General features: G+C 60.1%; 103 protein-coding genes, 1 tRNA gene and 3 pseudogenes (1 of these 107 running past the window's edge). 50 read left to right on the top strand and 57 right to left on the bottom strand.

Annotated features, from left to right (window positions below):
* The first annotated feature begins 94 nt into the window (after positions 1 to 94).
* From gspG to trpS, 12 genes are all read left to right on the top strand, one after another.
* Positions 95 to 544, top strand: coding sequence for a type II secretion system major pseudopilin GspG (gene gspG, locus B5V00_RS04495; RefSeq protein ID WP_085009561.1), 450 nt, complete (start codon positions 95 to 97; stop codon positions 542 to 544).
* Between the two features lie 198 nt (positions 545 to 742).
* Complete coding sequence (locus B5V00_RS04490; protein WP_172399621.1) at positions 743 to 1366, top strand: pilus assembly FimT family protein; 624 nt, start codon at positions 743 to 745, stop codon at positions 1364 to 1366.
* Between the two features lie 259 nt (positions 1367 to 1625).
* On the top strand, positions 1626 to 2150 hold the full coding sequence (gspI, locus tag B5V00_RS04485; protein WP_172399620.1) for a type II secretion system minor pseudopilin GspI: 525 nt from the start codon (positions 1626 to 1628) through the stop codon (positions 2148 to 2150).
* Positions 2147 to 2743 carry a prepilin-type N-terminal cleavage/methylation domain-containing protein gene (locus tag B5V00_RS04480; protein WP_085009558.1) on the top strand — a complete coding sequence of 199 codons (597 nt, stop codon included), beginning with the start codon at positions 2147 to 2149 and terminating at the stop codon, positions 2741 to 2743. The genes gspI and B5V00_RS04480 overlap by 4 nt, the downstream gene beginning before the upstream one ends.
* Complete coding sequence (gspK, locus tag B5V00_RS04475; protein ID WP_085009557.1) at positions 2740 to 3666, top strand: type II secretion system minor pseudopilin GspK; 927 nt, start codon at positions 2740 to 2742, stop codon at positions 3664 to 3666. The genes B5V00_RS04480 and gspK overlap by 4 nt, the downstream gene beginning before the upstream one ends.
* 2 nt (positions 3667 to 3668) lie before the next feature.
* A complete protein-coding gene (gene gspL / locus B5V00_RS04470) occupies positions 3669 to 5063 on the top strand; it encodes a type II secretion system protein GspL (RefSeq protein ID WP_085009556.1) in 1395 nt (464 codons plus the stop codon).
* The gene (gspM, locus tag B5V00_RS04465) at positions 5060 to 5587 is read left to right on the top strand and encodes a type II secretion system protein GspM (RefSeq protein WP_085009555.1); all 528 of its coding nucleotides are present in this window, start codon (positions 5060 to 5062) and stop codon (positions 5585 to 5587) included. The genes gspL and gspM overlap by 4 nt, the downstream gene beginning before the upstream one ends.
* Positions 5587 to 6450, top strand: a complete 864-nt coding sequence (gspN, locus tag B5V00_RS04460) for a type II secretion system protein GspN (protein WP_085009554.1) — start codon at positions 5587 to 5589, stop codon at positions 6448 to 6450. The genes gspM and gspN overlap by 1 nt, the downstream gene beginning before the upstream one ends.
* 2 nt (positions 6451 to 6452) lie before the next feature.
* On the top strand, positions 6453 to 7445 hold the full coding sequence (locus tag B5V00_RS04455) for a DUF3187 family protein (RefSeq protein WP_085009553.1): 993 nt from the start codon (positions 6453 to 6455) through the stop codon (positions 7443 to 7445).
* 226 nt (positions 7446 to 7671) lie between these two features.
* Positions 7672 to 10146, top strand: coding sequence for an endopeptidase La (gene lon, locus B5V00_RS04450; RefSeq protein WP_085009552.1), 2475 nt, complete (start codon positions 7672 to 7674; stop codon positions 10144 to 10146).
* A gap of 475 nt (positions 10147 to 10621) precedes the next feature.
* Positions 10622 to 10864, top strand: coding sequence for a hypothetical protein (locus tag B5V00_RS04445; RefSeq protein WP_245803905.1), 243 nt, complete (start codon positions 10622 to 10624; stop codon positions 10862 to 10864).
* A 10-nt stretch (positions 10865 to 10874) separates the two neighbouring features.
* Complete coding sequence (gene trpS, locus B5V00_RS04440; RefSeq protein ID WP_085009551.1) at positions 10875 to 11840, top strand: tryptophan--tRNA ligase; 966 nt, start codon at positions 10875 to 10877, stop codon at positions 11838 to 11840.
* 131 nt (positions 11841 to 11971) lie between these two features.
* On the opposite strand, the gene B5V00_RS04435 is transcribed toward trpS, so the two are convergent.
* Positions 11972 to 12157: a DUF4177 domain-containing protein gene (locus B5V00_RS04435; protein ID WP_245803904.1), complete on the bottom strand. Its 186-nt coding sequence runs from the start codon at positions 12155 to 12157 to the stop codon at positions 11972 to 11974.
* Positions 12158 to 12349: 192 nt separating this feature from the next.
* Between B5V00_RS04435 and B5V00_RS04430 the strand changes: the two genes are divergently transcribed.
* Positions 12350 to 12619: a hypothetical protein gene (locus tag B5V00_RS04430; protein WP_085009549.1), complete on the top strand. Its 270-nt coding sequence runs from the start codon at positions 12350 to 12352 to the stop codon at positions 12617 to 12619.
* A 36-nt stretch (positions 12620 to 12655) separates the two neighbouring features.
* Here B5V00_RS04430 and B5V00_RS04425 read toward each other — a convergent pair whose 3' ends face one another.
* The 4 genes from B5V00_RS04425 to priA form a co-directional block, all read right to left on the bottom strand.
* A complete protein-coding gene (locus B5V00_RS04425) occupies positions 12656 to 13279 on the bottom strand; it encodes a YqgE/AlgH family protein (RefSeq protein WP_085009548.1) in 624 nt (207 codons plus the stop codon).
* An 83-nt stretch (positions 13280 to 13362) separates the two neighbouring features.
* Complete coding sequence (locus B5V00_RS04420) at positions 13363 to 14217, bottom strand: HDOD domain-containing protein (RefSeq protein WP_085009547.1); 855 nt, start codon at positions 14215 to 14217, stop codon at positions 13363 to 13365.
* Between the two features lie 155 nt (positions 14218 to 14372).
* On the bottom strand, positions 14373 to 15524 hold the full coding sequence (mltA, locus tag B5V00_RS04415; RefSeq protein ID WP_085009546.1) for a murein transglycosylase A: 1152 nt from the start codon (positions 15522 to 15524) through the stop codon (positions 14373 to 14375).
* A 219-nt stretch (positions 15525 to 15743) separates the two neighbouring features.
* A complete protein-coding gene (gene priA / locus B5V00_RS04410; protein ID WP_085009545.1) occupies positions 15744 to 17939 on the bottom strand; it encodes a replication restart helicase PriA in 2196 nt (731 codons plus the stop codon).
* Positions 17940 to 18229: 290 nt separating this feature from the next.
* On the opposite strand from priA, the gene B5V00_RS04405 reads away from it, so the two are divergent.
* The 7 genes from B5V00_RS04405 to B5V00_RS04375 all read left to right on the top strand — a co-directional run bounded on the left by B5V00_RS04405 (position 18230) and on the right by B5V00_RS04375 (position 24318).
* Entirely contained in the window at positions 18230 to 19399 is a 1170-nt protein-coding gene (locus B5V00_RS04405) for an ABC transporter substrate-binding protein (protein WP_085009544.1), read from the top strand.
* A 241-nt stretch (positions 19400 to 19640) separates the two neighbouring features.
* Complete coding sequence (locus B5V00_RS04400) at positions 19641 to 20552, top strand: branched-chain amino acid ABC transporter permease (protein ID WP_085009543.1); 912 nt, start codon at positions 19641 to 19643, stop codon at positions 20550 to 20552.
* 4 nt (positions 20553 to 20556) lie between these two features.
* Positions 20557 to 21570: a branched-chain amino acid ABC transporter permease gene (locus tag B5V00_RS04395; RefSeq protein ID WP_085009542.1), complete on the top strand. Its 1014-nt coding sequence runs from the start codon at positions 20557 to 20559 to the stop codon at positions 21568 to 21570.
* A 211-nt stretch (positions 21571 to 21781) separates the two neighbouring features.
* Complete coding sequence (locus B5V00_RS04390) at positions 21782 to 22579, top strand: ABC transporter ATP-binding protein (protein WP_085009541.1); 798 nt, start codon at positions 21782 to 21784, stop codon at positions 22577 to 22579.
* Positions 22579 to 23304, top strand: coding sequence for an ABC transporter ATP-binding protein (locus B5V00_RS04385; protein ID WP_085009540.1), 726 nt, complete (start codon positions 22579 to 22581; stop codon positions 23302 to 23304). Before B5V00_RS04390 ends, B5V00_RS04385 begins: the two co-directional genes overlap by 1 nt.
* Before the next feature lie 278 nt (positions 23305 to 23582).
* On the top strand, positions 23583 to 23900 hold the full coding sequence (locus tag B5V00_RS17125) for a nucleotidyltransferase domain-containing protein (RefSeq protein WP_172399619.1): 318 nt from the start codon (positions 23583 to 23585) through the stop codon (positions 23898 to 23900).
* Positions 23887 to 24318 carry a HEPN domain-containing protein gene (locus tag B5V00_RS04375; protein WP_085009538.1) on the top strand — a complete coding sequence of 144 codons (432 nt, stop codon included), beginning with the start codon at positions 23887 to 23889 and terminating at the stop codon, positions 24316 to 24318. The genes B5V00_RS17125 and B5V00_RS04375 overlap by 14 nt, the downstream gene beginning before the upstream one ends.
* Positions 24319 to 24537: 219 nt before the next feature.
* Here the strand turns inward: B5V00_RS04375 and B5V00_RS04370 are convergent.
* Positions 24538 to 24630 (bottom strand): annotated as a pseudogene (locus tag B5V00_RS04370) (tyrosine-type recombinase/integrase); the annotation flags it as partial.
* A gap of 233 nt (positions 24631 to 24863) precedes the next feature.
* Between B5V00_RS04370 and B5V00_RS04365 the strand changes: the two are divergent.
* The 4 genes from B5V00_RS04365 to B5V00_RS16850 all read left to right on the top strand — a co-directional run bounded on the left by B5V00_RS04365 (position 24864) and on the right by B5V00_RS16850 (position 26628).
* Positions 24864 to 25160: a nucleotidyltransferase family protein gene (locus B5V00_RS04365; RefSeq protein ID WP_085009537.1), complete on the top strand. Its 297-nt coding sequence runs from the start codon at positions 24864 to 24866 to the stop codon at positions 25158 to 25160.
* Complete coding sequence (locus B5V00_RS04360; protein WP_085009536.1) at positions 25150 to 25485, top strand: HepT-like ribonuclease domain-containing protein; 336 nt, start codon at positions 25150 to 25152, stop codon at positions 25483 to 25485. Before B5V00_RS04365 ends, B5V00_RS04360 begins: the two co-directional genes overlap by 11 nt.
* A 189-nt stretch (positions 25486 to 25674) precedes the next feature.
* The gene (locus B5V00_RS16855; RefSeq protein ID WP_139800649.1) at positions 25675 to 25878 is read left to right on the top strand and encodes a hypothetical protein; all 204 of its coding nucleotides are present in this window, start codon (positions 25675 to 25677) and stop codon (positions 25876 to 25878) included.
* Between the two features lie 288 nt (positions 25879 to 26166).
* The gene (locus tag B5V00_RS16850) at positions 26167 to 26628 is read left to right on the top strand and encodes a GIY-YIG nuclease family protein (RefSeq protein WP_139800648.1); all 462 of its coding nucleotides are present in this window, start codon (positions 26167 to 26169) and stop codon (positions 26626 to 26628) included.
* Between the two features lie 265 nt (positions 26629 to 26893).
* Here B5V00_RS16850 and B5V00_RS04355 read toward each other — a convergent pair whose 3' ends face one another.
* The 3 genes and pseudogenes from B5V00_RS04355 to B5V00_RS04340 all read right to left on the bottom strand — a co-directional run bounded on the left by B5V00_RS04355 (position 26894) and on the right by B5V00_RS04340 (position 29915).
* Positions 26894 to 27943, bottom strand: a complete 1050-nt coding sequence (locus B5V00_RS04355; protein WP_085009535.1) for an IS91 family transposase — start codon at positions 27941 to 27943, stop codon at positions 26894 to 26896.
* Positions 27921 to 28846, bottom strand: a pseudogene (locus tag B5V00_RS17500) (tyrosine-type recombinase/integrase). The gene B5V00_RS04355 and the pseudogene B5V00_RS17500 overlap by 23 nt, the downstream one beginning before the upstream one ends.
* A 739-nt stretch (positions 28847 to 29585) precedes the next feature.
* A complete protein-coding gene (locus B5V00_RS04340) occupies positions 29586 to 29915 on the bottom strand; it encodes a transposase (RefSeq protein WP_085009533.1) in 330 nt (109 codons plus the stop codon).
* 140 nt (positions 29916 to 30055) lie between these two features.
* Between B5V00_RS04340 and B5V00_RS16840 the strand changes: the two genes are divergently transcribed.
* The 9 genes from B5V00_RS16840 (at position 30056) to B5V00_RS04300 (ending at position 37404) form a co-directional block, all read left to right on the top strand.
* Positions 30056 to 30613, top strand: coding sequence for a hypothetical protein (locus tag B5V00_RS16840; RefSeq protein WP_139800646.1), 558 nt, complete (start codon positions 30056 to 30058; stop codon positions 30611 to 30613).
* 216 nt (positions 30614 to 30829) lie between these two features.
* On the top strand, positions 30830 to 31816 hold the full coding sequence (locus B5V00_RS04335) for a DUF5655 domain-containing protein (RefSeq protein WP_085009532.1): 987 nt from the start codon (positions 30830 to 30832) through the stop codon (positions 31814 to 31816).
* Positions 31817 to 31988: 172 nt separating this feature from the next.
* Positions 31989 to 32561, top strand: a complete 573-nt coding sequence (locus tag B5V00_RS04330) for a hypothetical protein (protein WP_139800645.1) — start codon at positions 31989 to 31991, stop codon at positions 32559 to 32561.
* 501 nt (positions 32562 to 33062) lie between these two features.
* Positions 33063 to 33500, top strand: coding sequence for a DUF2784 domain-containing protein (locus tag B5V00_RS04325; protein ID WP_216355452.1), 438 nt, complete (start codon positions 33063 to 33065; stop codon positions 33498 to 33500).
* A 69-nt stretch (positions 33501 to 33569) separates the two neighbouring features.
* The gene (locus B5V00_RS04320; RefSeq protein ID WP_085009529.1) at positions 33570 to 34568 is read left to right on the top strand and encodes a transposase; all 999 of its coding nucleotides are present in this window, start codon (positions 33570 to 33572) and stop codon (positions 34566 to 34568) included.
* Between the two features lie 17 nt (positions 34569 to 34585).
* Complete coding sequence (locus B5V00_RS16835) at positions 34586 to 35395, top strand: carboxypeptidase-like regulatory domain-containing protein (protein WP_139800644.1); 810 nt, start codon at positions 34586 to 34588, stop codon at positions 35393 to 35395.
* Positions 35396 to 35461: 66 nt separating this feature from the next.
* Positions 35462 to 35791 (top strand): DMT family transporter, encoded by a 330-nt coding sequence (locus tag B5V00_RS04310; RefSeq protein WP_085009527.1) that lies wholly within the window; start codon positions 35462 to 35464, stop codon positions 35789 to 35791.
* A gap of 500 nt (positions 35792 to 36291) precedes the next feature.
* Positions 36292 to 36888 carry a DUF2238 domain-containing protein gene (locus tag B5V00_RS04305; protein WP_085009571.1) on the top strand — a complete coding sequence of 199 codons (597 nt, stop codon included), beginning with the start codon at positions 36292 to 36294 and terminating at the stop codon, positions 36886 to 36888.
* 210 nt (positions 36889 to 37098) lie between these two features.
* Entirely contained in the window at positions 37099 to 37404 is a 306-nt protein-coding gene (locus B5V00_RS04300; RefSeq protein WP_085009526.1) for a hypothetical protein, read from the top strand.
* A gap of 76 nt (positions 37405 to 37480) precedes the next feature.
* Here the strand turns inward: B5V00_RS04300 and queF are convergent, their stop codons facing one another.
* The 5 genes from queF to B5V00_RS04275 form a co-directional block, all read right to left on the bottom strand.
* Complete coding sequence (gene queF / locus B5V00_RS04295) at positions 37481 to 38311, bottom strand: NADPH-dependent 7-cyano-7-deazaguanine reductase QueF (protein ID WP_085009525.1); 831 nt, start codon at positions 38309 to 38311, stop codon at positions 37481 to 37483.
* 105 nt (positions 38312 to 38416) lie between these two features.
* Positions 38417 to 40912, bottom strand: coding sequence for an efflux RND transporter permease subunit (locus B5V00_RS04290; protein WP_085009524.1), 2496 nt, complete (start codon positions 40910 to 40912; stop codon positions 38417 to 38419).
* A 187-nt stretch (positions 40913 to 41099) separates the two neighbouring features.
* Positions 41100 to 41657 (bottom strand): hemerythrin domain-containing protein, encoded by a 558-nt coding sequence (locus B5V00_RS04285; RefSeq protein WP_085009523.1) that lies wholly within the window; start codon positions 41655 to 41657, stop codon positions 41100 to 41102.
* A gap of 2 nt (positions 41658 to 41659) precedes the next feature.
* Complete coding sequence (locus B5V00_RS04280; RefSeq protein WP_085009522.1) at positions 41660 to 42118, bottom strand: iron-sulfur cluster-binding oxidoreductase; 459 nt, start codon at positions 42116 to 42118, stop codon at positions 41660 to 41662.
* Between the two features lie 29 nt (positions 42119 to 42147).
* Positions 42148 to 42366 carry a hypothetical protein gene (locus tag B5V00_RS04275; protein ID WP_085009521.1) on the bottom strand — a complete coding sequence of 73 codons (219 nt, stop codon included), beginning with the start codon at positions 42364 to 42366 and terminating at the stop codon, positions 42148 to 42150.
* 233 nt (positions 42367 to 42599) lie between these two features.
* Here B5V00_RS04275 and B5V00_RS04270 point away from each other — a divergent pair, with 233 nt between their 5' ends.
* Together B5V00_RS04270 and B5V00_RS04265 are read left to right on the top strand one after the other, a co-directional pair.
* Entirely contained in the window at positions 42600 to 43520 is a 921-nt protein-coding gene (locus B5V00_RS04270; RefSeq protein WP_085009520.1) for an MBL fold metallo-hydrolase, read from the top strand.
* A 6-nt stretch (positions 43521 to 43526) separates the two neighbouring features.
* Positions 43527 to 43715, top strand: coding sequence for a hypothetical protein (locus B5V00_RS04265; RefSeq protein WP_085009519.1), 189 nt, complete (start codon positions 43527 to 43529; stop codon positions 43713 to 43715).
* A gap of 207 nt (positions 43716 to 43922) precedes the next feature.
* On the opposite strand, the gene sodC is transcribed toward B5V00_RS04265, so the two are convergent.
* Positions 43923 to 44447, bottom strand: coding sequence for a superoxide dismutase family protein (sodC, locus tag B5V00_RS04260; RefSeq protein WP_085009518.1), 525 nt, complete (start codon positions 44445 to 44447; stop codon positions 43923 to 43925).
* Between the two features lie 206 nt (positions 44448 to 44653).
* Between sodC and B5V00_RS04255 the strand changes: the two genes are divergently transcribed.
* A complete protein-coding gene (locus B5V00_RS04255; protein ID WP_085009517.1) occupies positions 44654 to 45127 on the top strand; it encodes a Crp/Fnr family transcriptional regulator in 474 nt (157 codons plus the stop codon).
* Positions 45128 to 45246: 119 nt separating this feature from the next.
* Here B5V00_RS04255 and B5V00_RS04250 read toward each other — a convergent pair whose 3' ends face one another.
* The 3 genes from B5V00_RS04250 to B5V00_RS04240 form a co-directional block, all read right to left on the bottom strand.
* Positions 45247 to 45927 carry a spermidine synthase gene (locus B5V00_RS04250; RefSeq protein WP_085009516.1) on the bottom strand — a complete coding sequence of 227 codons (681 nt, stop codon included), beginning with the start codon at positions 45925 to 45927 and terminating at the stop codon, positions 45247 to 45249.
* 5 nt (positions 45928 to 45932) lie between these two features.
* The gene (locus B5V00_RS04245) at positions 45933 to 46994 is read right to left on the bottom strand and encodes a GTP pyrophosphokinase (protein ID WP_281249644.1); all 1062 of its coding nucleotides are present in this window, start codon (positions 46992 to 46994) and stop codon (positions 45933 to 45935) included.
* 303 nt (positions 46995 to 47297) lie between these two features.
* Positions 47298 to 48299, bottom strand: a complete 1002-nt coding sequence (locus B5V00_RS04240) for a 4Fe-4S binding protein (protein WP_085009570.1) — start codon at positions 48297 to 48299, stop codon at positions 47298 to 47300.
* 327 nt (positions 48300 to 48626) lie between these two features.
* On the opposite strand from B5V00_RS04240, the gene B5V00_RS04235 reads away from it, so the two are divergent.
* The 3 genes and pseudogenes from B5V00_RS04235 to B5V00_RS04225 all read left to right on the top strand — a co-directional run.
* Entirely contained in the window at positions 48627 to 48917 is a 291-nt protein-coding gene (locus B5V00_RS04235; RefSeq protein WP_085009514.1) for a hypothetical protein, read from the top strand.
* 70 nt (positions 48918 to 48987) lie between these two features.
* Positions 48988 to 49236, top strand: a complete 249-nt coding sequence (locus tag B5V00_RS04230; protein WP_085009513.1) for a thioredoxin domain-containing protein — start codon at positions 48988 to 48990, stop codon at positions 49234 to 49236.
* Positions 49237 to 49248: 12 nt separating this feature from the next.
* Positions 49249 to 49632 (top strand): annotated as a pseudogene (locus B5V00_RS04225) (peroxiredoxin-like family protein); the annotation flags it as partial.
* Between the two features lie 108 nt (positions 49633 to 49740).
* Here B5V00_RS04225 and B5V00_RS04220 read toward each other — a convergent pair.
* Together B5V00_RS04220 and B5V00_RS04215 are read right to left on the bottom strand one after the other, a co-directional pair.
* The gene (locus B5V00_RS04220; RefSeq protein ID WP_085009511.1) at positions 49741 to 50115 is read right to left on the bottom strand and encodes a hypothetical protein; all 375 of its coding nucleotides are present in this window, start codon (positions 50113 to 50115) and stop codon (positions 49741 to 49743) included.
* A 256-nt stretch (positions 50116 to 50371) separates the two neighbouring features.
* Positions 50372 to 51580, bottom strand: a complete 1209-nt coding sequence (locus tag B5V00_RS04215; RefSeq protein WP_085009510.1) for a hypothetical protein — start codon at positions 51578 to 51580, stop codon at positions 50372 to 50374.
* A gap of 226 nt (positions 51581 to 51806) precedes the next feature.
* Between B5V00_RS04215 and B5V00_RS04210 the strand changes: the two genes are divergently transcribed.
* Positions 51807 to 52964, top strand: coding sequence for an aminotransferase class I/II-fold pyridoxal phosphate-dependent enzyme (locus B5V00_RS04210; RefSeq protein ID WP_085009509.1), 1158 nt, complete (start codon positions 51807 to 51809; stop codon positions 52962 to 52964).
* A 192-nt stretch (positions 52965 to 53156) separates the two neighbouring features.
* On the opposite strand, the gene galE is transcribed toward B5V00_RS04210, so the two are convergent.
* From galE to ispG, 11 genes are all read right to left on the bottom strand, one after another.
* On the bottom strand, positions 53157 to 54173 hold the full coding sequence (galE, locus tag B5V00_RS04205; protein WP_085009508.1) for a UDP-glucose 4-epimerase GalE: 1017 nt from the start codon (positions 54171 to 54173) through the stop codon (positions 53157 to 53159).
* A 38-nt stretch (positions 54174 to 54211) separates the two neighbouring features.
* Positions 54212 to 55015, bottom strand: coding sequence for a 3'(2'),5'-bisphosphate nucleotidase CysQ (gene cysQ, locus B5V00_RS04200; protein ID WP_139800642.1), 804 nt, complete (start codon positions 55013 to 55015; stop codon positions 54212 to 54214).
* The gene (gene cysN, locus B5V00_RS04195) at positions 55012 to 56943 is read right to left on the bottom strand and encodes a sulfate adenylyltransferase subunit CysN (protein ID WP_085009507.1); all 1932 of its coding nucleotides are present in this window, start codon (positions 56941 to 56943) and stop codon (positions 55012 to 55014) included. Before cysN ends, cysQ begins: the two co-directional genes overlap by 4 nt.
* Positions 56944 to 57063: 120 nt before the next feature.
* Positions 57064 to 57963 (bottom strand): sulfate adenylyltransferase subunit CysD, encoded by a 900-nt coding sequence (gene cysD, locus B5V00_RS04190; protein WP_085009506.1) that lies wholly within the window; start codon positions 57961 to 57963, stop codon positions 57064 to 57066.
* Positions 57964 to 58008: 45 nt separating this feature from the next.
* Positions 58009 to 58791: an adenylyl-sulfate kinase gene (gene cysC / locus B5V00_RS04185; protein ID WP_172399618.1), complete on the bottom strand. Its 783-nt coding sequence runs from the start codon at positions 58789 to 58791 to the stop codon at positions 58009 to 58011.
* Between the two features lie 326 nt (positions 58792 to 59117).
* The gene (locus tag B5V00_RS04180; RefSeq protein ID WP_085009504.1) at positions 59118 to 59417 is read right to left on the bottom strand and encodes a ComEA family DNA-binding protein; all 300 of its coding nucleotides are present in this window, start codon (positions 59415 to 59417) and stop codon (positions 59118 to 59120) included.
* A 166-nt stretch (positions 59418 to 59583) separates the two neighbouring features.
* Entirely contained in the window at positions 59584 to 59970 is a 387-nt protein-coding gene (locus tag B5V00_RS04175; protein ID WP_085009503.1) for a HEAT repeat domain-containing protein, read from the bottom strand.
* Between the two features lie 149 nt (positions 59971 to 60119).
* Complete coding sequence (locus tag B5V00_RS04170; protein WP_085009502.1) at positions 60120 to 60659, bottom strand: hypothetical protein; 540 nt, start codon at positions 60657 to 60659, stop codon at positions 60120 to 60122.
* 59 nt (positions 60660 to 60718) lie between these two features.
* The gene (ppgK, locus tag B5V00_RS04165; protein WP_085009501.1) at positions 60719 to 61495 is read right to left on the bottom strand and encodes a polyphosphate--glucose phosphotransferase; all 777 of its coding nucleotides are present in this window, start codon (positions 61493 to 61495) and stop codon (positions 60719 to 60721) included.
* Positions 61495 to 62334, bottom strand: a complete 840-nt coding sequence (locus B5V00_RS04160) for a mechanosensitive ion channel family protein (RefSeq protein ID WP_085009500.1) — start codon at positions 62332 to 62334, stop codon at positions 61495 to 61497. Before B5V00_RS04160 ends, ppgK begins: the two co-directional genes overlap by 1 nt.
* A 237-nt stretch (positions 62335 to 62571) precedes the next feature.
* Complete coding sequence (gene ispG / locus B5V00_RS04155) at positions 62572 to 63639, bottom strand: flavodoxin-dependent (E)-4-hydroxy-3-methylbut-2-enyl-diphosphate synthase (protein WP_085009499.1); 1068 nt, start codon at positions 63637 to 63639, stop codon at positions 62572 to 62574.
* A gap of 280 nt (positions 63640 to 63919) precedes the next feature.
* On the opposite strand from ispG, the gene rlmD reads away from it, so the two are divergent.
* The 7 genes from rlmD to B5V00_RS17120 all read left to right on the top strand — a co-directional run bounded on the left by rlmD (position 63920) and on the right by B5V00_RS17120 (position 71180).
* Positions 63920 to 65323 carry a 23S rRNA (uracil(1939)-C(5))-methyltransferase RlmD gene (rlmD, locus tag B5V00_RS04150; protein ID WP_085009498.1) on the top strand — a complete coding sequence of 468 codons (1404 nt, stop codon included), beginning with the start codon at positions 63920 to 63922 and terminating at the stop codon, positions 65321 to 65323.
* Positions 65324 to 65546: 223 nt separating this feature from the next.
* Positions 65547 to 65642, top strand: a tRNA-Sec gene (locus B5V00_RS04145).
* Positions 65643 to 65999: 357 nt separating this feature from the next.
* Positions 66000 to 66251 carry a helix-turn-helix domain-containing protein gene (locus B5V00_RS04140; protein WP_085009497.1) on the top strand — a complete coding sequence of 84 codons (252 nt, stop codon included), beginning with the start codon at positions 66000 to 66002 and terminating at the stop codon, positions 66249 to 66251.
* On the top strand, positions 66252 to 67559 hold the full coding sequence (locus B5V00_RS04135; RefSeq protein ID WP_085009496.1) for a type II toxin-antitoxin system HipA family toxin: 1308 nt from the start codon (positions 66252 to 66254) through the stop codon (positions 67557 to 67559).
* A 114-nt stretch (positions 67560 to 67673) separates the two neighbouring features.
* Positions 67674 to 69092 (top strand): L-seryl-tRNA(Sec) selenium transferase, encoded by a 1419-nt coding sequence (gene selA / locus B5V00_RS04130; protein WP_085009495.1) that lies wholly within the window; start codon positions 67674 to 67676, stop codon positions 69090 to 69092.
* Positions 69093 to 69095: 3 nt separating this feature from the next.
* Positions 69096 to 71003, top strand: a complete 1908-nt coding sequence (gene selB, locus B5V00_RS04125) for a selenocysteine-specific translation elongation factor (protein WP_085009494.1) — start codon at positions 69096 to 69098, stop codon at positions 71001 to 71003.
* Between the two features lie 3 nt (positions 71004 to 71006).
* On the top strand, positions 71007 to 71180 hold the full coding sequence (locus B5V00_RS17120) for a hypothetical protein (RefSeq protein ID WP_172399617.1): 174 nt from the start codon (positions 71007 to 71009) through the stop codon (positions 71178 to 71180).
* Positions 71181 to 71585: 405 nt separating this feature from the next.
* Here B5V00_RS17120 and B5V00_RS04120 read toward each other — a convergent pair whose 3' ends face one another.
* From B5V00_RS04120 to B5V00_RS04110, 3 genes are all read right to left on the bottom strand, one after another.
* Positions 71586 to 71990 carry a hypothetical protein gene (locus B5V00_RS04120; RefSeq protein ID WP_085009493.1) on the bottom strand — a complete coding sequence of 135 codons (405 nt, stop codon included), beginning with the start codon at positions 71988 to 71990 and terminating at the stop codon, positions 71586 to 71588.
* A gap of 29 nt (positions 71991 to 72019) precedes the next feature.
* Positions 72020 to 73213 (bottom strand): vWA domain-containing protein, encoded by a 1194-nt coding sequence (locus B5V00_RS04115; protein WP_085009492.1) that lies wholly within the window; start codon positions 73211 to 73213, stop codon positions 72020 to 72022.
* Between the two features lie 152 nt (positions 73214 to 73365).
* Entirely contained in the window at positions 73366 to 74427 is a 1062-nt protein-coding gene (locus tag B5V00_RS04110) for a hypothetical protein (RefSeq protein ID WP_085009491.1), read from the bottom strand.
* Between the two features lie 259 nt (positions 74428 to 74686).
* On the opposite strand from B5V00_RS04110, the gene B5V00_RS04105 reads away from it, so the two are divergent.
* Positions 74687 to 74899 (top strand): Sec-independent protein translocase subunit TatA/TatB, encoded by a 213-nt coding sequence (locus B5V00_RS04105; RefSeq protein WP_085009490.1) that lies wholly within the window; start codon positions 74687 to 74689, stop codon positions 74897 to 74899.
* A gap of 152 nt (positions 74900 to 75051) precedes the next feature.
* Here the strand turns inward: B5V00_RS04105 and B5V00_RS04100 are convergent, their stop codons facing one another.
* From B5V00_RS04100 to B5V00_RS04000, 21 genes are all read right to left on the bottom strand, one after another.
* On the bottom strand, positions 75052 to 79005 hold the full coding sequence (locus B5V00_RS04100) for a cytochrome c3 family protein (RefSeq protein WP_085009489.1): 3954 nt from the start codon (positions 79003 to 79005) through the stop codon (positions 75052 to 75054).
* A 17-nt stretch (positions 79006 to 79022) separates the two neighbouring features.
* Positions 79023 to 79490 (bottom strand): cytochrome C, encoded by a 468-nt coding sequence (locus B5V00_RS04095; RefSeq protein ID WP_085009488.1) that lies wholly within the window; start codon positions 79488 to 79490, stop codon positions 79023 to 79025.
* 29 nt (positions 79491 to 79519) lie between these two features.
* Entirely contained in the window at positions 79520 to 80806 is a 1287-nt protein-coding gene (locus B5V00_RS04090) for a hypothetical protein (protein WP_085009487.1), read from the bottom strand.
* A 343-nt stretch (positions 80807 to 81149) separates the two neighbouring features.
* The gene (locus tag B5V00_RS04085) at positions 81150 to 82880 is read right to left on the bottom strand and encodes a radical SAM protein (protein ID WP_085009486.1); all 1731 of its coding nucleotides are present in this window, start codon (positions 82878 to 82880) and stop codon (positions 81150 to 81152) included.
* A 698-nt stretch (positions 82881 to 83578) separates the two neighbouring features.
* Positions 83579 to 84724 carry a cell division protein FtsZ gene (gene ftsZ / locus B5V00_RS04080; RefSeq protein ID WP_085009485.1) on the bottom strand — a complete coding sequence of 382 codons (1146 nt, stop codon included), beginning with the start codon at positions 84722 to 84724 and terminating at the stop codon, positions 83579 to 83581.
* 97 nt (positions 84725 to 84821) lie between these two features.
* Complete coding sequence (gene ftsA, locus B5V00_RS04075) at positions 84822 to 86051, bottom strand: cell division protein FtsA (protein ID WP_085009484.1); 1230 nt, start codon at positions 86049 to 86051, stop codon at positions 84822 to 84824.
* A 16-nt stretch (positions 86052 to 86067) separates the two neighbouring features.
* Complete coding sequence (locus B5V00_RS04070; protein ID WP_085009483.1) at positions 86068 to 86913, bottom strand: cell division protein FtsQ/DivIB; 846 nt, start codon at positions 86911 to 86913, stop codon at positions 86068 to 86070.
* Between the two features lie 40 nt (positions 86914 to 86953).
* Positions 86954 to 87880: a D-alanine--D-alanine ligase gene (locus B5V00_RS04065; RefSeq protein WP_085009568.1), complete on the bottom strand. Its 927-nt coding sequence runs from the start codon at positions 87878 to 87880 to the stop codon at positions 86954 to 86956.
* Positions 87881 to 87895: 15 nt separating this feature from the next.
* Positions 87896 to 88828 (bottom strand): UDP-N-acetylmuramate dehydrogenase, encoded by a 933-nt coding sequence (murB, locus tag B5V00_RS04060; protein ID WP_085009482.1) that lies wholly within the window; start codon positions 88826 to 88828, stop codon positions 87896 to 87898.
* Entirely contained in the window at positions 88825 to 90198 is a 1374-nt protein-coding gene (murC, locus tag B5V00_RS04055; RefSeq protein ID WP_085009481.1) for a UDP-N-acetylmuramate--L-alanine ligase, read from the bottom strand. Before murC ends, murB begins: the two co-directional genes overlap by 4 nt.
* A 7-nt stretch (positions 90199 to 90205) precedes the next feature.
* Positions 90206 to 91279: an undecaprenyldiphospho-muramoylpentapeptide beta-N-acetylglucosaminyltransferase gene (gene murG, locus B5V00_RS04050; RefSeq protein ID WP_085009480.1), complete on the bottom strand. Its 1074-nt coding sequence runs from the start codon at positions 91277 to 91279 to the stop codon at positions 90206 to 90208.
* A complete protein-coding gene (gene ftsW, locus B5V00_RS04045) occupies positions 91276 to 92382 on the bottom strand; it encodes a putative lipid II flippase FtsW (RefSeq protein ID WP_085009479.1) in 1107 nt (368 codons plus the stop codon). Before ftsW ends, murG begins: the two co-directional genes overlap by 4 nt.
* A 1-nt stretch (position 92383) precedes the next feature.
* Positions 92384 to 93745, bottom strand: a complete 1362-nt coding sequence (gene murD / locus B5V00_RS04040; protein WP_085009478.1) for a UDP-N-acetylmuramoyl-L-alanine--D-glutamate ligase — start codon at positions 93743 to 93745, stop codon at positions 92384 to 92386.
* 1 nt (position 93746) lies between these two features.
* Positions 93747 to 94823 carry a phospho-N-acetylmuramoyl-pentapeptide-transferase gene (gene mraY, locus B5V00_RS04035; protein WP_085009477.1) on the bottom strand — a complete coding sequence of 359 codons (1077 nt, stop codon included), beginning with the start codon at positions 94821 to 94823 and terminating at the stop codon, positions 93747 to 93749.
* Positions 94824 to 94831: 8 nt separating this feature from the next.
* On the bottom strand, positions 94832 to 96220 hold the full coding sequence (locus B5V00_RS04030) for a UDP-N-acetylmuramoyl-tripeptide--D-alanyl-D-alanine ligase (protein WP_085009476.1): 1389 nt from the start codon (positions 96218 to 96220) through the stop codon (positions 94832 to 94834).
* Entirely contained in the window at positions 96217 to 97725 is a 1509-nt protein-coding gene (locus B5V00_RS04025; RefSeq protein WP_085009475.1) for a UDP-N-acetylmuramoyl-L-alanyl-D-glutamate--2,6-diaminopimelate ligase, read from the bottom strand. The genes B5V00_RS04030 and B5V00_RS04025 overlap by 4 nt, the downstream gene beginning before the upstream one ends.
* A 36-nt stretch (positions 97726 to 97761) precedes the next feature.
* Positions 97762 to 99741: a penicillin-binding protein gene (locus B5V00_RS04020; RefSeq protein ID WP_085009474.1), complete on the bottom strand. Its 1980-nt coding sequence runs from the start codon at positions 99739 to 99741 to the stop codon at positions 97762 to 97764.
* The gene (gene ftsL / locus B5V00_RS04015; RefSeq protein ID WP_085009473.1) at positions 99741 to 100058 is read right to left on the bottom strand and encodes a cell division protein FtsL; all 318 of its coding nucleotides are present in this window, start codon (positions 100056 to 100058) and stop codon (positions 99741 to 99743) included. The genes B5V00_RS04020 and ftsL overlap by 1 nt, the downstream gene beginning before the upstream one ends.
* A gap of 22 nt (positions 100059 to 100080) precedes the next feature.
* On the bottom strand, positions 100081 to 101022 hold the full coding sequence (gene rsmH, locus B5V00_RS04010; RefSeq protein ID WP_085009472.1) for a 16S rRNA (cytosine(1402)-N(4))-methyltransferase RsmH: 942 nt from the start codon (positions 101020 to 101022) through the stop codon (positions 100081 to 100083).
* Positions 101023 to 101028: 6 nt separating this feature from the next.
* Complete coding sequence (locus tag B5V00_RS04005) at positions 101029 to 101484, bottom strand: division/cell wall cluster transcriptional repressor MraZ (RefSeq protein WP_085009471.1); 456 nt, start codon at positions 101482 to 101484, stop codon at positions 101029 to 101031.
* 276 nt (positions 101485 to 101760) lie between these two features.
* The gene (locus B5V00_RS04000) at positions 101761 to 103026 is read right to left on the bottom strand and encodes an HlyC/CorC family transporter (RefSeq protein ID WP_085009470.1); all 1266 of its coding nucleotides are present in this window, start codon (positions 103024 to 103026) and stop codon (positions 101761 to 101763) included.
* A 196-nt stretch (positions 103027 to 103222) separates the two neighbouring features.
* Here B5V00_RS04000 and ligA point away from each other — a divergent pair, with 196 nt between their 5' ends.
* Positions 103223 to 105241 carry an NAD-dependent DNA ligase LigA gene (ligA, locus tag B5V00_RS03995; protein WP_085009469.1) on the top strand — a complete coding sequence of 673 codons (2019 nt, stop codon included), beginning with the start codon at positions 103223 to 103225 and terminating at the stop codon, positions 105239 to 105241.
* The gene (locus tag B5V00_RS03990; protein WP_085009468.1) at positions 105238 to 105513 is read left to right on the top strand and encodes an acylphosphatase; all 276 of its coding nucleotides are present in this window, start codon (positions 105238 to 105240) and stop codon (positions 105511 to 105513) included. Before ligA ends, B5V00_RS03990 begins: the two co-directional genes overlap by 4 nt.
* Positions 105514 to 106004: 491 nt before the next feature.
* Here B5V00_RS03990 and rsmI read toward each other — a convergent pair whose 3' ends face one another.
* Complete coding sequence (rsmI, locus tag B5V00_RS03985) at positions 106005 to 106814, bottom strand: 16S rRNA (cytidine(1402)-2'-O)-methyltransferase (RefSeq protein ID WP_139800641.1); 810 nt, start codon at positions 106812 to 106814, stop codon at positions 106005 to 106007.
* Between the two features lie 169 nt (positions 106815 to 106983).
* A protein-coding gene (locus tag B5V00_RS03980; protein ID WP_085009466.1) for an NAD(+) synthase crosses the window boundary here: on the bottom strand, positions 106984 to 108585 show its 3' portion. Its footprint extends 342 nt past the window's final position; 1602 of the gene's 1944 nt are visible here — the last part of the coding sequence; the start codon falls outside the window, past its right edge; it ends in the stop codon at positions 106984 to 106986.

Genomic DNA, 108585 nt, shown 5'->3' with positions numbered 1-108585 from the left:
GAGATGTGAGATGTGAGATGTGAGATGTGAGATGTGAGATGTGAGATGTGAGATGATGTTGTAACCCTCGAACCTCAAAGCAAAGAGAGATTTTATGAAACGGATAACGCAATTGCTGGTCAGGGGTCAGCGCGGCTTCACGCTGATTGAAATCCTTGTCGTGGTGGTGATTCTCGGCATTCTTGCCGGGATTGTCGTGCCGCGGCTGCTCGACGAACCGGAGAAGGCCCGCCGCACCAAGGCCGCGGTGCAGATCAAGAGCCTGGAGGAGTCGGTATCGATGTTCAAGCTCGACAACGGCTTCTACCCGAGTACCGAACAGGGGTTGCAGGCGCTGGTGGAAAAACCGCAGACCGGGCGCATCCCGGCCCGCTGGCGCGAGGGCGGCTACATCAAGAAGCTGCCGGTCGATCCCTGGAGCAATCCCTACGTCTACCTCTCCCCCGGCATCCACGGCGACTTCGACATCATCTCCTATGGTCCCGACGGTGAACCGGGCGGAGAAGGGGACAACGCCGACATCAACAGCTGGGAGATTGAATAAAAACGGCGAGATGTGAGATGTGAGACGCAAATGCACTGGCATCCCGTCCCTGCACCACCGTTGAAGGAGCGAGGGATTTTCGTTCAGATCAAGGAAGACGAGCGAGCGCACGGAGGCGTAGCGACAGCTACGTCGCACAAGCGGCGAACGAGGCCTGACGCTGAGCTGAGCGAAAAGAACCGCTCCCACGCACTACCGTTGAAGGAGCGAGGAATTTTCGTCCAGATCAAGGAAGACGAGCGAGCGCGCGGAGGCGTAGCGGAAGCTACGTCGCACAAGCGGCGAACGAGACCTGACGCCGAGCGGGGCGAAAAGAACCGCTCCCAGCAGGGGTTTACGCTGATTGAGCTGGCCATCGTCGTCCTCCTGCTCGGCCTCTTCGCCGGTCTGAGCATGCCGATGCTGCTCAACTTTGGCCAGGATGACCTGCGCGCCTCAGCCCGACGACTTTCGGGGACGGTCAAGTATCTCTACAACGAGGCCGCCCTGACCGGCCTCGAACATCGGCTGGTTTTCAACCTCGCTGAAGGCAGCTATTATGGTCAGGTGATCGACCGCAAGGGCGAGATCAAGGAATTGACCGGCATCGGCGGCCGTCACAGTCTGGCCGGCAACGCCCGTTTCCGCGACATCTACCAGCCGCGCCGCGGTACCCGCAACAGCGGCGAGGTCACCACCGCCCTGCTCCCCGGCGGCTGGCTGGAAGAAACCGTCATCCATCTCGCCCTGCCTGATGGAGAAAACCTCACCCTGCGGCTGGTGCCGCTGACCGGAACGACGGAATTTTTCGACGGGTATCGGGAGTTGGGCGCAGGGCGCTAGGGGCTAGGTTCGAGGTTCGAGGTTCAAGGCTCAAGGCGCAAGGCTCAAGGTGCAAGGTGCAAGGTGCAAGGTGCAAGGCGCTAGACAGGCGGGGCAATGGGGACAGGCACCTGCGGAGCCAGTCCCCGCAACCAACGGAGAGGTAGTCTTCGGCAATATGGCACCACCGTTGAAGGAGCGAGGGATTTTCGTTCAGGACGCGCGCAGAGGCGTAGCGGCAGCTACGTCGCACAAGCGGCGAACGAGGCCTGACGCCGAGATGGGCGAAAAGAACCGCTCCCACGCACTACCGTTGAAGGAGCGAGGAGTTTTCGTTCAGATCAAGAAAGCCGAGGACGCGCGCGGAGGCGTAGCGACAGCTACGTCGCACAAGTCGCGCCCGCAGGCTGACGCCGAGCTGGGCGAAAAGAACCGCTCCCACGCAGCCGGGTTTACGTTGCTGGAGGTGATGATCGCCCTCGCCATCATCGGCGTCGCCCTGGTGGCCCTGCTCGGGCTGGCGCAGCGCAGCATCAGCACCAACCAGCGGCTGCAGCAGATCACCCGCGCCACGCTGCTGGCGCAGTCGAAGATGGCGGAGGTTGAAACCGGCATCGGCAACGACGGCAGTGATGGCGAAGGAACCTTCACCGAACCTGACGATGCCTTCAGCTGGACCGTACGCAGCAGCGAAACCCCGGTCGAAGGCGTACGCCAGGTGGAGGTGACGGTCTTTTGGGGGCGGGAAGAAAAAAACGAGTCGGTGCACCTGATTTCCTTCCTGCAGCGGGGAGGCGCCGGATGAAGCACCAGCGCGGCTTCACCCTGATTGAAATCCTGGTCGCGGTAACCGTCATCAGTCTGCTGTTGAGCACCATCTACGGGGTCTTCAGCACGATCAGTGAAGCCAAGCGGAAAGTCGAGGAGAAAGCCGCGGCGGTCCACCTCGGTCGGGTGCTCTTTTCCCGCATCGACCGCGAACTGCTGGGACTGTCGCTGTCGACCGATCCACGACAAACGGTTCTGGAAGGGGGTACGAATGACCGCGGCGAACCCTACCTGGCCATGCTCAGCAATGCCGGAGAGGGACCGCAGGAGGGACTGGCACGGATTCGCTACCGGCTGGTTGCCGGCGACGATACAGATCCGGACGCGGGCTTCTTTCGGGACAGCGGAGCGGCCTACCAGCCCGCCGACGAGATGATTTCCAGCCGCCTCAGCGGCATGGTCGAGGCGTTCAGTCTGCGTTTCAACGACGGCGGCGGCTGGCGGCAGAGCTGGGACTCGAACCGGGACGGCATTCCGAAACTGGTCGAGGTCAGCCTGCGATTAAAGCTGGGGGACGGCAGCCTGCCGCTGCATACCATCTTCCAGCCGCCACGGGGTGGAACACCGTGAAGGCCGTCGGTAACGAACGCGGCATGGTGCTGCTGCTGGTGCTGGTGGTGGTGGCGCTGCTGAGCGCCCTGCTGAGCGAGTTCGCCTTTTCGACCCTGGTCGATCTGCGGCTCACGGAAACCTTTCGCGACAACGTCCGGGCCGACTACCTGGCCCGCGGCGGACTGACCGTCGGCCGCATGCTGCTGCAGCAGGACCGCAACAGCTACGATGCCCCCGGCGCCCCCGAGGAACTCTGGTCCCAGGAGGTGACCAACTTCCCGGTGGCCGACGGCGCAGTCAGCATCAGCATCCACGATCTCGACGGCCGGCTCGACCTGAACCTCCTGATCGACGCGCAGGGCAACCCCAACGTGGTGATGCGCGGCCGCTTCGAACGGCTCTGCGACCTGCTCGGCCTCGAAGACCCGGCGGCGCTGTCGGCGGCGCTGATCGACTGGCTCGACGCCGATGACGACCCCGGGGAACTGGGCGCCGAAAGTGACTACTACCGGCAGCTGCAGCCCCCCTACCCGGCGGCCAACGGCGCCCTGACCGCGGTCGACGAGCTGGTTCGGGTACGCGGCTTCGACGCCGAGGCGGTCAACGCCCTGAAACCCTTTGTTACCGTCTGGGGCGGCGACAAGCTGAATATCAACTCGGCTCCGCGCGAGGTGCTGCTGGCATGGGATGAAGAGATGACCGAGGAACTGGCCGAAACGGTGCTGGCCGGCCGCAGCGACGCTCCCTACAAAAGCACGGACCAGTTACGTGACATCATGGGGGTCGAAGCCTTCAGCATCCTTAACCGCAACCTCGATCTGACAGTCACCAGCAGGATCTACCACATCGCCAGCCGAGGTGAAGTCGATTCCGGGATTCGTCGCCTGGAGGCGATTGTCAACAAGCAGGGCAACCAGTTGCTCTGGCAGAAAGTGGATTGACCATGCGACGCAAAATCATCGCCCTGGACACCAGCGTCACCCCCTGGCAGCTGGCCGTCGCCGGCAGCACCCGGGGTGGCGCGCGGCTTGACCAGCTCGCCGAGCTTGACCGTGACCCGCAGCGACCGCTCGATGAACAGTTGCGGGAAGCCCTGGGCTGTCCCCTTGATGCCGGTGACCGGCTGGCGGTCTGCCTGCCGGCGAGCAGCGCCCTGATCCGCTGGATCGATTTCCCCTTTCACGATGCCCGCAAAATCGCCGCCGCCACCCCCGCGGAACTGTCCCGTCAGCTGCCCTGTGAACTCGATGACTACCAGGTTCGCCAGGTTCGTCTCAATGCCGCCCCGGCCGCGAAGAACACCATTCTCGCCGCCGCGGTGCCGACCACCGCCATCGAACAGCTGCTGGACCAGTTCGATGACGATCGCGAGCCGCTCGGTTTTATCGGACTGGCGCCTTTCGCCTGGCACGACGGGCTGGCCGATCAGCTGAATGACGGACTGCTGGTCTGCGTCAGCGGGTCGGAAATCAGCCTGGCATTGAGCAGGGATGGAGTCCTGCAGGATCTGCGCGTCAGACCGCGCCTCGGCGATCAGCGCAGCATCGACCAGGTGGAGTTCATCCTCCGCCAGGGGCGCATCCTGCTCGGCAACTGTCCCGGACAGCGCAACGTCATGCTGCTCGGCGAAGATGGCGACGGCGAACTGGCCGCGGCGCTGCGGGGCGCCGGCATGGAGGTCGCGATCCCGCAGCTCGATTGTGCCGGCAGCCGGGTCCCGACCGCGCAGTTGCCCGCCGCCGCCCTGGCCCTGGGAATCGCCGGTCAGAAAAACGCCGGCCTCAATTTCCGCAGCGGTTCCTTCGCCCTGAAAAACGAGTGGCAGGCACTCAAGCGGCGGCTGCTGGGCGCTGCCGCGCTGCTGACAGCCACCCTGCTGCTGCTCGGCGCCGGCGCCGGGGTTCAGTATCAGCAGCGCAGCAATCGCCTCGCTCAACTCAAACAGGCGATGCGTCAACAATATCTGCAGACCTTCCCCGGGGAAAAGGCGATCGTCGATGTGCCGCTGCAGGTGCAGGCCAAGATCCGCGAACTGCAGAAGAAACAGTCCCGGCTGGGGACGGGCAACAGCAGCGCCCTGCAGGTACTGAAAGAAGTTTCAGCCCGCTGTCCGACAAAATTCAGAATCGACATCCGCGAATACAGCTACAGCCCCACCGGGTTGCGGCTCGGCGGATCGACCGACAGCTTTGACGCCGTCACCCAGATCGCCCGCAGCCTCAAGACGTCTCCCCTGTTCAGCGACGTCAAGATCAGCGACACCAAGCAGAAGTCGAGTGATGAACGGGTCGAGTTCCGCCTGCAACTCAGCTTCGCCGCCCCCGGAGGTGCCTCATGAGCCGTGAGCTGACCCCCAGGGAACGCTGGGTCCTGGCGATAGGCGGCGTGGTCGTGCTGCTGACCCTGATCACCTTCGGCATCGTCGTCCCCTACCACCACGCCTTGCAGCGGCTCGATACGCGCATCGCCTCCAGCCAGCGGCAGATGAATGAAATCGAATCGTTGCTGCAGCAATATCGTCAGCTCAAATCGGCCGCCGACCGCATCGAGCGACAGGCCGGAAAGGCTGGTGATTTCTCCCTGATTTCCTTTGTCGAAACCACCGCCGCCGGTATCGGCGCCCGCGACCGGCTCGTTTATCTGCGACCGCAACCGCTGACCGGCGACAACCCCTTGTTGCGCGAATCGGTGGAAGTCAAACTGGAACGGCTCGCCCTCGACCAGCTGGTCCGGCTGCTGTATGCCGTGGAGAATTCCAAGGGTACGCTGCAGACCGCCCAGTTGCGGATCAAGACCCGCTTCGATGATCCCAGCCGGCTCGACGTGGTTCTCACCCTGAACAGTTACGGCAGGAGCAGCTGATGGCCCGATTCACCCTGCCCCGCATCGGCACCGGCGACAAACGCCAGGTTCTGCTCTGTCTGCTCTGCGGTCTGCTGGCGGCATTGGTCGCCTTCTGGATCAACCTGCCGGTCAGCCCCCTGGCCGATCGGCTGGTCCAGTCCGCCGCGAAACAGGGGCTGCACCTGGTCATCGACCGGCCGGCGCTGGCCTTCCCCTTCGGCCTGCACGCCGCCGGGGTGGAGGTCAGGATCCCCAACCTGCCCCATCCGCCGATTCCGCTGCGCGGACTGACCCTGACCCCGGCCTGGACCAGCCTCTTCGGCAGCAACCCGGGTCTCGACCTGGAAACCGGCGTTATGTCCGGCAAGCTGTGGGCGACCGTCCACCGCAAGGGGGATATCACCCTGCGGCTCAAAGGCCTGCAATTGAGCGAATCACTCGGCCCGCGGCTGCCGCTGCAGGTGGTCGCGGTCATCGAAAGCGGGCAGTTCAACGGCCGGCTGCCGCTGGCGGGTCGAAACAGTTCCGAGCTTGAACTGACCCTGAACAGCGCCGCCCTGGTCGGATTGAAGACCTTCGGCGCCGCCGGGGACCGGCTCAATCTCGGCCGCATCAGGCTGAAAGCCGCCGGCCGCGGCGCCACCCTGAAAATCACCACCCTGGAGGCCTCCGGCGGCGATATCGAAGCGGCCGGCAGCGGCAGCCTGACCCTCGGCCGCACTCCGGCTTCAAGTCGCCTGAACCTGACCCTGCAGTTGAAACCCTCCGCGGGCCTTGATCCGGCCCTGCGCGACCTGCTCAACCTGCTCGGCAAACCGGGGCGCGACGGGCGCTACCGACTGCGCCTCAGCGGCCCGCTGAACGCACTCAGAACGAGGTAGACATGCGGTTAGCCTTTCTTATCACCACTCTGCTGTGGCTGCTGCCGACGCTCACCTGGGGTTTCGCCCTGCAGCCGCTGCAGACCCGCAACCTGTCACCGGCGGTTCTCGGATTCGGCCTCCCCGCCCTGGCCCCGGCCCGGGTTCTCGATTCCGGCAGCCTGCGGCTGCAGGCGACGGTTGACATCGTCAGTAACTTCACCGAAGGTGTCCGCAGCAACGAAGCATTGCGCTTCGACGGCGAAACCTACCGCCTGGAACTGACCGGTGTCTACGGCATCGGCGATGACTTCGAAATCGGCGTCGCCCTGCCCATGCTCAGCCACCGGGGCGGATCGCTCGACAGCTTCATCGAGAGTTGGCACGACTTCTTCGGACTGCCCCAGGGGGGCCGCGACCGGGCGCCTCGCAACCGCCTGGACTACAGCTACAGCCGTCTCGACGGCTCCGGTTTCCACCGTGACACCAGCAGCAGCGGCATCGGCGACCTCTCGCTGCAGGCGGCCTGGCAGTGCTGGCAGGACTCTCGGGCCGACCGCCGCCTGGCGTTGCGCGCCAGCCTGAAAATCCCGACCGGCGACAGCGACCAACTGCTCGGCAGCGGCAGCTGGGATCTCGCCCTCTGGCTGAGCGGCGAACAGCGCTGGACAACCGCCGGCGGCGAACTGCTGCTCTACGGCGGCAGCGGCGTCCTGTACGGCACCGACGGCGACCTGCTGCCCGATCAGCGCCGCAACCTGGCGGGAACCGTTTCCCTCGGCCTGGGGCTGCAGCCCTGGTCACGCTTCGGCCTGCAGCTGCAGTTCGACGGCCATACCCCCCTCTACGAGCAGAGCGACTTCAAGGAACTGGACCAGTTCGCTGGACAGCTGGCGATCGGCGGCAGTGTCGGCCTCGGCCCCGCCACCGTTCTCGAAGCCGCCGTGGTCGAGGACGTGGTGGTCGACACCGCTCCCGATGTCGTGTTCCACCTGGCTCTGCGACATCAGTTCTGAACCTTGATGGCGTCGCAAAAACTCATCAACTGCGACGTTGCTGCAATTGCCTCGCGGCTTTGACGTACGTAGGTACGCCTCATTGCCTGGTAATTGCGCGCCTTGCATCTGGCGCTTTTTGCTCAGCCGTTCATTCCGTTGTTTTTTGCAAAAGCATCAACCTTGACAAGCCCCTTGCGACTGATTACTTTCGCCCGGAACAAGTTCTCATCTGGAGGCGTCTCCCATGTCCGATTCTTTTGACCAGGATCCCCCCGTCGATCCGCAAGACGCATTGAACGACGACCAGCCCGAGGTCGACAACGATCAGGCGAAGCTGGAAAAACTGCTCGAGGAGGCCGGCAGCGGACTGATTCTCGCCAGCGAGGTGCTGCCCAACGGCCTGCCGCTGATCGCGTTGCGGCCGCGACCGGCCTTCCCGGGACTGCTGATCCCCCTCTCCATCTCCGGGGAAGAGGCGATCAAAACCGTCGACAGGGCTCTCAAGACTCCCTCGCAGGCCCTCGGGCTGGTGCTGGTGCAGGACCTGGAGGACGAAGATGTGCCGGCCAACCTGCACCAGGTCGGGGTCGCCGGCAAGATCGTCAAGGTCATCAATCGCGACAATGACAGCATCCAGTTCCTGATCAACTGCATGGAACGGTTCACCATCGAAGAGGCGGCCACCACCCCCGACGGCCTGTTCGCCCGGGTCAGCTATCACCCGACCCCCGAGCTTTCGGTCAACCAGGAGCTGAAGGCCTACTCGATGGCGATCATCACCACCCTCAAGGAGCTGGTGCAGATCAACCCCCTCTATTCGGAGGAGATCAAGCTCTTTCTCGGCCGCTCCAGCATGGACGACCCGGGACGGCTGGCCGATTTTTCCGCCAATCTGACCAGCGGCGACGGCCAGGAACTGCAGGAGATCCTCGCCGCCTTCGACGTCCGGCGCCGCATTGACCTGGTGCTGGTGCTGCTGAAAAAGGAGCTGGAAGTCTCGCGCCTGCAGACCCGCATCAGCAAGCAGATCGAGGAAAAGATCTCGGCCCAGCAGCGGGAGTTCTTCCTCAAGGAACAGCTCAAGGCGATCAAGCAGGAACTGGGCCTGGAAAAAGAAGGCAAAACCAGCGAAATCGAGAAATTCCAGCAGCGGCTGCAGAAACTGACCCTCAACGAGGAGGCCGAGCGGGCGGTTCAGGATGAGCTGGAAAAATTCTCTCTGCTCGAACCCTCGTCACCGGAATACAACGTCAGCCGCACCTACCTCGACTGGCTGACAATCCTCCCCTGGGGCCGTTTCAGCAAGGACCGCTACAGCCTGAAGCGGGCCCAAAAACAGCTCGACAAAGACCACTACGGGCTGGATGACGTCAAACAGCGGATTCTCGAATTCATCGCCGTCGGCAAAATGAAGGGCGACATCTCCGGCTCGATCCTCTGCCTGGTCGGCCCGCCCGGAGTCGGCAAGACCTCGATCGGCAAATCGATTGCCGCCGCCTTAGGGCGCGAATTTTTCCGTTTCTCCCTCGGCGGCATGCGTGACGAGGCGGAGATCAAGGGACACCGCCGCACCTATATCGGCGCCATGCCGGGCAAGTTCATCCAGGCGATGAAGAGCGCCGGCACCGCCAACCCGGTACTGATGCTCGACGAGATCGACAAGGTCGGCGCCAGTTTCCAGGGTGACCCCGCCTCGGCGCTGCTGGAAGTCCTCGATCCGGAGCAGAACAGCAGCTTCCGCGATCATTACCTCGATGTCCCCTTCGACCTGTCGAACGTACTGTTCATCGCCACCGCCAACCAGCTCGACACCATCCCGGCGCCGCTGCTCGACCGCATGGAACTGATCCGCCTGTCGGGCTACATCCTCGAAGAAAAGGTCGAGATCGCCCGCCGTTACCTGATCCCCAAGGCCCTGGAAGCGACCGGGCTGAAGCGTGGGCAGGTCAAAATCCCGAACCGCACCCTGCGCGCCATCATCGACGGCTACGCCCGTGAGGCCGGGGTGCGCAACCTCGAAAACCGCATTCGCAAGATCATGCGCAAGGCGGCGATGGCGTTTGCCGGCGGCGAAGAGGGACCGCTCAGCGTCGGAGTCCGTGACCTCGACGACTACCTCGGCAAGCCGCTCTTCTCCCCGGACGAGGTTTTCAAGGGAGTTCCCGGCGTGGTCACCGGCCTGGCCTGGACCAGCATGGGCGGAGCCACCCTGCAGATCGAGGCAACCGCGGTGAAGAGCCAGACCAAGGGGTTCAAGCAGACCGGCCAGCTCGGCAAGGTGATGGTCGAAAGTTCCGAGATCGCCTATTCCTACACCATGGGCCAGCTGGAACGCTTCGGCGCCGAGGAAGGCTGGTTCGACAAGCACTTCGTCCACCTCCACGTCCCGGCCGGCGCCACGCCCAAGGACGGGCCCTCGGCCGGCATCACCATGACCACCGCCCTGCTGTCGATGATCCTGGGCAAACCGGTCATCCCCGATCTCGCCATGACCGGCGAACTGACCCTGACCGGACAGGTGCTGCCGATCGGCGGGGTCAAGGAGAAGACCATCGCCGCCCGCCGTGTCGGCCTGAAAACCCTGATTTTCCCCGCCGCCAACCGCAACGATTACGAAGATCTGCCCGACTACCTGAAGGAAGGACTCACCGCTCACTTCGTCAGTGAGTACCCGGAGGTGTTCCGGATCGCCTTCGGCAGGGGGAGAAACAAGACCTGAAAAAAAAGGATGCCACCAAGACACCAAGGCCCCCAAGAAGACCACAGAAAAAATTTAATGCAGAGCCACAAAGAGGCAGAGCGAGAAAAAATCTTTGGAGTTTGAACTCCTCAAAAGAATCTTATGCCATTCTTCGTCCTCATTCCCTCTTCACGCCAAGGGAAAAGGTTTTCTTGGTGCTCTTGGTGTCTTGGTGGCCAATCCTTTGTCCGCCGAAAAAAGTTGCCTGAAAACCCGGTCGCGGTTTAGGATTCCGTTTTTCAACCCTGAATCCGTGAGTTCCTGTTGGATGGAGAGTGCAAGTGCTTGGTCTGAATGAGATTTCCAAAAATCTGAAGCGCACCCATAGGTTCGCTGGTGATTTTGGGGGAGCTCAGGCAGATCAATGACTTGTGCTCTCCGCCGACAAGGGGCTCACGGATTCAGGTCAACCCATACCCGCAATATCCGCCGCGAGTTGCCAAGGAGTTTTTTAGTGAGTGAAGCGATCGAAGAATTGATGTCCGCCGTCAGCGCGTTGTCGGCGGACGAGAAGAAGGAATTCATCCTCAGGGCCCTGCCGGAACTCGGCACCGAGGCGATCAAGGATCCCGGCTTTCTGCCCCGGCTGCTGCCGGTGATCCTCGGCCTGATTCGCGAAAGCGGCATCGATCTCGGACAACTGCTGCAACTGGCCAACATGCTCGGCGCCACCGCGCCGGGCAACGGACCGGAGTGAGGAGACAGCGATGAGAGTCTTAAGCGGCATCCAGCCGTCAGGATCACTGCACCTCGGCAACTATTTCGGCATGATGCAGAAAATGATCGCCTACCAGCGGCAGGAAGAACTTTTCTGCTTCATCGCCAACTACCATGCCCAGACCTCGCTCAGCGACGGCAAGGTTCTGGCCCGCGGCACCCTGGAGGCGGCGGCCAATTTCCTCGCCCTCGGCCTCGATCCGGAAAAGTCGGTCTTCTGGGTGCAGTCGGATGTCCCCGAAGTGCAGGAGCTGACCTGGCTGCTCTCCAACTTCACCCCGATGGGGCTGCTGGAGCGCTGCCACAGCTACAAGGACAAGGTCGCCCAAGGGATCAAGCCGAATCACGGCCTGTTCGCCTACCCGGTGCTGATGACCGCCGATATCCTGCTCTACCAGAGCGAGACGGTGCCGGTCGGCAAGGACCAGAAGCAGCACCTCGAGGTCGCCCGCGACATCGCCATCAAGTTCAATAACGAGTACGGCGATATCTTCACCATACCGGAGCCGGACATCGACGACAATGTCGCCACCATTCCCGGCCTCGACGGGCGCAAGATGAGCAAGAGCTACGGCAACACCATCGACCTGTTCCTCGACGACAAGCCGCTGCGCAAGCAGGTGATGCGCATCGTCACCGCGCCGATCGCGGTGGAGGAGCCGAAAGATCCGGATGCCTGCAATGTCTACAAGATCTACCGGCTGTTCCTGAACAAAGAGGAGGATGAGGCCCTGCGGGCCCGCTACGCGGCCGGCGGGCTCGGCTTCGGCGAGGTCAAGCAGGAACTGTTCGAGAAGATCCGCGACACCTTCGCTCCCTACACCGAACGGCGCAAAGAGCTGCTCGCCGACCCGGACGAGATCCGCAGAATCCTCGCCGCCGGCGCCGAACGCGCCCGCGCCTTCGCCTGGAAGACCCTGCGCAAGGTGCGGAAAAAAACCGGGTTGGTGTATTGATACAGGCTTAAGGCGCTAGGCGCTAGGCGCTAGGTTCAAGGTTCAAGGGGGGACTGGCTCCGCAGGTGCCTGTCCCCCTTCCGTCCCCTGGAAGCTGGAAACTGATAACTGTTCCCTGTTCCCTCTCCCCTTCAGCCCTCGTTCCGGATAAAGATGACGAAGGCCATCGCCGGGCGCCGGCTCGACTCGCGCATGGCGAACTGGATCGACTCCAGCTGCCAGCCCTCGCCGCTCCACTGGTTGAGAACCTCTTCAAGACTTTCGTCGGTGACCGTGGTAAGCTCGATAACCTTGTAGTTGATCGGTTGCATTTTCATTTCTCATTCAATGGATTCATTTAACGCAGAGGCGGAGAGGGACAGAGATGGAGAGAAACCTGTTGGGGTTTAAAAATCTCAAGCCGGCTTTGACTTTCTCTGCGTTCTCTCCTTCTCAGTGGCTCTCCGTTAAAAAAGGTTTTCCTGGCGCCTGACGGCACCTGTCAATCGCTTCTTTTCAAGGGGGGAAACATGGCCATTTCCGGTTCACCGAAAAAACTCGCCCAGGACATCGCCGGCGGGTTCACCAGCCTGAGCCAGAGCGGTCTCAAACAGTACACCCCGGCCGACCTTAAAACCATCCTCACCCATCTCGCCATCGTCACCCGCGACCTGCGGGCGGAGCAGATTCCCCTGGAGGATGTCCCGGCGATCAAGGCGAAGAACATGAAACTCTCCCGCCTCAACCAGGCCGCCATGGTTATCCGCGCCTACTGCAAGAAACGCCGCATCCCAATTTAACAGGCTGATGAAAAACGTCCATCTGCGGCGTTGTCCTTACCCTGAAAACAGTTGCCGCGGGACCGGGCTCCACAGCCGGATCAGCAGCGGCCGCAGATCCTGCTCCTGCTGCCACTGGCGGTGCGGATTACGGCCGAAGATCGTCTCCTCGGTGGCTGGCGCCACATCCCAGTCTCCCCGTCGCAGTTCAGCCTCCAACTGCCCCGGCGCCCATCCGGCCGAACCGGCATAGACCCGAAACCGTTCCTGATGGTGGTCCGCCTGCAGCCAGAGAACCAGCTGCCGCACGCCGGTGACGTGGACCCGGCCGAAAACCGGCCGCGACCCCGGCGGGGGACTGTCACTTTCCAGCAGCACCAGGGCGGAGCGCGGCGACACCGGCCCCCCCAGCCAGAGGGCCCCGCGCAGACCGGAGAAAACCTTGTCGAACTGGGGGAAGGACCGGGCCAGGCTGAAGCGGGTCGGGCGATTGAGGATCAGGCCGACGCTGCCCTGGTCGTCATGCCTGAGAAGCAGGATAACGGTTTTCTGGAAACGCGGATCTTTCAGCCCCTGGCGGGCCACCAGCAGCCGACCCGGAGCGGGATCGAGGGCAACCGCCGGGGCTGGACAGAGCAGGACGCTCAACAGCAGTACGGCAAGCAGGTAACGAACGGACATGCGGGTTCTCCTCGGGCGGGGGTAACGGTTTCACTTTACCACACCGTGCCGAAGAAGGGACTGTCCGACCGGGAATCCCGGGATCAGGCAAGAAAAGTGTCGCGTTCCTTTTCGAAGAAGGCACGGAATTCTTCCAGCAGTTGCTCGGCCTGGTCCGGCTCGACCTTCAGGGCCCTGCCCCCCGGCGTCAGGGACAGTTCCAGGTCCGGTTCCGGTTCCCGGCGACCGATGCCGAGCTTCCGGCACATGGCGTCGGCCAGGTTGACGGTCGCCGCCAGACGATAACGCTCCGGTTCTTCGACGGCGTCAATCTGGTCGATGTTGTCATGATACCGGGTCACTTCCGTCATATCGGCGGAAAAATTCCACTTGTCCAGCACCGCCTCGCCGACCACCGCATGGCCGAAGGGGAAATACTGGGCTTCGAGCTCGTCTTCACTGCCCTCGCCGTTGTAGACCCCCTCAAGAACGCGACGGAAACTTTCGGCATCGACGTTGTTCAGCATCATCTTGCCGATGTGCCGAAAAAGACCGGCGAGGAAAGCCTCCTCGGGATCGGCCGACTTGAACCAGAGAGCGGTCATGCGCGAGCCGATGGCGCAGCCGAGGGAATCCTCCCAGAGCATCTTCTCCATCAGCCCGAAGGACTTGTTGATCCCCTTCAGGCTCGATGCCAGCACCAGGCTCTTGAGGGTTTTTTCCCCCATGATGACAATCGCGTGTTCCAGAGTCGTCACCTGGCGACGCAAACTGTAGAAAGAGGAATTGGCTATTTTCAGTACCCGGGCGGAAACCGCCTGGTCGCTGGATATGGTTTCGGCCAGTTTGTCGGCCGTGGTGGTCGGTTTCTGCAGCAAGTCAAGAACCTTGACCGCAACCACCGGCATTGGCGGCAAATCTCCAATGGCATTGACGACAGCCTGCAGGTCAGTACCCATAGTGGAAACCTCACTCGTAAAAGGGTCTATCACTCATATCGACCTGCGGAACAGAAACTTAAAAGATTTTTGTCCATATCAAAACAGGCGTTCACAAAACCAAGGGGACTGTCCACTTGAGGGAGGGGGACTGTCCCCGGAGTCCTGTCCACCGCTCACTTTTCACCCTTGACCGACGGCGGCGTCACGTCTCGCGGCAGCAGCAGCCAGAGGCGGACATCCTGCTTCATGCGGCCGGCCAGGGCGCCGGCTTCAGCCCCCATGCCCCAGAAAAAATCGGCCCGCACCCGCCCCTTGATGGCGCCGCCGGTATCCTGGGCGACCATCAGCCGCCACAGCGGGGCATCACCGACCGGCCAGGTGGTGGCGACAAACAGCGGCGCTCCCAGGGGCACGAAACGGGGGTCGACCGCCAGGCTGCGTTCGGGCGTCAGCGGGATGCCGAGAGCGCCGGGCGGACTCTGAAACTCGGGGCCGAGTTCCCGAAAAAAAACATAGCTCGGATTTTCTTCCAGCAGCGCGGCAACCTGGTCGGGATGGCGGCGCGCCCAGGCACGGATATTCTGCATCGACATCTGCTCCCGGGTCATGGCCCCCTTCTCCAGCAGCAATTTGCCGATCGACCGGTAGGGATGGCCGTTCTGGTCGGCATAGTTGACCATCACCCGTTCACCGTCCGGCAGCAGGATCCGGCCCGACCCCTGGATCTGCAGAAAGAAGAGTTCAACCGGGTCATCGACCCAGAACAGTTCCTTGCCGACCAGCCGCTCGGGATGGGCGTCGATCGCCGCCCGGTCCCAGTACGGAACCACCCGCCGCCCATCGAGCCGGCCACGCAACCGGTAACTGCCGAGTTCCGGGTAGAGATCGCCGAGATCGATCACCAGCAGGTCATCGGGCACCGCGTAGAGGGGGTAACGGTAGCGCTCATCCGGCGTGCGGCTGCCGCGCAGATCGGGAACATAGTAACCGGTCAGCAGACCGGTCGCGCTGCCGTCCTCCTGCTGCAGCCGCCAGGGCTGGAACCAGGTCCGGAAGAACTGCCGGGCATCGGCCTCGGTGGGGTTCTCCAGCTCGGACAGGCGGGCACAGACCTGCTCCCAGCCGCTCCGCCAGCGCAGGGCGCCGCAGCCCCGTCTGAACACCTCCAGCGCCGGCCGCGGATCGTCCCGCAGCCAGCCCGCCACGTCGGACCAGTCGACCGGCACCGCCGCCGGGGCCGCCGGCGGCTTCTCCGGCGGCGCCTTGACGCAGGCCGCCAGCAGCAACAGGGACAACAGCAGACTGAACCAGGATATTTTTTTCATCCGTACCATCTTTCAGCCAGGGGGGAACCAGGCAGCCCACGAACGGGCCCACGGGGACAGGCCAGTCCCCGGCAACGCCTGCCTCCGCTGGTTTCACGGCTGAGCAAAAATGTCCAGATGCAAGGCGGCCGCAACCCTGCGGAACAAGGCGTACCGGAAGGTACGTCGTTGACGCAGGGGGGCGGGCAACGCCGCAGATGGGCGTTTTTACTCAGCCGGCTAAAACATATCCACCGGGTCGACATCGACCGCCAGCGCCACCCCGTTCGGCACCGGGCGGGAGAGCTGCTCGAAACGATCGAGGGCGCGGCGCAACGCGGGTCGCTGGGCCGCCTTGAGCAGGATCTGCATCCGCGCCTTGCCGCGCAGTTTCGCCAGCAGGCAGGGCACCGGGCCAAGCAGCTCGGCACCGGGCGGCAACGGCAGCAGCCGTCCGGCAAGCTCCCGAGCCGCCCGTTCAACCCGCTGCGGATCGTTGCCGCTGAGCACCAGGTTGGCCAGGAAGCCGTAGGGGGGATAGCCGAGTTCACGGCGCAGGGCCAGCTCCTGGCGGTAGAAACCGGCATAATCATGGCTGGCGGCATGCTGCAGGGCATAGTGCTCCGGCGCGTAGGTCTGGATCAGCACCCGCCCGGGCAGCGTCCCCCGTCCGGCCCGCCCGGCCACCTGGGAGAGCAGGGCGAAGGTCCGCTCCCCGGCGCGGAAATCGGGAAAATTGAGGGTCGCGTCGGCATTGACCACCCCGACCAGGGTGACGCCGGGGAAATCATGCCCCTTGGCGATCATCTGGGTGCCGACCAGGATATCGATCTCGCCGGCCAGCATCCGTTCCATGAACCGGCGATGCGCTCCCCGGGCGGTGGTCGTATCCCGGTCCATGCGCGCCAGCCGCGCCTCGGGAAAACGCTCCTTGAGTTCCAGTTCGAGACGCTCGGTGCCGGCCCCTTCCGGATCGAGCTGACTGCCGCCGCAGCGCGGACAGGATTCCGGCGGCGGCAGCTGGTAATCGCAGTAATGACAGCGCAGCAGCAGCCGGCCGCGGTGATAGGTGAGACTGATCTCGCAGTTCGGACAACGAAAATCCTGCCCACAGTCGGCACACAGCAGGTAGGGAGCGAAGCCGCGGCGGTTGAGCAGCACCAGGCTCTGCTCACCGCGTTGCAGGTTGGCTTCCAGGGCCCCGGCCAGGGGATCGGAAAGCAGGGTTCTGAAAGGAGTGGCGGTCATGTCGATCAGCTCCACCTCGGGCAGCGGCTGACCGGCGGCCCGCCCCGGCAGATGCAGCAGCAACGCCTCCCCGTCGAGAGCGCGGCGATAGCTCGGCAACGCCGGGGTGGCGCTGCCGAGCAGCACCGGCACCCCCTGCTGCTGACCGCGCAGCAACGCCAGGTCGCGGGCGTTGTAGCGAAACCCTTCCGACTGTTTGTAACTCGTCTCATGCTCCTCGTCGACGATGATCAGTCCCGGCTCCGGCATCGGCGCGAAGATCGCCGAGCGCGCGCCGATGACGATATCGGCCTCACCGCGGGCCACATTCCGCCAGGCGTCATAGCGTTCACCGTCGGAGAGACCGGAATGCAGCACGCTGATTTTCGCCCGACCGGTGAAGCGATTGCGGAAACGACCCACCAGCTGCGGGGTCAGGGCGATTTCCGGAACCAGCACCAGCGCCTGGCGACCGCGCTCGAGAACCGTTTCGATCGCCCGCAGGTAGACTTCGGTCTTGCCGCTGCCGGTCACCCCGTGCAGCAGCGCGGAGCGGAAACCGCCCTGCTCCAGGAGCGGGCGCAACTGTTCCAGCACCCGCAACTGCGCCGGAGCCGGTTCGGGCGGCGTTTCCGGCTGCAGCGGCCAGGACAGAAAAGGGTCGCGCAGCCGTTCCTGCTGCCGGGCACTGATCAACCCCAACTCAAGCAGGCGTTTCAACGGCGCGTGGGGAGCGTCGAAGCGGGAGCGCAGTTCCGTCAGGCTGACCTCTTTCGCCTGGCGGATGCAGTCGAGAATCTGCCGCTGCCGACGGCCGGGCGGCTCGCTCTCATCTTCCGTCGGCGCATAGAGGGTTTCACGCAGGATCGGCGGCGCGCTGCCGCGTCCGGAAAGACCGGCCGGCAGCGCGGTGGCGATCACCTGGCCGAGGGGGTGCAGGTAATAGCCGGCGGCACGACGAAACAGGGGAATCAGCGCGGGCGGGAAAAGCGGCTCGTCATCCAGCACCTCGGCGATCGCCTTGAGCCCTTCGCCGCTGCCGCGGCTCAGTTCGAGCAGGAAACCGACCGCCCGGCGACGTCCGAGGGGCACCCGCAACCGCACCCCGATACGGGCCGCGACGGCCAGTTCGGGCGGAACCAGGTAGGACAGGGTTTTCTTCAGCGGCGCGGCCACCGCGACTTCGGCAATCAGGCAGGCATCGGACATGGTCTGACATCTTAACGCAATCGCTCCGTCCCGGCCACCGGCAAGAATACTTATCCGGAATCCGGCCACGCAAAGCAGCGGCCGGGAAAATCAAACATTTTTTTAAAAAAACCAAAATAGCGCTTTTTTTGTATCCCATAACCCTGATAAATGGTGTACATTACTCCCATTGTCCGGAAGAGAACCCTTCTCGGCCGGCAGCTCCGCAACGACTTCAGTGTTTTTTCCGCAGATGTTTCGCGACCGGATGGTCGCGGCGCCTGTATCCCCATCACCTGTAGGAGGAGACGATGAAAAAAGGAACATTCGCCCTGTTGCTGACCACCCTCGCCCTGTTGCTGACCGCTCCGGCCTGGGCCGCCGACACCATCAAGATCGGCTTCAACATCCCGCTGACCGGAGATATCCCCAAGGTCGGCGAATCCTCGAAACTCTCCGCTGAAATGCTCAAGGCCGACATCAACGGCGCCGGCGGTCTCGACGTCGGCGGCAAGAAATACATGCTCGAATTCATCTACGAGGACAACGAGGCCAAGGCCGAGTCGGCCGTCACCACCGCCCTGAAACTGATCGAGAAGGACCAGGTACTGGCAATGATCGGCCCCAACTCCTCGAAACAGGCGGTTCCCGCCGGCCAGGTCGCCGACGACAACCAGACCGTCATGATCAGCCCCTGGTCGACCAACCCGGACACCACCTACGATCGTCCCTGGGTCTTCCGGGCCGCCTTCCTCGACCCCTTCCAGGGTCCGGTAGCCGTAAACTTCGCCGTCAAGACCTTCCACGCCAAGACCGCGGCGGTGCTCTACGATCTCTCCAACGACTATTCCAAGGGCCTGGCCGAGATCTTCCGCGACGTGTTCGAAAAGAAGATGGGCAAGGGCACCGTCCTCGCCTTCGAATCCCACGGCACCAAGGACCAGGATTTCTCCGCCCAGCTGACCAAGATCATTGCCACCAAGCCGGACTTCATCTTCGTCCCGGACAACTACAACCAGGTCGCGCTGATCGTGCCGCAGGCCCGCAAGCTCGGCTACAAGGGTGAGTTCATGGGCTCCGACGCCTGGGGTTCCTCCGAACTGATGACCCTCTGCGGCGACGACTGCAAGGGCCTGCACTTCTCGACCCATTACGCCGCCGCCGGCGCCAAGGGCGCCACCAAGGAATTCATCGACCGCTACACCAAGAAATACGGCTACACCCCGGATGACGTCGCCGCCCTGACCTGGGACGCCACCCGCGTCGTCCTCAAGGGCATCCAGAACGCCGGCAAACTGACCGGCAAGCTGCGTCGCGACCGCAAGGCCGTGCGTGACGGCATCGCCGCCATCAAGAGCTTCGCCGGCATCACCGGCAACATGAAGTTCGACGAGCAGGGCGACCCGGTCAAGTGCGCCGTGGTGGTGCAGATCAGCCAGAAGGGCGATTTCGAGTTCAAGGAATCGGTTTGCCCGGAATAAAACCACGATTGATTTGACAAAACGACCGGAAAAAAGTTACAACCCGGTGGGTCGGTTGCCCGGCCCACCGGGCTTTCCTGAATTGATGTTGACTTCCAACGAAACGGTGAACGGCTGAGTAAAGGGTACCGGATGCAAGGCTTGCGCAGACCGGAAGCCTGAGGCGTACCAGGGGTACGTCGAAGGGGTCCGGGCAAGCGTAACGCAGCAGGTGGTGCACTTTCCTCAGCCGCTGGACAACATGCTCGCTTCCATACTTCAAAACGTCATCAACGCCCTGCAGTGGGGCAGCTTCTATGCCCTCATTGCCCTCGGCTACACCCTGGTCTACGGGGTACTGACCCTGATCAACTTCGCCCACGGCGATATTTTCATGGTCGGCGCCTACATCGCCTTCTTCGTCGCCAGCTTCGCCCTCACCACCCTCGGGATGCCGGGCTGGGCGGCGCTGGCGCTGACCATCCCGGCGACCATGGTGCTGACCTCGCTGGTCGGCGTCACCCTCGAACGGATCGCCTACCGGCCGCTGCGGCGCAAGGGCGCCCACCGCCTGTACGTGGTCATCACCGCGCTGATGGCCGGGCTGATCCTCGAAAACGGCAACCTGGCGATTCTTGGCGCCAGCCGCAAGGCCTTCCCGCCGCTGATTCACGAAACCGTCTACACCATCGGCGGGGTCAGCTTCACCAACCTGAAAATCGCCGTCATCATCTCCGCCTTCCTGGTGTTCGCCTTTCTGCACTGGGTGGTCACCCGCACCAGGGTCGGCATGGCGATGCGCGCCATTTCCTATGACAAGTTCGCGGTGCCGCTGATGGGTATCCCGATGGACAACATCATCGTCGTCACCTTCGTCCTCGGCTCCGCCTTCGCCGGGCTGGCCGGCATCCTGTTCGCCATGAGCTACCCGGTACTGGAGCCCTACATGGGGGCACTGATCGGCTGGAAGGCGTTCATCGCCGCCGTGGTCGGCGGCATCGGCGATATCCGCGGCGCCTTCATCGGCGGCTTCCTGCTCGGCGCGGTGGAAATCATGGTGGTCGCCTTCTTCCCCTCGACGTTCCGCGACCTGATCGCCTTCACCGTGCTGCTGGCGATCCTGACCTGGAAGCCGACCGGACTGTTCGGGGTGGCGAAAACAACGAAGATCTGAATTTATGTTCCGTTATACCTTCCATATCATCCTGATCCTCACCGGCGGCCTGATCACCTGGATGGCCTACGAAGAGATGCTCGGCCTCTACACCCTCTCGGTGCTGATGTTCATGGGCGTCAACATCATCATGTCGACCAGCCTCAACCTGGTCAACGGCTACATGGGCGAGTTCTCCTGCGGCCACGCCGGCTTCATGTGCGTCGGCGCCTATATCAGTTCGATCCTCGGCGTGCTGCTGTTCGCCAAGGACAAGGTGTTCGGCGCGCCGCTGCTCGATCCGTCCCTGGCGATCTACGCCTTTCCGTTCCTGATCCTCGCCGGCGGCGTGGCGGCGGCCCTGGCCGGACTGCTGGTCGCCATCCCGAGCTACAAGACCCGTGGCGACTACCTGGCGATCATCACCATCGCCGCCAACTACATCATCATCAGCGTGATCGAGAACCTCGGCGTGATCGGCGGCTCGCGCGGTTTCATGGGCATGAAGCGGGTGATCAACGCCATGGAGGATGTCGCCTACCTGCCATGGATGCCGATCTGGGTCTTCCTCTTCACCGTCTTTTCGGTCTGGCTGCTGCGCCGTTATCTCTCCTCGACCTTCGGCAAGGGCGTTTCGGCGATCTGCCAGGACGAGGTCGCGGCCGAGATCATGAGCGTCAACACCAACAAGATCAAGACCATCAGCTTCATGGTCTCCTCCGGCGTCGCCGGCATCGCCGGCGGCCTGTTCGCCTATGTCATCGGCTACGTCAACCCCGGCAGCTTCAACATCCTCAAGTCGACCGAGGCGCTGGTGATGGTCTATCTCGGCGGCATGGGCTCGCTCTCCGGCTCGATCCTCTCGGCGGTGCTGTTCACCCTGCTGCTGGAAGCGCTGCGGCCGCTGCAGATCATCAAGTGGGTCGTTATCCCGCTGCTGCTGATCATTCTCATGCAGTTCCGCCCCGAGGGGATCATGGGCAACAAGGAACTGGGGGACATGTTCCCCTGGCTGAAGAAGTTTTACAAGTTCAAGTAAGAGGATTCACCACTTAAGGCACAGAGAACAAAGAAAAAGCCATTTTTAACGCAGAGTCGCTGAGAGGCAAAAGACGTGGAGAAAAGAAAAAAGCTTTAGGGTGTTTGAAATTCAAAGGGGGCTCCCCACCTCTGCTTCGCCCTGTCTCTCCGTTAAAATTCTCTTTGCCCTGCAATGTGCCCTCCGTGGCTCCGTGGTGAAATAAGACACTATGACCCAAACGCAGACACATACGAACACCGCCCCGGTCCTCGAAGTGCGCGGCCTGACCCAGCGCTTCGGCGGCCTGACGGCGGTCAACAATTTCAACGTCACCCTCAATCATGGCGAGCTGGCCGGCCTGATCGGTCCCAACGGCGCCGGCAAGACCACTGTTTTCAACCTGGTCAGCGGCTTCTACCAGCCGAGCGAGGGAGATATCCTCGTCTGCGGCAGTAATACCAAAGGGATGAAACCGCACCAGGTCACCGGTCTCGGCGTGGCGCGCACCTTTCAGAACATCCGCCTGTGGAACGACATGTCGGTGCTCGACAATATCCGCGTCGCCCAGCACGGCCGGCTCGGCTACGGTTTCTTCCACGCCATTGCCCGCAGCGGCCGCTACCGCCGGCGGGAGGACGAAGTCGAACGGGAAGCACGCGAACTGCTGGAGGTCTTCGACCTGTTGCGCTTCGCCAACGAATATCCAAAGAACCTGCCCTACGGCACCCAGCGCAAACTGGAGATCGCCCGCGCCCTCTCCAGCCACCCGCAGTTGCTGCTGCTCGACGAACCGGCCGCCGGACTCAACTCGTCCGACGTCAAGGACCTGATCCGACTGGTGCGCTGGATTCACGGCCGCTTCGACGTCACCATCTGGATGATTGAACATCACATGGACGTGATGATGGAACTCTGCGAACAGATCAAGGTCATCGACTTCGGCCAGACCATCGCCGAAGGCACACCCGAAACGGTCCGCAACCACCCGGCGGTCATCACCGCCTACCTCGGAGACGACAACATCTGATGCTGCTCTCAGTTGAAAACCTCGAGGTCAAGTACGGCAATATCCAGGCGCTGCACGGCATCTCCTTCAATGTCAAGGAAGGGGAAATCGTCACCCTGATCGGCGCCAACGGTGCCGGCAAGACCACCAGCCTCTACAGCATCGCCCGCCTGGCGCCGCCCGAAGCTCCCAAAGTGGTCGGCGGCGACATCCGCTTCATGGGCGAATCGATCCTCAACACCGCGCCCTCCGATGTGGTCAAGAATCTCAAGCTCGCCCTGGTTCCCGAGGGCCGCCACATCTTCGGCAACCTGACGGTGATGGAGAACCTGGAACTGGCGACCTACTCGCGCGACAAGGATGCCGACCTCGACAAGGATTACCAGCGCATCTTCGACCTCTTCCCGCGCCTCGCCGAGCGCCGCAAGCAGCGCAGCGAATCGCTCTCCGGCGGCGAACAGCAGATGCTCGCCGTCGGCCGGGCGCTGATGACCGGCTGCCGGGCGCTGATGCTCGACGAGCCGTCGATGGGCCTGGCGCCGGTGCTCAAGTACGAACTGTTCCGCACCCTGAAGAAGCTCAACGAAGAGGGCATGACCCTGCTGCTGGTCGAGCAGAACGCCAAGCTCGCCCTCGACATCGCCCACCGCGGCTACGTCCTCGACACCGGCACCATCGCCGCGTCCGGAACCAGCGAAGAGCTGGCCGGCAATCCGGAGGTGAGGAAGGCGTATCTGGGCGGGTAGGAGCAGGGAGACGGGAGATGTGAGACGAGAGGTGCAAAAGCATGGTTGAAAATCACAAGGGCAGGCCGATAGCGGACCTGCCCTTTCTTGTTGCCTGGGTCTGGCGCCAGGTGGACATCTCCCATCTCTCATCTCCCATCAGCGCAGCGCCCGGCCTTTCAATCCAGCGGACTCTTCACCACCGCGCCCGGCCTGTGCAGCACATGGGTGGGGGAAACCATTGCCAAAATTCCAATGCCCCCCTATACTTTGTAAAGAAGACAGGAGGGCTGGCAAAGATGTTGGACCCCACGGTCATTCAAAAATCGGTTGCAAAACTCGCGGCGGACTTCGACCCGGAACGGATCATCCTGTTCGGCTCACAAGCTCGCGGGGATTGCGATGCGAACAGCGACGTCGACCTGCTGGTCATCACAAACATCACCGGCAGCAGACGCAGGCTCATGGTACGCATGGACCGTGCGTTGCGCGGCATGGGGCTGGCCCGGGACATCGTCATTCTGACCCCGGAAGAATTCGAACGCGACAAGGAGATCCCCGGAACCATCGCCCGCCCCGCCTGGAAAGAAGGGAAAATACTCTATGCCCGCCACTGACGCAGATCTCCGTCACAAGGTGATGCAGTGGTTGAGCTACGGAGAGGAAGATCTGCAGCTCGCTCGACATGGTCTCACCATGAAGTCAGCCGCTCCCTACCGGCTCATCGCCTACCATGCCCAACAGTGCGCGGAAAAGCACCTGAAAGCCTTTCTCGTCTGCAACCGCGTCGACTTCCCCTTCACCCACAACCTGAGCCGCCTGGTCGAACTTTGCCAAACCTGCCGGGACTGGCCGGATGAATTTCTTGACGCCGAGGAATTGACACCCTACGCCGTAACAACCCGCTATCCCGGGGAAGATGAACCCGTCAGCCGCCAGGAAGCCGTCAGAGCCATCGCCATAGCGGAGCAGACCGCAGCTTTGGTTCATGAAGCTTTAAAACAGGCGGGTTTGCGTCTTTCGGGATCTTCGTGATCTGCCCGATTGCTCCACTTAATAAAACCTGAACTGCCCCAGAGCACGACCAGCGGGACAGGCACCTGCGGAGCCAGTCCCCTCACCCCGTTCGTCCAACCTCCAGCGGTATTAATCCACCTCTTCAAATGAGCCCCAAGGGGATGTCTTCCCATCTCCCATCTCCCATCTCCCATCTCCCATCTCCCATCTCCCATCAGCGCAGCGCCCGGCTGCTATTCAATCCAGCGGACTCTTCACCGCCAGACCCGGCTTGTTCAGCACATGGGTATAGATCATCGTCGTCTTGACGTCGGCGTGACCGAGCAGTTCCCAGCGAACGGCGACCAGCCAGAATTCGCCGGCATCCCCCTTACGGCACGTCTTTGATTTCGTCATAGCTTGCCCTCCATGGCAGATCCCTGCGCCACTTCCCGCACCAGAAACTTTGCAATAAAGACCATGATTACGGGCAAATGGAAGATTGACAAGGTGAAATATTTCACTTATCGTGAAACCTGTCTCATCTGTTTCCGCACCCGCTTCCGCCGTTCCCAAGGGCAGGCATGGACAAGCAGCTCGACATTCAGAAGACCCTGAGCCAACACCTCGATGAGCTTAAAACAACCTACGGGGTGGAACGCCTGGGCCTGTTCGGATCATTTTCCCGTGGTGAACAGACTCCTTCCAGCGATATCGACCTTCTCGTGGAGTTCACCCATCCCGTCGGGTTCTTCCAATTTTTAAGACTTGAACGTGAATTATCCACCCTGCTCGGCCGCCGGGTCGATCTTGTAACCCGAAAAGCCCTGAAACCCCATATCGGTCAACGGATTCTTGCCGAGGTCAAATATGTCCAATAACAGGGACTTGCGCGACTATCTGCAGGACATCTGCGATGCTATCGTTGATATCCGTAATTTTATCAAGGGGATGGATCAAAAAGCCTTTTCTGGGGACAAAAAGACAGTTAATGCCGTCATCCGTAGTCTCGAAGTTATCGGCGAAGCGACAAAAAAAATACCGCCAGAAACGAGATTAATGGCACCCGAGGTTCCCTGGGCTGAAATGGCCGGGATGCGAGATAAGCTGATTCACGAATATTTCGGGGTAGACCTCGATATTGTCTGGGAAACAGTGCAACACGACCTGACAGGCCTGGAATCAGAAATCAAATCGTTGCTCTAGCGCAAGCAGTATGGGAGGGGGACATGAAATCACATCCGCGTGGCAAACCGCCACAGAATCACATTATATTTCAGTGCGATAAATGGCTTATTGGAACAACTTATGGGCCATTCCACTATATCCAATAACACGGAATCCGTTTTATCCGATAAAACCGATTCCACCTAATCCCTGTTTAGGAGTAAAGTCATGAAGAACTATCACGTTAAAATTCATGACCATGAAACTAATGAAATATTTGAAGCAAATGTTCTTGCATCAAATGATGGGGAAGCAAGAACCAAAGCTCGCAACCACTTTATAAAAACAAAAGGAGGAGAAGTTAAGTTTGACATTATCTCCTCCATTGAAATGCGTCTAGGTAGTGTCCCAAACGCACAAATTATTGAGTAAACATATTAAAAAATACTCCTAACGGAATTTAATCAACCGAACTGTCAATACATGTGCGATTCTCGAAAAGGTCTCTGCTAGTTTCAGCGTCCCGTCGCAGTCGGTTATCACTAACCGTTGAGGCTGTAGAAAAACCTCGAAGATAGAATAATTGATGAATATTTAGGGTGACAAAACCATTCGACGAACGAAGAAAATCGATCTGAGAGCAATTTTCGAAGCCATTTTTTTCAATCACAATAGGCAGTAAGGTTTTTCTACAGCCTCGTTAGATATCAAGGAAATAATATGAGAGATTTTCACTTACGATTTTTTATTGATAGACGTTGGCCGGATGGAATTGAAGAACTGATTGAGGACGGTGAAACTATGGATTCAATTCCTAAGGTATCAGGTGCATACATTCTCGGAACCTCTGACGGATCAATGCTTACCTATCCATGGGGAAGTTCACCTGTTTTTTACATTGGCCAATCATCAAATTTATTTAAAAGAATCAAAGATCATAAAAAGTACATTATCCAAGCAATTGATGATCACGAGGAAAAATATTGGTGGCCAAGATATCAATTTGGTGCTTCTTTCGGAACAACCGTCGCATGGTATTCGACTAGAGGAACCCAGAATCCAAACACACTTGAATCTGATCTAATCACTAAATTTTATGAAATGTATGGTTCAATCCCTCTAGCAAATGGGACTTGGCCGTCTGGCCTAAGACCAAAACATGGTTCAAGAGATGACCAGTAAATATCTAACGAATAAGGATAGATAGCGCGAGGCACGAGCCGCGATCTTATCCTGTGGTTGAACAAGCCCGGCCGGTATAGAGATAAAGCAAATATATCGATTTGAGTTTTTGTTTCTAAGGGGTTGATCTTTTTTGCTACTTTTTTGAAGGCGAGCGGGGGCCTTCACCTGCTGGAGAGGCTAAAAATTCACACCGCTATGCGGTCATAGAAACGACTGTTCCTCCATTATGAGGGTTGGCGCAACACGATGCCGGTTGACGGACTTATCCAGAAGCCCACGCCGGTCGTCGAAAAGCGGTAACGATCATCGCCGTCCTGCAGCAGGGACACGGAATCACCGGTCTTGGTCGGGGCGGCTTGGCCTCAAGCATGACGTGCAGAATCAGCTGCACCAGCTTCAAAACCTTTTTCGCGTTGCCGTGCAAAAAGCCATAATCACGCACCCGGCGAAAGCCGCGCGGCAGGACGTGTTGCAGCACCAGCCACAGGAAATCTTCTCCTTTTACGGTGCGGGTGCAGGTGTTGCCGGTTTCGCTCTCGATGTAGCGAAAGGTGACCTCGCCATCCCGGCAGGAGAGGATGTTGTTTTCACTGATGACGCCGCGATACAGGTAGCGGGACAGATATTTCAGGGCTGGCAGCCCCTGGCCGACATGTTCGCAGTCGACCACCCATTTTTCACGAACGCCGACCGAGAGTTTGAGGCCTGCCTTGTTGATCACCTCCAGAAACTTGGCGCGAAAGACCTTGGCAATATTGAATGCGTTGAACAGGTAGCCCCCTTTGAGCTTTTTCCATTGCCGGCGGCGTTTATCGATCCCGCCGCCGGGGACAATGACATGCAGGTGCGGATGGTAATCGAGGCGCCGGGTCTGGGTGTGCAGCACCGCCGTCATCCCCAGGTCGGCACCGAGGTGCTTGGGGTTCAGGCCGAAATCTTTCAGAGTGGCGATGGCGCAGGCGAACAGCATGGCGTAGGTTTTTGACTGGAAATTCCAGGCCAGAGCCCGGAGCTCACAGGGCAAGGTGAAAGTCACCATAAAGTAAGACACCGGCAGCAGTTTGGCCTGTTGCCGGTCGAGCCACTGGCTCGCTTCATGATTCTGGCATTGCGGACAACTGCGGTGACCGCAGGAGAGCGGTCGCCATTCGTGGCGGCCACAATCCGGGCAGCGCACATGGAGTTCACCTGAAGCGGGTGTGCGGCAGCGCAAAATCGCCCGAAGCGCATGCCGGTGAGAGGGAAGCAGCCTGTCTGCGTATTTGGCAAAAAGCCGATCTTGAAATTGCTCAGCGATAACCAGCAGATTCATCATCGCCTCCCGAAGTGAACTGCAGGGAATCGAGCAGCTGGTTGATGGTGGCCAAAGAGTCCTGTTCTGTCAGCCTGGTCATATGCGCGTAGCGGGCGGTGGTGACGGGACTGGCGTGGCCGAGCAGTTCCTGAATATGACGCAGACTCAGACCGCGCTCAAGCAGATGGGTGGCAAAACTGTGGCGCAGGGAGTGGATTGAGATTTTTTTTTAATGCCGCAGGCTGAAACCAGCAGCTTCATCGTCTTTTGCGCGCCACCGCGATCCATATGGGTGTTCGCCTGGCGGATGGTCTCGGGCGAACCCTGGGCGCAAGGGAACAACAGAGTTGGATGACGATGGGTGCGCCACAGACTGCGCAAGGCGTGGCAGGTGACCTTCGGCAAAGGAACCAGGCGATCCTTGCAGCCCTTGCCGCGCCGGATATGCACCCGCTTGAGTTTTGCGTCGACATCGCCGACTTGCAGCGACAGGGTCTCTTCCAGGCGTAGGCCCATGGAATAGCAGGTCAGGAAAAACACCCGGTAGCGCAGCTTGCGGGCCGTCCCGATCAGGCGATTGACCTCGGGGACCGTCAGCACATCGGGGATGGTATGGACCTTGGGCGGCTTGATGATGTTGACCCATTGCCAGTCAAGTTTGAGTACATGCCGCCAGAAGAATTGCAGGCCGTTGCGATCGACCTTGACCGTGCTCCAGGAATGCGAATCAACCAGCCGACCGAAGTAGACTTCCAGCTGTTCCGGGGTCAACCGGTCCGGGCAGCAGTCAAAATGTTTCGCAACCCGCCGCACCGCGCGTGCATAAACGTCAATGGTCTTGGGGCTCTTGCCCTGCAGCTTGAGCATCCGCAGGTGGCGCTGATACAGTTTGTCAAAGCGGCGTTGTTCAGAGAGGACCATGGTAAACTCCTTCGGTCAGAATGAGACCCGGCATTGGGCCATTCAGAAGGAGTTATACCTTGGAGATGTGATCAGGATTGATTGTGAATTTGTATTTTCCGCCGCGCTAGCGGCTTCGTTCAACCATCTAATCAACCGGACTGTTGATACAAGGGCGGTTTTCGTAAAGGTCTCTACTAGTTTCAACGTCCCGTCGCAGCCGGCTATCACAAACCGTTATGAATTGCCTATTTTTTGAATCAATCAATAAATCCATGGACCAAGGTAGTTTGAAAGGTTTTTCTCAAGAAGAAATAGAATGGTTCAATCGCCAATCGAAAAATTGGCCAATTAGTTTACTCGTTCAACATGCTATTTTCGAATCAAGTATTGAAATTTCGAACTTTTATTCAGTCAACCAAGAGCATGTCCGCATAACAATCTAATGAACTGGACTGTTGATACATGTGTGACCACAGAAAAGGTCTCCACTGGTTTAAACGTCCCGTCTCAGTCGGTTATCATGAACCGTTAAATTGCAAAATGACAAAATAATAAAGGAATAAAAATGGTAGATCTAGAACCATTCAAGGAAGTTATGCATCAAAATATCATCAAGATCGTTGCCCTTGGTGCCGTGATTATAATTGCGAATTTATTATTCAAAAAATTAGAAAAGAGAATTAAAGGAAAAAACAGAAGATAGTAAAAAGCCCCCCCCAAGAGGGCAGCCGGGGCGTTGTTCCCACGTCCAATCGGGTCAAAATTTAAGTTGCTGTTGTTCGATCGCTTTCTCGCGCTGCTCTTGATACCGCACGTAGCGCCTGACCATCTCGGCATCTAGCCCGACGGTGTCAACACAATAGCCGGGTGCCCAAAAATGATTGCCCCAGTAGCGTTTCTTCCGCAACTTGGGATGTTTCTTTAAAATGCGTCTCGCCGAACGACTTTGTCCGCTGAATATCCGAATACACGCGCGAACCTCCTGGGCCAACTCGTCTTCCAGAATCCGAAAGCGATATTTCGGTACCCAGACAATGTGATACTGGCAGTGCCAAATGGCATGTGTTAATTTCCGAAAACGGCTCATGGCATTCCTTTCTGTTCAGATTGTTGCGGGAACAACATCTGAATATGGTTTGCCATGAGCCCTTTTGGCAAAACCAAAGGACTCTGACCCCGTCCAGAGGACGGGGGTTTCTACTTCACACTAAAAGAATGGAGAAATTTGTGAAAAAAGTTGCATCCGTAGTATCCGTTGTTGTAGCACTTTTTGCGTTGCCGACCGTTTCATTTGCTCAAAGCTATTTTGCCATAGGTGGCGGCAGTGGCGGTGATGCAGGGGCCGCTAATCTATCCCTCGAAATTGGCGGGGTCACAACAGATAGGCCCAATAATCGGCTTCTTTCATTCGGGCTTGGTTTTATATTCAATGCAGACGATGTCCCATCCGATACCTTCGAATATCCGGTACCTCACAGTAATTACACAGATCTTGGAACGAGGCAAAAAGGAAATGAATATGCTTTTTTCGGAAAATATGGTTTGGAAATCATAAGAGATAAAGGGCTATTTCTTTTTGCTTTAGGTGGTTTTTCTGTTTCAGAAAATGTAGACCTTGCGCAATCCAATGCTACAGGATGGTACTACGAACAATCTTCATCAACTGAACTTAATGGCATGTTTGGTGGAGGATTGAGTTACTTTCCAGTAAATAATAAAATTTCTTTGCAAGTAGAATACGACAATAGACGAGGAGTCACAGGCGGAATAGGCTTAAGATGGTAATTAATAAAATAAGCCTAACACTTATCAGGCCCCCGGCCGTCAAGAGCAAAAAAGTCCGTTAACGCAAAACCAACTGGCTGGCGGTGGTCGGCATCTTACGCGGCCCGCTATCGGCATCTCAAACCAGAAATCTTCGCTTCAGGTGGGCCTCTTCAGGTCGAGCTGCCCGGCAATAACTGAAACATAAAAGACCTACCGACTAAAAAGGAATAAAGCATGTCAGAAAATCAAGTGATAGTAACAAGAGAAGGAACTTATCATCTCTACAAATACAAGAACGAAAATGAACTGGAACGAATGATCGTTGAACATTCATCAGAAATATTTGGCAGCAATACCGTATATTTTGATCTTAAAAAGAAGATAAATAGCAAATCTGGATTTGGAACAATTCCTGATGGATATATTATAGACCTAAACCAAGACAAACTTTTCCTGATCGAAGTTGAGCTAATAAACCATAGCATCAAAAAGCATATACTTCCTCAAATTTCTAATTTCATTATGGCCTTAGACAATAAAGACACTGTTGAAAAATTAGTCAGTGAATTCTATAACAATCTACCAATATCAAAAAAAATAGATAAGAAACGCTTAAGATCAATAGTAAATAACTGGGGAATTGTTATTATTATTGATGAGGTTGGAGACCCAATGAAAGAAACCAACCCCTTGCTTGAAATTGTGAATTTTTTATCAAAACACGGCGAAGTAAAAGCAATCCCCTTTCAGACCTACCGAAAGAACGGCGCGATCACTGACGACCATGTTCATTCTTTTAAATCATTCACAAAGGAAGAACTAGAAAAAGAAGCGAAAAAATGGACCTTTAAATGGGAAACTGTTTCCGTTGAAAAACATCTTAAGAAAATGCCTACTGAATTACGAAATTTATTTACAAATTTAGGAAATAAGATTTGCTGTATTTCCCCGTCAGTAAAAGAAGTACATCGAAAAAAATGGACAACTTACCAAATTTCATCATTAAAAAATTTCTGCACAGTAAAAGTGCTGAACGACTGCTTGGAGATAAATTTAAAAACAGATGAATCAATATTTTCGGACACAAAGGGAATTTCTAAAAAAATTAAAAGAACACCATCATGGACTTTTGACAGAGTGTTAAATATTCATTCTGAAAAAGAAATAGATTATGCAGTTACTCTAGTTGAACAAGCCTACAAGGCTATTGCAGAAAAATAAGTCCACAAATGAAATTGCCTAACCATAGAATGATCATGCGGACGTAAAATACAGGTGTGCTTCCCCAAGCAAATCCAATAATTGCTGTGGCAAACGATAACATTTCGTCGCCGCTTACCACACAATCGTTTGAGGTTGTTGAAAACATCAATAGAACAAATGCTGAATATTTATGGCGTCAAAACACAAAGAAAATCGATCGGAGAGCAAATTAAAAGCCATTTTTTTCAATCACAATAGGCGGCAAGGTTTTTCTACAGCCTCGTTATGCAAAATAAATATGATTTTAAATTATCAAAACTTTTATGAAGAAATTGAAACCTTCGAAACTTTCCCCGAGAAAATTACCGAAGTTACCACGGAGTGTTTCAAGCGGGTATTTGGTTGTGAAATGGCACGAACCAGCAAAAATATCGTCTATATCTGGAGGGCCGAAAAAAGAATTAAACGTCTAAAAGGTGAAAGTGACATAATCTACATTGGTCAAACAAAGCAATCATTTAGGGATCGGCATTATAAATATGCCAACATTCATGCCAACTCAAAGGCCAACAAACTGAAATTTCAATATATAATCACAAATTTTAAATCTATAAGCATAACCGTGGCAAATTTCATAAAATACGGAGAAACACTCCAAAAAGCAGAGGGGCAATTGCTTTGGTGGTATTTTCAAAATCATTGTGAATTTCCACCTAAAAATTACACACAAACAAAGATAAGAAACAACACTATTATAATATAATTTGCCTAACCCCTATCAGGCCCCCGGCCGTCAAGAGTAAAGACGTCCGATAACGCAGAAAAATAGCTCTTCCCGTTCTTTGACGAGCGACTGATCTTCGAGAACCACCGGTTTCCGACTTGGGATTCTCCCTGGCCGCGGACTCTGTTCCGCACCAAACTTATCGAGGCTCTGAAATGCAGGGTCATTGGCGACCTGATCCTCCCTACCGCCTGGAATCACGCGCGTACCCTTGTACCGGCCCATTCAAAACAGGCAGGGTGAGAGAAAGGTGGATATCCACCCAGTTAGTATCGAGCTCGGGTAAAAAGAAAAAAAGAGGTAAAATCGGCCGATAAACGGTAGAATTCCCGACAAATCGCGTTGAGGAGACGGCTATCGCCTGAACATGCCATACCTGACGGGCGGTTTACGGAAAGAAAAAATTCAACCAGGCTCGGGGATTGCTCTTGTGGGAGGGTTTTTCTACGGGCTCGTCAGGTGAAAAGAATGGAATCTAACATGCCTTATCTGTTCGCGGCAGATCTAATTCTTTTCACCCATGCGCTTTTTGTCGCGTTCATTGTCTTTGGCCTTTTGTTAATTTTTGCAGGTAAACTGCTTTCGTGGTCTTCGGTACGAAATCCATGGTTTCGTTTGGCGCATCTCGTTGCAATCGGTGTGGTTGTGCTGCAGTCATGGCTAGGTGTTAAATGTCCTTTCACCACTTGGGAAATGGCGCTACGCGAAAGGGCCGGTGACACCGTTTATCCCGGTACCTTCATATCTCATTGGCTAGAGACGATTTTGTATTTCCGCGCACCGGAGTGGGTATTCATAGTTGGTTATACAGTTTTCGGGGCGCTGGTTCTGGCCAGTTGGTTCTGGGTTCGCCCACGTCCGTTTACCACACTTAAAAAACACATGCCACCTAACAAAAAAAATCAAGCGAAACGATGATATTGTGCAGGTCCACAACACCAGAGGGGACGTTGTTGACATTTTCACTTTCATTGCTATCATCCTCTCATGCCTCGACAATCGCGCATCGACATCCCCGGCCTGCTCCAGCATGTCATCTTTCGCGGGGTAAACCGCAGCGACATTTTTCTCGCTGACGAGGATCGCCAAGACTTTGTCCGCCGTCTCGACTTCCTGCTTCAGGAGACGGAAACACGCTGCTACGCATGGGCGCTGCTGGGCAACCATGTCCACCTGCTGTTGCTGCCCACCCGCCGCCCCCTCGCCCAGCTGATGCGTCGACTGCTCACCGGCTACGCCGTGACCTTCAACCTGAGACACCAGCGCTCCGGCCATCTTTTTCAGAACCGCTACAAGTCAATCGTCTGTGACCAGAACGCCTATCTGCTGGAACTGGTGCGCTATATCCATCTGAACCCGATCCGGGCCGGTATCGTTGATGATCTGGACTCCCTTGCTGAATACCGCTGGTGCGGTCACCGGCAACTGCTCGGCCGACAAGAACCGTCACTGCTCCACTCGACAGACGAGATCCTGGGGCTTTTTGCCGAACGTCGTGCAAGGGCGCGGGCAGGCTACATCGACTTCCTCCAGGACGGACTGCAGAACGGGAAAGAGATCAGACTGTCGCGCGGCGGCAGAAAAACCAGCCTGGCCCTGAATGACAACCTGCATGAAGACGACCTGTTTGATGATCGGATTCTGGGAGGGGGCGACTTTGTCGCAGCGACTCTCGCTGCCACGGAACAACCCTGCCCCGGGGAACAGGCGCTGGACAAACTGCTGCACACCGTCGCCATCCATTGCCAACTCGCCCCGGAAGATCTCACTCTCCCGAGCAAGCAGCCTGCTATCGTTCACGCCAAAGCCCTGCTCTGCCATATCGCCACCCGACTGTACCGCATCAAAGGTGTCGATATCGGCAGACGGCTCGCCCTTTCTCCCTCTGCGGTGAGCAAGGCGGCCCTGCGAGGACGTGCGATTTACGCGAAAGAGCAACAACTGCAAAAACAGCTGACAGTGGACACCTCAACAATGCTCCATTGATGCGCGCCGAGAATAATATGTCATTCCTTAAAAGCTTTCAGATTGCTATCCTTGTCACAGTTCTCATCAGTACCGTTGGCTGCACCTCATATGAGCCGAAGACATACGAAGGAAAAGTTGTCGACGAACAAGGGAACCCGATCTCCGGGGCAGCAGTTAGAGTTTGCTACATTGGGTGGGGTTTTGGCGATAATGGAGGAGTTGTTTGGGATAAAGTTTATTGTTCTGATCCAGCAACGACTGATGAACATGGGACCTATAAAATTGAGTTCGCTGCCCCAGCGAGTGCCGTCCTGCGAGCAGAAAAAGACAAATGGCACCAGAGCAAAAGCTTTATGCCAAATAATAATCGTGTTGTTCTGGTGAAATGGAATGATTATATCCGACGCAATAAAGAACGGCAAAGAGCAATTGAACGTACTTTCCGCAGAAAGACGGCGGATGAAAATGGAATAGATTATTACTGTCGAGTAGTACGCAAGCGTTCCAGCAAAATCGAATTGATCATTGGCGGAAAACGAGTAAAAATATTTCAAACCTTATTGATTCAAGAAAAACCGTTATTTGGTGTTTCCGGGCCATATGACACTGTCGAATTGATGGCGAAAGAAATAATATTAAGAAAAGAAGAACCTTCCGGAGAAGAAGCTACAGATTTCGCCGCATTACCAAAAAATATTTCCTGTGATGACAAGATTTATTTTATTCAAACTAAGAGCCGGAATTATCCCCATTTTTTAGACATTATGGATAAGGTTGAGGTCCACATACCAAGCGCACACGCCGCATTTGCTCTTGATGTCTGGCGTACAAGTAAATATGACTGACATTTATCGACATTCCTCAGACAGTGTCCTTAAAAAAGTTCACCCCTTGCAACTGACGGAGACGTAATGTCTTACCTATATTTGACAGTAGCGATTATTGCTGAAGTAACGGCAACAAGTGCCTTGAAAGCATCATCGGAGTTTACCAGGTTGCTACCAAGCATGGTCGTCGTTGTAGGCTATGGTGCAGCATTCTATTTCATGACTCTTGCAATAAGAACAATACCAATAGGTGTTACATATGCTATCTGGTCCGGTGCTGGAATCGTTTTGGTAGCAATTGTTAGTGCATTTTTATACAACCAGACACCTGACACACCGGCTATCATCGGTATGGTGTTAATCATTTCTGGAGTTGTTGTTATACATATGTTTTCAAAAACAGTAGGACATTGAAACAGCAATCATACAGAGCGATACAAATAAGTTACTCGTCAAAAATTTACAGTATTTTTAGTCAACAATGACAGCACTGTCAGCCTCGATCTTGAGCGAATCAGGCTCATTGGTCTGAGGTCACGGGAACGTAGAAAGCGTTATGGGCGAAGATGAAATCATTGCCGAGTTCGAAGCACGACGAAGAAGGTTAACCCGATTCGCTGTTATCTTCGGTGTCATCATTGGTACTGTCAGTCTCATGGCGTGCTACAGAAGTCTGTCAAAGACGATGACGGCAGTTTTGCTTGTTGCCGCATTTATATGGGCGTTGATTGTACACGTGCGCATCTGGCGATGTCCTTCATGCAATGGACACCTGGGAAGACTCTACCTTGGCTTGAAATTGCCGAAATTCTGCCCTCAATGTGGAATAAAGCTGATCGAAGAGTAGCAACAAATTGCTCGCATCATACTTATCACCAGCGACGTTAACGATTATGACAAGAAATGACGTGAAAATTAAATACCTTTGGACCGCTATCTTTATTGCGGCATTGGTGTGGTCCGGGATAAATCCAAAAGATCACTTTACCTGGTTTCTTGAAGTTGTCCCCGCCATCATTGCCGCACTGGTTTTGCTGTTTACATACAATTCGTTTCGATTGACTCCTCTGGTCTACACATTAATACTCATCCACAGTGTCATTCTTATGATTGGCGGGCATTACACCTACGCGGAAGTTCCGTTCTTTGATTCATTGAAGGACATCCTGGGATGGTCAAGGAATAACTATGACAAGCTCGGGCACTTCGCCCAGGGTTTTGTCCCCGCGCTGGTGGCCAGAGAAATCGTGGTGAGAAAAAACATTATTCGGGGGTCAGCGTGGCAGGCGTTTTTCATCATCTCTTTCTGTCTGGGCTTCAGCGCGTTTTACGAATTGATCGAATGGTGGGTCGCTCTTGCCACAGGTGAAAATGCGGAAGCCTTTTTAGGCACGCAAGGCTACATATGGGACACTCAATCCGACATGGGACTGGCGCTGCTGGGAGCCATTGCCGGATTGTTGTGCTTAAGCAGGCTGCACGACCGGCAGCTGAAGAAAATCGGCAATTAAGTCCATAAAACCCGCCCTCCTCCGCTGTGCATCGCCACAGGGCAAAGCCGGCGACTCTGCAACCATTTGCTGCCGGAACGCCCCTACGCAACAATCCTGAAAACGATTAGCCTTGCGTCCGTACTCACTGATTCAGGCATTCAACCCAACCGGCGGCCGACGCCGGTCGGGCGGCAGCCCATGAACAGCCGCCCGTCGAAGGAGGACAACATGAAAACGATTGCCATTGCGACCCTGATAACGGCAGCACTTCCCGCCGCCGCCATGGCGGCCGAACCGACAGCATTCAACTTTGGCGAAATGGCTTTTTTCGTCGTCCTGAACGGACTCCTCGGACTGGGAGTCTTTGCCGTCGGCATTATCCTGGCGGGATTGATCGTCGACAGGTTCCGCCCCTGGATCGACGTCCGGCGGCAGTCATCTCACCCGACCCGCAAGCCCCAACCGCATACCCACCACTTTCCCCCGGCCAACCTCGACGACGCCATCAGCCGCGAACGGCAGGATGCTTATTGATGTGAGAGGTGAGACGATAGATGTGAGATGTGAAAAAACAAGGGCAGGCTCCTGACGGGGCCTGCCCTTTGTGCTCCTACTGCCTCACCAGCCGCAGGTTCTCGGCGGAGACTTCGAAATTACTGCGGAACGGGTTGATGTCGAGGCCACCGCGGCGGGTGTAGCGGGCGTAAACCGTCAGCTGCCGCGGCCGGCAGAAGCGCTGCAGGTCGACAAAGATCCGTTCGACGCACTGCTCGTGGAATTCGTTGTGCCGACGGAAGGAAACCAGGTAGCGCAGCAGCGCAGCCGGATCGATGCGCGGCCCCCGGTAGCGGATCAGCACGCTGCCCCAGTCGGGCTGGCCGGTCACCAGGCAGTTACTTTTCAGCAAGTGGCTGTGCAGGGTCTCCGTGACGATCCGCTCGTCATCAGCCGCCCCCCGCAACAACTCGGGAGCCAGGCCGTAGTCATCGATGGCGATATCGAGATCGTCAATGCAGCGGCCCGGCAGCGTACTCACCGACAGCAGACCGGGCCCGGCAACCGGCTCCAGGCTCACCTGAACCGTCCCCCCGGCAGCCGCCGAGAGGTCGGCGGTGATGGTCTTGCGCACCTGTCCGAAGTCATCGAAACGGGTCTGGTTGAAAGAGTTGAGATAGAGCTTGAGGGACTTCGATTCCACCAGGTTTGCCGAGTCGCAGGGGAAGCGGAACTCGCCCAGCGCCACCACCGGCTTGCCCCTGGCATTGAGCCAGGAGAGTTCGTAGGCGTTCCAGAGGTCCTCGCCGGCAAACGGTAGCGGTTCCGCCAGCCCCAACTCCTCACGCTTGAGACTGCGCGGCACCGGGCAGAGCAGCCCCGGATCATAGACATCAGCGTAGCACGAAACCTTGCCGAGCGGCAGATTCAGTTCAAGATCACTCATGGCGCCGATTGTCGTCCCATCCCCGGCAAAAGTCAAATGACAGCAGTGGGCAGCTTCGCACCTCGCACCTCGCACCTCGCACCTCAATCCTCAATCCTTCATCCTTCATCCTTTCAACCAGCAGACATGCCGCGGCTGGATGCGCATCAGCAGCAGCGCCAGCAGGGTGAGGTTGGAGAACATCGCCACCGCCATCGCCAGGCCGGTGAAGAGGCCGAAATAGATGGTCGGCATAAAGTTGGAGAAGGTGAGGATGCCGAAACCGATGATGATGGTGATCGAGGTATAGTACATCGCCCGGCCGACGCTGGCGTGGCAGCGGCGCACCGCCGCCCGGTAGTCGAGATCGCGGCTGATCTCCTCGCTGAAGCGATGCACGTAGTGGATGGTGTCGTCGACGGCGATGCCGATGGTGATGGCGGCGATGGTGATAGTCATGATGTCGAGGGGAATACCCAGCCACCCCATCAGGCCGAGCACCACCGCGGCGGACAGCAGGTTGGGAACGATGGCGATCAGCGCCAGCCGCAGGGAACGGAACAGCAACAGGAACATCACCATGATCGCCAGGAAGACCACGCCCAGGGTGAGGATCTGCGAGCGGAACAGGCTCTGCAGCACATTATTGTAGAGCACGAACATCCCGCTCAAATGAATCCGCCCCGGCTGAATACCGAATTTGTCCTGCAGGTCCCGGCGGATCTGCTGAAGCAGCTCATTGCGCCGCAGTTGCGGGTCCGAGTCGATGATCCGCAGCGCGAAGCGCAGCTGGTTGCCGTCCGGGGACAGGTAGGGAGCGAACAGCGCCCGGTCGATATCCGCCGGCAGTTTCTTGTGGATCACCGCCAGCATCAGGTTGTCGAGGGGCTTGCCGCCGCCCAACTGGCGCAACAGGTCCATGGCGGTCGCCAGTGAAAGCACCTTGCCGCTCGCTGGCAGTTGATCGAGGTAATTGTGGATCGCCCTGATCTCTCCAATCCGCTGTTCGTTGTACCAGTAGCTGGTGGCCGTCAGCCCGGCGTCTTTGCCCACCTCGGCGAAGGGGTCGTCCTCCCAGTCTTCCGGCTCGCCGCTGTCAGCCCGGAAGTCGGGGTCGGCGTCGATCAGCACATCGAGCGGAGTGGTGCCACCGAGCTGGCGGTCGATCAGCGCCATCCCCTGGTAGATTTCCGTGTCTTTCCTGAAATTGTCGATAAAGCGGTTTTCAACCGTCAGGCGCTGGATGCCGAGCAGGCTGAACAGCGCCAGGACGACGAACACTGCCAGGGTCGCGCGGCCGTGTCCGATCACCCAGCGGGCACACCAGGTGGTCAGGTGGCCGGTGAGGTCGAAGCGCGGGGTGAAGTGCCTGGGCCGCAGCAGGGCCAGACCGGCTGGAAAGAGGATGAAAGAGAGAATGAAGGAGACGCTGATGCCGAGCGCCATCATCCAGCCGAAATCGATCACCGGACGGATGTCACTGACCAGCAGCGAGGCGAAGGCAACGACCGTGGTCAAGGCGGTGTAGAGGCTCGGCATGAACTTGCTGCGCACCGTACTCAGCACCAGGCTGCGTTGAGAGACACCGGGGTTGAGGGTGTGCAGTTCATGGTAGCGGACCACCAGGTGAATGGTCAGCGAGAGGGTGATGATCAGCATCAACGAGGTGAAGTTGGAAGAGACCACCGTCACCCGCCAGTCGGCCAGGCCGAGGATGCCGAACATCACCAGCACCCCGGCGCCGCAGCAGAGCAGCGGCAGAATCACCCAGCGCGGCTGGCGGAAAATCGTGGCCAGCATCACCACCAGGAAAACCAGCACCCCGAGGCCGAAGGTCAGCAGGTCGCGACGGATGAAGTCGATCATGTCGGTGACGATCATCGTCAACCCGCCGAGGTGCAGGTCGGCGGACCGGCGGTAGGGTTCGAGGACGGCGCGGATGGTGTCGATCAACCGCGCCCCCCGATCGAGAGCCCGGGCGCTGGCGACCTTGAAGTCGCGCTCCACCCGCTTCAGATCGGCCTGCTGTGAATCCGGCAGCATTCCGTCCCGAAGCAGCCGGCGCAACGCGTCGCGGTGCTTGCGCAGCTTTTCGTAGGTCGGATCGAGCGCCAGGTTGAGCTGCAGGGCGGTGGTACGGCCGTCCGGACTGAGCAGCAATTGCCGGTAAAGGGGACTGGTGAGAAATTCACGACGCGCCAACTGCAGGTCAACACCCGGCGTTTCGAGGGTGCGCACTCCCCGGCCGAGGTCACTGAAACCGATGGGCGGGCTGGCGAGCAGCGGAACATCGAGGATGCTGGTCACCGAGGCGATGCCCTGAAGCTTTCGCAGGTCGTCGCGCAGGTCGCGCAATCCGGCCAGGACGTCCGGAGTGAACAGCTCGCCGGTCGGCGTGTAGCTGAGAATCAGAAAATTGTCCGAGCCGTAACGTTCGCGGATTTCGCGGTAGGTCTGCAGCGCGACATCATTCTCCAGCACCAGCGAGTCGGCCGAGGCATCGAGGCGGAAATCGCCGGCGTGACGGCCGAGCAGCACCACCAGCAGCAGCACGATCCCCAGGGCGAGCCAGGGGCGGCGCAGGATCAGGCGGTTGTAAAAGCTCAGGAGTATGAGGCGCATTCCGGTCCCTTCGGTCAGTAGCATCAATTCTAGCAGATCGTGGGAGGGAAAGCTGGAGGTGCGAGGTGCGAGGTGCGAGGTGCGAGGTGCGAGGTGCGGGGTGCGGGGTGCGGGGTGCGAACGGGGACGGCCCCGTTCAAGGAAACCGTCCCCGTAAATGGACTGTCTATGCTTCGACGTCGCGACTTCAGGCCGCCGCTTCGGCTTCGTACCCTTCCACCATGCGGCGATAATGGTCGCTGAAATCCTCCGCGACCGCGGCCTCGGCCTGTCGATAGGCTTCGAGCATCGCCGGGCGGACCTCTTCCGGCAGCACCCGTTCGGAAAGCGGGTAGAGGATGCTGTTTTCCTTCTCGATATGGTTTCGCAGCAACTCGGCGTAGCCGTAGGCGTTCTCCGCCAGCACCGCGACCTGGTCACTCGCCCCGGCCAGCGTCTTTTGGGCCGCCTCCTCCATGCCGCGGACAAATGCCCGGCCCTGCTCGTGCTCCATCAGCATCGCCGCCACCGGCGAATTCTGCTCCGGCATGCCGTTGGCAACCAGGGCGGTGAAAAGGGTGGCCTCTTCCTTGGCGTGATGGAACCGGTCGGCATAGTTGCGGATGAAGTCGACCGCGTCGAGATAGAATTGCCAGTTGGAAAAACGACCCTCTTCAAGCCGCCGGGTGTTGGTCTCGACCAGGGCGATCATGCGCAGAATCAGTTCATGCTCCGCGACCATCACCTGCGTGACATCGGTTTTCATGCTCAGTTTCTCCTCTCACCGTCAACCCCGATCACCACCACTTCCAGCGGGATATCCTTGCCCGAAGCCTGCAGCGCCTGCTGGGCCATCATCGCCAGTCCCCGGCAGCAGGGAACTTCCATGATGGTCACGGTCAGGGAACGGATGTCATTCTGCTTCAGCATCTCGGTCAGCTTCTCGACATAGGGGCTGGTGTCATCCAGCTTGGGACAGGCGTTGACCAGCACCTTGCCCTTGATGAAATCACGATGGAATTCAGCATAGGCGAACGGCACGCAGTCGGCGGCGATCAGCAGGTCGGCATCCTGCAGCCAGGGCGCGCTCGGCGGCACCAGGTGCAGCTGGGTCGGCCACTGACGCAGTTCGGACTGCAGGCGGCCGGTCTGTTCGGCATTGGCGGTTTCTTTTGCTTCCACGGTCCGGACCTGCGATCCGGGACAGCCACAGGCGAGTTTACTCATAACGATTTCTCCTTTGTTTCGTGCCGGATTCAGCCCAGTGAATCCAGGTAACTGTTGATTTCCTTCTCGATCTGCGCTTCGGCTTCATCGCCGAGAGCGTGAATCGAAACCACATCCTTGAGCAGGCAGATGCCGACCCCGCAGCCGACGCAGCCGATCTCGTAGCGATTGAGGATCTCGCCGATCCGCGGGTGCTCCCTGACCACGTTCTGGATCTGTTCTTCACCGAGATTATTGTTCAGGTTCATGCCGTTCTCCTTTGCCTGAAGTGTCCTCAATTTACCGCTTCAGGGGACGAAAAAATATGACCTGGATCAAATAGGTGAGATTTTTCGTCAACTATTGGAACGAATCACGGGGACTGGCTCCGCAGGTGCCTGTCCCCTTGACCTGACCTGTCCCCTTGACCTGACCTATCCCCTTGACCTGGAACCCGGCATCGCCGACAATCAGGCAACCACGATCAACCGGAGCGGGTTTCATGACTGTTGAAAATCTTTTCTGCATCGATCTCGACCAGCCGGCGCTGCCCGGCTTTCACCGTTTCATCAGCGCCTGGTGCGGACGCGTCGCCGGGCGGACCATCGTCGTCGACCCAGGTCCGCTGTCGACCATCCCCCACCTGGTCGCCGAACTGCGGCGACGGGGCATCGACCGGATCGACCATATCCTGCTGACCCACATCCACATCGACCATGCCGGCGGCACCGGCGCCCTGCTGCGGGACTATCCCGCGGCGCGGGTCAGCTGCCACCCGGACGGAATCCGGCACCTGGTGGCCCCCCGACAGCTCTGGCAGGGATCGCTGAAGGTACTCGGCAGAACCGCCGAAATCTATGGCGAAATCGTTCCGGTCCCGGCGGAACGGATCGACTTTTCCGAGCAGGTCGGCACGACCGGCATCCGGGCGCACCTGACCCCCGGCCACGCTCCCCATCACTGCTGCTACCAGGTCGGGAAACTGTTGTTTGCCGGCGAGGTCGCCGGGGTTCGCGGCGAGGTCGCCGACGGCATCTACATGCGGCCGGCAACGCCGCCGCGTTTCATACTGCCGGTGGCCCTCGACTCGCTGCAGCGGATGATCGATCTCGCCCCGCGGCGGATGGTCTTCGCCCACTACGGCCTGGTCGACAACGCCCTCGACCACCTGCGCATCGCCCACCGCCAGCTGCGGCTCTGGGTGCGGGGCGCGGCCGTGACGACCGCGGAAGGAACCGTTGATGTCGAGGCGTTCATCGCCTGGCTGCTTGACCACGACGACATCTTCCGCAATATCGGGCAGCTGCCCGCCGAGGTGCAGCCGCGCGAACGGGAGTTCATCGGCAACACCCTGCGCGGCATGAACGGCTATATCGCCGGGCTCAGCGAAAACGAGCGGCGGAACCTGCTGGCCGCCGCCTGATACGCCATGGAAGCCTCTCCCTGGATCTGCCACATCTGCGACGCCAAGGGCAGCGGTGAAAGCACCGCCTGCAGCCGCTGTTACCAGGTCACCTGCGCCGCCCACCTGACTCACCGCAGCGTCTACAACCCGCAGAGCGGACTGTTCGAGCTGCAGCCGGTCTGCATGGCATGCGCGCTCAACACTGAGAAGTGAAACGGGGGACAGTTCCCCTCTCTCAAGGTGCCAGTCCCCTCCCCACCAGCCATCATGGCTGCCAGTTGAAAAAGTCAGGGGCCCCAGGCTGAGCAAAAATGTCCGGATGCAAGGCGTCCGCAACCCTGCGGAATAAGGCGTACCGGAAGGTACGACGTTGACGCAGGGTAAGGACAACGCCGCAGATGGGCGTTTTTCATCAGCCTGTCAGGGCACCACCCCGCAGGCCATCCGGACACCGCCGCCGCCCAGCTTCTTCGGCGTATCGGCGTAGTTGTCACCACCGGCGTGGATCATCAGCGAGCGCCCCTGCAGGTCGGACAGCCGCAGGCGCGGGGCGAGCACCGGGGTGTCGGCATGACCGTTGCCGTCGACGGTCAGCAGCGGCAGGTCACCGAGGTGCCCATCCCCCCAGGGAGGGCCGTGATGACCTGTTCCGGCCGGATCATAGTGCCCGCCGGCTCCCAGCGCGGCGACCACCTTGCCGTCCTTTTCCAGCGGCTCGCAACTCGGGTTGCGATGCACGTGAAAACCGTGCGCTCCAGGTGACAGGCCCGTCAGCCGCGGGCTGAAAACCACCCCGTAAGGGGTCTGGGTCGCCATGATGGTACCGGCCGGGCGGGTTGCGCCGTCGACGGCGACCAGATTCATCGGGACGACGATACCGGCCAGCACGCCGCCGGGGAAAAGAACCACCATTCCGAGCAGAAAACCGAAAAGCCTTATCCACATCATGCAATCCTCCATTGCGGCAGGGAAATCTCGCCGCGACACGAAAAACTCCGGACAGCCGACAGGCCAAACGGGACAACCGTACCGCTTGACACGTACCTGTCATTCTACCCCCAAAACAGCTTTCGTGCCCGCATCCGGACGATTGACTTTGGTGGGCTCTATTCTAGGATTGAAATGAGCCGCCGAAGCAAAAAGGAGCCCCCATGACCACCGACATCGAACTTTTCCGGAATGGATTGCTCAAGGATCTGGCCACGGACGAAGCCGAAGCCTTTTTGAGCCGCTGCCGGAGAAAAGACTACCAGGACGGCAAGTTGCTGTTCGCCGAACAGAGCGAGGCGAACCACCTCTACCTGCTGGTCTCCGGAAGGATCGACCTGCAGTTCGAACTGCCGGCGCAGAAAGGAACCGCCACCCTGGCGACGCGCAGCCCCGGCGACGCGGTCGGCTGGTCAACCATGGTTCCCCCTCATCGCTACCGCTTCGCGGCGGTCTGCGTCGGCCCGACCACGGTCCTGGAGATCGACCGCCCGACCCTGCAGTCCCTGTTCTGCACCAACTACCATCTCGCCTACCTGTTCATGCGCAACATCGCCGTCCTCTCCGGCGACCGGCTGTTGCGGGTGCAGGAAAAGCTGGCGACAGTCCTCGGCGATGAAGCGGTGAACGGCTGGTAAAAAGAAAAAGGGGACTGGCTCCGCAGGTGCCTGTCCCCTTTGCTTTCAAGCGCAGCGAGCAAGAAGACCCGGGGACAGTCCCCCTCATTTAAGGGGACTGTCCCCTTTCCTGTCCCGGTTCATGCTTTTTGCGCCAGGAACACCGCGTGCCGGTAGCCGCCGCGCCCCGGACGTTCGCAGCGCACCGCAAACCCGGCAGCGGTCAGCCGCCGACTGAACCCGGCATCGTAATTCTCCCCCCAGACCGCGAAAATCCCCCCCGGCCGCAGGGCATCGCGGGAACGTTCGATTGCCCAGCTGCCGTAGATCGGGTCGTTGAGCCGGTCGGTCCCGGCGTGCGGACCGCGGTAGAGATCCAGGATGATAGCATCGAAACGCCCGCCGGGATCGCCGGCGGCGGTCTCGGCGATCAGTTTCGTCACATCTCCGAGATGAACCTTCACCCGTTCATCCAGCACCGCCCCCGCCGTCAGATCGGCGAGCGGTCCGCGGCACCAGTCGACGATGCGCGGGTTCAGCTCGGCCACCACCACCTCGGCATCCGCCGGCAGTTCATCGAGCGCCGCCCGCAGGGTGATTCCCATCCCCAGACCGCCGATCAGCACCCGCGGTGCCGACTGCTGCCGCAGACCGGCACAACCGAGGCGGCCGAGGGCGACTTCCGAAAGCTGCTGGCTGCTGTTCATCAGGATCTGCGGGCCGATAGCGATAAGGAAATCCCGGTCACCGCGACGGCGCAGTTCGAGCGTCCCCTCCCCGTCGACCTCGAAACGGTCGAGAATGATCCATGGCCGGGCCATGACGACTAATCCCGCCCGCCGGCGAGAAAAGCGACGAAGCGTTCACGGGAAACCCGCGAAAGAATTCGCTGGAAGGTTCTCGGATCGGAGAGATAGAGGCAGTGACGAATCACCGTGTAGGGGCTGAAACTGTGATCGGCGTTTTCGGCGAGATAGAGGTCACGGTATTCCCGGACCTGCTTCAGGTGATCAACCAGGCAATGGTGCAGTTCACCCTTGGTGAATTCCGGGTGCAGCCGGAGGATATCCTGCACGAAACCGTCGACCTTGTAGTCCTCGAATTCGAAATCACGGAAGAAATGCCCGGCCACCCGCAGGAAATTGAAGGCGTTGATGATCTTTTCACTCGCCACCCCGGCTCCCCGGCTGGGAGCCGTTTCCGCGACCGGGGCTTCACCGAGCGGATCGTCCGTCGCCTCCCGGATCAGGGCGGCGGTGGCGTTGCGGATCTCCTTGAACTCGCGGTCGGCCAGTTCAAACAGCGCCGACAGCACGTTGATCCGCCGTTTCAGGTCGTTGGGAATCGATTTCTTGTACTTGATCTTGTGGTCCAGCACGCTCCAGGCATCCTGGATCAGGGAGCGGATCTGCACCTCGAAGCGAAAATCCTCATACGGCAGGCAGAAACCGGAACCGAGCAGTTCGCCGTCCGGGGCGAGATCCATGTGCAGCCCCTTGTAACCAAAGGAATCCTCGGTACTTTCCACTGCCGAGATCTTGTCGGTCACCTCGATCAATCGGTAGTTCTGCTGCAGCACTTCGGACACCAGGGCGATCTGGTCCTCGTAGAGACAGACGATGCGGATGCCGATCAGGTCGGAAATAAAATCCCTGATTTCATAAGGTTGCTCATCCGCCTCCAGCTTTTCCTGGTACTTGCGGTGGAATTTCTTGATGCATTCCTCGCGATCCTTGACCCGCCCCTCGATCTTGGTCACCTCGCCGATGTCGGACTGGCGGATCTGGTCACCGATCAGCCGGATAAAAACATCCCTGGCCTCTTCGAGCTGCCTGCGGTTGCGGTCGTAGAAGTCACGGAAGACGCGTTTTTCACGTTCAAAATCCAAAGAAGGCAAAACAACTCCTTGTCGAGGATGGACTGGGGTCAAGCGAATTAATTGTGTCAAACCGGGGAGCGGGGGTCAATAAGGAAAGGTGGGGCGAGGTTCGAGGTTCAAGGTTTAAGGTTCAAGGTTTAAGGTTCAAGGTTTAAGGTTCAAGGTTCGAGGTTCGAGGCTCAAGGTTCGAGGCTGGGCAAAAATGCCCAGATGCAAGGCGTCCGCAACCCTGCGGAATAAGGCGTACCGGAAGGTACGTCGTTGACGCAGGGGGGCGGACAACGCCGCAGATGGGCGTTTTTGCTCAGCCGACTAATGACCGAACCTTTCGGCCATGGGAATCAGGCGCTGAAAGTCCTCCGGGGTGAGGCTGGTGTGCCAGTGACCGCTGAGCATGCCGGCGGCGACGCCGGTGAAGAAGAGGGTCAGCACCAGCAGACCGAAGCCCCAGCCGGGAATGGCGCGCTGCAGGAAAGGCAGCCGGATGCCGAGGGCGGCAGCTTCGGGGCAGCTGGAGACACAACCGAGGCAGGCGGTGCATTCCGGTGAACGGATCACGGTCTTCTCCGCCACCGGCAACTGTGCCGGGCAGGCGCGGCTACAGGCGCCGCAGTGGACGCAATGCTCGTCGCTGCGGCGGATTTTCAACGGGCTGAGCATGCTCAGCAGCCCGACCAGGGCACCATAGGGGCAGAGGTAACGGCACCAGAAATTCTGGTAAAAAACCGAGAGCAGCGCCAGCAGCAGGATCACCCCCAGGCTCAAGGGGGAGAGCCCGGTGAAGAAATGCAGCATGCGTACATCGGCCACCGCCCAGTAGGGGGCAGCGAGAAAACCCTGCAGCACCGCCGCCGGCATGTCGATGATAATCAGCTTGAAAAAGAACAGCAACAGCGCGTACTTGAGCGCCCGCAACGGAATATCGAGCCAGCGCCAGATAGTGAAATTGCGGCCGCAGAGTTTTCGACCCAGCCGCCACAATCCCTCTTCGACGGTCCCGACCGGGCAGAGCCAGGAGCAGAATGATTTTTTCGCCAGCAGCGACATGGTGAAAAAGGTCAGCAGCAGTACCAGCGCCGCCGGATGGATGGTGTCGAACTGCCCGTTGACCAGCCAGTTCTTCAGGCTGACCAGGGCGCCGATGGGCAGAAAGCCCTCCACTCCGGGCGGCCGGAGGTAGTCGGGCGTCCGGCCGAAACTCCGGTAGTGTTCGACAAACAGGCTGAACTGGATACCAAGAAACAGGCACCAGCCGAGAAAGGCCCACTGCACCAGCAGGCGCAGGGCGGTTGTTTTCCGCAATATCGATGTCATGATGGCGATCATCTTAGAACATAATCCCGATTGAAAACTTGACATAGCTCAAGGCGCGACCGGGCGGCGCCGATTATTCTGGATCATCAACCAGGGCCCGGAGCAACGGACCGGGACAAAGGAGACCGTATGACAATATCCGAACTGATCGTCACCCTGCTGATCTGGATGCTGGCAGGCTGCGGCGGATTTTTCAGTATCCGCGCCATGCTGCGCAAACGGAAAAGGACAAAATAACGGACCCGCGGCCATGTGGCCGGGGACCAGAACACATCCCACACAAACAACTGAATCCCTGATCCCACGGGTTCAGGAAGGAGATATGCAATGCACGAATGCGGATGCGGCGGAAGCCATGCCCATGCCGGCGGCGGACCCTTCGCAGAAGGACGGGAACTGGTCGAATTCGTCAGCCGGGCACACGGCGGCGCGCTGCGCGACCGTGAGATCCCCGGGGGCGGGCTGGCCACCAACTGCCGGGGCTGCGGCGCTCCCTTCACCCTGACGACCTTTGTCGGCACCTGCCCGGCCTGCGGCGGCGTCCACGCCGTCTCGCCGCCGCGCTGCGATGATGCCGCCAACATCCAGTTCGCCGGAGAAGGTTTCACGCTGCCCTGACCCCGGCCCCGTTGTTGCGGTCCTTCCGGTTCATGATAGAGTCGACAAAAACCGACAAAGGGAGGATCCAATGCAACTGCAAACCAGACTCGACGCCATGAAGGCCGAGTTCGTCAGCAAGGTCGACCCTGCCATTCTCGACGCCATGGGCAGGGCCAAAGAGCAGTTCGATGTCGCGGCGATGATGTCCGGGGTGATCCAGCCCGGAAACCAAGCGCCCGATTTCACCCTTGAGGATGAAAACGACAACCAGATCAGTTCGATTGCCCTGCGTGAGAAAGGGCCGCTGGTCATGACCCTCTACCGGGGGGTCTGGTGACCGTACTGCAACGCGGAGCTGGAGGCTCTGCAGGCGGTTCTGCCGGAAATTGAAAAGAGCGGCGCCACCCTGGTCGCCATCTCGCCGATGCTGGCGAAGTACACCCCACAGCTGGTGCAGAAACTGGGACTGACCTTCCCGGTGCTGAGTGACCCCGGCAACAAGGTCGCCGCCAAGTTCGGGGCGGTCTATACCCTGCCCGAAGCGATGCGCGAGGTCTACCGGAGCCTCGGCCTCGACATCCCGCGCTTCAACGGCGACGACAGCTGGCGTCTGCCGATGCCGGCCCGCATCATCATCGACCCTGCCGGAACCATCCACCGGGCCGACTTCTACCCCGACCACACCCTCCGCCCCGAACCGGACGAGACTGTGGAGATTTTACGCCGGATGTGAGATGTGAGATGTGAGATGCGACAGGGGACAGGCTCCGCAGGTGCCTGTCCCCGTTTCATTTGTCCTCGTTCCGTTCACAGCCTGCCAGCCTGCCAGCCTGCCAGCCTGTCAGCCTTCCCGTCGAACCAGGGTCCTGACTGCCCACCAGTTGACCAGCAGCACCACCGCGACGATCGGCAGCACCAGCATGCTGCGGCCGGTTTCCGCACCGAACTTGACCTGGTCCATGATCAGCACGCCGAAAAAACAGAACGAGATCAGCTTGCTCGCCATCAGGGTCCATTTTTCCCGGCTGCGCCAGGCGGTGCTGAGAATGTAGATGTTCATCAACCCGTAACCGGCGGTCACGTAGGAAAAAAGCTGCAGTCGCTGAGAGGCGAGTTCATTCGAAACACCCCCCAGGCCGTAGGAGACGAACAGGAAAGACGTAAAGATGCTGAACAGGGCGAACCCCGCGGTCAGGATGGTGTTGGGTCTGCTCATGGTCCTGCCTCGAAGATAAGGGAGAAATCGAATCGACAGGTTAGCAGATTCCCCGCGGAATTACCACGACGGACTCAGCCCAAATCCACCAGCAATTTCGGGATTCGGCTGTCGTTACGGGTGAATCTGCTTTGTTGCCGTCACCGCTTCGGTGCTCGACGTAGCGCGGCTACGTCTGCGCCCGAAACAGCGCGACGCCGCGCATCTCCACCCGTCCCGTCACCCTCGCTCCGCAAAACAGCCGATGGATTTGGGCTCAGTCCGATGCTTTTTTCAGCAGGGCGCTGAAATCGACACTCATCCTCTGTTCTGTCTTCCGCAACCGAAACCCCCGCGCCAGAACGCCTTCCTCAATGCCGCGCATGTGCAGCGCGCCCCAGGGGATGACGATCACGTCATACTTGTCGAGCGCCTGTCCCAGGTAATCGAGAACGGTCCGGTTGCGGCGGGTGAGGATATCATCCATCAGCCTGGCGTAGCGTTCCTGGTCCATGTTGCGGTTGATCCACGCGTTATAGGTCCGCAGGCCGGAAGCCAGGTCGTCGCTGGAAAAAACATCCCTGCCGAGCATGTTGAGAAATTCCACCGTCCGGGGATCGAAATCACTCAGGTCGACATCGGCCCGCAGGATATCCGGCCCCGGAAACTCCCCCTTTTCGCCCTTTCCGCGCAGCTCATCCGGACCGATCAGCCGTCCCTTCATCGGCATCTGCCGCTGGGTGCTGAGACCGAGCAGGGAGGCGACCCGGTCATAGCTGTAGGCGGCGGTCAGCAGTCCCCCGCGGTCGCTGACCCCTTCGGCGAGAACCAGGGTATGCGGCGCGGCGACCGATGCGGCAAGCTGGTCATAGTAGCTCTGGTCACCGATGTGAATCATGGCCACCAGGCGCACGGTCTTGTCGCCGCGGCGGTAGACACGCTCCTGCATACTGATGCCGCGGGCATCGACGCGCATGAACCCGGCGGTGGCCTTATTGATGGCTTCAACCGTCCCGGCACCGGCAAAGCTGACCAGCAACAGGGGAACGACGAACAGGGTTCCGGCAATGCCGAGCAGCAGGTTGCCGGCACTGAATCCCCTGCCGGCAAAACGTTCCGGCCGCAGCAGCAGCCCCCGGCCTTCCCCCCGCAGCACGAAGAAGGGCAGCAGCCCGAGGGAGACCTGCAGCCCTGCGATGATCACGCCGAGATTGTCCGAGAGGATGAAGAAGGAAAGCGGCCAGAGCCCGGTCATGCCCCAGATGGCGAACAGCGACTGCGGCAGCAGGATCAGCTTCGGCAGGCGCCGGTCAAAGAGCATGGCACCGTAGATGATAAAGGACAGCACGACGACGCTGAAAGCCACCAGGGTCCGGACCCCGAGCAGACCATGGACGCCGGAATTATAGGCCAGCAGTTCATCGATGACCGACAGGCAACCATCAGCCAGGAACATCCACATGAACAGGTTGGCCAGTATTCTCATTGCGTAACACGTCCTTCCGCCCCGCGCTTTCCCCGGGTATCTGATGTTCTCGGGAACAGTCCCCCTCCCTTAAGGGGACTGTTCCCCTTGCCTTCAATCAGGGGACTGTCCCCCTTGCCTTGCAGCTTGATACTATCTGCCGGAATGAAAGTCAATTTCCGAACGACGGCTTTACCGATCTGCAGTGATCAGGTAAAGTTTTCTCCTGCTTTCCGGAGGACATACCATGACCCGCATGGCCCGACGCGCAGCATCCCTGCAACCGACTATTTTTACCGCGATGACCGATCTCGCCAACCGCCACCGGGCGATCAACCTCGGCCAGGGGTTTCCCGACTTCGCCGCCGGGGAAGCGATCAAGCGCAGTGCCGTCCGCGCCATCAAGCAGGACTGCAACCAGTACGCCCCCAGCAACGGACAGCCGCAGCTGCGCGAGGCGATCGCCGCCAAGATGAGCCGACAATACGGCCTCCAGTTCGACCCCGGGTCGCAGATCGCGGTCACGGTCGGCGCCACCGAGGCGCTGTTCGCCGCTCTCTTCAGCCTGCTCGATCCGGGCGATGAGGTGGTTCTGTTCGAGCCCTGCTACGATTCCTACCGCCCGGCGATCAGCATGGCCGGCGGCGTATCCCGTCCCCTCACCCTGCGACCGCCTGACTGGCACGTCGACCGCGACGAACTGGAGCGGCTGATCTCCCCCCGCACCCGGCTGCTGCTGCTCAATTCACCGCAGAACCCGATCGGCAAGGTGTTCAACCGGGAGGAACTGCGGGCGATTGCCGAACTCTGCGTCAGGCATGATGTCATCGCCGTCACCGACGAGGTCTACGAGCATATCCTCTTCGAGGGCGAGCACATCCCCCTGGCGACCCTGCCCGGCATGGCGGACCGCACCCTGACCATTTCCAGCCTCGCCAAGACCTTCAGCGTCACCGGCTGGAAGGTCGGCTGGGCTGCCGGACCGGCTGACCTGGTCGAGGCCCTGCTGCGCGTCAAGCAGTTCATCACCTTCTGCGGCGCGGCCCCGCTGCAGACCGCCGCGGCCGAGGCCCTGGCCGTCGGAGAGGACTTTTATCAGCGGTTGAAGGAGGATTACCGGCAGCGGCGCGATTTTCTCTGCGAGCTGCTGGCCGACGTCGGCCTGCCGCCGCTGACCCCGCAGGGGACCTATTTCGTCTGTGTCGACATCGGCGCTCTGGGACGGGGGAATGACATCGCATTCTGTCGTGATCTGACCGAACGGGTCGGCGTCGCCGCCATCCCGGTCAGCCCCTTCTGCAGCAACCCGGACGACGGTCGCGACCTGGTCCGCTTCGCCTTCTGCAAATCCCGGCCGGTGCTGGAAGAGGCGGCGAAAAGACTGCGGGCGGGGGCGGGGATGTGAGATGTAAGACGTGAGATGTGAGATGTGAGACGTGAGAGGCAAAGGCAAGAATAAGGAGCAAACCTCTTCACCCCCTGCTCATCTCTCATCTCTCATCTCTCATCTCCCATCTCCCATCTCCCATCTCCCATCTCTCATCTCCCATCTCCCATCTCCCATCTCCCATCTCCCATCTCCCATCTCCCATCTCCTTCACTCCCCGGCGTAGCCGTTCGGATTCTGCCGCTGCCATCTCCAGCCGTCGCGGCACATCTCTTCGAGTCCGCGTTCGGCCTTCCAGCCCAGTTCTTCCGCGGCCAGGGACGGGTCGGCGTAGCAGGCGGCGATATCTCCCGGGCGGCGGGCCACAATCCGGTAGGGCACCGCGATGTTGTTGATCCGCTGAAAGGCGTCGACCATCTGCAGCACCGAGTAGCCCTGTCCGGTGCCGAGATTGACGCAGACCAGCCCCGGCTCGCGTTCGAGACGTTCCAGCGCTCGGAGATGGCCGAGGGCGAGGTCGACAACATGGATGTAGTCGCGCACCCCGGTACCGTCGACGGTCGGGTAATCATCGCCGAAGATCGACAGTCGTTCACGCTTGCCGACAGCGACCTGGGTGATAAAGGGAAAGAGGTTGTTGGGAATGCCGTTGGGATTCTCGCCGATGCGGCCGCTTTCATGGGCGCCGATCGGATTGAAGTAGCGCAGCAGGGCGATCCGCCACTCGGAGTCGGAGGTATGCAGGTCGCGCAGCATCTCCTCGATGAAGAGCTTGGTCCGTCCGTAGGGATTGGTCGCCCCGGTGGGGAAATCCTCGCGGATCGGCAGGGAGGCCGGGTCACCGTAGACGGTGGCCGAGGAACTGAAGACCAGCCGCTTGCAGCCGACCTCGGCCATCACCTCGCAGAGGGTGGCGGTACCGGCAACATTGTTCTGATAATAGGCCAGCGGGATGTCACAGGATTCGCCGACCGCCTTGAGCCCGGCGAAGTGGACCACTGCGGCGGGACGGCAGTCATCGAAAATACGCCGCAGTGCCGACCGGTCGCGGATATCGGCCACCTCCAGCCGCGCCTGGCGCCCGGCCAGCTCGGCAACCCGCTTAAGGGCAACCGGCGAGGCATTGCTGAGGTTGTCGACCACGACCACCTCCTGCCCCGCCTGCAACAGCTCAAGGACGGTGTGGGAACCAATATATCCGGCCCCGCCGGTCACGAGTATCGACATTTTTTTCTCCCTTGCCTGAATCCGGTTTAAGGCCTTATTCAGACCCGCGGCAGCTCCAGCCCCGGCGGGGCGACGATGAAGTGGGGATTGAGCAGGTTCTGCTTGTTGTAACACAGCGGCTCTCCCCCGGGGGTCGTCACCCTCGCCCCGGCGGCGACGGCAACGGCGTGACCGGCGGCGGTATCCCATTCCATGGTCGGACCGAGACGCGGGTAGATATCGGCCAGCCCCTCGGCGACGACACAGAGTTTCAGTGAACTGCCGACCGAAACCGCTTCGGCGACGCGAATTTTCTCCAGGTAGGCCGCCAGCTCCGGCGACGGATGGGAGCGGCTCATCACCACCTTCAATCCCGCCGCGGGATCGGGGTTGCGGACACGGACCGGGCACGGCTCGCCCCGCCCCGTCTGCAGCCAGGCGCCCTGTCCCTCGATTCCCCAGTAGAGTTTCTCCTGCACCGGGACGTAGACCACCCCGAGAACCGGCTGCCCGGCTTCAATCAGGGCGATGTTGACGGTGAATTCGCCGTTGCGCTTAATGAACTCCTTGGTGCCGTCGAGGGGATCGACCAGCCAGAAACGCTCCCAGCCGCGGCGCTCATCAAAAGAGATCTCCGCCCCCTCCTCGGAGAGAATCGGAATCTCGGGAAAGTTACGCTTAAGCCCGGCGCTGATGACCTGGTGGGAGGCCTTGTCGGCGCAGGTCAGCGGCGACTGATCCCCCTTGAGTTCGACATTGAACTCCCCGGCATAGATCTCCATGATCGCCTCTCCCGCGGCACGGGCGATGGCGCAGACCCTGGCGATATCGATATCCATGATAGCCTTGTCCTGTTCGGTCATGACTGCCACAAGGTTCCGTCGCGCTGCTCGCCGAGCAATTCATCGCCGAGCAGCCGCTTGACAATCTCTTCGGCGATCTCTTCGGCCGGCTTTTCCCGGGTATCGATCACCATTTCGGCATTTTCCGGCGGTTCGTAGGCCGAGTCGATGCCGGTGAAATTCGGCAACTGGCCGGAACGGGCCTTCTTGTAGAGCCCCTTGGGATCGCGCTGTTCACAGACTTCAAGCGGGGTGTCGACAAAAACCTCGATGAATTCGCCCTCCTCCAGCAGGTCACGGGCCATCTTTCGCTCACTGCGAAACGGGGAGATGAAAGCGGTCAGGACGATGATCCCGGCATCGACGAAGAGTCGGGCCGCCTCGGCGATACGGCGGATGTTCTCCACCCGGTCAGCGTCGGTAAAACCGAGATCCTTGTTCAGACCATGGCGGACATTGTCGCCGTCGAGCAGGTAGGTATGACGACCGAGGGCATGCAGTTTCTTTTCCACCAGGTTGGCAATGGTCGACTTGCCGGCGCCGGAAAGCCCGGTGAACCAGAGGACACAGGGTTTCTGCCCCTTGATGGCGGCGCGGGAGTCTTTGTTGACATCGATCGACTGCCAGTGAATATTGCTGGCGCGGCGCAGCGGATGATCGATCATTCCGGCACCGACGGTGGCGTTGGTCAGGCGGTCGATGAGAATGAAATTGCCGGTGCCGCGGTTCTCCTTGTAGGGATCGAAGGAGACAGCACGATCCAGGGCGAGGTTGCAGACGCCGATCTCGTTGAGCGCCAGGGTCTTGCACGGCTGATGTTCAAGACTGTTGACGTCGACGCGGTATTTCAACTCGCCGATCTGGGCGGTCACCAGACTGGCGCCGGTCTTGAGCAGGTAGCTGCGTCCCGGCAGCAGGGCGTCCTCGTGCATCCAGACCAGGTGCGCCTGGAACTGGTCGGCATGAACAGGCCGCGCCTCGGCATCGGCCAGCAGGTCACCGCGGCTGATATCGATCTCGTCTTCGAGGCAGAGGGTGACCGCCTGTCCGGCAACCGCCTGGTCCAGGTCTCCGTCCATGGTGACGATGCGTCGGATGCGGCTGGTCTGTCCCGATCCGGGCACGACGATCCGGTCTCCCGGCAAAATGCGGCCTGAGGCGATGGTGCCGGAAAATCCCCGGAAATCAAGATTGGGCCGGTTGACCCACTGCACCGGCATGCGGAACGGCAGTTCCACCGCCCGGTCGCCGACCGCGACCGTCTCCAGGGCGTGCATCAGCGTCGGGCCGTCGTACCAGGGCATATTCTCCCCGGGGTGGATGATGTTGTCCCCCTTAAGAGCCGAGATCGGGATGCAGGTCATCTCCTCGAAACCGAGTTCGGCAGCGAACTGCCGGTAGTCGGCGCAGATGGTTTTGTAGGTCTCTTCACGATAGTCGACCAGGTCCATCTTGTTAATCGCCAGCACAACCTTGCGGATCCCCACCAGCGACACCAGGAAACTGTGACGCCGGGTCTGGGTCAGCACGCCCTTGCGGGCGTCAACCAGGATCACCGCCAGCTGTGCGGTCGAGGCGCCGGTGACCATGTTGCGGGTGTACTGTTCATGCCCCGGGGTGTCGGCGACGATGAACTTGCGCTTGTCGGTGGAAAAGAAGCGGTAGGCGACATCGATGGTGATCCCCTGTTCCCGCTCGGCCTGCAGGCCGTCGAGCAGCAGCGCATAATCGATCTCGTCCCCCTGGGTGCCGATCCGTTTGCTGTCGGCTTCCAGCGCTGCCAGGTGGTCCTCGAAGACCAGCTTCGAATCCCACAGCAGCCGCCCGATCAGGGTCGACTTGCCGTCATCGACGCTGCCGCAGGTAATGAAGCGCAGCATCGATTTTTCTTCCTGGGCTTTCAGGTAAGCGTGAATATCTTCGGCGATCAGTACGGATTGGTTGTTCATAAGTTCCTCAAGTGCGGCTAAGGGCGAAGGGCTAAAGGCTAAGGGGATAACCGGCTCCTTTCGACCTTTAACCTTTGGCCTTTAGCCGATGTGGTATGTAACCTTTAGCCGCTTTTGCTTTTAAAAATACCCTTCCTGCTTCTTCTTCTCCATGCTGCCGGCCTGGTCGTGATCGATGGCGCGCCCCTGGCGTTCCGAGGTGCGGGTCAGCAGCATTTCCTGGATGATTTCCGGCAGGGTGGCGGCGGTCGATTCGACGGCTCCGGTCAGCGGGTAGCAGCCGAGGGTACGGAAACGGACTGACTTTTCGACGATCTTTTCGCCCGGCTTCAGTTCGAGACGGTCATCATCGGCGAGAATCAGCATGCCTTCCCGTTCCAGTACCGGCCTGACCTTGGCGTAGTAGAGCGGCACGATGGGAATCTGCTCAAGATAGATGTACTGCCAGATATCCAGTTCGGTCCAGTTGGAGAGCGGAAAAACACGGATGCTCTCGCCCGGAGCGACCCGGGTGTTGTAGAGATTCCACAATTCGGGTCGCTGGTTCTTCGGATCCCAGCGGTGATTGGCGCTGCGGAAGGAAAAGATCCGTTCCTTGGCGCGCGACTTTTCCTCGTCCCGCCGCGCGCCGCCGAAGGCGGCATCGAAGCCGTACTTGTCAAGCGCCTGCTTCAACCCCTCGGTCTTCATCACGTCAGTGTAGAGGGCGCTGCCGTGGGTGAAGGGAGAAATCCCCCGTTCAACACCCTCCAGGTTGGTATGAACCAGCAGTTCAAAACCATGCTCGGCCGCCATCCGCTCCCGAAACGCGATCATCTCACGGAACTTCCAGGTGGTGTCGACATGCATCAGCGGGAAGGGCAGCTTCCCGGGATGAAAGGCCTTGCGGGCCAGGTGCAGCATCACCGAGGAATCTTTGCCGATGGAGTAGAGCATCACCGGGTTTTCGAAAACCGCGGCGACCTCGCGCATGATATGGATACTTTCCGCTTCCAGCTGGCGCAGGTGGGTCTGGTTCATAAAATAACTTTCCACTCTTTCATATATGAGTTGACGATGTGATGGTCAGGATTCATCGAAAGAAACTTCGGCCGCTGCCGGCGCCTTCTTCACCCGTCGGCCTTCGACCAGGACATGCTTCTTCAGGTAGTCAAGCACCTGCTCCGCGGCTCTCTCGGCAGGGGTCTGCTCCACATCGATCACGATTTCCGGCTGCCGCGGCTGCTCATAGGCGACATCCACGCCGGGGAAATATTTGAATTCTCCTCTTTGGGCTCTGGCGTAGTGCCCCTTGCTGTCCCGCTTCATACAGGCCTCCGGCGTCGAACGCATGTGAACCTCGACAAAGGTCGCGGCCATCCGCCGGGCGAATTCACGACTTTCACGGTAGGGAGAAACAAAGGACGCGACCACGCTGACCCCGTTCTTTTCCAGCATCGCGCAGAGGTGGCCGGAGCGCTTGACGTGGCGGTTGACCTCGGGCGGAGAGAAGCCGGTTTCGGGGAAAAGGGGGCGGACATCACGGCTGTCGAGACGTTCAACCTTGAGCCCCCGGTCTTTCAGCAGCTGGTACACTCTGTCGGCCACGGCTTTTTTACCGGAGGCGGGCAGACCGGTAAACCAGAGGACAAAGGCCGGCACCTCTTTCTTCCCCCAGCGGATCTTCTGCCACAGGCGCTCGTGAAAAAAATAGAGCGCCATCTTGGCGACAACTTCCAGGGCGCCGACGGTCAGCGCCAGGGCGAACCGTCCGGTAAAGGCGAAGACGATGACCGCCGTGGTGATGGTGGCCCAGGTGCGCCACGAAAGGGCCTTGAAGATGGAGCGTGCCCTGGTTTCATACTGCATGAAAAAAACACCTCGACCGGCTGAACAGAAGATGCTTTCGCAAAAAGCATCAAGAGTGTTGGCTAAGCAAAAAGCGCCAGCAGCAAGGCGCGCGATTGTCGAGCAATGAGGCGTATTTACGTACGTTGAAGCAGCGAGACAAACGCAGCAACGCAGCTGCTGGTGAGTTTTTGCGACGCCATCAACAGAAAGAAGTTGCGAGTATAGCCTCGCCATCTCAAAAAAATCTCAAAAAACATCTCACCGCTTACATTTTATTGAAAAAGCCCGCCGGTTGCCCGGCGGGCTCTGCTCCGTTTGATGGAAAACCGGACAGGAAGTCAGAATTACTCAACCACCACCAGCGGACGAATCTTTTCCAGCGTTTTTCTGCCAATCCCCTGGACCTTGACCAGGGCATCGACCGAAGCAAAAGGGCCGTTGGCGTCCCTGAAGGCGACAATCCGCTCAGCGGTCACCTTGCCGACTCCGGGCAACTTCTGCAATTCCCTGGTCGTAGCGACATTGACATTGACAGCGCCGGTCTTGACCTGAGCCTGCAACGGCACCTCGGCGGCACCAGCCGGCAGGCTGAAAACGAACAGGCTCGACACAACCAGCAACACAGCAACAAACAGACGTTTCATCGTTCTTTTCCTCCATGAAAAGGGTTGAATGGAACCGCCTCCGGCAATTCTCCACCCCTCCTTTCGCGGCTTATTTCCAACCTGAACCTGAGGGTTCAGGTCCAACCTCCATGTTGCACCGGAAACGATTCAGCGTGCTGCTATCATACGATAAAATTAAAAAAGATCAAGAACCCGACATGCTGCTGCGAATCTGCTCCAGGCTGCGGCTGACATTGCTGCGAACAATGTCCGAGGGATCCTCCAGGGCCGCTTCCAGGTGCGGCAGTGCCTCTTCGGCCTTCAGTAGCCCGAGAGCCTTGGCCGCGCTCTTGCGGACCCACTCATCGCCATCTTTCAGCATCGGGACCAGTTGCGGCACGGCTTCACGCACCCCCAGTTCACCGAGAGCGAAGGTGGCATTGCTGCGTACCGTGGCATTGGTATCCTCGAGGGCGCCGATCAGGGCGGCGGCGGCGGCGAGATCACCGCAGTGGCCCAATTCGGCCGCGGCCCGGGAACGTTTGATACCACTGCCGTTTTTCAAATCATCGATCAACTTCTGTACAGCCATTTTGCACCTCTCCTCGGATAACAGTGACGAACCTCCCGATAACAGATTGGAATATCAATCGCAAAGAAGACGAATTCACGACCCGTGACCTGAATCAAGTCCGGCATCAACGGCTTCAGGCACAAGCCTGGAAACCTTCCTTCGGGACGTTATGATCCCGATGACCCCGCGTCCCGCAGCGCCCGCAGTTGCTGCAGAGACTGCTGCAGCATCGCCTGGCGGCCGGCCTGCTGAAACTCACCGGCGGCGACTTCAAGCTGTCGAATCGCCGTGGCAAGGGAAATATGCGGCGGCTGAACCGGCCGTTTCACCTGCCATCGCCCATCCTGCCGGTCGAGCAGAAAGTTGACCCGCTGCAGTTCAGGACTCTTCTTGCGCGGAATCCACTGCCCGTCAAGCAGTTCGCCGAGAACCCGGTATTCAACCACGGCACGGAGCCCGTCGGGAGCGCGCTGGACCGGCTTGGCCCGATAGCTCTCCACCACCACCAGCACCGCCCAGTCGGGCTCCGTCTGCCAACCAACCAGGGTGGCGATGTTGGTTTTCCATTCCTCCGGCGTCAGACGACTGCCGATGAAGTCCCGCTGCAGGAAGCGGGTCACCACCTGGTCGGCCGTGACCGCGGTTTCGGCCGCCGGACTGGAAACAACAGAACCGCAGAGAACAAGGATAACGAGAAGCAGGCGCATCGAACCTCCATAGAGAGAATATCCGGGGGGACAACCTCGAACCCGCAAAGTCACGATATTCAGATCTGAATTATGCCACTGGCGACACGGTCTGGCAATGCTTCCGGGCATCCCGCCAGGGCAGCGCCGACAATCCCGGCGTCATTGAAATGGCGTGCCACCCTGACCGGCGTTTCGACCTTGAGCAGATCGATGAACTCCGTATATTTCCTACTCCCGCCGCCGCCGAGAATGAAAAGATCGGGATTGAGCAGCCGCTCCAGCTGCTGCAGGTGCAGACTGAAACGCCCCGCCCACTGCTGCCAGGAGAGCCCTTCCGCCTTGCGGACACGGGCGGAGGCAAAGTGCTCGGCCATGGTGCCGTCGGCAAGATAGAGATGACCGAGTTCACTGTTGGGGAGCAGTTCCCCGTTACGAAACAGGGCCGAGCCGAGCCCGGTGCCGATGGTCACCATGATCACCGTTCCGCCGACGCCGCGCCCGGCTCCGAAACGCATCTCGGCCAGCCCGGCGGCATCGGCATCATTGATCAGCCGCACCGGGCAACCGGTCGCCTCCGACAGCAGCGCCCCGGCATCGGCCCCGACCCAGGAGCGGTCGATGTTGGCCGCCGACAAGGCCACGCCGTTACGAACCACCGCGGGAAAACCACAGCCGATCGGCCCGCTCCAGGAAAAACTCCGCACCAGTTCCGTCACCGTCCGCACCACCGCGGCCGGCGTCGCCGGCTGCGGCGTCAGCAGGCGACGACGTTTGCACAGCAGGCGACCACCGACCACATCGACCGGCGCGGCCTTGATCCCGGTGCCGCCGATATCGATACCCAGAATCTCCATCAGCTTCCAACCGCCGCAGCGCGGGACTGTTCGAGGTGGACATCCATCTGCGGATAGGGGATCGAGATGCCCTCGGCATCAAAGGCAAGCTTGATCTTTTCGATCAGGTCAAAACGAACCGCCCAGTAATCAGCGGTTTCAACCCAGGGCCGAACGACGAAATTGACACTGCTGTCAGCCAGCTCGGCAACCGCCACCACCGGTTCAGGATCCTCGAGAATCCGTTCATCAGCGCGGATCTGCCGCAACATGATGTCGCGAGCCTGCCGGATATCATCCTCGTAACCGATACCGAACTCCAGGTCGATGCGCCGGGTCGGGCGGGCCGCGTAGTTCTTGATGTTGTCCCCGTAGATATTGCCGTTGGGAACGATGACCTCGCAGTTGTCCGGGGTTTTCAGTACGGTACTGAAAATACTGATCTTCTCAACCGTCCCCGCGGTTCCGGCGACCTCGACATAATCCCCCGCCCGGAAGGGGCGAAAAATGATCAGCATCACCCCGGCGGCAAAATTCTGCAGCGAATCCTTCATCGCCAGGCCGACCGCCAGGCCGGCGGCGCCGAGCAGGGCGATCAGTGATGTGGTATCGACTCCGAGTTGGTCAAGGGCGGCGATGATAACAAACAGCACCAGCGCCGCGTGGGCTATCGAGTAGATGAAATCGACCAGGATTTCATCCATCTTCGCCTTGGTCAGCAGCTTGCGCATCAACCCGGTGATGATGCCGACGACAATTCGTCCGACAATAAAAACGGCAGCCGACAGGCCGATGTTGATCACCCAGGGAATCACGTAGTCAGTAAACGCGTCCCCGGAGAAAAAGCTCTGCCAGTCCATGGGTATTCCTCCCGAGAAGATAGTCCCTGAATCAGTGAGCCCCTTGTCGGCGGATAGCGCAAGCCATTGACCCGCCTGAGTTTCCCCCAAATTACCAGCGAACCTGGTGGGTGCGCTTCAGATTTTCGGAAATCTCATTCAGGCCAAGCACTTGCCCTCTCCATCCAACAGGAACTCACTGATTCAGGTAATCTCCATAAGGATAGCAGAGGCTGAGAAGATCACCAGCGGAGCCGGTCAGGACCGCTGCCGTTCCGCCGCCATCCGCTCAGCCTCTTCGACCAGCGCGTCGGCCAGCTCAGCCTGTGGCACCTTGCGAACGATCTCACCCCGGCGGAACAGCAGCCCCTGCCCCTTGCCGCCGGCGATACCGAGATCCGCCTCGCGCGCTTCCCCCGGGCCGTTGACCACGCACCCCATGACGGCGATGGTAAGCGGCACCGGCAAACCGCTGAGACGCGTTTCCACCTCTTCGGCGGTTTCGATCAGGTCAATCTGGCAGCGGCCGCAGGTCGGACAGCTGATAAAGACCGGTCCCCGCTCACGCAGGCCGAGACTCTTGAGAATTTCAAAACCGACCCGCACCTCCTCGACCGGGTCGCCGGTCAGGGACACCCGCAGGGTATCACCGACGCCCTCGTAGAGCAGCACCCCGAGACCGACGGCGCTCTTGACCGTGCCGCTGAAACGGGTACCGGCCTCGGTGATACCGATGTGCAGCGGGTAATCGACCTGCGCCGCCAGCAGCCGGTAGGCCTCGACCGTACGACGGATATCGGAGGCTTTGAGACTGACCTTGATCTGGTCGTAATTCAGCTCTTCGAGGATGCGGATATGACCGAGAGCGCTCTCCGCCATCGCCTCGGCCCCCGGATGACCATACTTCCGCAACAGGTCCTTCTCCAGCGAACCGGCATTGACGCCGATACGGATCGGCAGCCGCTTCTCGGCACAGGCTCTGACCACTTCCTGCACTTTCCAGCGCTCGCCTATATTACCGGGGTTGATGCGCAGACCCGCCACCCCCGATTCCACCGCCTTCAGCGCCAGCCGGTAATCAAAATGGATGTCGGCGATCACCGGGATGGCGCTGCCGGCGCAGATCGCCGCCAGGGACTCGGCCGCCGGGACATCCGGGACGGCACAGCGGACAATTTCGCAACCGGCATCCGTCAGCCGCCCGATCTGCGCCAGGGTCGCCGCGCTGTCGCGGGTATCGGTATTGGTCATCGACTGCACCGAAACCGGGGCGCCGCCGCCGATCTTGACATCCCCTATCTGGATTTGTCGTGTCGTTCTGCTCATTGGATTGATCCTGATCTCGATAAAAGCCGCCGCCAAGGCGCCAGGCACGCCAAGCACGTCAACCCTTTGGAAAGCGAAAGTGTGAAGTTTCCCCCTTGCTTAAAGGGAGAGTGAGGGATGATTTTAATCCTCAGTTGGTCTGCACGAAAAACTTGCCATCCACCTGCCCGCAGGGCGCAGTGTACGGTCGCCTGACCACCGTGGTCAAGGGCGGAAGGCGATTGACAGAGAGTTCCGCTCGGCTTATGGTCGCCGAGACTATTTCAGCAGGAGTCCATGAGTGAAAAAACCGGCACCGAAACAGCCCCGCGACAACCATCTCGAACTTACCATCGACCATCTCAACGACGACGGTCTCGGCGTGTGCCGCAGCATGGGAAAAGAGGTCCTGATCTGGGGGGCTTTCCCCGGCGAAAAGCTGGAGGCAACCATCCTGCACAAGGGACAGCGGCGGATCATCGCCCACCGGCAGCGGGTCATCCAGCCTTCACCGTTGCGTCGCCCCTCTCCTTGTCGACAGGCCCAGACCTGCCAGGGGTGCCCGCTGATCGAACTGCAGCCGCGGGCGCAACTCGACTTCAAGCGGCAGCAGGTCATCCGGGCGATGCAGGACGCCGGGCTGAAAAGAGTCACGGTCCCCGAAGTCATCGCCGCCCCGCAGGAACTCGGCTACCGCACCAGCGCCAAACTGGCCATCGGCCGCCGGCACCGGCACCTGCGCATCGGTCTCTACCGACGCGGCAGTCATGAGATCGTCGACCTGAAAAACTGTCCGCTGCACCATCCGCTGATCAATCGCATCATCGACGTCGTCCGCGAAGAGATCCTCCACCAGAAACTCTCGGTCTGGGATCCGCGCCAGGGAGACGGGTTGCTGCGCTACCTGCTGATCCGCGTCAGTCCCGCCAACAACAGGGCCCTGGTGACCCTGGTCACCGGCCGCCGCGACTACCGCAGCCTCACCCACCTCGCCAAGTGGCTGCAGAAGAAGGTTCCCGAGGTGGTCGCCATCCACCAGAACGTCAACCCCGGCAGCGGCAACGCCATCCTCGGCCGTGAAACCCTGAAAATGCTCGGTGCCCCCGATCTGCGCGACCAGCTCGGTGATTTCACCGTTCATCTCGGCCCGACTTCCTTCCTGCAGGTCAACCACGACCAGGCGGCCCGCATCTACCACCAGGTGACCGACTGGCTGCAGCCGCAAAAGGACGAGCCGGCCCTTGACCTCTACTGCGGCATCGGTGGTATCGCCCTGCACCTGGCAGCAAAGGGGGCAGAGGTCACCGGAGTGGAAATGGTTGAAGAAGCGGTCCACTATGCCGCCCGGAACGCCAAAAGAAATGGACTCGACAACTGCCGTTTCATCGCCGGTGATACCGCCCGGGTAGTCGCCGAACTGGTCGCCCGACTGCCGTCAGGAACCCGTGTGGTGGTCAACCCGCCGCGCACCGGCTGCACCCCCGAGGTGCTGGAGCAGGTCGCCAGCCTGCAGCCGAAGAAGATGGTCTACGTCTCCTGCAACCCGCAGACCCTGGCCCGCGATCTGGCGATCCTCGAATCCCACGGCATGGGCGTCGACAAGCTGCAGTCCTATGACATGTTCCCGCAGACCCCGCACGTCGAAACCATCGCCCTGCTCAGCCCGCACCCGGAACTGCGCAAAAGCCGAAAAAAACGGAAATAGTCTCAAAACACTTGTTGATACAGCGTGTTATCACTATAATCAGGATTCTTTCGTCATGCAGAAAGACCTGTTGAAAACAAATTCGGGAGTTTCAGCGAGGGATTTTCACTCAAATCAAGGAAGATGTGATAACGACGCGGAGGCGTACCCCGGTACGCCACACAAGGAGTTGAGCATCTGACGCAGAGTTGGGTGAAAAGATCCGCTGAAAACCCGAATTTAAGGGAGTAGTTCGTAGGCTGGTGCCGCGCCCGGTCTTCAAAACCGGTGGGGGGCGTGATCCGTCCCTGGTGGGTTCGATTCCCATCTACTCCCGCCAAAATACCAGGCTTGCAGACCGCTGGCGATGGGAATCGAAGCGGAGCAAGCGCGTCCTTCGGACGATGAGCGGCCAGGGATGGCCGCGGCAGCGAGCGGAGGGGAGCCGACGCAGGAGCCGCCCGGACGGCGGCGACGAAGGCGGCGATTCCCATCTACTCCCGCCATTGTCTTCTAAGTGCTTGAAATTCAGGCACTTTTTCAGCTTCAAAACCTTCCCCTCCACCTTTATGCCCATTGAACATAAATTCATTTTATGGCCATTGAACCATATTTTTATTTTATGGTCTATTGACCATAAGCTGGTTTTATGGCTTAATGACCATAAAGAATCCAGCAGAACGTCAAGGGGCCCGCGATGAAAACAAAAGCTGTCAACTCCAAAAGCCTTGGGATAATCCTGAAATCCGTGAGAAAAAGTAAAGGTCTCAACCAGACGGAGACCGGAAAACTCGTGGGGGTTGACCAAACAACCATATCTAAAATTGAGAGAGGTGAGTCCAACGCTCGAATCGATACACTATTCCGGATATTAGCGGCCCTGGACATGGAATTGATCGTGAGACCCCGAGAAAAAACATCCGACATGAGCGAAGGAGACACCTGGTAAATGGGGCGAAAACGACTGGGTTCTGAATTATTCATTTTCATGAACGGGGAAAAAGTGGGGCTTCTTTCCAGGGCCTCAAACGGAAAGCTCGCATTCCAATACGACGCGACATGGCTGGACAGTAAATCCGGGCGCCCCTTGTCGCTGTCAATGCCCTTAACAGATCAAACTTATTCGGGCGATGAAGTCGAAAACTATTTCGACAACCTTCTCCCTGACAGCCAGCCGATAAGAAACCGTATCCAGCAAAGGTTTGGGGCCAGATCAAACCGGGGATTTGATCTGTTATGGCACGTGGGTAGCGATTGCGTCGGTGCAATACAGTTGTTGCCTGAAGATACTCAAGTCGATGTCCAGAAAATAGAATCCGAGTCATTAAGCGACGCAGAAATTGCTGAAACGCTCAAAAGTTACAGGACCATGCCTTTGGGCATGCGAGAGGATAAAGAGTTTCGCATCTCGATAGCCGGGGCACAGGAAAAAACCGCGCTCCTGCGGCTTGACGATGAGTGGCATCGGCCTCTAGGGATGACCCCAACAAGTCACATCTTCAAGCTCCCGATCGGCCGTATTGAACATAGCGGCATGGATTTGAGCGACAGCGTAGAAAATGAATGGCTTTGCCATGCCATCCTGAAAGCCTATGAAATCCCCGTAGCCAATACGGAAATGATGACCTTTGAGGACACAAAAGCTCTCGTCGTGGAACGCTTTGATCGTCGCTGGTCAACTGACAAGTCGTGGTTGATCCGCCTGCCCCAGGAAGACATGTGCCAGGCCCTGGGGGTTCCTCCGGCACTGAAATATGAGTCTGATGGGGGACCAGGCATTGAGCAGATCATGAAATTGCTGCTGGGATCGGCCCATAGCCTTGCTGATCGTAGAACTTTCATGACCCGGGTTTTTCTGTTCTGGGTACTGGGGGCGATTGACGGACATGCCAAAAACTTCAGTCTAGCGCTGAAACCCGGTGGAGAATTCCAACTGACGCCTGCCTATGATGTGCTGTCAGCCTATCCGCTAATTGCCAAAAAACAGCTTGAGCAAAGGCGGATGACCATGGCAATGTCCTTAAGAGGCAAGAACCGCCAATATCAGTGGGAAAGGATGTTTGGCAGGCACTGGCTATCGACTGCCAAACGCTGCAACTTCCCAAGCGACGAAATGACTCAGATCATCGAAAGGATAATGGGGGAAATGGATCCTGTCATTGAGCGAGTCAGCGCTCGGCTACCCAAAGGTTTCCCCGACGATGTTGCCACGCCGATTTTTGACGGCATGAAAAGAGCAAGAGAGCGCATGGGCTGAAATGGGATAACAATGAAAACGAACGGAACCTGTTCCGGGCATTTTCGCAGGTTGTAAATTGTGCGGGAATTTGATACACAAATTTGTCATCAATTCCGGCCTGGAGTTCGCATAATGAGAAACAAACAGACCCTGCTGCGCAACCTCCCCGCCGTGGACAAACTGCTCCAGTCCGCCCCCTTTCTCGACCTGGCCGCCGATATCCCGCACGCCCTGCAACTGGAAGCCTGCCAGGCCACGGTCGAGTGCCTGCGGCGGGAGATTCTGGGCCGCCCGGAAGCCTTCACCGCCGCCGACCTCGATATCGACTCAGTCGCGCAACGGGCCGCCGAGCAGGCCCGGCAACTGCACCGGCCGAACCTGCGGCCGGTCATCAACGCCACCGGCACCCTGCTGCACACCAACCTCGGCCGCGCCCCCTTGAGTGACGCCGCCCTGCAGGCGGTCGAGAGGGTTTCGCGGGGGTATTCCAACCTCGAATTCGATCTTGACAACGGCGGTCGCGGGCACCGCTACAGCCATGTCGAGGACCTGCTCTGCAAACTCACCGGTGCCGAGGCGGCAACCGTGGTCAACAACAACGCCGGCGCCGTGCTGCTGGCCCTGACCGCTCTGGCGAAGGGCAGGGAGGCCATCGTCTCACGCGGCGAACTGGTCGAGATCGGCGGCGCCTTCCGCATCCCCGAGGTGATGGCGGCCGGCGGGGTACAGCTGCGCGAGGTCGGCGCCACCAACAAGACCCACCTGCGCGACTATCGCGCCGCTATCGGCGAGCAGACCGGCCTGCTGCTCAAAGTTCACACCAGCAACTACCGGATCGTCGGCTTCAGTGAAGCGGTACCGGCCGCCGACCTGGTCGGCCTGGCCGCTGAACACGGCCTGCCGGTGCTGGAAGACCTCGGCAGCGGTATGCTGATCGACCTCACCGAATATGGTCTGCCGCACGAACCAACCGTCGCCGAAACGGTGGCCGCCGGTGTTGACCTGGTCACCTTCAGCGGCGACAAGCTGCTCGGCGGCCCCCAGGCCGGGCTGATCGTCGGCCGCCGGGAGGCAATCGACAAAATCCGCCGCCATCCGATGGCGCGTGCCATGCGCATCGACAAGATGACTCTGGCCGCGCTGGAAGCGACCCTGCGTCCCTACCTCGACCGGGAACGGGCCCTGCGGGAAATCCCGGTGCTGCGCATGCTTGCTGAAAGTGCCGGGAATCTGCGCAGGCGTTGCCGCAAGCTGGCCGCCACACTGAAAAAAACCTGCGGCGGACACGTAACGGTCGAGATTCTCGCGGAAGTCTCCCGGGTCGGCGGCGGCGCCCTGCCGTTGACCGAACTGCCCGGCTGGGCGCTGGCCCTGAGCCTGCCCGATGGCAGCGTTGAAGCCCTGGCCGCCCGCCTGCGACAGGGCGAACCACCGCTGGTCGGTCGTATCCAAAACGATCAGTTGCTGCTCAATCCGCGTACCGTCCTCCCCGAAGAGGAGCCGCTGCTCTGCCGCTGCCTGGCTGCGGCACTGAACGCCCCGGACCATTGATTCATGCCTGAACCACGCCACATCATCATCGGCACCGCCGGCCATGTCGACCATGGCAAAACAGTCCTGATCAAAGCCCTGACCGGGGTCGAAACCGATCGCCTGAAGGAGGAGAAGCAGCGCGGCATCTCCATCGAACTCGGTTTCGCCCCCTTCCGCCTGCCTGACGGTACCCTGGCCGGGGTGGTCGACGTCCCCGGCCACGAACGTTTCATCAACACCATGCTCGCCGGTATCGGCGGCATCGACCTGGTGCTGCTGGTAGTCGACGCCAACGAGGGGGTGATGCCGCAGACCCGCGAGCACCTGCAGATTCTCCAGCTGCTGCAGATACCGCGCGGCATCATCGTGCTGACCAAGTGCGACCAGGCCGAAGAGGATCTTATCGACCTGGTGGAGGAAGAAATCCGCGACGAGGTCGCCGGCAGCTTCCTTGAGGGAGCGCCCTGCTGCCGGGTTGCCGCCATCGACGGCACCGGCATCCCGGACCTGGTCCAGACCATCGCCGCAGAGGTCCGCCGGATCGAACCGAAACCGGCCGACGGGCCCCTGCGGCTGCCCATCGATCGCCATTTCAGCGTCGCCGGTTTCGGTACCGTGATCACCGGCACCCTGCTCAGCGGCCGGGTGGGCACAGGCGACCAGGTCGACGTGCTGCCGCGGGGGCTGCAGGTGCGGGTACGCGAGGTGCAGGTGCATGGCAGAAAGGTCGAAACAGCCGCGGCCGGGCAACGGGTCGCCCTCAATCTCGCCGGTCTCGACCGAAGCGTACTGCGACGCGGCACGGTGATCGCCACACCCGGTATCTTCACCCAGACCCGCCGTCTCGACGTGCGTCTCAGCCTGCTGGAAACCGCCCCCCGCCCGCTGCGTTTCCGCGACCCGGTCCACCTGCTGATCGGCACCGGCCGGGCGGTCGGCCTGGTCGCCCTGCTCGACCGCGATGTGCTCCGTCCCGGCGAGAGCGCGCTGGTCCAGATCCACCTCGACCGGCCGCTGGTCGCCCACCGACAGGACCGCTTCATCATCCGCTCCTACTCGCCGGTCACCACCATCGGCGGCGGCAGCGTGATCGATCCCAAGCCGGCCCGCCACAAGCGCTTCCGCGATGAGGTCATGCAGGGACTGAAAGAACTCGAATCGGGAGAACGGGCCTTTCTGCTGCAGAAACTGCAGGAACTCTGCTGCGCCGGATTACGCGAACTTGAAACCGCGTCCGGACTCGGCCGCGACCGTATCGAGGACCACCTGCAGGCGCTGGCGGAATCCGATCTGGTCGAAGACCTGGCGGGACAATGGACGGCAGGTGAAACCTCCCGGCACTGGCAGAAACTGCTGCTGAACGCCGTCAGGAAATGGCACCGCGACCAACCGCTGCAGCCGGGGATGGCCAAAGCGACCCTCAAGGGAGTTCTTCCCGGACAGCTGAAACAGAAAGGCTTCGACGCCCTGCTCAACCGGCTGCTCGTATCAGGCGAGCTGGTGCAGAACGATGAATGGCTGGCAGAAAGAGGGTTCGAGATCAGGATCGACCCGGCCATGCAGAAACAGCTGGACCGCATCGTCGAACTCTACCGCAGCGCCGGTCCGCAGGCAAAAAACCACCGGGAAATGCTCGGCCAGATCGGTATGACCCTGGAGCAGGCGGAACCGCTGCTGCAGTTGCTTTTCAACCAGGGTATCCTAGTGCGGCTGAACGAGGAAAATTTCCTCCACAGCGACAGCTATCGCAAAGCTCTCGACCTGCTGAAAAACCATTTCGCCGACGAAAAGACGCTCACCCTCGCCCAGTTTCGCGATCTTTTCGGCTCGGCGCGCAAGCAGGTCCAGGCGCTGCTCGAATACTGGGACGCAAAGAAATACACCCTGCGGCAGGGGGATGAACGCGTAGCCTGGAAACTTCCGGAGTGAACCTTGACCTTCGCCTGCATCAACTATGACGCCAATGACGACTGCTGCCGCAAACTCGGCGGGGAATGCATCCCCGGCCGGCGCGGCTGTGTTCTCGACGGCCAGGTGACCCTCAGCGACGAGCTGCGCAGACGGGTTGATGAATTGGAGAAGAAACAGGGAAAATCGAAGGATTAGGCCACCAAAAGCCAAAACCTGAACCCCGTGTCTCACGCCCGTTCATTGCATTCGCTCAAGACGCAGAGATCACAGAGAGAAACATCCCACCATGACCTTCTCCGCGCTCTCTGCGTCTCGAGTGAGCGGAAGCGAACGGGCGCGAGGCCGCTTTTCGGTTTGTCTGTCCCGATGAACACGGCAGCTATGTCGCAGGGCCACAACGCTTAAGTTGGCGGAAAAGAACCGCTCCCGCACTGCCTTCTACGAAGAACGACCGCTTCACCCTTCCCCACCGGTTCAAGGGCGAGGGATTTTTCGTCAAATCAAGGCGCGGTCCGATGAGTGCGGAGGCGTAGCGGCAGCTACGTCGCACAAGCGAAGAGGACCGCAACGCAGAGTTGGCGGAAAAGAACCGCCCCTACCTCACAAATCGCCGGTCAGTCGCTGTAGTTCTATAACCTTCGGATTAAGCCCGCTGACCACTTCGACGATCTGCCGCAATCCCGGCCAGTCGACTCCTTCCTCTTCGTCCCGCCCCTGGAACCAGGAATGTCCTTTCGGCAGACAGGTTGGACCGCCGCCCTGAATCAGCGCCACGTCGACCAGGTCGTTGACCCGCCCCTCGGCCTCCCAGGGGTCACGGTAATTGTACTGGCGGGCAATAATATGCAGTGCCAGGCCGTTGGCAAACACCGCCTTGACCTCGAAGGAAAATTCCCGCGGCGAACCATAATGCTCCGTCCGGCCGCCGCGCGACATCACCCGCGCCCCGGCGGCTTCGACCAGTTCACGGACCGAGTCTTCCGTCATCGCTTCAGTCTGCTGCATCTCCCATCTCCCATCTCCCATCTCCCATCTCACGTCTCATCCCCCAAACGCAGTTCCACTCCCCAGTCGGCCGGCTTGCGACCGTCGGCGGTCAACACCCAGAGGGTGGGGATTGTCATTGTTTCCGGTGCCTCGCCGTAACCGTCGGTCAGGTAGATGATGGCTGCCGGTTGCGGCCGCATCTCGCGGGCATAGTCGAACACCGGGCGCAGATCGGTGAAACCGCCGCCATGGAAGACCTCGTGAACCGCGTTGCTGCTGGAAAAACGCCTGATCTGCTGGATACGGCTGCCGCTGTAGAGAACCGTCAGCAGGCTGTCACGACCGCGGGCAATCTGCAGCAGTTCCCGGGCAAAACTTTCACGGAGTTCGGGCGCCATGGTCGAATCGGACACATCGATGCCGACCAGCAGGTTGAGCCGCCGTCGCTTGCGTTGCCCGGGAGTCTCATGTCCGAAACGGCGATGCTCGCGTTTCCAGGTACCGCTCCGGCCGACCCGGCCGGCAGTGGCGACAAACTGGCGCAGCACCTCGCGCCAGGGAATGGCCGGCGGCGCGAGATAGTCGGCGACAAGGGCCTCAAGCCCCGCCGGCACCGCGCCGTCGCTTTTACGATGAGCATCGCGCACCAGTTGCCGCACCACCTGTTCCGCCAGTCGCCGCGGGGTGCTGTCCGCCTCCGGCCAGTCGCGGTGGTCATCAAGCCGGTTACGCTCCTGCGCGGCCCGCGCCAGTTCCTGCTCGGCATCCCCTTCGCCGGCAGCCTCGCTCCCCTGGGCGCTCCGGTCAGCCTCTCCCTCCCCCTCGCCGCGCTGGTTGCCGAGCCCGAAACGACGCAGAAGAAGTTGTTCATACTCCTCGGCCGCCAGGCCGTCCGGCAGGTCATATTGTGCCGGCAGGGTGGCGTAGTCTGGAAGGTTCTCTATGGCCGGATTGATCGCCAGGTCGCAGGCGATAGCCCAGACCAGCGGATGGCGTCCCTTGCCGCGCAGCGGATGGAGGTGCAGAAGGTGCAGCAGCAGATGCTCAAACAGTGCCTCCTGCACGTCCGGAGGATGTTGAACCAGGACGTCGTCGCCGCAAGTCAGGACCGGGGTGCCGTTCTGCAGATGCAGGCCGAAGCTCTCGGCATCCCCGCCGCGACGGTCGCAGGCGAGCAGCAGCTGGCCGTAAAAGGGGCGCTTTTTCAGCAGGCGGATGATGGCATTCTGCAGAAGTTCCATGACTTAAACCAGGGACAGCGCCCTGTTTTGGGTTACCACGGAGAACGCATGTCTCGCGCAGAGGCGCAGAGTCGCAGTCGTCCCGACAAAGAAAGGAGCCGCCCCTGATTTTTGATTTTCCTGGCGTCTTCGCGCCTTGGCGGCCCTCAAACTCAAGAGGCCTCTCGACTCAAGGCCGCAATAGCGTCATACACCACCGCGTCGTGTTCGTCCCTGGCGAGAATAGCGGCGACGGCAGGAATCTTCAGCAGCGACTTGACCAGCCCGAACCGCAGATCGCGTGGCAGCACCGCGATGCAGGCGACCAGGTTGGCCTCGCCGGTTTCATCCAGCTCCGGAGAGGTTTCCAGGGTGCTGACCAGGTCGCTGAGGGTCGCCGCCAGCAGGTCGTGGCGCTGTCCCCTGACACGTTCGGCCACCTTGTCCCAGTTCTCCAGGATTTCCCGTCCGGTCACCGGGCGATCCTTCCTTTCACGGCACCACTGCATAAAAGCCACTGCCGCCTCCTGCCCGATGATACCGGCATAAACCTCCATCTCCAGTTCCCGCGGCAGGCGACAGTGTTTTTTCAGGGTGCTGACCATCTCCCAGGCCCGTTCGGTCGGTTCCACCTGCAGGTCAAGGGGACTGCCCTGCCGCGCCAGCAGCGCCGGACTGGCAGAGAGAAACTGCTGCACATCGCCGTCGAAATCCCGGCTGCGGGCATGACGCGCCCAGCACCGGTAATCGGTCTCGACATAGATCAGCACCATGCGATCCAGCAGGGCGCGGTCGAGGGTCGCCACCTGGTAACTGCCGTCGGGCGGATTGATGGAGACCACCACCCGGTGCTTCGGATCGAGCCGATGGGTGTGCAGCGCCCGGCGCATCCCCTCGGCCGGCGGTTCGACGAACTGAAAGATCGCCTGCAGGGTATCCTCCTGCTGGGCACGGTTGAGTTCGTCGCAATGGACCACGGTCGGCGGCGCGTCATCCCCGGGCCACCAGGAGGGACGCGACCAGTGCATGGTGTCGCCATCCCGCCAGGGAATGCCGACCAGGTCGCCAACCTCCATCTGACCGAGACGCAACGAGACATAGTCGCGTTCAAGATCCCTGACCGCCTGGATGATCCCGGCCGTTTTGCCGACCCCGCGGTGCCCCACAACGCAGGGTGTCAGGTCGGTTTTCGCCAGCATCTCCTTGAGAACCAGCTTCATCTGTTCGATATTCATGAAGAAATTCCTTGATTCATGAGCCGCCCGCTCACGCTGTTCGCTCAAGACGCCAAGGGCGCCAAGAAAGTCAAAACCTGTTTAACATCCACCCTCTCCTGCTCTGCGTATCTCCGTTAAAAAAGGTTTTCTTGGCGTCCTTGGTGTCTTGGTGGCCAAAGATTTTCAAACCAATAGCTGACAATTGCAGTCAGGATAACGCAAAGAAATCCGGATGTCCATCCTTGCCAGTTGCCCCCGTCTGGGCTAGGATGCGGTCATGTTTGGACTCGGCTGGATGGAAATCGGAATACTCGTCCTGATCCTGGTGCTGGTCTTCGGCCCGGGGCGGGCCGGGGCGATGGCGGGCAAGATCTTCGGCACGGTGAAGAAGGTCGATGAGGCCAAGCGCAGCGTTCTCAGCCCGACGGGGCTGCTGGAACGGTTCCTCGGCGGCCAGAAACCCGCCGACAAACCGGAGAAGAAAGACTAATCCGACTGCACACCGAGGAAAACGACAACATAATAATCGAAGGGGGCGGGCACCACAGGTACCCGCCCCCTTCTTCATCTCTCAGCAGGGGTGAACATTGCCACTGCCGACGACTTTCGGTTTGAGATATTTCTTCATCATCTTCTCCCTCCTTATGGAATGGTTCCGTTGTCCGGAGCGCTGCCGCCGCCGGCGCCCCACGGGGTCACCCGGTTCCAGCCATCCCCCCCCGCATTCGTAAAGCTCGGATCTTTCACCCGGTGACAGTTCTGCGCCGAGGTTGAGTTGGACCAGGTGACACCGATATTCTCGGTGCTCGGCGTTGAAGCCCCGTCACCATTGCTGGTGTTGGGGATGGTCTGGAAATCATCATCCCAGGTGTTGTGCTTGGTATCCAGACAGTTGGTGATCATCAGCCTCGGCAGGCGCGAGGCGTGCGGGTTGTGACACTTGGAGCAGGTGAACTCATGCACACTGGTATCGAGTCCGGTATCGGTGTTGATGTCATTGTTGTTCAGATCCTGCCAGGAGTAGTCTTTAAAAGCATAGTTCTCCGTTGATCCGTCCAGACTCGGCAACAACTGCCAGCCGTTGCTGTGCAGGCTGCGGAAACCATACCCCCGACTCCCGTTGTAAGAGTAATACCCCATGTCGGGACGACCCGAATCATTTTTATTGTTACCGATCCCTGACGGGTTGCGGATCGCTGCGGTGAGGATATCGGCAGCGTTGGTGCCGCCTCCGCCCTTGACGGCGGCCGAGTGGCCATTGGTGCCGACCCAGGCCTGCGCGGGATCACCGAATTCATTGAGAGTATCGATTTCGCCCGGATCCCATACCCCGTTCCCGTTCAAACTTGGATCGCCGGTATTTGCGTGGCAGAGTTCACACAGTCCCCCGAACTGATCAGCGCTCCAAGTATTGGGTCTACCATTATTCTGGTCGATCTGGTAGCCGCCGGTCTCGTTGTTGCTGATATCCCCGCGCGGCACCGGACCATAGCGGTTGTAAATATTGTAAGTGTGCCCGGACTGCGGGGCGCCGTCCTCCGGATAGGGGTTCCCCTTCCAGGTACCGCGCAGGTAGGGCGCGTTCGAGACATTGTCACCGGGAGCCTGGTTGCGGTCATGGACATCGTGGCAGTAGGAACAGCGAATCTGGGCGACGTTATCGACCCCGGGGCCGGTGACCGCCGGATTGACCGAATGGGTCGAGCTGACCTGGCCGGTCTTGTAGGCGAAATCAGGGGTCGCCGATTTCCACCAGGCGTTGACCCAGTTCGAGGTGACAGTCGTGGTGCCGGCATCGGCATAGATCTGGCCGTAATCATAGCCGACCAGGCCGGTATTGACCGTGCTGTTGGTGCCCCATTCACTGATTTTCGGATTGAAGCTGTCATGGCAGCCCCAGCAGATCTCGGCCTCGGTGGTCTGGCTGGTGGCGTCACCGCCGAGATAGATGCCGCCGTGACTGCTGTAGTTGATGCCGACGGTCGGGTTATTGGGAATGAACACCACCTCCGGTTGTACCGGGGTTCCGGCACCATGCAGGGTGCCGCGGGTACCGCCGGGGTGGCAGTCTTCGCAGTTCCCGCTGGTATGTAAATTTTGACCTATCTTCACGATCGGTGCGCCGTTGGCGCCGTTGTCATGACAGGACGCGCAGGTAAAACCGCCATAATTACCAAGGGTGATCGGCAACCCGGAGCTGTTCGGGAAGCGATGGTTGGCGTCGTTGCCGTGACAACTGTTGTTGCAGCCGCCGAAGGTCGGATCGGCGGGATTGGAAACATACTGCAGCTGGCTGTTGATGTTGATGCTGCCGCTGCTGTGGTCGGTGGAGACGTTGTAGTCACCGGTCGGCAGATGGGCGCTGTTACCATCATCCTTGGTTCCATGGCAGAGCTGGCATTCATTGTGGTTGGCCAGCAGGGCTGCACCGCTGTCATTGAAAAGATGGCTGACGGGCGCCGCCGGGGTACTGTCGGCATTGCCGTCCGGCGGGTAACCATGACAGGCATTGCAGCCAGCAACCGACTGGCCGTAATCGCCTTCGACAATGGTATTACCGGAGCCACCGCCAACCGGGAACCGGTGGCTGGCGTTGTCGCCATGGCAGGACTGGGCGCAACCACCGGTGGTGGTGCTGTAGCCGTAGTTGATATTGATATTGATGCTGCCGTTCTGATGGTCAACGCTGGGGTTGTAGTTGACCGCCGGAGCGTGGGCTCCGGTGCCGTCATCCCTGGTCCCGTGGCAGACGGCGCAATCGTCGTGATTGGCGAGCAGCTTGACGCCATTGTCGCTGAACAGATGGGTGACCGGCACAATCGCCGGCGCGCCGAGTACCGGGCTGGTATCCGGCGGATACTGATGACAGGACGTGCAGCCGCTGCCCGCTCCGTAGTCTCCGTTGGCGATGGTGAGCCCGGAGACATTGGGCAGTTGATGGGCGTTGTCGTTGGCGTGACAGGCCTTGGCGCAGCCGACCGTTCCCGGGTCGTAGGCGGCGCCGGTATTCGGTGCCGGGCCGTTCATCTCGATCTGCCCGTCCAGGTGATCCCCACCCTGGTTGTAAGTCGCGGAATTGCGGTCAAACAGGGCGTAGTTGCTGTTCTTGACCGTCAGGCGGCCATTGCCGTCATCCCTGGCGCCATGACAGACCGCGCAGGTTTCATGCTGCGGGACACCGGTCACATCGGTGAAGTTGCCGCCGCCCGCCTTGGTGGTCTGATGGGCGACCGGAGTCGTCGAACCGGTCAGATCCGCCGTACCGTCAGGCGGGGTACCGTGGCAGCTGGTGCAGTCAAGGCTGGTGAACACTCCCTGGATCAGGTGACAGCCGGTACAGGCCGGGGCCGCTCCGCCGCTGTCGCCGACGCTGACATTGTGGCACATGGCACAGGCGGTGGTGACATTACCGGCCGCGAAATGCGTCCGCCGGGTCTGCCCGTCCTGATTGAAGGTCCAACGGTCCGAATCGGGATGCGCCGTTCCCGCCTTGTGGCAGGTTTCACAGCCGTTCAGCAGACCGCCGATCTGGACATTGAAACGGGGGTTGCTTCCCGCCGCGGTGTTGGTCGCATGACAACCGGCACAGAAAGACAGGTTGGCCTTGGCGTCAGGACCGTGCCCCGTCGGGCCATCCGGATTGCGATAACTGCCGTCGGTCGGATGGGGCGCGACACCGGGGCCGTTGGCATGACAATTGTTGGCGGTGCCGTTGGCATTGGTGAAGTTGCTGGAAAAACAGCTCGGTGCGCCCGGCTTGGGTCCCGGCCCCCCGGAAGACACCCTGTGGCAGAGAACGCAGGCCTCGTCGCGGGTGACCTGGTCGGTGGTCCGATGGGAGGAGAAATAGGCCGGATCGATCCCGGGAACACTGCCGCTGCCCTGCCATTCGGTCGGATGCGCCTGTGCCGCCGGGTGGCAGGCAAGCTGCGAGCAGGTGCCGTTGGGATTATTGATGATATTCGGATCGGCAACCATGCCACCGTCAAAGGTATTGGACGGTCTGCCGTGACAGTTGCGACAGACCAGTTGGTTGTTGTTGTTCTGGTTGGCCCCCTTGGCCTCGGGCCCATGGTTGGCCGGATCACTGAAATTGCCACCGGCATGGGACTGCGGTGCCGGTGGCCCGGTGGGATGACAACCATTGGTGATGGCGTTGTCGTTGGTGAAACTGGTCGAGAAACAGCTCGGCCCGGTCGGGCCGGAACCGTTGCCGCCCTTCAGGGTGGCGCCGTGGCACTCGGCAGTAGCGCAGGTGGTCCAGCTGACCTTGTCGTCATTGTGGAAATGGCGATGTTCGACAAATGGCTCGGCCCCGTTTGCCGACCAGCGATCGGGATGTACCGAGAAATTCGGTGCCGAGCCGAGATGACAACTTCTGCAGGCCGGGGCACTGCCGCTGCCTTCGTAGTTGCCGCCATGACAACCGGTACAGCTGGCCGGGTCGGCGCGGTAATCAGCTTTATGGGTCAACACCCAGCCGTCCGGGTGAGCGGTACCGAGCAGAGGCGCGTCGGAACTGCTGCTGGAACAGCCGTAAAGCAGGGCACCCAGGAGCGATATGGCAAATAGTATCGACAGAAAACGCTTCATCATCCTTCCCTCCTGTGGCTCTAGCCGTGACAGGTCACGCAGGTCGCTGCGGCCTTGGGATTGCCATGACAACGGAAACAGGACGTCGGGTCGACCCGGCCGTCGATACGGTGACGGCTGAGATAATCGCCCCGATGCGGCATGCGCCGGACGTTATCGGTCTGGTGCCTGAGTGACGGCTTCAGTTCCACCCGGGTGGCATGACAGTCGTTGCAGAAGCTGGTCTGGTGGCAGAGGGCGCAGACCCGTTCTCCCTGGTAGGCAGCCTGGCGGTGGTTCTCTCCCCAGGTCGGACCATGCACGAAACGCTCGAAGGGAATGTCCCCCCGGGCGTCATGACAGTTGGTGCAGACCTTGGGCTGTTCGCCGAGGTCATCAGGTGAAGGGTGGTTGTTCGGCAACTGGAAGCTGTTGTTCATGGTCGAGCATGCCGCCAGAACGGCAAGGCAGATAATCAGAACCGCAAGCGGGGAGAAGATCTTCTTCATGGTCGGACTCCTGTCGGGCACAAACGGCATCAAAGACCGTGATCGTAATTGTAAGTCAGGCTGAGCAGACCTCGCAGGTCGTCATCGAAATAGGGGTCCTGGCTGTAGTCACCGGAAAGCTTGACCCGCAATCGACCGTCCAGGAAAGTCTTGCCGGTCCCCAGGGAAACAAACAACGAGTAATCCTCGCCGTAGATATCCTGATCGTAGCTCGCGTAGACGATATCGCCGGTCAGGAAATCAAGCCAGAGCTTGTCCCCCAACTGGTCAACCGTCGCGAACAGGCGGGTCAGCAGGTAGGTGTTCTTGCTCAGGTCACCATTGAGGTAGCCGACTTCACCACCAAGATCGGTGGCTTCTCCGGGATGCCAGGTGGCCGCCAGACCGTAGTACTGGTTGCCGTCGGCCTGGTCGTAGTCGTAGTACTTGAATTTGCCGACGAAAGTCCAGGCCTCCGACTGGAGCCAACTCAGATCGATGCCGTAGATATTGATCTCCTCGTCACCGGTTCCCAGCACCCGGAAGGGGTTAACGCTGTTGGCCCCGGTCGAGAAGTAATCCGCGTAATTGAACATCTGGAAGAAAGGACGAAAACGGAGACTCTCATAGGGGATGTTCAGTTCATAGGAATGTTCGGCGAAGCCGTTGCTGTCGAGGTTGTAACTGGAGTTGCCGAAAAAGTTGATGCCCTTCGGCAGGTAGAGGGCGATATCGACACCGGCCATCTCCTCGGCGGTATCGCTGTCATTCTGGATATTCTTGTAGGAGAGCCCGACTTCGCCGAGACTCATCTTGTGCAGGGCGACCCGACCGCCATAGATGCTGTCGCCGCTGCGGCCGCTGGTCGAATCAAGCCCGACCGGCTGACCGGCATAGATCGAAGCGGAAATATTTTCGCTCAAATCTGAACTGAGGCGCAGACCGTCAACCGATTCATTGGCCACCCCCTCAAAAATATACTGCCGACCGAGACGGACATTGAGATTGGCGTTTTCCCGCTTGTACTCAAGATAACCGTAAAGCAGTTCCCCGGCATCGGCAGCCTGGTAAAAATCATTGTCGGCAAAATCGTAACGGCCCCAGCCGTAGGCGTGAAACGAGAGCCCGGCCTCCGAAAGGCTGCCCATGTCAACCTGCAGGTATTCGTACCCCGGAGAGACCAGTTTATCGGTACCGCTCGTGGTATCCCGCTCAAAAATCCGCAGCAGGGTATCGGACTGCACCCGCAATTCGACCGCGGCACTGTTCATCGGCAGTGCCAGCAGAGCCAGAACGGCCAGCAACAGCCCCCTGGCTACACAAAAACGCACTTTCATCGGGGAACCTCCTCATCGGCCGGAAAAACGATCCCGGCATCCACAGTGTTGACCCGTTCTTATCGGTTCTTTTCGCAACCCGGTTCAGGAATATCGCCGCCGGCGGGGCGATAAGGGGAGGTGGTTACGAAACGCAGGAGTGGGTTTTCATGGAACAACCCGTCACAGGCCACGGACAGGACGGCCTTTCACAATGCACAGATAATGGGTTGAGTTTAGCAGGAAAAAGATGCGAGGCAAGTTGTAAAACGCGGTTTTAATCAGTCGTGCGAAGGTCCGTAAAAAACGGCTGCGCAGATCCACAGTGGCGGAGCCGGAGCATCATCCTCCCCGGGAGGGGAATTCAATGACAGATGCCGCAGCGCCGGCAACCGGGACGGCAGGGCGGGGTTTTGAGACCATCAAGGGCACGCCGGTATTCCCGCCACAGGTAGTCGCGAGAGACGCCGATATCGAGAATCTCCCAGGGGAAACGTGTCTTTTCCGGGCGCTGTCGATGGAGCATTCCGGCCAGATCCAGGCCGACGTCGGCACAACAGGACTCCAGCGATTTTCCAGCGGCGAGTTCCGGCAACAGCTGACCGAATCGACGGTCGCCGCGAGCAAGGGCTCCCTGCAGGCGCGCCGCACGCAGGGATTCATGATGCAGTTCGGTATTGGGCAACCGCCCGATCTGCTGCTGAAGATATTTCAAGGTTCTTTTCAAAACCCGCATCTCCGCCATCGGGGCCCACTGAAACGGTGTGGAGGGTTTCGGGATAAAAGGATTGACCGAGAGCAGCAGATTGCCGATCCTCCCGAGAGAACGGCCGTGCGCCAGCCAGCGGTCCCGAATCTCCACCACCAGGTCGACCATTTCTTCGATATCGGCATGCGTTTCTCCCGGAAGCCCGATAAGAAAATAGAGCTTCAGATTCAGAATTCCTTTTTCACCGAGCAGGTCGACGGCCGCCAGGATCTGATCGCGCGACAACTGCTTGTTGATCAGGTCACGCATCCGCTGGCTGCCCGCTTCGGGAGCCAGTGCCAGGGTCCGGTGTCCGGCGGCTTTAAGGGCCTCCACTTCAGCCGCGGTGAGAGAATCGATACGCAGGCTGGCGACCGATATTTCTCCTTCCCGGTTGAGAATTTCGGCATTCAGGGCCTCAAGCTGTGAATAATCGGAAACCGCCGCCCCGACCAGACCGATGCGCCGTCGCTGACAGAGTCCCGTTTCCACCTGATCGGTGAGACTGCTCAACCCCCGTTCGCGGGGCGGCAGATAGATATAACCCGCGGCGCAGAACCTGCAGCCGCGGCTGCAGCCGCGGGAAACTTCGGCCAGGTACATGTCACTGAACTCGGTCTCCTCAGTCAGGATGTCCGATCCGGTCGGTGACGCGTCGAGATCAGCCAGCCATTGCCGTCGAACCCGCTGCGGAGCATCCCCAAGGGGAGGCCCGGCGATCAGGTTCCCATCCGGCATGGCTTCCACGACATAGGCAGACGGAACATAGCACCCCTGAACCTTGGCCAGACGACCAAGCAGCTCGGGTCGATCCATTCCTTCCGTTGCGAGCAGACCCTCCAGAAGCGCGGGGAGAATCACCTCCCCTTCCCCGACCACGAACAGGTCGATGATGTCGGCCAGCGGCTCCGGATTGAGAAAAGCACAGACCCCGCCGCAGATCACCAGCGGGTGCCAGGCGTTGCGCTGTGCACGCATCAGCGGCAGGCGGCCCAGTTCGAACAGAACCGGCAGGTTGAGGAAATCGTTTTCAAAGGAAATCGAAAACGCCACCAGGTCGAAATCACTCAGCGGCCGTCCCGATTCGAGAGAAAAAAGCGGCGTCTTCGTCCGCTGATGCTCCTTGAGATCCTCCGGATCGGGCAGAAAAAAACGCTCCGCCAGGGTGTCGTCGCGGCTGTTGAGCAGGCGATAGACGGTCAGAAACCCGAGGTTGCTCATCGCCTGGTGATAGGTATTGGGGAATACCAGCGCGACGCTCAACCGCCCGCCCCAGGGGTTGGAACGCACCCCGGTTTCGACCGTCAGACGCCGCCTGGCCTTTTCAATCAGTCGTGGTGAAGCCATGAGTGTATCTTGGCATTTCTGCCGGTTCGGGTAAAGAGAGTATGATTTACAACGTTTGGGCCGCCAAGACACCAAGGCGCCAAGAAAATCAAAACCCTGGGGAGTGAAAAAGAGCGTCCAAGCACGAAAAAAGAGGGGCCGCTGGGCGGCCCCTGGAGGGAGGATGACACAACATGGACGGTCTCCCCGTCAAACATACCGGGCGGAGAACACCGGTACCGGGGTATCCGAACCGTACATACGGACAAACAAGAAACCTGTCTCGCGCAGAGGCGCAAAGACGCAGAGGCGCAAAGCAAAACCCCTTCTGTCTGCATCCCCGCACCTGCCTACTTCAAGGGGGACAGTCCCACCGCGGGGACAGTCCCCGGGAGCGCCACTCTTCCTCCGCCGTTCCAAGGGCGAGGGATTTTTCGCCAAATCAAGGCGCGTCCCGATGAGCGCGGAGACATAGCGGCAGCTATGTCGCACAAGCGAAGAGGAACGCAACGCAGAGTTGGCGGAAAAGAACCGCCCCTGACCAACTGCGAGGGGGACAGTCCCCGAGAGCGTCCCCTCCCCTACCGTTCCAAGGGCGAGGGATTTTTCGCCAAATCAAGGCGTCCGGTCGATGAGCGCGGAGGCGTAGCGACAGCTACGTCGCACAAGCGAAGAAACCGGCAACGCTTAAGTTGGCGGAAAAGAACCGCCCCTACCTCCTAATCGACGCGTTTGCGGAGGAATGTCGGAATATCATACTCATCCTCCTCGCTCATCCCCCCGGCAAAGGCCCGCGGATTTTCCATCTGCCGCCGGCGAATGAAGGTCGGCAGATCACGATCGACCTTGCTCACCGGAGCAACGGCATTGGTCTTGAGGATCTCGCTGCCGCGCTGCGCCTGCTCGAAGGAATCGCCGAATCCGGTGGCGATGGCGGTCACCTTGATGGCATCGCCCATCTCCTCGTTGATCACCAGGCCGATGAAGATGTTGGCCTCATCGTGAACCTTTTCATGCACGATCCGCGAAACTTCCTCGAAATCCTCCATGGTCATACTGGCGGAACCGGTGATGTTGACCAGCACACCCTTGGCGCCGGAGATGTCGATCTCCTCCAGCAGCGGGCTGGAAATCGCCGCCTGGGCAGCCTCGGCGGCCCGTTTTTCGCCGGAACCGACGCCGATGCCCATCATCGCCATGCCGCGTTCGCTCATCGCCGCCTTGACATCGGCAAAGTCAACGTTGATCATGCCGTGGGTGGTGATCAGGTCGGAAATCCCCTGCACCGCCTGGCGCAGCACGTCATCGGCCGGCTTGAAGGCGTCGAGGATGCTCATATTCTTGCCCGCCAGCCCGATCAGCCGGTCGTTGGGGATCAGGATCAGTGAATCGACCACTTCCTTGAGCGCATTAACGCCCTCTTCGGCCCTGGCCATGCGCTGCTTGCCCTCGTGGCTGAAGGGCTTGGTCACCACCCCGACGGTCAACGCGCCGACCTCGCGCGCCACCTCGGCGATCACCGGCGCAGCCCCGGTCCCGGTACCGCCGCCGAGCCCGGCGGCGATGAACACCATGTCGGCCCCTTCGAGCAGTTCCGCCAGCCGCGCCCGGTCCTCGAGGGCGGCCTCGCGACCGACCTCCGGATTAGCACCGGCACCGAGCCCCTTGGTCAGCTTGCCGCCGAGCTGCACCTTCATCGGCGACTTGCTGGCCCGCAGCGCCTGGGCGTCCGTATTGGCGGTCACAAAATCGACTCCCGCGACACCGGACGCGATCATGGTGTTGACGGCATTGCCGCCCCCGCCTCCGACTCCGATGACCTTGATCCGTGCACCCTGGTCCATCGTTTCATCAAATTCAAACATAACTCCCTCCCTTTCCTGGTGTGGCGCGGGTTCTCCGTTCCCGCCCCTTGGGTTGACACAACTCTTTAGCTTCAAACCGGCGGACTCAACAACCGGCTCAGAAAAACTCGCCGAACCAGTCCTTCATCCGACGGATGACCTTGTCGAAAATATTTTCCTGACCGATACTGAAATTCTTCGTCTGCAGGTTACGGCTGCCATATTTCACCAGCCCGACACCGGTGGCGTAGATCGGTGAATTGACCACGTCGATCAGACCACCGATTCCCTGCGGGACTCCGCGCCGTACCGGCAGGTTGAAAATCTGCTCCGCCAGCTCCGGCATCCCCGGCAGGATCACGCTGCCGCCGGTCAGGACCACGCCCGAAGCGATCATGTCCTCGAATCCGCTGCGGACAATCTCCCGATTAACCAGCGAGAAGATTTCCTCCACCCGCGGTTCAAGAATCTCGGCCAGCAGTTGCCGGGACAGAACCCGCGGCTCGCGGCCACCGACCGAAGGCACCTCGATGGTCTCGTCCTTGCCGATCATCGCCGCCAGGCAGCAGCCGTATTTCTGCTTGATCATCTCCGCTTCCGCCATCGGCGTCCGCAATCCGACGGCGATGTCATTGGTCAGGTGGTTGCCGCCGAGGGACAGCACCGCGGTATGCTTGATCGCCCCTTCCGAGAAGATCGCCACGTCGGTGGTGCCGCCGCCGATATCGACCATCGCCACGCCCAGCTCCTTTTCATCGGGAGAGAGCACCGCTTCGCTCGATGCCAGCTGCTCCAGGGCGATGTCGGCGACATCCACCCCCGAACGCTGGCAGCTCTTGATGATGTTCTGGGCACTGGCCACCGCCCCGGTGACGATATGGACCTTGGCTTCCAGCCGCACGCCGCTCATGCCGAGCGGCTCCTTGATGCCGTCCTGGTCGTCGATGATGAATTCCTGGGGCAGGATGTGAATCACCTCGCGATCCATGGGGATGGCGATCGCCTTGGCGGCGTCAATCACCCGGCGGATATCCTCCTGGGTCACCTCGCGGTTCTTGACCGCGATCACCCCCTGCGAATTGAGGCCCTTGATGTGCCCGCCGGCGATGCCGGCGAAAACCGACTTGATTTCACAGCCGGCCATCAGTTCCGCCTCCTGCAGCGCCTTGCGGATCGCCTCGACGGTGCTCTCGATATTGATCACCACCCCTTTGCGCAGACCTTTCGACGGCGCCGTGCCGATACCGACGATATCGAGCCCTTCTTCGGTGGCGCTGCCGACAATGGCGCAGATCTTGGTGGTGCCGATATCGAGACCGACAATCAGATTTTCACGTTTTGTACTCATAACCTACCCCCTTGGGCTAACCCTTCCCAACCGTCATGTTCGTCGCGACCCGAACAATCACCCGGTCGGCAACATTCAGATCGATCGATTTAAGAGCCATCAGTTTTGGCTGCAGTTCCTTGTAGATCTTTTCCAGCCGATCAAGCTTCGCGGCATAATGACCGAATCCCAGGCGAATCGGCACCCCGCCGACATAGGTCATCAGCTCGATGCCCTCACTGTCGCTGAGGTGAATTTCCGACAGGTCATCCAGGTTGAATCCCTGCCGGGTCTCGATTTCCCGCAGCAACTGCATCACCTCCCGCAGCTTCTCACGGGTCTGGCGCGGACGTTTCAGCAGATCCTCCTTGGAGACCCCGCTGATCACCGGAAAATCGAGTCGGTCCTCGGCGTCCAGCAATTTGAAAATTTCCCCATCCCAATCCACGTAGTAGAGATACCCCAGGCTCAGGACCGCCGCCGGAGTCCGCTCGACGACATCGATCACCACGTCACGCGGGAAAATACGTTTCACGCTGGCGGTCGCGATCCAGGGGTTTTCCTCGATCTTCTGACCGATTCGTTCCAGGTCAAGGGAGAAGATCGACACCCCGGGTCGGATATTCGACAGTTCCAGGATCGCTTCCTTCGAGACCCGCTGCTGATGCTCGACGCGGATGGTTTCCACCTTGAAATAGCCCCAGTCAAGCAAGAGGCGGGATGCCAGAAGACCACCACCGACCACCAGCGCGGCACTGCAGAAAAAAACCAGCGACCGCATCGCCCGCCGCAGCAGCTTGCGCCAGTTGCGCTGTTTCTTCTGCTGCTTGCGCCGGTTGCCCCGGGTCTTTTTTTTCACAGCCGGCGACTTGAAATCGCGCATCCCTCATCCCCTGTCCGCAGCGTCGGCGAACTCTTTTCCGCTACCTATTCAATCCGGCATCGAGCAGCATCCGTTCGACCAGTTCGGCGAAATCCAGCCCCGCTTCGGCCGCCGCCTTCGGCAGCAGGCTGGTCTCGGTCATTCCCGGAATGGTGTTCACTTCAAGACAATAGAACTCCCGCTCGCGCACCATGAAATCGACCCGCGCCGCACCGCGGCAGCCGAGCGCCCGACAGGCCCGCAGCGACACCTGCTGCAGACGTTCGTAGAGGACCGCCGGCAGGGGCGCCGGCAGCAGGTATTCGGTCTGCCCGGCGGTGTACTTGGCGTTGTAATCGTAGAACCCGTCCTTCGGGACGATCTGGATGATCGGCAGCACCTGATCGCACAATACGCTGACGGTCACCTCCAGGCCCTCGATGTAATCCTCGACCAGCACCAGCGAATCGCATTTCAAGGCTTCATCCAGCCCGGCCTGCAGCTCTTCCCGGTCATGGACAATGCTGATGCCGATGGTCGAACCCTCGCGGGACGGCTTGACCACCAGCGGAAAATGGCGGCAGCGCTCAAGCAGCGAACTCCGATCTTCACCGGCAGTCAACACCGCGAAACCCGGCGTCGGCAGCTCGTGGTGGAGGAGGATTTTCTTGGTCGCCACCTTGTCCATCGCCAGAGCCGAGGCCAGAACCCCGCTGCCGGTGTAGGGAATGCCCATCAGCTCCAGCATCCCCTGCACCGTGCCGTCCTCGCCATAGCGCCCGTGCAGGGCGATAAAGGCGACCTCGACCCCGGCCTGCCGCAACTGGGCGGCGAGGTCACGCCCGGCATCGATGCCGACAGTCCGGTAGCCGAGCCCGGTCAACGCCTTCTCAACCGCCTTCCCGGTCCGCAGGGAAATCTCCCGCTCAGCGGAAAGCCCTCCATAGAGAATGCCGATCGTGGCGTTGCGTATCTGTTGTTGACTCAACCTCATGCTGCTGTCCTATTCCTCCGCCGGGCGGTCCGGGTTGTCTTCACCGACCACCTTCACTTCGGTTTCCAGTTCCACTCCACAGCAAGTTCTGACTTTTTCCCGTACCAGCCCGATCAGCTCGAGTATCTGCCCGGCACCGGCACCGCCGCGATTGACGATAAAATTGGCATGTCGCGGTGAAACCTGGGCCGGCCCGACGGCCAGGCCGCGCAATCCGGCGGCATCAATCAGCTTCCAGGCCGCCTCTCCCGGCGGGTTCTTGAACACCGAACCGGCGTTGGCTCCACCGACCGCCTGAGAACGACGCCTGGCCGTCAGCAATGCGTCAACCCGGTTCTGCAACTGTGTCCGCTCCCCCTGCTGCAGTTGCAGGGCAACCCGCAACACCAACTGCCCGGGACCGATATTGGATCCGCGATACACGCATCCGACCTCCGCGGCGCTCCAGGTCTCACATCGACCGGCATTGAACAGGTCCACCTGCCGCAGACAGTCGCCGATGCTCCGGCCATGGGCCCCGGCATTGGTCACCAGGGCGCCGCCGACAGTACCGGGAATTCCGGCCAGTTCCTCCAGCCCGGCCAGGCCGGAAGCAACGCAGCGCCGTACCAGCAGCGGCAGCCACAACCCGCACTCGGCCACAACATGACCATCAGCGCCGATCTGCAGACCGTCCAGGCGGCGGGTCTGGATGACCAGTCCGCGAATACCGCCATCGCGTACCAGCAGATTGCTGCCGGCGCCGATCACCGTCCAGGGCTGACCACATCGAACCGCCTGTTTCAGAGCCGAAAGCAGCTGCTCCGCATTCTCCGGCTGATAAAAGAGGTCCGCCGGTCCGCCGACCCGCCAACTGGTCCAGCGACTGAGCGGTTCGTGGCGACGCAGCACCCCGCCCGACTTGCTGAGGTTGTCAAAGAGCTGTTGCAGCCCGTTTTTCATCGGGCCAGGCGTCGCGCCAGTTCCCTGGCCGTCTGCCAGATACTGCCGGCGCCGAGGGTGATCACCAGGTCACCCGCTTCAAGTTCATCTTCCAGGTGCGTCAGCACCGCCTCCTGATCCCCGCACCAGGTGACATCCCGGTGACCGTGGCCGCTGATGCCGGCAACCAGGGCCTCGGCCGAAACATCCGTCAACGGTTCTTCACCCGCCGCGTAAATATCCATTACAAACAGCTTGTCGGCATCGTAGAAAGCGGTGGTGAAATCCTCGAACAGGGCCCGGGTACGACTGTAGCGATGCGGCTGAAAAACCGCTATCACCCGGCGATCCGGCCATCCGCTCCGCGCCGCGGCCAGGGTGGCGCGAATTTCTGCGGGGTGATGCCCGTAATCATCCACCACCATGATGTCTCCGCCGCTCGGCAGAATCTGGAACCGCCGCTGCACACCGCCGAAACCGTTGAACCCTTCGGCAATCTTTTTGAATGACAGTCCCAGTTCCATGGCCACCGCCACGGTCGCCAGGGCATTGAGGACATTGTGCCGTCCCGGCATCCGCAGCGACAGCTCGCCCAGCAGTCCGTTGCGATCATGAACCTTGAAGCGGGTCGCGTCGGCCTTATGCTCGACATCGGTGGCGTAGATATCCGCCTGGGTCGCCAGTCCGTAGGTGACGAAGCGTTTGTTGACCCGCGGGATAATCTCCTGGATGTTGGCATCATCGAGACAGAGAACGGCCAGTCCGTAAAAGGGAACCTTGTTGATAAAATCGACGAAGATCGTCTTGATTTCATCCAGACCGCTGTAAAAATCAAGATGATCGGCATCGATATTGGTCACCACGGCGATGGTCGGGCTGAGGTGCATGAACGAACCGTCCGACTCATCCGCCTCGGCGACCAGGAACTTGCCCCGTCCCAACTTGGCATTGGATCCGAATGCGTCCAGCCGACCGCCGATGACCGCGGTCGGGTCGAGTCCGCCGCGGGTCAGAACCGTCGCCACCATGCTGGTGGTGGTGGTCTTGCCGTGGGTTCCGGCCACGGCGACGCCGTATTTCATCCGCATCAGTTCCGCCAGCATCTCGGCCCGGGGAATCACCGGGATCAGGCGACGCTGGGCTTCCAGCACTTCGACGTTGTCATCATGAACCGCGGTGGAGGTCACCACGACGTCGGCTTCACCGATATTTTCCGCCGCGTGACCGAACGAGATCTGTCCACCGAGACTTTGCAGCCTGCGAGTGGATTCACTCTCCCTGAGATCGGACCCGGAAACCTGGTAGCCGAGATTGAGCAGCACCTCGGCGATGCCGCTCATGCCGATACCGCCGATGCCGACGAAATGGATGTTGCGTATCTTGCCATACATGATCAGCTCATCCTTTCCGGGCCATGGCCCGGCACTGGTCAAGAATCAGTTCGGCGGCCTCCGGCCGTCCCAGGGACCGTGCCGCGCCGGCCATCTCCAGCAGCCGCCGACGGTCATCAAGCAGGTCGGCCACCAGGGTCGCCAGCCGTTTTCCATCCAGCTGGGTCTGCGGCAACAGCAGCGCCGCCCCCTTTTTCGCCAGCGACCTGGCATTGGCATTCTGGTGATCCCCGGCCGCATGCGGATAGGGGATCAGCACCGCAGGCCTGCCACAGGCGGTCAGCTCGGCAATGGTGGTCGCGCCGGCGCGGCAGACCACCAGTTGCGACCGGGCATAGACATCCGCCATATCATCGATGAAAGCCCTGATCTCGGCATCCTTCCAGCCGGCTTCACGATAGGCCCCCTGAACCGTTTCCAGGTCCTCATCACCGGTCTGGTGGATAATCTTCAACCGTCCGCGCCAGGATTCGAGATGAGGAAGAGCCCCGACCATCGCCTGGTTGATGGCCCGCGCGCCGCGGCTTCCGCCGAAAACAAGCAGGGTCGGCGGAGATTCCGGCAGCGGCGGACAATCGGCCATCGTGCTGCGTACCGGGTTTCCGGTCAGCACCGTGTTGCCACGGAAGAAGGCGGCGCTTTCGTCAAAGGTCAGGCAGATGCGCCCGGCCAGTCGCCCCAGCAGCCGGTTGGTCAACCCCGGCGCGGCATTCTGCTCATGGATCAGAATCGGACAGCCGCGCCGTTTCGCCGCCAGCAGTACCGGTCCGCTGGCATAGCCGCCGACACCGACCACCACGTCCGGACGGAACTGGTCGATGATCTTCAACGACTGCCGCAGGCTGCGCAGCAGCTTCGGCGCCAGTGCCAGTTTCGCCGCCAGGCTCCTGCCGACGAAACCGGCGATATCGATGGTTTTCAGCGCCAGGCCCAACTGCGGCAGCACCCGTGCCTCGATGCCTCTTTCGGTCCCGACAAACAGGGTCTCCGCATCGGGATCAGTCCTCAGCAGCTGCTGGGCGATCGCCACCGCGGGGAAAAGATGTCCGCCGGTTCCACCACCGGCCAGCAGCATTTTCATCGCACCTCCCCCGGGATCTGGCTGGAGATATTGAGCAGAATCCCCACCGCCATCAGGGTACAGACCAGGCTGGTCCCGCCGTAGGAAAGAAACGGCAGGGCCAGTCCCTTGGTCGGCAGCATGCCGAGGACCACCGCGATATTGGTGAAAGCTTCCAGGCCGATCAGCACTGTCAGACCGAAGGCCAGGTTGCGGCCGAAATCGTCGGGAGCATGAAGCGCGGTCCTGATCCCGCGCAGGACCAGCACCAGGAAGATCAGGGTCGTCACCAGCACTCCGGCATAGCCGAGTTCCTCGCCGACCACCGAGAAGATGAAATCGGTATGCGCTTCGGGAAGGAAAAACAGCTTCTGCTTGCCCTCACCCAGACCGCTGCCGAACCAGCCGCCGGTACCGAAGGCGATCCAGCTCTGGATAATCTGGAAGCCGGTGTCGGTCGGGTCATCCCAGGGATTGAGAAACGCCAGGATCCGCCGACGCCGGTAATCGACCCCCATCACCAGGTAATAGGCGAAGGGAGCGGCCACCAACACCGCCGACACAAGGTGCCGCCAGCGAGTTCCGGCGACCGCCAGCATACTCAGGGCCACGGCGGCCATGGTGACCGCGGCACCGAGGTCCCGCTGTGCCAGCACGATGCCGAGCAGAATCGCCAGCACCACCATGTAGGGCATGAAACCGACCTTCAGAGTCCTGATCTTCTCTCCCTTCCTGGCCAGTGAATGGGCCATGAAAATCACCAGGGCGAGTTTCGCCAGCTCCGACGGCTGGAGTGAAAATCCGGGCAGCCTGATCCAGCGACTGGCGCCGCCGGCGCGATTGCCGAGCCCGGGAACGAACACCAGCAGCAACAGCAGCCCGCAGAAAAGAAACAAAGGGACAGCCAGCCGCCGCAGGCGATGATAGTCGAACTGCATCAGCCCCGCCAGCAGCGTCAATCCGATCAGGGCAAAGAGCCCCTGGCGCTTGAGAAAGAAGAATCCGTCGGCGTATTTCTTCGCCGCCATGATCGATGAGGAGGAGTAGACCATCACCACGCCGAAGCAGGTGAGGGCCACCGCCAGCATCAGGATCGTACGATCATGTCCGGTACGGATTTCCATCCTAGGGTTCCTCGTTTTCGGTCAACGCGTTCACCAGGCGGATGAAACAGTCGCCGCGCTGCTCAAAGTCGGCAAACATGTCAAAACTGGAGCAGCCCGGGGAAAGCAGCACCGTGCCGCCCTCGGCAGTCACCGCCCGGGCACGATCGACAGCCACATCGAGACCGGGGCAGAGTTCGATCTCACTGCAACCTTCAAGTTCCTCCGCGATTCTCGCGGCGGCCTCGCCGATCAGCAGCAGGTGCCCCACCTTCTCGCGAACCAGGGACGCCAGCTGCCGAAAATCGCCGCCCTTGTCCCGACCGCCGGCAATCAGCGTCACCGGCGCATCCAGACCGGCGAGGCTCTTCAGCACGCTGCCGACATTGGTCCCTTTTGAATCGTTGATCCAGTCAACGCCGCCCAGCATCCGCACCTGTTGCATGCGATGAGGCAGACCGCTGAACTCACAGGCCGCCTGCCAGATCAGCTGCGGATCACATCCTTCCAGCAGCGGCGGCAGCAGGGCCGCCATGACATTTTCCAGATTGTGGTCCCCGCGCAGCCTGAGCTGGTTGATGGCGAAGCGCTGTTCGCCCCCCTGCCACCGCCAGACGATCTCCTTCCCTTCCCGGCAGATCCCTTCCGACAGACGTCTCTCCGAGGAAAACAACACCCGGCGTCCCGGCAGGTCGGCGGCGATTTCCCGGACCAGGGGATCATCAGCATTCAGAATGGCGACATCCTCGGACCGCTGGTTTTCAAACAGCCGCAGCTTGGCCCGCAGATAGGCATCCATGTCGGCGTAGCGGTCAAGGTGGTCGGCGCTGAGATTGAGCAGCATCCCGTAGCGGGGCCTGAAGTCAGCGATCGTTTCCAGCTGAAAAGAGGACAGCTCGACCACCAGGTACTGCCAGTCATCGCCAGCCACCGCTTCGATCAACGGCGTGCCGAGATTGCCGCCGACAAAAGTCCTGCAGCCGGCCCGTCGGAACATCTCACCGCACAAAGCGGTCGTGGTCGACTTGCCGTTGGTGCCGGTGATGCCGACCAGCGGCGCGTCCAGATCGCGCCAGGCGATTTCCACCTCCCCGACCACCGGCACACCGGCGGCGCGCGCCTGCTGCAGAACCGGCAGATCGCTCGGCACGCCGGGACTGATCACCACCAGGTCGGCGGCCTTCAGCAGCTCGGAATCGTGACCGCCGAGGTCGAACCGCACTCCGTCGAGACCGGATTCGTCAAGGGTGTCGATCTGCTCACGGCGACGACGATCCGAAAGCACGACTTGCGCGCCCCGGCTGCAGAAATAGCGACTCAGGGCCCGGCCGCTGCGGCCCGCCCCGACGACGACAATCTGCCTGTTTTCATAGCCGTGTTTCATATCACCTCAACTTCAGCGTCGACAGGGCCACCAGCGCCAGGATGATGCTGATGATCCAGAAACGGACAATGATTTTCGGTTCCGGCCAGCCTTTTAGCTCGAAATGATGATGAATCGGCGCCATGCGAAAAATCCGTCTGCCGTAGAGACGAAACGAAGTCACCTGGACAATGACCGACAGCGCCTCCATGACAAAAATACCGCCGACGATGATCAGGACGATCTCCTGCTTGGTGATCACCGCGATGGTCCCGAGGGCGCCGCCGAGGGAGAGGCTGCCGACATCCCCCATGAACACCTGCGCCGGGTAGCTGTTGAACCAGAGGAAACCGAGTCCGGCACCGATCATCGAGCCGCACAGCACCGCCAACTCACCGGCACCCGATATCGAACTGATCTGCAGGTAAGCGGCGACCTTGGCATGACCGGCCACGTAGGCAAAGACCAGGTAGGTGGCCGAGGCGATGATCATCGGTCCGATCGCCAGACCGTCCAGGCCGTCGGTCAGGTTGACCGCGTTGCTCGCGCCGACAATGACCACCATGGCGAAAAGGATATAGAAGGCTCCCAAATCCGGTTTCACCCCTTTGAAAAAAGGGACCGCCAGGGTGGTCTCGAAGGAGGGCAGCAGGTAGAGACTGCCTCCGGCGGCGGCCGCCACCGCCAATTGCCAGAACATCTTCTGGCGCGGCCGCAGCCCGTCACTGTTCTTCAGCTTGATCTTGCGATAGTCATCGACGAACCCGATCGCCCCGTAACCGATCGTCACCAGCAGAGTGACCCAGACATAGTAATTGGTCAGGTCGGCCCACAGCAGGGTCGGCAGGACGATGGCGAACAGGATCAGGGTGCCGCCCATGGTCGGCGTCCCCTCTTTTTTAAAATGCGATTCGGGTCCCAGCTTGCGGATCTGCTGACCGATCTGCAGTTCAGAAAGCTTGCGGATCAGCCAGGGACCGATAATGAACGACAGAACCAGCGCGGTAATCGCCGCGTAAATGGTGCGGAAGGTGATGAAACGGAAGACGTAGAACGCCGAGAATTCCGTGTGCAACGGGTAGAGCAGGTGATACAGCATCCGTCCCCCTAGTTTCCGGCCGAACGCGGTTTGGCCGCGCTGAGCCCTTCGGCAATCCGTTCCATCCGCATACCGCGCGATCCCTTGATCAGCACCCGGTCACCACTGCGCAGAGCCCGGCCGAGACAACTGACCGCTTCTTCGTGGCTGGCGGCAATCCGCACCCGACGGGCACTGAGACCGGCGTCGCGGGCGCCGCGGGCCATTGCCTCGGCCATGTCGCCGAGCAGCAGCAGCAGATCGCAATACTTGGCGGCGAAAGCGCCGACCTCCTGGTGCAGACGCTCACTCTCATCCCCCAACTCCAGCATGTCACCGAGTACCGCCATCCGCCGGCCGCCGCCGTTGAGCTGGTCGAGCGCCTCCAGCGCGGCTCCCATGCTCAGGGGGTTGGCATTGTAATAATCCTTCAGCAGCACCACGCCGTTGTCGAGGGTCACGGCTTCCATCCGACCGTCGAGCGGCCGGTAACTCTGCAGACCGGCAACAATTTCCGCCGCAGGAACATCGAGCGCCACGGCGGTCGCGGCAGCCGCCAGCGCGTTGAGCACATTGCAGCTGCCGGCCACCGGCAGCACCACCGGCAGGATCTCTCCCCGCAGATGTAGATTGAAACGAACCTGGCGGCCACGGGCAACGATCTCTTCGGCCCGTACCTCAGCCTGCCCGGAAAGGCCGAACAACAGCCGCCTGACGCCGTTGGCAACCGGAATCGCCGCTACATGGGGGTCATCGGCATTAATAACCGCAGTTGTTCCGGCCTGCAGGGCGGCAAACAGTTCGCCCTTGGCACGGGCCACGCCGTCAAGTCCGTGCAGGGTTTCGAGATGCGCCGGACCGACGTTGGTGATCAGGCCGATGTTCGGCGCGGCGATCTCCGCCAGGCGGGCAATCTCGCCGCGGGCGCTCATACCCATCTCGACCACCGCCCAGGCGTGATCCGGACGGAGCTGCAGCAGGGTCTGCGGCAGACCGACCAGGTTGTTGAAATTACCGGCCGACTTCAACCCTTCGGCGGTACGGGAGAGAATCGCGGCCAGCATCTCCTTGGTGGTCGTCTTGCCGGTGGATCCGGTGATCGCCACCAGCGGTCCCCGGTAGCCGCGCCGGACCCCGGCGGCCAGATCGCCCAGTGCCCGCAGGGTATCGGCCACCTGGATGACCGGCACCTTCAGACCACCGATGACCTCCTCGCTGAGACAGGCCTCAGCCCCGTTGCGCAGGGCGCGTACCAGGAAATCATGACCGTCGTAGTTCGGTCCGCGCAGGGGAATGAAAAGTTCCCCCGGATGGATGGTGCGGCTGTCGGTGGACACACCGCAGATCTCTCCTCGAGCATTTGCCGGGGTGAGACGACCACCGGTCATATCCGCAATCTGTTGCAGAGACAGTTTCATGGCTGTTCTTTCCGGCGCGCCAGCGCCGCCAGCAGTTGCTCACGGTCATCGAAATGAATCTTCTGCCAACCGACAATCTGGTAATCTTCATGCCCCTTGCCGGCGACCAGCAGCATATCACCGGTCTTCAGCAGTTTTACGGCAACATCAATGGCTTTCCCGCGGTCGGGGATGACCAGGTAACCACGTGCCCCGGCCGCAGCCTGGTCCGGGTCGAGCTCCTGCCGGTCGACCCGTTCCAACCCGGGCAGAATATCGGCGATAATCGCCTGCGGATCCTCAGTACGGGGATTATCGGATGAGACAATCGCCAGATCGGCCAGGCGACCGGCCACCTCTCCCATCACCGGCCGCTTGCCGCGATCACGGTCGCCACCACAGCCGAACAGACAGATGAGACGCTCCGGCTGCAGGCTTTTAAGCGTTTCAAGGGCCTTTTCCAGAGCATCGCCGGTGTGGGCATAGTCAACCAGGAGGTGGGCCCCGAGGTCATTGGCAACCGGCTCAAGACGACCGGGGACCCGGCTGACATTCGCCAGCCCGTCCTCGATCTGTACTTTCGTCAGATCAAGAGCCACACCGACAGCCGCGGCGCACAGCAAGTTGGAAAGGTTGAAATGACCGAGCAACGGGGAGCGCAGCTGCAACTCGCCGTGCGGCGTCATCACCCGCGCCTGGATTCCCTCCAGACCCACCCGTGATGAAAGCAACCGGACCCTGGCGTCCACGTCCCGACCGCAGGTGATCGCCGCAGGAAGCTCTCCGGCCAGGCGCGCGCCATAGGGGTCATCGACGTTGATCACCGCCAGTGGGGCCCTTCCCCCGTCCGGGGACCGGAAGAGTCGGCTTTTGGCGGCGAAATAATCTTCCATGTCACGGTGATAGTCGAGATGCTCTGGAGTCAGGTTGGTAAAGACCGCGACGTCGAAGGAAACCCCGGCCACCCGCTGCTGGTCGAGGGCGTGCGAGCTGACCTCCATCACCAGACTGTCACTGCCGGCCTGCCGGAACTGGTCAGCGAGACGCTGCAGGTCGAGAGACTCCGGAGTGGTGTTGGGGGCCGGATAGCAGCGGTCGGCAAAACGGTAGGCGACGGTGCCGGTAACCGCCGGTCGTCGACCGGCGGCGGTCAGCAGTGCCTCCACCAGGTAGCTGATGGTCGTTTTGCCGTTGGTGCCGGTGATCCCGACCACCGTCATGGCCGCCGTCGGATCATGGTAAAAGGTACGGGCGGCCGCGGCCAGGGCGTGACGCGCATCCCTGACCCGGATCGCCGCAACCGTTTCCGGAAGATTCAGCTCCCGTTCCGAGACCACGGCCGCGGCGCCTGATTCAACGGCATCGGCGACAAAACGATGGCCGTCAGTCAGGGCTCCCGGCAGGGCAAAGAACAACCCGCCGGCAGTCACCCGGCGGGAATCATAGTACAACGCGCCGATTTCAACTTCGCGCACCCCACGCATCTGGAGGGGATGAAGATCGGGTATTATATCGGCAAGTCTCATCGGTATCCCTATTGTCCTACCCTCACGGGGATAAAGTCAAAGCCGGCGGCTGAAGGATTGGGTCAGCCGGACCCAGGTTTCGCTGCCGTAACTGACCTTCTGCCCCGGGCGGGGGGATTGTTCAACCACCCGGCCGCTGCCGCGCAGACGAACATTCAGTCCGGTCCGTTCCATGGTCTGCAGGACCTGCCGCATGCTCATACCGATGAAACTCGGCATCAGCGGCGCACCGTCAGCGCCATTGGCAACCCTCGCCACCGGCATCACCGGCGCGGTATCCTTCACCAGGACCGGCAACGGTGCGAGTCGCGGTCCATTGATCGGCCTCCGGGGAGCCACCTTCATCTGCGCCAGTGCCTGGCTGGCGATGCGGGAAAACACCGGCGCAGACACCAGACCACCATACGATTTTCCCTGTGGTTCATCGATCATCACCAGGATCACCAGGCGGGGGTCTTCAGCCGGAACAAAACCGGCAAAACTGGCCAGGTAGCGATCCCGGGAATAACCACCGGTCACCGGGTCGACCTTCTGCGCGGTACCGGTCTTGCCGGCGACCTTGAATCCGGGCACCGCCGCCAGGGTTCCGGTACCACCCTTTTCAACCGCCCCTTCCAGCATCCTGGTTACAATCGCCGCGGTCTCTTCGGAAATGACCCGCCTCACCACCTCGGGTCCATGCGACTCGACCACCTGCCCATAACCGTCGACCACCCGCTCCACCAGATAGGGACGCATCAGGGTGCCGCCATTGGCGATGCTCGCCAGGGCGGTCGCCAGTTGCAGCGGCGTCACCATCAGCCCCTGCCCGAAAGAGATCGCCGCCAGGTCGACATCAAACCATTCCTCCGGCGGCCGCAACAGCCCGGGGGATTCTCCCGGCAATTCGATACCGGTCACCGAACCGAAACCGAAATCGCGCAGCGCCTGGTAGAAACGTTCCCGGTCCATCGCCTGGCCGATCTTGGCGGCGCCGATATTGGAACTGTACTTGAGGATCTCGGCGACACTCAACCTGCCATAGGGATGGTGGTCATGAATGGTCTTGCCGCCAACCCGGTAAACTCCCTTTTCGCAGTAAATAACCTGATCCGGCCGAACAACCTTTTTATCCAGTGCCGCTGCCAGCAGGAATGTCTTGAGAGTCGAACCGGGCTCATAAGCGTCGGCAATCGCCCGGTTGCGATAATTGCCCGGACCGTACTTGCTGAACGCGTTGGGATTGAAATCGGGCTGGCTGGCCATGGCCAGCACCTCGCCCGTCCGCGGGTCCAGAACCACGGCTGAGCCGGACTTGGCACGCACTGCCCTGACCCCCGCCGCAAGCTCCTTTTCAACGATATACTGGATATTTTTATCCAGCGTCAGATGCAGGCTGCCGCCCCTCCGGGCGCCGCTGACCAATCCCTCACCGGCACCGATACCACGACCGAGATTGTCCCGTTCGGTGACCAGAAAGCCACCCTCGCCGAGCACCACGCTGTCGTAACGCAACTCAAGACCTTCGAGCCCGTGCGGATCGAGGCCGGTAAAACCGAGCACCTGGGCACCGAGCGAACCGTTGGGATAATAGCGCTTGTGTTCCTTGATGAAATGCACCCCGGGCACCCCGAGGGATTTCACCCGCATGCTCTCAGCCGGAGAAACCTGTCGCTTGAGCCAGACAAAGCCACGACGTGAGGAAAGCTTGGCCTTCAAAGTCCGCTTCTTCAGGCCGACCATCGGTGCCAGTTCGCGCACCACGGATGCGGTCTTCTTGACCTGGGCTGGGTTGACGTAGATGGAATCAACCTCGATGCTCAAAGCCAGCTCCTCGCCGTTGCGATCGTAAATGGTGCCACGTTGCGGGGTAAGCGGAATCACCCGCTGATGCTGCCGTTCGGCCCGTCGCAGCCACTCCTCCTGCCCGCGCACCTGAAGCAGGTAAGCCCTGACAGCGACCAATCCGAAAGCCACCACGAACAGCAACCCGAAGGCCCTGATCCGCCAGTGGTGTCCCTGCCCCGACCTGGTCATCAACGAACCGGAATGATCTGTCGCGATGTTGGAAAGCGCAATCCCAGATCACGCCTGGCCAGCGCCTCAATCCGGTCCGGTCGACTCAGGCTGGCCGCTTCCAGACGCAACTGCTGTGTCTGCTGCCCCAGGGCGCGCAACTCTGACTCAAGCCGCGAGATGTCGTAATCGAGATTGACCACCTGCAGGCGGGACCAGACGATAAACAGACTTACCGCCAGGACCAGACCCAGAAACAGGAATGTCGGCAGCAACTGGGGACGATGCAGACTGAACCCATTGATTTTCGGGATTGGCTTGAGAAGAGTATCGGCCATACCACCCTCCCTTCACGTAACTTCACAATTTTTCAACGGCCCGCAGAACAGCACTGCGCGCTCTGGCATTCAACTCGATTTCTTCATCACCGGGGCGCCGCACCTTACGGGTCAGGATGCGGACCGCCGGAGTTTGACCACATTGACAGATCGGCAGCCTGGGAGGACAGATGCAGCCGCGGGCCGCCTCCTGAAACGCCCGCTTGACAATACGGTCTTCCAGCGAATGAAAACTGATCACCACCATCCGCCCCCCCCGGCGAAGTCGGCTGATCCCCCGGGCCACGCCCTCGGCAACCTGGTCCAGTTCACCATTGACGTAAATGCGCAACGCCTGAAAAACCCGCGTCGCGGGATGAATCCGACGACTGTCCCGGGAAGCCGGAACCACCTCCTTCACCAGATCGGCCAACTGCCTCGTCGTCACCAGCGGTTGCTCTTCGCGCCGCGCGACAATTCTGCGGGCAATGCGTCTGGCAAAACGCTCTTCGCCGTAAGTACGGAAAATATCCGTCAACTCATCGACGTCCCGATGCGCCAGGACTTCGGCCGCCGTCTCACCGGACTCCCGGTCCATGCGCATATCAAGCGGACCCTCATGGCGAAAGGAAAAACCGCGTTGCGGGGTATCGATCTGGTGCGAGGAAACCCCGAGGTCGAGCAGCATGCCGTCAAGCCGATCAATGCCGAGATCCTCCAGAACCGCTTCAAAATCGGCAAAAGGCGCATGCCGCAACACCACCCGGTCGGCAAAGGGTTCCAATTCGGCCGCCGCCGCGGCCAGGGCCGACCGGTCCCGATCAAGGCCGATCAGGCGTCCATCCGGAGCGCTCGCCTGCAGCACCAGGCGAGCATGCCCACCACCACCGACGGTTCCGTCAAGATAGACGCCGCCGGAGCGGGGAGCGAGAAACTCCAGGACCTCGACCGGCATGACCGAAAGATGCTCGAAGGCCGCCGTCATCAAAAATCAAAGACCAAGGTTGTAGCGGACTTCGGGTTTCTGCTTGAGACGCTCCTGGGCCTCGGCACGCTGAGCGGCATGCTGATTGCGATTCATCAGCAGGATCTTGTTGTTCAGGCCGATTGCCACGAAATCCCTCACTTCACCCACAAGACCGGCATGTTCACGCAGGGAATGGCTGAGCTGCACCCGCCCCTGCTTATCGAAACTGCATTCCACCGCCGGCGAAACCGTTGTCATGTAAAGGTCCTCACGATCCTGGGTCGGCGGCAGCGCGTCAATTCTGGCGACAATTTCCTCCCATTGCGGAACGGGGTAGCAGACGATGCCGCCATCCCCTTCGGTCAACACCAGGCGATTGTCCCCATAAGCCGCGGCCAGCTCGTCACGAAACTTCGCCGGGATGCTCGCCCGCCCCTTGGGGTCGATGGTGTTGTAGAATTTTCCGCGGAAAGTGACCATTGACACCTTTCTGACCTCGTTTAACACCTTTCACCACTTTTCGTGGAAGAATACTGGGAGTCAACCCTCCTGTCAAGGAGATTCAGGCAATTTTTTAAGGGGTTAGGCTGTCTGAAGGAGGGCGGGCGACGGTTCGAAACTGGCGCGGACGAGGAGAACCTGTATCCGTGAGTTTCTGTTGGATGGAGAGCGTGAGAGACTCACGGAGTGAGGAAAATAAAAACAGGCTTAAGAAAAGGAAGGATCAGCGGCGAAAAGCAGGTCGAAAAAAACGGATCAACCCTGGTCCCCTGAGGGAGAGGAAGGCAACTGCATCTCGATTTCCTCGATACGACGTTCCACCATCTTGCGAACGACAAAGGTTACGCCATCGGCCCGGCAACTCTCCCCGGGGCGCGGAATGCTGCCCAGGGTGCGCAACACGAATCCGGCCAGGGTGGTGGCGTGGGTCTCGGAGAGATCCAGACCGAAGCGACGATTGACAGTGCGGATCGAGGCGCTGCCGTCGACCAGGAAACGATCCGGTTCGATTTCGCGGAAAAGGATTTCCTCGGCATCGTATTCATCCTGGATTTCGCCGACGATCTCCTCCACCACGTCCTCAAGCGTGACAATCCCCTCGACCCCGCCGTACTCGTCGACCACCACCGCCAGGTGGATGTGGCGCCGCCGAAAAGACTGCAGCAGTGTTTCGATCTGCTTCGATTCGGGGACGAAATAAGGCGCCCGGGCAAGCTTCCGCAACGAAAACTCGTCGGGACGATGGACGTAATTGAGAATCTCCTTCGAATGAATGATGCCGATGATATTATCCAGCTCACCGTCGAACACCGGAAAGCGGGAGTGGCGTGCCTGCTGCACCGTCTCAAGGACCTTGTCAAAGGGCGTGTCAAGTTCGATGCCGACCACCTCGGTGCGCGGAATCATCACGTCCCGAACCCGGATCTGCGACAGCTCGAAAACACCATGCAGCATCCGGTGCTGCTCCTTGGCCACCACCCCTTCTTCTCCGCCGACGCTGATCATGGTACGGATCTCGTCCTCGGAAATCAACGGGCGTTCCTCCTCGCCCGGCATGACCCGCGTCAGCAGACCGGACAGAAAACTGACCAGGGTCACCAGCGGGAACAGCAGCAACATCACCAGCTGAATCGGCCGCAGGACCAGAAAACAGACCTTTTCCGGATAGCGGGCGGCATAGGTTTTCGGACAGACCTCGGCAAACAGGAGCAGCAACGGGGTCAGAATCAGGATGGTGGCCAGCTCTCCATGCTTGTCAAACCAGGCGATGAAGAGAGTGGTCGCAAAAACCGAGGCCGCAATGTTGACCAGGTTGTTGCCGATCAGGATGGCTGACAGGAGACGTTCAGGATTGCTCAACAGGGATTCGAGACGTTCGGCACCGGGACGTTTCTTTTCCACCAGGTAGCGGACACGCAACCGGTCCATGGCCGTCAGCGCCGTCTCCGACCCGGAAAAGAAGGCCGAAAGCAGAAAAAGAACGAACAGCGCCCCGAGGCGCAGGAGTTGGTCGTCGGGCATGCAGGCTCCAGTAGCTTGTTTGCCGGAGTTTAGCGCATCGAACGCGGGTTGACAATCACCTGGTCCGTCCTGTCGTCGTCCGCTGAACGCGGTGACGATTGAACCGGCCTTCCCCATGTGGTATATCCCAGACATCCTGACTCCGGAGGCAGCACCGGAGTCGACAGTTGCAAGCACCTATCCCAGGAGATCTTCGATGCCCGACGACCAGGTTGTTGCCCGCCACAAGGCACTCTGCCAGGAAATTCTTCGCCACAACCGCCTCTATCACCGTCTTGACGCACCGGAGATCAGTGATGCTGAATATGACCAGTTGTTCCGGGAACTTCTCGCCATTGAGGAACAATATCCACAGCTTGCCACCCCCGACTCCCCCTCGCAGCAGGTCGGCGCCGAACCAGTGGAGAAATTCTCCCCGATCCGTCATGCCCAGCCGATGCTTTCACTGCGCAACGTGCGCAATGATGCCGAACTGCGTGATTTTGACCACAGCCTGCGCACCACTTTTCTCGCCCGCGAAAGCGAACTCGAATACTGCCTGGAACTCAAATTGGATGGACTGGCGGTCGAACTGACCTATCGCGACGGCCGGCTGCTGCAGGCCAGTACCCGCGGCGACGGCATCACCGGCGAAGAGATCAGCGAAAACATCCGCACCATCGCCGGGCTGCCGAAACAGTTGCAGGGGGATTACCCGGACCTGGTCGATATCCGCGGCGAAGTCTTTTTCGACCTCGATGATTTCCGCCGTCTCAACCAGCGCCAGAGCGAAGCCGGGCTGAAACCTTTCGCCAACCCGCGCAATGCCGCCGCCGGCAGCCTGCGCCAGCTTGATGCCGCCGTCACCGCCGAACGACCGTTGCGCATCTTCTGCTACGGAATCGGGCGACTGGAAGGCGCGCAGCCGGAAACCCAGTTCGGGCTGCTCGAAGCGATGGCCCGCTGGGGGCTGCCGGTCAACCTGGAGCAGACCCGGGTGGTCCGGGGTGTCGACGCCGTCGCCCGCCGCTACGCCGAAATTCTCGATTCCCGTGACAACCTGCCCTATGAAATCGACGGCATGGTGATCAAGATCAACGACCTCGCCCTGCAACACGAAGTCGGCGAACTGAGCCGCTCGCCGCGCTGGGCCATCGCCTACAAGTTCCCGCCCAGGCAGGCGGAGACGGTGGTTGAAACGATCGGCCTGCAGGTCGGCCGCACCGGTGCCATCACCCCGGTCGCCCACCTGCGTCCGGTCAGTATCAGCGGTGTCACCGTCTCCCGCGCCAGCCTGCACAACTGGGACGAGATCAAACGTCTCGACCTGCGTATCGGCGACCGGGTGATCGTCGAACGGGCCGGCGATGTCATTCCCGACGTGGTGCGGGTTCTCAAAGACCAGCGCCGGGGGAATGAAACGACCTGCCCCGAACCGACCCTCTGCCCGGAATGCGGACAACCGGTCATACGCCGGGAGGAGGAAGTCGTACCGCGCTGCGGCAATAGCCACTGCCCGGCCCGGACCCTGGAGCGAATCCGCCACTTCGTCTCGCGCAAGGCCATGGATATCGACGGCCTGGGGGAAAAACAGATCGCACAACTGATCGAACTCGGAAAAGTAGAGGATGTTGCCGACCTCTACCTGCTGCGGAAAGAGGACCTGTTCGAACTGGAACGCATGGGGGAGACTCTCGCCGCCAAACTGCTGCAGGCCATCGACGCCAGCCGCACCCGCCCGCTGTCGAGGCTGCTGTTCGGACTCGGCATCCGCCACGTCGGGGAACACACCGCCCGTGTGCTGGCCCGGCGCTATCCCGACCTCGACAGCCTGGCGGCGGCGACCGTCGACGATCTCAAGGCCATCCACGAAATCGGCGACAAGGTTGCCGAATCGCTGATTGACTTCTTCACCGATCCCTGCCAGCTGGCACTGCTGGACAAGCTGCGACGGGCCGGGGTTCATCCCGAGGCCGAGGCGACGGTACAGCAGGACGGCCCATTGAACGGAAAGACCCTGGTCATTACCGGCAGCCTGGAGAGCATGAGCCGCAAACAGGCCGAAGCAAGGGTTGAACAACTCGGCGGCCGCGCCGCCGGCTCGGTCAGTCGCAAGACCGACTACCTGGTGGCCGGCCCCGGCGCCGGCAGCAAACTGGCCAGGGCAGAACAGCTCGGCATCGAAATCCTGGATGAAGAGACCTTTCTACGCCTGATCGGGGAGGAGAAATCATGAGTGAAAGCTGCGCGCACCTGCTGATTTCAGGACGCGTCCAGGGGGTCTGGTACCGCGGCAGCACCAAGGACAAGGCCCGCGAACTCGGCCTGACCGGCTGGGTCCGCAATCTGCCCGACGGCCGGGTGGAGGCCCTGGCCTGCGGCCCGCAGGAACAGGTCGAGGCGCTGGTTCAATGGTGCCACCAGGGTCCGCCGGCGGCCCGGGTCAGTGAGGTGGAGGTGGATTGGCGGGATCCGGGAGAGACTTTCGCCAACTTCAAGATCCGCTGAGAGCGACAAGTCGGGGCAAGACGAACAGAGCAGGCGGGAGCGTCTCGGCCGCCCCCAGCACTACCGTTGAAGGTGGTCGAGACGTGTGCAGATGCAAGGCGCCTCACCGCCTGATGAATGAGGCGTAGCGGCAGCTACGTCGGAATGACAAAGGTGGTGAGCAACGCAGCAGATGCGTGCGTCTCGGCCGCCCTCGTAGAAAACCGCGGTGCTCTCGTTGCAACGCCCGGCAGTGGTGATACGTGAGCCTGTCTACGCAGGGAGGCAAACAAACGGGCTACGCAGGGGAACCATTAAAACCAAAAGACACAATCCGGTAATAGCTCTTCAGAACTCAGCCGGATCTCTTCAGCACCACTGCTTCAAGGCGGTCGAGATTCGTGCAGATGCAAGGCGTCTCGCAACTGAAGGAGTGAGGTGTAGCGGCAGCTACTCCGCAGCGACTGAAGGCGCGAGCAACGCAGCAGATGGGCGGATATCGGCCGCCGCCCTCACTTTAAAGCCAGCGCCCGTGCGTAGACCTCACTCCCCGACATCCCGTAAACTTTCGCCAGCTTCCGACTGATCTCCTTCATCGGCTCTCCTGCTTCCAGGGCCGCGCGCAGGACGGTGTCCAGGTCGAGTTCGGGTTCAACCGGTTCCGCCGGGGCCAGCAGCAGCACCACCTCGCCACGCACCTTCTCGGCCCGCCAGCGTTCAGCCAGTTCCCCGGCGCTGCCGCGGCAGATCTCCTCGTGCAACTTGGTCAGTTCCCTGACCACCACCACCTCCCGCTGCGGGCAGAGTCCGGCCAGATCGGCCAGGGTCGCCGCCAGCCGGTGCGGCGATTCGTAGAAGACCAGGGTCCGCTCCTCGCTGAGCAGCGCCGTCAGACGGTCCCGACGGGCCCCGGAGCGGGCGGGCAGAAAGCCTTCGAAAGCGAATCGGTCGGTCGGCAGGCCGCTGACCGCCAGCGAACTGACCGCCGCCTGCGGGCCAGGCACAATGCTGACCCCGATCCCCGCCTCGTGACAGCGACGCACCAACCGGTAGCCGGGGTCAGAAATCGCCGGGGTACCGGCGTCGCTGATCAGGGCGATATCCTTCCCCGCCCGCAGCTCAACCAGCAGCTTCTCTCCCTTGTCCCGTTCATTGTGCTCGAAAAAGGAGGTCAGACGGGTGCTGATCCCGTAGTGCTGCAGCAGCTTGCGACTGTGGCGGGTGTCCTCGCAGGCGATCAGATCAACCTCCTTGAGCACGCGCACGGCGCGGAAGGTCATGTCTTCGAGGTTACCGATCGGGGTGGCGACGAGATAGAGCATAAAGAGGTTCGAGGCTAAAGGTTCAAGGCTAAAGTGAGAGGCCATAAAGCTGCAAGGCTGATCAAAAAGTGTCAGATGCGAGGCGCCCGCAGGCCGAGGAGTGAAGTGTAGCGGCAACGCTCCGCAGTGACAAGGCCAAGGGCAACGAAGCAGATGACGTTTATCAGCCCTACCCCAAAGCCTCAATCTCTGTCAGCCAGAGGCTGACAGCCGCGTCGGACGGCATGCGCCAGTCGCCGCGCGGGGAAAGAACAACACTGCCGACCTTGGGACCGTCGGGCAGACAGGAACGCTTGAACTGCTGACTGAAGAAGCGCCGATAGAAAACCTGCAGCCAGCCCAGAATGACCTTCGATTCATAACGCCCGGCAAAGGCCTGGCCGGCAAAGGCAAGAATCTTGGCGGGCGGATAGTGCAGCCGCACGGCATGATAGAGGAAGAAATCATGCAACTCGTAGGGACCGACCGTTTCCTCGGTTTTCTGGCCGATCTCACCGTTTTCGTCCGGCGGCAGCAGCTCCGGAGAAACCGGGGTGGCACCGATGTCGTGCAATACCGCCCGCGCCTCGCCGCTGAATCCGGTTTCGGCACACCAGTCGACCAGATAGCGGACCAGGGTCTTGGGAACCCCGACATTGACCGCGTACATCGACATGTGGTCGCCGTTGTAGGTACACCAGCCCAGCGCAAGTTCCGACAGGTCGCCGGTGCCGATCACCAGCCCGCCGAGCTGGTTGGCGACATCCATCAGGATCTGGGTCCGCTCCCGGGCCTGGGAATTCTCATAGGTGATGTCGTGATTCTTTTCATCCTGCCCGATGTCAGCGAAATGCTGCCGTACCGCCGCGTCGATGCCGATGACCTGGAGGCTGACCCCCAGCAGATCCGCCAGTTTTTCCGCATTGCCGCGGGTGCGGACGGTGGTGCCGAAACCGGGCATGGTGATCGCCTGGATACCTCGCCGATCGAGGCCGAGGCGATCAAAGGCACGGACCGCGACCAGCAGCGCCAGGGTCGAATCGAGTCCGCCGGAGACGCCGATCACCACCTGGCTGCTGCCAGTATGACGCAGACGGCGGGCCAGACCGGTGGTCTGGATGGCAAAAATTTCCTCGCAGCGAACATCCCGTTCACGGTCACCTTCCGGAACGAAGGGACGCGGCGGAATCGGGCGGGCAAAAATTTTTGTCCGGACATCCTTGAGGACAAAGGGAATCCGGCGGGTCGCCGTGGCCGGACTGTCAGCGAAACTGGCGTTGCGCTGACGTTCCAGAACCAGGCGTTCCAGGTCGACATCGGCGCAGGCCAGCTGACTGTCGAAGCTGAAACGTTCGGTTTCCGCCAACTGCAAACCATTTTCAGCGATCAGACTGTGACCGGCATACACCAGGTCGGTACTCGATTCTCCCGGCCCGGCAGACGCGTAGGCATAGGCTGCCAGGCAGCGCGCCGACTGGGAGCAGACCAGCTGCCGCCGGTAATCCCGTTTGCCGAGAACCTCGGGGCTGGCGGAGGGATTGAGCAGCAGCGTGGCTCCGGAAACCGCCAGACGGCCGCTGGGCGGCTCAACCGCCCAGAGATCCTCGCAAACCTCCAGCCCGATACAACAGGCGGGAAAACCTTCGGCGGCAAACAGCAGATCGGTGCCGACGGGTATCCGCTCACCATCGAGACAGAAAGTATCGGACGTCAACTCACGAGCAGAACTGAACCAGCGCTGCTCGTAGAATTCCGCGGTATTGGGCAGAAAGGTCTTGGGAACCAGCCCGTG

Origin of the sequence: Geothermobacter hydrogeniphilus (assembly GCF_002093115.1) — a bacterium.
Classification (GTDB): Bacteria; Desulfobacterota; Desulfuromonadia; order Desulfuromonadales; family Geothermobacteraceae; genus Geothermobacter_A; species Geothermobacter_A hydrogeniphilus.
The sequence above is the reverse complement of the archived record's forward strand: the minus strand, read 5'-3'. Positions and strand labels throughout refer to the sequence as shown.

Coding starts and splice junctions, on each gene's coding strand:
- gspG (WP_085009561.1), top strand. CDS start 95: ATGAAACGGATAACGCAATTGCTGGTCAGGGGTCAGCGCGGCTTCACG.
- gspI (WP_172399620.1), top strand. CDS start 1,626: ATGGGCGAAAAGAACCGCTCCCACGCACTACCGTTGAAGGAGCGAGGA.
- B5V00_RS04480 (WP_085009558.1), top strand. CDS start 2,147: ATGAAGCACCAGCGCGGCTTCACCCTGATTGAAATCCTGGTCGCGGTA.
- gspL (WP_085009556.1), top strand. CDS start 3,669: ATGCGACGCAAAATCATCGCCCTGGACACCAGCGTCACCCCCTGGCAG.
- gspM (WP_085009555.1), top strand. CDS start 5,060: ATGAGCCGTGAGCTGACCCCCAGGGAACGCTGGGTCCTGGCGATAGGC.
- gspN (WP_085009554.1), top strand. CDS start 5,587: ATGGCCCGATTCACCCTGCCCCGCATCGGCACCGGCGACAAACGCCAG.
- B5V00_RS04455 (WP_085009553.1), top strand. CDS start 6,453: ATGCGGTTAGCCTTTCTTATCACCACTCTGCTGTGGCTGCTGCCGACG.
- lon (WP_085009552.1), top strand. CDS start 7,672: ATGTCCGATTCTTTTGACCAGGATCCCCCCGTCGATCCGCAAGACGCA.
- trpS (WP_085009551.1), top strand. CDS start 10,875: ATGAGAGTCTTAAGCGGCATCCAGCCGTCAGGATCACTGCACCTCGGC.
- B5V00_RS04435 (WP_245803904.1), bottom strand. CDS start 12,157: ATGAAAATGCAACCGATCAACTACAAGGTTATCGAGCTTACCACGGTC.
- B5V00_RS04430 (WP_085009549.1), top strand. CDS start 12,350: ATGGCCATTTCCGGTTCACCGAAAAAACTCGCCCAGGACATCGCCGGC.
- B5V00_RS04425 (WP_085009548.1), bottom strand. CDS start 13,279: ATGTCCGTTCGTTACCTGCTTGCCGTACTGCTGTTGAGCGTCCTGCTC.
- B5V00_RS04420 (WP_085009547.1), bottom strand. CDS start 14,217: ATGGGTACTGACCTGCAGGCTGTCGTCAATGCCATTGGAGATTTGCCG.
- mltA (WP_085009546.1), bottom strand. CDS start 15,524: ATGAAAAAAATATCCTGGTTCAGTCTGCTGTTGTCCCTGTTGCTGCTG.
- priA (WP_085009545.1), bottom strand. CDS start 17,939: ATGTCCGATGCCTGCCTGATTGCCGAAGTCGCGGTGGCCGCGCCGCTG.
- B5V00_RS04405 (WP_085009544.1), top strand. CDS start 18,230: ATGAAAAAAGGAACATTCGCCCTGTTGCTGACCACCCTCGCCCTGTTG.
- B5V00_RS04400 (WP_085009543.1), top strand. CDS start 19,641: ATGCTCGCTTCCATACTTCAAAACGTCATCAACGCCCTGCAGTGGGGC.
- B5V00_RS04395 (WP_085009542.1), top strand. CDS start 20,557: ATGTTCCGTTATACCTTCCATATCATCCTGATCCTCACCGGCGGCCTG.
- B5V00_RS04390 (WP_085009541.1), top strand. CDS start 21,782: ATGACCCAAACGCAGACACATACGAACACCGCCCCGGTCCTCGAAGTG.
- B5V00_RS04385 (WP_085009540.1), top strand. CDS start 22,579: ATGCTGCTCTCAGTTGAAAACCTCGAGGTCAAGTACGGCAATATCCAG.
- B5V00_RS17125 (WP_172399619.1), top strand. CDS start 23,583: ATGTTGGACCCCACGGTCATTCAAAAATCGGTTGCAAAACTCGCGGCG.
- B5V00_RS04375 (WP_085009538.1), top strand. CDS start 23,887: ATGCCCGCCACTGACGCAGATCTCCGTCACAAGGTGATGCAGTGGTTG.
- B5V00_RS04365 (WP_085009537.1), top strand. CDS start 24,864: ATGGACAAGCAGCTCGACATTCAGAAGACCCTGAGCCAACACCTCGAT.
- B5V00_RS04360 (WP_085009536.1), top strand. CDS start 25,150: ATGTCCAATAACAGGGACTTGCGCGACTATCTGCAGGACATCTGCGAT.
- B5V00_RS16855 (WP_139800649.1), top strand. CDS start 25,675: ATGAAGAACTATCACGTTAAAATTCATGACCATGAAACTAATGAAATA.
- B5V00_RS16850 (WP_139800648.1), top strand. CDS start 26,167: ATGAGAGATTTTCACTTACGATTTTTTATTGATAGACGTTGGCCGGAT.
- B5V00_RS04355 (WP_085009535.1), bottom strand. CDS start 27,943: ATGAATCTGCTGGTTATCGCTGAGCAATTTCAAGATCGGCTTTTTGCC.
- B5V00_RS04340 (WP_085009533.1), bottom strand. CDS start 29,915: ATGAGCCGTTTTCGGAAATTAACACATGCCATTTGGCACTGCCAGTAT.
- B5V00_RS04335 (WP_085009532.1), top strand. CDS start 30,830: ATGTCAGAAAATCAAGTGATAGTAACAAGAGAAGGAACTTATCATCTC.
- B5V00_RS04330 (WP_139800645.1), top strand. CDS start 31,989: ATGGCGTCAAAACACAAAGAAAATCGATCGGAGAGCAAATTAAAAGCC.
- B5V00_RS04325 (WP_216355452.1), top strand. CDS start 33,063: ATGCCTTATCTGTTCGCGGCAGATCTAATTCTTTTCACCCATGCGCTT.
- B5V00_RS04320 (WP_085009529.1), top strand. CDS start 33,570: ATGCCTCGACAATCGCGCATCGACATCCCCGGCCTGCTCCAGCATGTC.
- B5V00_RS16835 (WP_139800644.1), top strand. CDS start 34,586: ATGTCATTCCTTAAAAGCTTTCAGATTGCTATCCTTGTCACAGTTCTC.
- B5V00_RS04310 (WP_085009527.1), top strand. CDS start 35,462: ATGTCTTACCTATATTTGACAGTAGCGATTATTGCTGAAGTAACGGCA.
- B5V00_RS04300 (WP_085009526.1), top strand. CDS start 37,099: ATGAAAACGATTGCCATTGCGACCCTGATAACGGCAGCACTTCCCGCC.
- queF (WP_085009525.1), bottom strand. CDS start 38,311: ATGAGTGATCTTGAACTGAATCTGCCGCTCGGCAAGGTTTCGTGCTAC.
- B5V00_RS04290 (WP_085009524.1), bottom strand. CDS start 40,912: ATGCGCCTCATACTCCTGAGCTTTTACAACCGCCTGATCCTGCGCCGC.
- B5V00_RS04285 (WP_085009523.1), bottom strand. CDS start 41,657: ATGAAAACCGATGTCACGCAGGTGATGGTCGCGGAGCATGAACTGATT.
- B5V00_RS04280 (WP_085009522.1), bottom strand. CDS start 42,118: ATGAGTAAACTCGCCTGTGGCTGTCCCGGATCGCAGGTCCGGACCGTG.
- B5V00_RS04275 (WP_085009521.1), bottom strand. CDS start 42,366: ATGAACCTGAACAATAATCTCGGTGAAGAACAGATCCAGAACGTGGTC.
- B5V00_RS04270 (WP_085009520.1), top strand. CDS start 42,600: ATGACTGTTGAAAATCTTTTCTGCATCGATCTCGACCAGCCGGCGCTG.
- B5V00_RS04265 (WP_085009519.1), top strand. CDS start 43,527: ATGGAAGCCTCTCCCTGGATCTGCCACATCTGCGACGCCAAGGGCAGC.
- sodC (WP_085009518.1), bottom strand. CDS start 44,447: ATGTGGATAAGGCTTTTCGGTTTTCTGCTCGGAATGGTGGTTCTTTTC.
- B5V00_RS04255 (WP_085009517.1), top strand. CDS start 44,654: ATGACCACCGACATCGAACTTTTCCGGAATGGATTGCTCAAGGATCTG.
- B5V00_RS04250 (WP_085009516.1), bottom strand. CDS start 45,927: ATGGCCCGGCCATGGATCATTCTCGACCGTTTCGAGGTCGACGGGGAG.
- B5V00_RS04240 (WP_085009570.1), bottom strand. CDS start 48,299: ATGACATCGATATTGCGGAAAACAACCGCCCTGCGCCTGCTGGTGCAG.
- B5V00_RS04235 (WP_085009514.1), top strand. CDS start 48,627: ATGCACGAATGCGGATGCGGCGGAAGCCATGCCCATGCCGGCGGCGGA.
- B5V00_RS04230 (WP_085009513.1), top strand. CDS start 48,988: ATGCAACTGCAAACCAGACTCGACGCCATGAAGGCCGAGTTCGTCAGC.
- B5V00_RS04220 (WP_085009511.1), bottom strand. CDS start 50,115: ATGAGCAGACCCAACACCATCCTGACCGCGGGGTTCGCCCTGTTCAGC.
- B5V00_RS04215 (WP_085009510.1), bottom strand. CDS start 51,580: ATGAGAATACTGGCCAACCTGTTCATGTGGATGTTCCTGGCTGATGGT.
- B5V00_RS04210 (WP_085009509.1), top strand. CDS start 51,807: ATGACCCGCATGGCCCGACGCGCAGCATCCCTGCAACCGACTATTTTT.
- galE (WP_085009508.1), bottom strand. CDS start 54,173: ATGTCGATACTCGTGACCGGCGGGGCCGGATATATTGGTTCCCACACC.
- cysQ (WP_139800642.1), bottom strand. CDS start 55,015: ATGACCGAACAGGACAAGGCTATCATGGATATCGATATCGCCAGGGTC.
- cysN (WP_085009507.1), bottom strand. CDS start 56,943: ATGAACAACCAATCCGTACTGATCGCCGAAGATATTCACGCTTACCTG.
- cysD (WP_085009506.1), bottom strand. CDS start 57,963: ATGAACCAGACCCACCTGCGCCAGCTGGAAGCGGAAAGTATCCATATC.
- cysC (WP_172399618.1), bottom strand. CDS start 58,791: ATGCAGTATGAAACCAGGGCACGCTCCATCTTCAAGGCCCTTTCGTGG.
- B5V00_RS04180 (WP_085009504.1), bottom strand. CDS start 59,417: ATGAAACGTCTGTTTGTTGCTGTGTTGCTGGTTGTGTCGAGCCTGTTC.
- B5V00_RS04175 (WP_085009503.1), bottom strand. CDS start 59,970: ATGGCTGTACAGAAGTTGATCGATGATTTGAAAAACGGCAGTGGTATC.
- B5V00_RS04170 (WP_085009502.1), bottom strand. CDS start 60,659: ATGCGCCTGCTTCTCGTTATCCTTGTTCTCTGCGGTTCTGTTGTTTCC.
- ppgK (WP_085009501.1), bottom strand. CDS start 61,495: ATGGAGATTCTGGGTATCGATATCGGCGGCACCGGGATCAAGGCCGCG.
- B5V00_RS04160 (WP_085009500.1), bottom strand. CDS start 62,334: ATGGACTGGCAGAGCTTTTTCTCCGGGGACGCGTTTACTGACTACGTG.
- ispG (WP_085009499.1), bottom strand. CDS start 63,639: ATGAGCAGAACGACACGACAAATCCAGATAGGGGATGTCAAGATCGGC.
- B5V00_RS04140 (WP_085009497.1), top strand. CDS start 66,000: ATGAAAACAAAAGCTGTCAACTCCAAAAGCCTTGGGATAATCCTGAAA.
- B5V00_RS04135 (WP_085009496.1), top strand. CDS start 66,252: ATGGGGCGAAAACGACTGGGTTCTGAATTATTCATTTTCATGAACGGG.
- selA (WP_085009495.1), top strand. CDS start 67,674: ATGAGAAACAAACAGACCCTGCTGCGCAACCTCCCCGCCGTGGACAAA.
- selB (WP_085009494.1), top strand. CDS start 69,096: ATGCCTGAACCACGCCACATCATCATCGGCACCGCCGGCCATGTCGAC.
- B5V00_RS04120 (WP_085009493.1), bottom strand. CDS start 71,990: ATGCAGCAGACTGAAGCGATGACGGAAGACTCGGTCCGTGAACTGGTC.
- B5V00_RS04115 (WP_085009492.1), bottom strand. CDS start 73,213: ATGGAACTTCTGCAGAATGCCATCATCCGCCTGCTGAAAAAGCGCCCC.
- B5V00_RS04110 (WP_085009491.1), bottom strand. CDS start 74,427: ATGAATATCGAACAGATGAAGCTGGTTCTCAAGGAGATGCTGGCGAAA.
- B5V00_RS04105 (WP_085009490.1), top strand. CDS start 74,687: ATGTTTGGACTCGGCTGGATGGAAATCGGAATACTCGTCCTGATCCTG.
- B5V00_RS04100 (WP_085009489.1), bottom strand. CDS start 79,005: ATGATGAAGCGTTTTCTGTCGATACTATTTGCCATATCGCTCCTGGGT.
- B5V00_RS04095 (WP_085009488.1), bottom strand. CDS start 79,490: ATGAAGAAGATCTTCTCCCCGCTTGCGGTTCTGATTATCTGCCTTGCC.
- B5V00_RS04090 (WP_085009487.1), bottom strand. CDS start 80,806: ATGAAAGTGCGTTTTTGTGTAGCCAGGGGGCTGTTGCTGGCCGTTCTG.
- B5V00_RS04085 (WP_085009486.1), bottom strand. CDS start 82,880: ATGGCTTCACCACGACTGATTGAAAAGGCCAGGCGGCGTCTGACGGTC.
- ftsZ (WP_085009485.1), bottom strand. CDS start 84,724: ATGTTTGAATTTGATGAAACGATGGACCAGGGTGCACGGATCAAGGTC.
- ftsA (WP_085009484.1), bottom strand. CDS start 86,051: ATGAGTACAAAACGTGAAAATCTGATTGTCGGTCTCGATATCGGCACC.
- B5V00_RS04070 (WP_085009483.1), bottom strand. CDS start 86,913: ATGCGCGATTTCAAGTCGCCGGCTGTGAAAAAAAAGACCCGGGGCAAC.
- murB (WP_085009482.1), bottom strand. CDS start 88,828: ATGAAAAACGGGCTGCAACAGCTCTTTGACAACCTCAGCAAGTCGGGC.
- murC (WP_085009481.1), bottom strand. CDS start 90,198: ATGTATGGCAAGATACGCAACATCCATTTCGTCGGCATCGGCGGTATC.
- murG (WP_085009480.1), bottom strand. CDS start 91,279: ATGAAAATGCTGCTGGCCGGTGGTGGAACCGGCGGACATCTTTTCCCC.
- ftsW (WP_085009479.1), bottom strand. CDS start 92,382: ATGGAAATCCGTACCGGACATGATCGTACGATCCTGATGCTGGCGGTG.
- murD (WP_085009478.1), bottom strand. CDS start 93,745: ATGAAACACGGCTATGAAAACAGGCAGATTGTCGTCGTCGGGGCGGGC.
- mraY (WP_085009477.1), bottom strand. CDS start 94,823: ATGCTGTATCACCTGCTCTACCCGTTGCACACGGAATTCTCGGCGTTC.
- B5V00_RS04030 (WP_085009476.1), bottom strand. CDS start 96,220: ATGAAACTGTCTCTGCAACAGATTGCGGATATGACCGGTGGTCGTCTC.
- B5V00_RS04025 (WP_085009475.1), bottom strand. CDS start 97,725: ATGAGACTTGCCGATATAATACCCGATCTTCATCCCCTCCAGATGCGT.
- B5V00_RS04020 (WP_085009474.1), bottom strand. CDS start 99,741: ATGACCAGGTCGGGGCAGGGACACCACTGGCGGATCAGGGCCTTCGGG.
- ftsL (WP_085009473.1), bottom strand. CDS start 100,058: ATGGCCGATACTCTTCTCAAGCCAATCCCGAAAATCAATGGGTTCAGT.
- rsmH (WP_085009472.1), bottom strand. CDS start 101,022: ATGACGGCGGCCTTCGAGCATCTTTCGGTCATGCCGGTCGAGGTCCTG.
- B5V00_RS04005 (WP_085009471.1), bottom strand. CDS start 101,484: ATGGTCACTTTCCGCGGAAAATTCTACAACACCATCGACCCCAAGGGG.
- B5V00_RS04000 (WP_085009470.1), bottom strand. CDS start 103,026: ATGCCCGACGACCAACTCCTGCGCCTCGGGGCGCTGTTCGTTCTTTTT.
- ligA (WP_085009469.1), top strand. CDS start 103,223: ATGCCCGACGACCAGGTTGTTGCCCGCCACAAGGCACTCTGCCAGGAA.
- B5V00_RS03990 (WP_085009468.1), top strand. CDS start 105,238: ATGAGTGAAAGCTGCGCGCACCTGCTGATTTCAGGACGCGTCCAGGGG.
- rsmI (WP_139800641.1), bottom strand. CDS start 106,814: ATGCTCTATCTCGTCGCCACCCCGATCGGTAACCTCGAAGACATGACC.